At 62.4% G+C, this 106,332-nt stretch carries 131 protein-coding genes and 1 tRNA gene (2 of these 132 only partly in view); 84 read left to right on the top strand and 48 right to left on the bottom strand.

Features of this window, described 5'->3' with window-relative positions:
- Nucleotides 1–461, top strand: the 3' portion of a protein-coding gene (locus tag CN673_RS02810) for a LysE family translocator (RefSeq protein WP_099864688.1). Its footprint begins 133 nt before the window's first position; 461 of the gene's 594 nt are visible here — the last part of the coding sequence; the start codon falls outside the window, past its left edge; it ends in the stop codon at nt 459–461.
- A 38-nt stretch (nt 462–499) separates the two neighbouring features.
- Nucleotides 500–1,627: an ATP-dependent DNA helicase gene (locus tag CN673_RS02815; protein ID WP_099864689.1), complete on the top strand. Its 1,128-nt coding sequence runs from the start codon at nt 500–502 to the stop codon at nt 1,625–1,627.
- Here the strand turns inward: CN673_RS02815 and CN673_RS02820 are convergent, their stop codons facing one another.
- Nucleotides 1,628–2,809: an alkane 1-monooxygenase gene (locus tag CN673_RS02820; protein WP_099864690.1), complete on the bottom strand. Its 1,182-nt coding sequence runs from the start codon at nt 2,807–2,809 to the stop codon at nt 1,628–1,630.
- A gap of 126 nt (nt 2,810–2,935) precedes the next feature.
- On the opposite strand from CN673_RS02820, the gene CN673_RS02825 reads away from it, so the two are divergent.
- From CN673_RS02825 to ilvC, 3 genes are all read left to right on the top strand, one after another.
- The gene (locus tag CN673_RS02825; RefSeq protein ID WP_099864691.1) at nt 2,936–3,682 is read left to right on the top strand and encodes a pyridoxine 5'-phosphate synthase; all 747 of its coding nucleotides are present in this window, start codon (nt 2,936–2,938) and stop codon (nt 3,680–3,682) included.
- Between the two features lie 119 nt (nt 3,683–3,801).
- Nucleotides 3,802–4,476, top strand: coding sequence for a TetR/AcrR family transcriptional regulator (locus CN673_RS02830; protein WP_099864692.1), 675 nt, complete (start codon nt 3,802–3,804; stop codon nt 4,474–4,476).
- Nucleotides 4,477–4,505: 29 nt separating this feature from the next.
- Nucleotides 4,506–5,525 (top strand): ketol-acid reductoisomerase, encoded by a 1,020-nt coding sequence (gene ilvC, locus CN673_RS02835; protein WP_099864693.1) that lies wholly within the window; start codon nt 4,506–4,508, stop codon nt 5,523–5,525.
- Nucleotides 5,526–5,740: 215 nt separating this feature from the next.
- On the opposite strand, the gene CN673_RS02840 is transcribed toward ilvC, so the two are convergent.
- On the bottom strand, nt 5,741–6,193 hold the full coding sequence (locus tag CN673_RS02840) for a BA14K family protein (RefSeq protein ID WP_099865034.1): 453 nt from the start codon (nt 6,191–6,193) through the stop codon (nt 5,741–5,743).
- A gap of 280 nt (nt 6,194–6,473) precedes the next feature.
- Here CN673_RS02840 and CN673_RS02845 point away from each other — a divergent pair, with 280 nt between their 5' ends.
- The 3 genes from CN673_RS02845 (at nt 6,474) to CN673_RS02855 (ending at nt 9,547) form a co-directional block, all read left to right on the top strand.
- A complete protein-coding gene (locus CN673_RS02845; RefSeq protein ID WP_099865035.1) occupies nt 6,474–7,430 on the top strand; it encodes a PhzF family phenazine biosynthesis protein in 957 nt (318 codons plus the stop codon).
- Between the two features lie 93 nt (nt 7,431–7,523).
- Nucleotides 7,524–7,599: transfer RNA gene (locus tag CN673_RS02850), tRNA-Lys, on the top strand.
- A 292-nt stretch (nt 7,600–7,891) separates the two neighbouring features.
- Complete coding sequence (locus tag CN673_RS02855) at nt 7,892–9,547, top strand: pilus assembly protein TadG-related protein (RefSeq protein WP_099864694.1); 1,656 nt, start codon at nt 7,892–7,894, stop codon at nt 9,545–9,547.
- Between the two features lie 34 nt (nt 9,548–9,581).
- On the opposite strand, the gene CN673_RS02860 is transcribed toward CN673_RS02855, so the two are convergent.
- The 9 genes from CN673_RS02860 to CN673_RS02905 all read right to left on the bottom strand — a co-directional run bounded on the left by CN673_RS02860 (nt 9,582) and on the right by CN673_RS02905 (nt 14,046).
- Nucleotides 9,582–10,598 carry a tyrosine-type recombinase/integrase gene (locus CN673_RS02860; protein ID WP_099864695.1) on the bottom strand — a complete coding sequence of 339 codons (1,017 nt, stop codon included), beginning with the start codon at nt 10,596–10,598 and terminating at the stop codon, nt 9,582–9,584.
- Nucleotides 10,570–10,773, bottom strand: coding sequence for a hypothetical protein (locus tag CN673_RS02865; protein WP_099864696.1), 204 nt, complete (start codon nt 10,771–10,773; stop codon nt 10,570–10,572). Before CN673_RS02865 ends, CN673_RS02860 begins: the two co-directional genes overlap by 29 nt.
- On the bottom strand, nt 10,773–10,979 hold the full coding sequence (locus CN673_RS02870; protein ID WP_099864697.1) for a hypothetical protein: 207 nt from the start codon (nt 10,977–10,979) through the stop codon (nt 10,773–10,775). Before CN673_RS02870 ends, CN673_RS02865 begins: the two co-directional genes overlap by 1 nt.
- Nucleotides 10,976–11,260 carry a hypothetical protein gene (locus CN673_RS02875; RefSeq protein WP_099864698.1) on the bottom strand — a complete coding sequence of 95 codons (285 nt, stop codon included), beginning with the start codon at nt 11,258–11,260 and terminating at the stop codon, nt 10,976–10,978. Before CN673_RS02875 ends, CN673_RS02870 begins: the two co-directional genes overlap by 4 nt.
- A 79-nt stretch (nt 11,261–11,339) precedes the next feature.
- Nucleotides 11,340–11,630: a hypothetical protein gene (locus CN673_RS02880; RefSeq protein WP_099864699.1), complete on the bottom strand. Its 291-nt coding sequence runs from the start codon at nt 11,628–11,630 to the stop codon at nt 11,340–11,342.
- 278 nt (nt 11,631–11,908) lie between these two features.
- The gene (locus CN673_RS02890; protein ID WP_157928768.1) at nt 11,909–12,601 is read right to left on the bottom strand and encodes a hypothetical protein; all 693 of its coding nucleotides are present in this window, start codon (nt 12,599–12,601) and stop codon (nt 11,909–11,911) included.
- Nucleotides 12,598–12,855: a hypothetical protein gene (locus CN673_RS02895; RefSeq protein ID WP_099864702.1), complete on the bottom strand. Its 258-nt coding sequence runs from the start codon at nt 12,853–12,855 to the stop codon at nt 12,598–12,600. Before CN673_RS02895 ends, CN673_RS02890 begins: the two co-directional genes overlap by 4 nt.
- Nucleotides 12,852–13,106, bottom strand: coding sequence for a hypothetical protein (locus tag CN673_RS02900; protein ID WP_099864703.1), 255 nt, complete (start codon nt 13,104–13,106; stop codon nt 12,852–12,854). Before CN673_RS02900 ends, CN673_RS02895 begins: the two co-directional genes overlap by 4 nt.
- 154 nt (nt 13,107–13,260) lie before the next feature.
- The gene (locus tag CN673_RS02905; protein WP_245409746.1) at nt 13,261–14,046 is read right to left on the bottom strand and encodes an XRE family transcriptional regulator; all 786 of its coding nucleotides are present in this window, start codon (nt 14,044–14,046) and stop codon (nt 13,261–13,263) included.
- A 435-nt stretch (nt 14,047–14,481) separates the two neighbouring features.
- Here CN673_RS02905 and CN673_RS02915 point away from each other — a divergent pair, with 435 nt between their 5' ends.
- From CN673_RS02915 to CN673_RS02945, 7 genes are read left to right on the top strand one after another with little or no spacing between them, the layout of a single operon-like run.
- The gene (locus tag CN673_RS02915; protein ID WP_245409747.1) at nt 14,482–14,985 is read left to right on the top strand and encodes a hypothetical protein; all 504 of its coding nucleotides are present in this window, start codon (nt 14,482–14,484) and stop codon (nt 14,983–14,985) included.
- Nucleotides 14,985–15,263 (top strand): hypothetical protein, encoded by a 279-nt coding sequence (locus tag CN673_RS02920; RefSeq protein WP_099864705.1) that lies wholly within the window; start codon nt 14,985–14,987, stop codon nt 15,261–15,263. Before CN673_RS02915 ends, CN673_RS02920 begins: the two co-directional genes overlap by 1 nt.
- Complete coding sequence (locus tag CN673_RS02925; RefSeq protein WP_099864706.1) at nt 15,260–15,781, top strand: hypothetical protein; 522 nt, start codon at nt 15,260–15,262, stop codon at nt 15,779–15,781. The genes CN673_RS02920 and CN673_RS02925 overlap by 4 nt, the downstream gene beginning before the upstream one ends.
- Nucleotides 15,782–15,784: 3 nt before the next feature.
- Entirely contained in the window at nt 15,785–16,597 is an 813-nt protein-coding gene (locus tag CN673_RS02930; protein ID WP_099864707.1) for a DUF6551 family protein, read from the top strand.
- Complete coding sequence (locus tag CN673_RS02935; RefSeq protein ID WP_099864708.1) at nt 16,597–16,863, top strand: DUF2312 domain-containing protein; 267 nt, start codon at nt 16,597–16,599, stop codon at nt 16,861–16,863. The genes CN673_RS02930 and CN673_RS02935 overlap by 1 nt, the downstream gene beginning before the upstream one ends.
- Nucleotides 16,863–18,197, top strand: a complete 1,335-nt coding sequence (locus CN673_RS02940) for an MT-A70 family methyltransferase (protein WP_099864709.1) — start codon at nt 16,863–16,865, stop codon at nt 18,195–18,197. Before CN673_RS02935 ends, CN673_RS02940 begins: the two co-directional genes overlap by 1 nt.
- Complete coding sequence (locus CN673_RS02945) at nt 18,190–18,480, top strand: hypothetical protein (RefSeq protein ID WP_099864710.1); 291 nt, start codon at nt 18,190–18,192, stop codon at nt 18,478–18,480. The genes CN673_RS02940 and CN673_RS02945 overlap by 8 nt, the downstream gene beginning before the upstream one ends.
- Nucleotides 18,481–18,536: 56 nt before the next feature.
- Here CN673_RS02945 and CN673_RS02950 read toward each other — a convergent pair whose 3' ends face one another.
- On the bottom strand, nt 18,537–18,842 hold the full coding sequence (locus CN673_RS02950; protein WP_099864711.1) for a DUF982 domain-containing protein: 306 nt from the start codon (nt 18,840–18,842) through the stop codon (nt 18,537–18,539).
- 21 nt (nt 18,843–18,863) lie between these two features.
- Nucleotides 18,864–19,319 (bottom strand): DUF982 domain-containing protein, encoded by a 456-nt coding sequence (locus tag CN673_RS02955; protein ID WP_245409748.1) that lies wholly within the window; start codon nt 19,317–19,319, stop codon nt 18,864–18,866.
- Nucleotides 19,320–19,342: 23 nt separating this feature from the next.
- On the opposite strand from CN673_RS02955, the gene CN673_RS20795 reads away from it, so the two are divergent.
- From CN673_RS20795 to CN673_RS02980, 6 genes are all read left to right on the top strand, one after another.
- Nucleotides 19,343–20,638, top strand: coding sequence for a hypothetical protein (locus CN673_RS20795; protein WP_157928769.1), 1,296 nt, complete (start codon nt 19,343–19,345; stop codon nt 20,636–20,638).
- A gap of 13 nt (nt 20,639–20,651) precedes the next feature.
- Nucleotides 20,652–21,320, top strand: a complete 669-nt coding sequence (nusG, locus tag CN673_RS02960; RefSeq protein ID WP_157928770.1) for a transcription termination/antitermination protein NusG — start codon at nt 20,652–20,654, stop codon at nt 21,318–21,320.
- A 251-nt stretch (nt 21,321–21,571) separates the two neighbouring features.
- Entirely contained in the window at nt 21,572–21,790 is a 219-nt protein-coding gene (locus tag CN673_RS02965; RefSeq protein WP_099864713.1) for a hypothetical protein, read from the top strand.
- Nucleotides 21,791–21,890: 100 nt separating this feature from the next.
- Nucleotides 21,891–22,118: a hypothetical protein gene (locus CN673_RS02970; RefSeq protein WP_157928771.1), complete on the top strand. Its 228-nt coding sequence runs from the start codon at nt 21,891–21,893 to the stop codon at nt 22,116–22,118.
- A gap of 333 nt (nt 22,119–22,451) precedes the next feature.
- A complete protein-coding gene (locus CN673_RS02975) occupies nt 22,452–23,030 on the top strand; it encodes a hypothetical protein (protein ID WP_099864715.1) in 579 nt (192 codons plus the stop codon).
- Between the two features lie 110 nt (nt 23,031–23,140).
- Entirely contained in the window at nt 23,141–24,118 is a 978-nt protein-coding gene (locus CN673_RS02980; RefSeq protein WP_245409749.1) for a PAS domain S-box protein, read from the top strand.
- Between the two features lie 3 nt (nt 24,119–24,121).
- On the opposite strand, the gene CN673_RS02985 is transcribed toward CN673_RS02980, so the two are convergent.
- Both CN673_RS02985 and CN673_RS20800 read right to left on the bottom strand, forming a co-directional pair.
- Nucleotides 24,122–24,400, bottom strand: coding sequence for a YrhK family protein (locus CN673_RS02985; RefSeq protein ID WP_099864717.1), 279 nt, complete (start codon nt 24,398–24,400; stop codon nt 24,122–24,124).
- Between the two features lie 270 nt (nt 24,401–24,670).
- Nucleotides 24,671–24,811 (bottom strand): hypothetical protein, encoded by a 141-nt coding sequence (locus tag CN673_RS20800; protein WP_157928772.1) that lies wholly within the window; start codon nt 24,809–24,811, stop codon nt 24,671–24,673.
- Between the two features lie 799 nt (nt 24,812–25,610).
- On the opposite strand from CN673_RS20800, the gene CN673_RS02995 reads away from it, so the two are divergent.
- The 14 genes from CN673_RS02995 to CN673_RS03060 are packed head-to-tail and all read left to right on the top strand — an operon-like array spanning nt 25,611 to nt 36,016.
- The gene (locus CN673_RS02995; RefSeq protein ID WP_099864719.1) at nt 25,611–26,252 is read left to right on the top strand and encodes a hypothetical protein; all 642 of its coding nucleotides are present in this window, start codon (nt 25,611–25,613) and stop codon (nt 26,250–26,252) included.
- The gene (locus CN673_RS03000) at nt 26,249–28,204 is read left to right on the top strand and encodes a phage terminase large subunit family protein (protein ID WP_099864720.1); all 1,956 of its coding nucleotides are present in this window, start codon (nt 26,249–26,251) and stop codon (nt 28,202–28,204) included. The genes CN673_RS02995 and CN673_RS03000 overlap by 4 nt, the downstream gene beginning before the upstream one ends.
- Nucleotides 28,201–29,820, top strand: coding sequence for a phage portal protein (locus tag CN673_RS03005; protein ID WP_099864721.1), 1,620 nt, complete (start codon nt 28,201–28,203; stop codon nt 29,818–29,820). The genes CN673_RS03000 and CN673_RS03005 overlap by 4 nt, the downstream gene beginning before the upstream one ends.
- Nucleotides 29,817–30,080 (top strand): gpW family head-tail joining protein, encoded by a 264-nt coding sequence (locus tag CN673_RS03010; RefSeq protein WP_099864722.1) that lies wholly within the window; start codon nt 29,817–29,819, stop codon nt 30,078–30,080. Before CN673_RS03005 ends, CN673_RS03010 begins: the two co-directional genes overlap by 4 nt.
- 13 nt (nt 30,081–30,093) lie before the next feature.
- Nucleotides 30,094–31,155, top strand: coding sequence for a head maturation protease, ClpP-related (locus CN673_RS03015; protein WP_099864723.1), 1,062 nt, complete (start codon nt 30,094–30,096; stop codon nt 31,153–31,155).
- A 15-nt stretch (nt 31,156–31,170) separates the two neighbouring features.
- Nucleotides 31,171–31,545 carry a head decoration protein gene (locus CN673_RS03020; protein ID WP_245409750.1) on the top strand — a complete coding sequence of 125 codons (375 nt, stop codon included), beginning with the start codon at nt 31,171–31,173 and terminating at the stop codon, nt 31,543–31,545.
- Nucleotides 31,546–31,558: 13 nt separating this feature from the next.
- Nucleotides 31,559–32,587: a major capsid protein gene (locus CN673_RS03025; RefSeq protein ID WP_099864724.1), complete on the top strand. Its 1,029-nt coding sequence runs from the start codon at nt 31,559–31,561 to the stop codon at nt 32,585–32,587.
- Nucleotides 32,588–32,596: 9 nt separating this feature from the next.
- A complete protein-coding gene (locus CN673_RS03030; RefSeq protein WP_157928773.1) occupies nt 32,597–32,788 on the top strand; it encodes a hypothetical protein in 192 nt (63 codons plus the stop codon).
- A 2-nt stretch (nt 32,789–32,790) separates the two neighbouring features.
- Nucleotides 32,791–33,165, top strand: coding sequence for a hypothetical protein (locus tag CN673_RS03035; protein ID WP_099864726.1), 375 nt, complete (start codon nt 32,791–32,793; stop codon nt 33,163–33,165).
- On the top strand, nt 33,165–33,977 hold the full coding sequence (locus CN673_RS03040) for a hypothetical protein (protein ID WP_099864727.1): 813 nt from the start codon (nt 33,165–33,167) through the stop codon (nt 33,975–33,977). The genes CN673_RS03035 and CN673_RS03040 overlap by 1 nt, the downstream gene beginning before the upstream one ends.
- Nucleotides 33,977–34,495, top strand: a complete 519-nt coding sequence (locus CN673_RS03045; RefSeq protein WP_099864728.1) for a baseplate assembly protein — start codon at nt 33,977–33,979, stop codon at nt 34,493–34,495. Before CN673_RS03040 ends, CN673_RS03045 begins: the two co-directional genes overlap by 1 nt.
- Before the next feature lie 11 nt (nt 34,496–34,506).
- Nucleotides 34,507–34,704, top strand: a complete 198-nt coding sequence (locus tag CN673_RS03050; protein WP_157928774.1) for a hypothetical protein — start codon at nt 34,507–34,509, stop codon at nt 34,702–34,704.
- Nucleotides 34,705–34,706: 2 nt separating this feature from the next.
- Nucleotides 34,707–35,099: a GPW/gp25 family protein gene (locus tag CN673_RS03055; RefSeq protein WP_099864730.1), complete on the top strand. Its 393-nt coding sequence runs from the start codon at nt 34,707–34,709 to the stop codon at nt 35,097–35,099.
- Nucleotides 35,096–36,016: a baseplate J/gp47 family protein gene (locus CN673_RS03060; protein WP_099864731.1), complete on the top strand. Its 921-nt coding sequence runs from the start codon at nt 35,096–35,098 to the stop codon at nt 36,014–36,016. Before CN673_RS03055 ends, CN673_RS03060 begins: the two co-directional genes overlap by 4 nt.
- Here CN673_RS03060 and CN673_RS03065 read toward each other — a convergent pair.
- Entirely contained in the window at nt 35,988–36,272 is a 285-nt protein-coding gene (locus tag CN673_RS03065) for a hypothetical protein (RefSeq protein ID WP_157928775.1), read from the bottom strand. The two genes, CN673_RS03060 and CN673_RS03065, sit on opposite strands and share 29 nt — an antisense overlap.
- Before the next feature lie 56 nt (nt 36,273–36,328).
- On the opposite strand from CN673_RS03065, the gene CN673_RS03070 reads away from it, so the two are divergent.
- From CN673_RS03070 to CN673_RS03135, 14 genes are all read left to right on the top strand, one after another.
- Entirely contained in the window at nt 36,329–36,958 is a 630-nt protein-coding gene (locus CN673_RS03070; protein WP_099864733.1) for a phage tail protein I, read from the top strand.
- Complete coding sequence (locus tag CN673_RS03075) at nt 36,955–39,246, top strand: hypothetical protein (protein WP_099864734.1); 2,292 nt, start codon at nt 36,955–36,957, stop codon at nt 39,244–39,246. The genes CN673_RS03070 and CN673_RS03075 overlap by 4 nt, the downstream gene beginning before the upstream one ends.
- An 11-nt stretch (nt 39,247–39,257) precedes the next feature.
- Complete coding sequence (locus tag CN673_RS03080) at nt 39,258–39,434, top strand: hypothetical protein (protein WP_157928776.1); 177 nt, start codon at nt 39,258–39,260, stop codon at nt 39,432–39,434.
- The gene (locus tag CN673_RS03085) at nt 39,406–39,831 is read left to right on the top strand and encodes a hypothetical protein (RefSeq protein ID WP_157928777.1); all 426 of its coding nucleotides are present in this window, start codon (nt 39,406–39,408) and stop codon (nt 39,829–39,831) included. The genes CN673_RS03080 and CN673_RS03085 overlap by 29 nt, the downstream gene beginning before the upstream one ends.
- A 10-nt stretch (nt 39,832–39,841) precedes the next feature.
- Nucleotides 39,842–40,171 (top strand): hypothetical protein, encoded by a 330-nt coding sequence (locus CN673_RS03090; RefSeq protein ID WP_099864737.1) that lies wholly within the window; start codon nt 39,842–39,844, stop codon nt 40,169–40,171.
- Between the two features lie 3 nt (nt 40,172–40,174).
- Nucleotides 40,175–41,500, top strand: a complete 1,326-nt coding sequence (locus CN673_RS03095; RefSeq protein WP_099864738.1) for a tail fiber protein — start codon at nt 40,175–40,177, stop codon at nt 41,498–41,500.
- Nucleotides 41,501–42,124, top strand: a complete 624-nt coding sequence (locus tag CN673_RS03100; protein ID WP_099864739.1) for a DUF4376 domain-containing protein — start codon at nt 41,501–41,503, stop codon at nt 42,122–42,124.
- Between the two features lie 668 nt (nt 42,125–42,792).
- On the top strand, nt 42,793–44,031 hold the full coding sequence (locus CN673_RS03105; protein WP_198585869.1) for a phage tail sheath protein: 1,239 nt from the start codon (nt 42,793–42,795) through the stop codon (nt 44,029–44,031).
- Between the two features lie 195 nt (nt 44,032–44,226).
- Nucleotides 44,227–44,745 (top strand): phage major tail tube protein, encoded by a 519-nt coding sequence (locus CN673_RS03110; protein ID WP_099864740.1) that lies wholly within the window; start codon nt 44,227–44,229, stop codon nt 44,743–44,745.
- A 3-nt stretch (nt 44,746–44,748) separates the two neighbouring features.
- Nucleotides 44,749–45,195, top strand: a complete 447-nt coding sequence (locus CN673_RS03115) for a phage tail assembly protein (protein WP_099864741.1) — start codon at nt 44,749–44,751, stop codon at nt 45,193–45,195.
- A gap of 1 nt (nt 45,196) precedes the next feature.
- The gene (locus CN673_RS03120) at nt 45,197–47,206 is read left to right on the top strand and encodes a phage tail tape measure protein (protein ID WP_099864742.1); all 2,010 of its coding nucleotides are present in this window, start codon (nt 45,197–45,199) and stop codon (nt 47,204–47,206) included.
- Nucleotides 47,207–47,333: 127 nt separating this feature from the next.
- On the top strand, nt 47,334–47,771 hold the full coding sequence (locus CN673_RS03125; RefSeq protein ID WP_099864743.1) for a phage tail protein: 438 nt from the start codon (nt 47,334–47,336) through the stop codon (nt 47,769–47,771).
- Between the two features lie 5 nt (nt 47,772–47,776).
- Nucleotides 47,777–48,004, top strand: a complete 228-nt coding sequence (locus CN673_RS03130) for a tail protein X (RefSeq protein ID WP_099864744.1) — start codon at nt 47,777–47,779, stop codon at nt 48,002–48,004.
- Between the two features lie 5 nt (nt 48,005–48,009).
- Entirely contained in the window at nt 48,010–49,026 is a 1,017-nt protein-coding gene (locus CN673_RS03135; RefSeq protein WP_099864745.1) for a phage late control D family protein, read from the top strand.
- A gap of 7 nt (nt 49,027–49,033) precedes the next feature.
- Here the strand turns inward: CN673_RS03135 and CN673_RS03140 are convergent, their stop codons facing one another.
- The gene (locus CN673_RS03140; protein WP_157928778.1) at nt 49,034–49,276 is read right to left on the bottom strand and encodes a hypothetical protein; all 243 of its coding nucleotides are present in this window, start codon (nt 49,274–49,276) and stop codon (nt 49,034–49,036) included.
- Nucleotides 49,277–50,484: 1,208 nt separating this feature from the next.
- Between CN673_RS03140 and CN673_RS03150 the strand changes: the two genes are divergently transcribed.
- The 4 genes from CN673_RS03150 to CN673_RS03165 are packed head-to-tail and all read left to right on the top strand — an operon-like array spanning nt 50,485 to nt 52,374.
- On the top strand, nt 50,485–51,249 hold the full coding sequence (locus CN673_RS03150) for a glycoside hydrolase family 108 protein (RefSeq protein ID WP_245409751.1): 765 nt from the start codon (nt 50,485–50,487) through the stop codon (nt 51,247–51,249).
- Nucleotides 51,249–51,770 (top strand): 3TM-type holin, encoded by a 522-nt coding sequence (locus CN673_RS03155; RefSeq protein WP_099864749.1) that lies wholly within the window; start codon nt 51,249–51,251, stop codon nt 51,768–51,770. The genes CN673_RS03150 and CN673_RS03155 overlap by 1 nt, the downstream gene beginning before the upstream one ends.
- A gap of 17 nt (nt 51,771–51,787) precedes the next feature.
- Complete coding sequence (locus CN673_RS03160) at nt 51,788–52,102, top strand: hypothetical protein (RefSeq protein WP_099864750.1); 315 nt, start codon at nt 51,788–51,790, stop codon at nt 52,100–52,102.
- Nucleotides 52,099–52,374, top strand: a complete 276-nt coding sequence (locus tag CN673_RS03165; RefSeq protein WP_099864751.1) for a hypothetical protein — start codon at nt 52,099–52,101, stop codon at nt 52,372–52,374. The genes CN673_RS03160 and CN673_RS03165 overlap by 4 nt, the downstream gene beginning before the upstream one ends.
- A 195-nt stretch (nt 52,375–52,569) precedes the next feature.
- Here CN673_RS03165 and CN673_RS03170 read toward each other — a convergent pair whose 3' ends face one another.
- Nucleotides 52,570–52,866 carry a hypothetical protein gene (locus tag CN673_RS03170; protein ID WP_099864752.1) on the bottom strand — a complete coding sequence of 99 codons (297 nt, stop codon included), beginning with the start codon at nt 52,864–52,866 and terminating at the stop codon, nt 52,570–52,572.
- A gap of 129 nt (nt 52,867–52,995) precedes the next feature.
- On the bottom strand, nt 52,996–54,777 hold the full coding sequence (locus CN673_RS03175) for a DUF4214 domain-containing protein (protein WP_099864753.1): 1,782 nt from the start codon (nt 54,775–54,777) through the stop codon (nt 52,996–52,998).
- Between the two features lie 377 nt (nt 54,778–55,154).
- Between CN673_RS03175 and CN673_RS03180 the strand changes: the two genes are divergently transcribed.
- The 5 genes from CN673_RS03180 to CN673_RS03200 all read left to right on the top strand — a co-directional run bounded on the left by CN673_RS03180 (nt 55,155) and on the right by CN673_RS03200 (nt 57,762).
- The gene (locus CN673_RS03180; protein WP_099864754.1) at nt 55,155–55,505 is read left to right on the top strand and encodes a helix-turn-helix domain-containing protein; all 351 of its coding nucleotides are present in this window, start codon (nt 55,155–55,157) and stop codon (nt 55,503–55,505) included.
- Between the two features lie 378 nt (nt 55,506–55,883).
- Nucleotides 55,884–56,390, top strand: a complete 507-nt coding sequence (locus CN673_RS03185) for a YciE/YciF ferroxidase family protein (RefSeq protein ID WP_099864755.1) — start codon at nt 55,884–55,886, stop codon at nt 56,388–56,390.
- Between the two features lie 384 nt (nt 56,391–56,774).
- The gene (locus tag CN673_RS03190; RefSeq protein ID WP_099865041.1) at nt 56,775–56,984 is read left to right on the top strand and encodes a cold-shock protein; all 210 of its coding nucleotides are present in this window, start codon (nt 56,775–56,777) and stop codon (nt 56,982–56,984) included.
- Nucleotides 56,985–57,121: 137 nt separating this feature from the next.
- A complete protein-coding gene (locus CN673_RS03195) occupies nt 57,122–57,346 on the top strand; it encodes a hypothetical protein (RefSeq protein ID WP_099864756.1) in 225 nt (74 codons plus the stop codon).
- Between the two features lie 35 nt (nt 57,347–57,381).
- Nucleotides 57,382–57,762, top strand: a complete 381-nt coding sequence (locus tag CN673_RS03200; protein WP_099864757.1) for a DUF6481 family protein — start codon at nt 57,382–57,384, stop codon at nt 57,760–57,762.
- 36 nt (nt 57,763–57,798) lie between these two features.
- On the opposite strand, the gene CN673_RS03205 is transcribed toward CN673_RS03200, so the two are convergent.
- From CN673_RS03205 to CN673_RS03225, 5 genes are all read right to left on the bottom strand, one after another.
- Entirely contained in the window at nt 57,799–58,563 is a 765-nt protein-coding gene (locus tag CN673_RS03205) for a Crp/Fnr family transcriptional regulator (protein WP_099864758.1), read from the bottom strand.
- Between the two features lie 86 nt (nt 58,564–58,649).
- A complete protein-coding gene (locus CN673_RS03210; RefSeq protein ID WP_099864759.1) occupies nt 58,650–58,892 on the bottom strand; it encodes a DUF6894 family protein in 243 nt (80 codons plus the stop codon).
- Between the two features lie 74 nt (nt 58,893–58,966).
- On the bottom strand, nt 58,967–59,227 hold the full coding sequence (locus tag CN673_RS03215) for a hypothetical protein (RefSeq protein ID WP_099864760.1): 261 nt from the start codon (nt 59,225–59,227) through the stop codon (nt 58,967–58,969).
- 5 nt (nt 59,228–59,232) lie between these two features.
- On the bottom strand, nt 59,233–59,487 hold the full coding sequence (locus CN673_RS03220; RefSeq protein WP_099864761.1) for a hypothetical protein: 255 nt from the start codon (nt 59,485–59,487) through the stop codon (nt 59,233–59,235).
- Nucleotides 59,484–59,708, bottom strand: a complete 225-nt coding sequence (locus CN673_RS03225) for a hypothetical protein (protein WP_245409752.1) — start codon at nt 59,706–59,708, stop codon at nt 59,484–59,486. The genes CN673_RS03220 and CN673_RS03225 overlap by 4 nt, the downstream gene beginning before the upstream one ends.
- Nucleotides 59,709–59,955: 247 nt before the next feature.
- On the opposite strand from CN673_RS03225, the gene CN673_RS03230 reads away from it, so the two are divergent.
- The gene (locus CN673_RS03230; RefSeq protein ID WP_157928779.1) at nt 59,956–60,255 is read left to right on the top strand and encodes a hypothetical protein; all 300 of its coding nucleotides are present in this window, start codon (nt 59,956–59,958) and stop codon (nt 60,253–60,255) included.
- Between the two features lie 6 nt (nt 60,256–60,261).
- On the opposite strand, the gene CN673_RS03235 is transcribed toward CN673_RS03230, so the two are convergent.
- Together CN673_RS03235 and CN673_RS21160 are read right to left on the bottom strand one after the other, a co-directional pair.
- On the bottom strand, nt 60,262–60,489 hold the full coding sequence (locus CN673_RS03235) for a hypothetical protein (RefSeq protein ID WP_157928780.1): 228 nt from the start codon (nt 60,487–60,489) through the stop codon (nt 60,262–60,264).
- Nucleotides 60,490–60,635: 146 nt separating this feature from the next.
- Nucleotides 60,636–61,019 (bottom strand): hypothetical protein, encoded by a 384-nt coding sequence (locus CN673_RS21160; protein ID WP_157928781.1) that lies wholly within the window; start codon nt 61,017–61,019, stop codon nt 60,636–60,638.
- Between CN673_RS21160 and CN673_RS03245 the strand changes: the two genes are divergently transcribed.
- The 3 genes from CN673_RS03245 (at nt 60,984) to CN673_RS20810 (ending at nt 62,570) form a co-directional block, all read left to right on the top strand.
- Nucleotides 60,984–61,667 (top strand): helix-turn-helix transcriptional regulator, encoded by a 684-nt coding sequence (locus CN673_RS03245; RefSeq protein WP_245409753.1) that lies wholly within the window; start codon nt 60,984–60,986, stop codon nt 61,665–61,667. The genes CN673_RS21160 and CN673_RS03245 overlap by 36 nt on opposite strands.
- 109 nt (nt 61,668–61,776) lie before the next feature.
- Nucleotides 61,777–62,418 carry an acyl-homoserine-lactone synthase gene (locus tag CN673_RS03250; RefSeq protein ID WP_099864765.1) on the top strand — a complete coding sequence of 214 codons (642 nt, stop codon included), beginning with the start codon at nt 61,777–61,779 and terminating at the stop codon, nt 62,416–62,418.
- Nucleotides 62,419–62,420: 2 nt separating this feature from the next.
- Nucleotides 62,421–62,570 carry a hypothetical protein gene (locus CN673_RS20810; RefSeq protein WP_157928782.1) on the top strand — a complete coding sequence of 50 codons (150 nt, stop codon included), beginning with the start codon at nt 62,421–62,423 and terminating at the stop codon, nt 62,568–62,570.
- A 72-nt stretch (nt 62,571–62,642) separates the two neighbouring features.
- Here CN673_RS20810 and CN673_RS03255 read toward each other — a convergent pair whose 3' ends face one another.
- On the bottom strand, nt 62,643–63,302 hold the full coding sequence (locus CN673_RS03255; protein ID WP_099864766.1) for an SOS response-associated peptidase: 660 nt from the start codon (nt 63,300–63,302) through the stop codon (nt 62,643–62,645).
- A 258-nt stretch (nt 63,303–63,560) separates the two neighbouring features.
- On the opposite strand from CN673_RS03255, the gene CN673_RS03260 reads away from it, so the two are divergent.
- Nucleotides 63,561–63,932, top strand: a complete 372-nt coding sequence (locus CN673_RS03260; RefSeq protein WP_157928783.1) for a hypothetical protein — start codon at nt 63,561–63,563, stop codon at nt 63,930–63,932.
- Between the two features lie 377 nt (nt 63,933–64,309).
- On the opposite strand, the gene CN673_RS03265 is transcribed toward CN673_RS03260, so the two are convergent.
- Nucleotides 64,310–64,672, bottom strand: coding sequence for a hypothetical protein (locus CN673_RS03265; RefSeq protein WP_099864768.1), 363 nt, complete (start codon nt 64,670–64,672; stop codon nt 64,310–64,312).
- 124 nt (nt 64,673–64,796) lie between these two features.
- Between CN673_RS03265 and CN673_RS03270 the strand changes: the two genes are divergently transcribed.
- Nucleotides 64,797–65,069: a CsbD family protein gene (locus CN673_RS03270; RefSeq protein ID WP_306456949.1), complete on the top strand. Its 273-nt coding sequence runs from the start codon at nt 64,797–64,799 to the stop codon at nt 65,067–65,069.
- An 85-nt stretch (nt 65,070–65,154) separates the two neighbouring features.
- Here CN673_RS03270 and CN673_RS03275 read toward each other — a convergent pair whose 3' ends face one another.
- Nucleotides 65,155–66,222: an endonuclease/exonuclease/phosphatase family protein gene (locus CN673_RS03275; RefSeq protein WP_099864769.1), complete on the bottom strand. Its 1,068-nt coding sequence runs from the start codon at nt 66,220–66,222 to the stop codon at nt 65,155–65,157.
- A gap of 496 nt (nt 66,223–66,718) precedes the next feature.
- Between CN673_RS03275 and CN673_RS03280 the strand changes: the two genes are divergently transcribed.
- Nucleotides 66,719–66,961, top strand: a complete 243-nt coding sequence (locus CN673_RS03280) for a hypothetical protein (RefSeq protein ID WP_099864770.1) — start codon at nt 66,719–66,721, stop codon at nt 66,959–66,961.
- A 611-nt stretch (nt 66,962–67,572) separates the two neighbouring features.
- Here the strand turns inward: CN673_RS03280 and CN673_RS03285 are convergent.
- Together CN673_RS03285 and CN673_RS20815 are read right to left on the bottom strand one after the other, a co-directional pair.
- Nucleotides 67,573–67,752 (bottom strand): hypothetical protein, encoded by a 180-nt coding sequence (locus tag CN673_RS03285; RefSeq protein WP_099864771.1) that lies wholly within the window; start codon nt 67,750–67,752, stop codon nt 67,573–67,575.
- Nucleotides 67,753–67,795: 43 nt separating this feature from the next.
- A complete protein-coding gene (locus CN673_RS20815) occupies nt 67,796–68,029 on the bottom strand; it encodes a hypothetical protein (protein WP_157928784.1) in 234 nt (77 codons plus the stop codon).
- Between the two features lie 819 nt (nt 68,030–68,848).
- On the opposite strand from CN673_RS20815, the gene CN673_RS20820 reads away from it, so the two are divergent.
- Nucleotides 68,849–69,001, top strand: coding sequence for a hypothetical protein (locus CN673_RS20820; protein ID WP_157928785.1), 153 nt, complete (start codon nt 68,849–68,851; stop codon nt 68,999–69,001).
- A 68-nt stretch (nt 69,002–69,069) separates the two neighbouring features.
- A complete protein-coding gene (locus tag CN673_RS20825) occupies nt 69,070–69,237 on the top strand; it encodes a hypothetical protein (protein WP_157928786.1) in 168 nt (55 codons plus the stop codon).
- Nucleotides 69,238–69,308: 71 nt separating this feature from the next.
- Here the strand turns inward: CN673_RS20825 and CN673_RS03290 are convergent, their stop codons facing one another.
- On the bottom strand, nt 69,309–69,608 hold the full coding sequence (locus CN673_RS03290; protein ID WP_370852998.1) for a helix-turn-helix domain-containing protein: 300 nt from the start codon (nt 69,606–69,608) through the stop codon (nt 69,309–69,311).
- Nucleotides 69,609–70,061: 453 nt separating this feature from the next.
- Here CN673_RS03290 and CN673_RS03295 point away from each other — a divergent pair, with 453 nt between their 5' ends.
- Nucleotides 70,062–72,281 carry a DUF4214 domain-containing protein gene (locus CN673_RS03295; protein WP_099864773.1) on the top strand — a complete coding sequence of 740 codons (2,220 nt, stop codon included), beginning with the start codon at nt 70,062–70,064 and terminating at the stop codon, nt 72,279–72,281.
- Between the two features lie 168 nt (nt 72,282–72,449).
- Here the strand turns inward: CN673_RS03295 and CN673_RS21050 are convergent, their stop codons facing one another.
- On the bottom strand, nt 72,450–72,590 hold the full coding sequence (locus CN673_RS21050) for a hypothetical protein (RefSeq protein WP_198585871.1): 141 nt from the start codon (nt 72,588–72,590) through the stop codon (nt 72,450–72,452).
- A gap of 211 nt (nt 72,591–72,801) precedes the next feature.
- Here CN673_RS21050 and CN673_RS03300 point away from each other — a divergent pair, with 211 nt between their 5' ends.
- Nucleotides 72,802–73,161, top strand: coding sequence for a hypothetical protein (locus CN673_RS03300; protein WP_099864774.1), 360 nt, complete (start codon nt 72,802–72,804; stop codon nt 73,159–73,161).
- 125 nt (nt 73,162–73,286) lie between these two features.
- On the opposite strand, the gene CN673_RS03305 is transcribed toward CN673_RS03300, so the two are convergent.
- Both CN673_RS03305 and CN673_RS03310 read right to left on the bottom strand, forming a co-directional pair.
- The gene (locus CN673_RS03305; protein WP_099864775.1) at nt 73,287–75,074 is read right to left on the bottom strand and encodes a pilus assembly protein TadG-related protein; all 1,788 of its coding nucleotides are present in this window, start codon (nt 75,072–75,074) and stop codon (nt 73,287–73,289) included.
- Nucleotides 75,071–75,499 (bottom strand): TadE/TadG family type IV pilus assembly protein, encoded by a 429-nt coding sequence (locus CN673_RS03310; RefSeq protein WP_099864776.1) that lies wholly within the window; start codon nt 75,497–75,499, stop codon nt 75,071–75,073. The genes CN673_RS03305 and CN673_RS03310 overlap by 4 nt, the downstream gene beginning before the upstream one ends.
- Nucleotides 75,500–75,902: 403 nt before the next feature.
- Here CN673_RS03310 and CN673_RS03315 point away from each other — a divergent pair, with 403 nt between their 5' ends.
- The 8 genes from CN673_RS03315 to CN673_RS03350 all read left to right on the top strand — a co-directional run bounded on the left by CN673_RS03315 (nt 75,903) and on the right by CN673_RS03350 (nt 87,062).
- Nucleotides 75,903–76,658 carry an IclR family transcriptional regulator gene (locus tag CN673_RS03315; protein WP_099864777.1) on the top strand — a complete coding sequence of 252 codons (756 nt, stop codon included), beginning with the start codon at nt 75,903–75,905 and terminating at the stop codon, nt 76,656–76,658.
- An 81-nt stretch (nt 76,659–76,739) separates the two neighbouring features.
- On the top strand, nt 76,740–77,339 hold the full coding sequence (locus CN673_RS03320; protein WP_099864778.1) for a TetR/AcrR family transcriptional regulator: 600 nt from the start codon (nt 76,740–76,742) through the stop codon (nt 77,337–77,339).
- 4 nt (nt 77,340–77,343) lie between these two features.
- Nucleotides 77,344–78,507 (top strand): isovaleryl-CoA dehydrogenase, encoded by a 1,164-nt coding sequence (locus CN673_RS03325; protein WP_099864779.1) that lies wholly within the window; start codon nt 77,344–77,346, stop codon nt 78,505–78,507.
- Between the two features lie 130 nt (nt 78,508–78,637).
- A complete protein-coding gene (locus tag CN673_RS03330) occupies nt 78,638–80,245 on the top strand; it encodes a carboxyl transferase domain-containing protein (RefSeq protein ID WP_099864780.1) in 1,608 nt (535 codons plus the stop codon).
- Nucleotides 80,246–80,282: 37 nt separating this feature from the next.
- Nucleotides 80,283–82,277 (top strand): acetyl/propionyl/methylcrotonyl-CoA carboxylase subunit alpha, encoded by a 1,995-nt coding sequence (locus CN673_RS03335; protein WP_099864781.1) that lies wholly within the window; start codon nt 80,283–80,285, stop codon nt 82,275–82,277.
- Complete coding sequence (locus CN673_RS03340; RefSeq protein WP_099864782.1) at nt 82,274–82,885, top strand: DUF924 family protein; 612 nt, start codon at nt 82,274–82,276, stop codon at nt 82,883–82,885. Before CN673_RS03335 ends, CN673_RS03340 begins: the two co-directional genes overlap by 4 nt.
- Nucleotides 82,886–83,578: 693 nt before the next feature.
- Nucleotides 83,579–86,089 (top strand): GcvT family protein, encoded by a 2,511-nt coding sequence (locus CN673_RS03345; protein WP_099865045.1) that lies wholly within the window; start codon nt 83,579–83,581, stop codon nt 86,087–86,089.
- 97 nt (nt 86,090–86,186) lie between these two features.
- Nucleotides 86,187–87,062, top strand: coding sequence for a DUF1194 domain-containing protein (locus CN673_RS03350; protein ID WP_245409754.1), 876 nt, complete (start codon nt 86,187–86,189; stop codon nt 87,060–87,062).
- A gap of 8 nt (nt 87,063–87,070) precedes the next feature.
- Here CN673_RS03350 and CN673_RS03355 read toward each other — a convergent pair whose 3' ends face one another.
- Complete coding sequence (locus tag CN673_RS03355; protein ID WP_099864784.1) at nt 87,071–88,075, bottom strand: GlxA family transcriptional regulator; 1,005 nt, start codon at nt 88,073–88,075, stop codon at nt 87,071–87,073.
- 178 nt (nt 88,076–88,253) lie between these two features.
- Nucleotides 88,254–88,496, bottom strand: coding sequence for a hypothetical protein (locus CN673_RS03360; protein ID WP_099864785.1), 243 nt, complete (start codon nt 88,494–88,496; stop codon nt 88,254–88,256).
- Between the two features lie 119 nt (nt 88,497–88,615).
- On the opposite strand from CN673_RS03360, the gene CN673_RS03365 reads away from it, so the two are divergent.
- A complete protein-coding gene (locus CN673_RS03365; RefSeq protein WP_099864786.1) occupies nt 88,616–89,512 on the top strand; it encodes a LysR family transcriptional regulator in 897 nt (298 codons plus the stop codon).
- A 22-nt stretch (nt 89,513–89,534) separates the two neighbouring features.
- Here the strand turns inward: CN673_RS03365 and CN673_RS03370 are convergent, their stop codons facing one another.
- From CN673_RS03370 to CN673_RS03400, 7 genes are all read right to left on the bottom strand, one after another.
- Nucleotides 89,535–90,251, bottom strand: coding sequence for a haloacid dehalogenase type II (locus CN673_RS03370; protein ID WP_099865046.1), 717 nt, complete (start codon nt 90,249–90,251; stop codon nt 89,535–89,537).
- Complete coding sequence (locus CN673_RS03375; protein ID WP_198585888.1) at nt 90,248–92,257, bottom strand: ASKHA domain-containing protein; 2,010 nt, start codon at nt 92,255–92,257, stop codon at nt 90,248–90,250. Before CN673_RS03375 ends, CN673_RS03370 begins: the two co-directional genes overlap by 4 nt.
- A 35-nt stretch (nt 92,258–92,292) precedes the next feature.
- The gene (locus CN673_RS03380; RefSeq protein WP_099864788.1) at nt 92,293–92,646 is read right to left on the bottom strand and encodes a hypothetical protein; all 354 of its coding nucleotides are present in this window, start codon (nt 92,644–92,646) and stop codon (nt 92,293–92,295) included.
- A gap of 113 nt (nt 92,647–92,759) precedes the next feature.
- Nucleotides 92,760–93,713 carry a methyltetrahydrofolate cobalamin methyltransferase gene (locus CN673_RS03385; RefSeq protein ID WP_099864789.1) on the bottom strand — a complete coding sequence of 318 codons (954 nt, stop codon included), beginning with the start codon at nt 93,711–93,713 and terminating at the stop codon, nt 92,760–92,762.
- Nucleotides 93,714–93,764: 51 nt separating this feature from the next.
- Nucleotides 93,765–94,673, bottom strand: a complete 909-nt coding sequence (locus tag CN673_RS03390; protein WP_099864790.1) for a methylenetetrahydrofolate reductase — start codon at nt 94,671–94,673, stop codon at nt 93,765–93,767.
- A 39-nt stretch (nt 94,674–94,712) separates the two neighbouring features.
- Nucleotides 94,713–95,024, bottom strand: coding sequence for a virulence factor (locus CN673_RS03395; RefSeq protein WP_099864791.1), 312 nt, complete (start codon nt 95,022–95,024; stop codon nt 94,713–94,715).
- 101 nt (nt 95,025–95,125) lie between these two features.
- A complete protein-coding gene (locus CN673_RS03400; RefSeq protein ID WP_306456950.1) occupies nt 95,126–95,725 on the bottom strand; it encodes a DUF1638 domain-containing protein in 600 nt (199 codons plus the stop codon).
- Between the two features lie 69 nt (nt 95,726–95,794).
- Here CN673_RS03400 and CN673_RS03405 point away from each other — a divergent pair, with 69 nt between their 5' ends.
- The gene (locus CN673_RS03405) at nt 95,795–95,953 is read left to right on the top strand and encodes an entericidin domain-containing protein (protein ID WP_099864793.1); all 159 of its coding nucleotides are present in this window, start codon (nt 95,795–95,797) and stop codon (nt 95,951–95,953) included.
- 86 nt (nt 95,954–96,039) lie between these two features.
- Here CN673_RS03405 and CN673_RS03410 read toward each other — a convergent pair whose 3' ends face one another.
- The gene (locus CN673_RS03410; RefSeq protein ID WP_099864794.1) at nt 96,040–96,738 is read right to left on the bottom strand and encodes a cobalamin B12-binding domain-containing protein; all 699 of its coding nucleotides are present in this window, start codon (nt 96,736–96,738) and stop codon (nt 96,040–96,042) included.
- 15 nt (nt 96,739–96,753) lie between these two features.
- On the bottom strand, nt 96,754–97,023 hold the full coding sequence (locus CN673_RS20830; protein ID WP_157928788.1) for a hypothetical protein: 270 nt from the start codon (nt 97,021–97,023) through the stop codon (nt 96,754–96,756).
- Here CN673_RS20830 and CN673_RS03415 point away from each other — a divergent pair.
- A complete protein-coding gene (locus tag CN673_RS03415; RefSeq protein WP_099864795.1) occupies nt 97,022–98,623 on the top strand; it encodes a trimethylamine methyltransferase family protein in 1,602 nt (533 codons plus the stop codon). The genes CN673_RS20830 and CN673_RS03415 overlap by 2 nt on opposite strands.
- 87 nt (nt 98,624–98,710) lie before the next feature.
- Here CN673_RS03415 and bmt read toward each other — a convergent pair whose 3' ends face one another.
- Both bmt and CN673_RS03425 read right to left on the bottom strand, forming a co-directional pair.
- On the bottom strand, nt 98,711–99,724 hold the full coding sequence (bmt, locus tag CN673_RS03420) for a betaine--homocysteine S-methyltransferase (RefSeq protein WP_099864796.1): 1,014 nt from the start codon (nt 99,722–99,724) through the stop codon (nt 98,711–98,713).
- A 73-nt stretch (nt 99,725–99,797) separates the two neighbouring features.
- Nucleotides 99,798–100,853 (bottom strand): ABC transporter substrate-binding protein, encoded by a 1,056-nt coding sequence (locus CN673_RS03425; protein WP_099864797.1) that lies wholly within the window; start codon nt 100,851–100,853, stop codon nt 99,798–99,800.
- A 224-nt stretch (nt 100,854–101,077) separates the two neighbouring features.
- On the opposite strand from CN673_RS03425, the gene CN673_RS03430 reads away from it, so the two are divergent.
- The 4 genes in view from CN673_RS03430 to fdhF are tightly spaced (at most 38 nt apart) and all read left to right on the top strand, a layout consistent with a single transcriptional unit that may run on beyond the window.
- Nucleotides 101,078–102,751 (top strand): NADH-ubiquinone oxidoreductase-F iron-sulfur binding region domain-containing protein, encoded by a 1,674-nt coding sequence (locus tag CN673_RS03430; protein ID WP_099864798.1) that lies wholly within the window; start codon nt 101,078–101,080, stop codon nt 102,749–102,751.
- 38 nt (nt 102,752–102,789) lie between these two features.
- Nucleotides 102,790–103,377, top strand: a complete 588-nt coding sequence (locus tag CN673_RS03435; protein WP_157928789.1) for a LysE family translocator — start codon at nt 102,790–102,792, stop codon at nt 103,375–103,377.
- Nucleotides 103,378–103,400: 23 nt separating this feature from the next.
- Complete coding sequence (locus CN673_RS03440) at nt 103,401–103,685, top strand: cupin domain-containing protein (RefSeq protein ID WP_198585872.1); 285 nt, start codon at nt 103,401–103,403, stop codon at nt 103,683–103,685.
- A protein-coding gene (gene fdhF, locus CN673_RS03445) for a formate dehydrogenase subunit alpha (protein WP_099864800.1) crosses the window boundary here: on the top strand, nt 103,682–106,332 show its 5' portion. The gene runs 139 nt beyond the window's last position; only the first 2,651 of its 2,790 coding nucleotides appear in the window; the start codon lies at nt 103,682–103,684; its stop codon lies off the right edge, out of view. The genes CN673_RS03440 and fdhF overlap by 4 nt, the downstream gene beginning before the upstream one ends.

A 106,332-nucleotide genomic window follows, 5' to 3' on the forward strand; every position in this document is an offset into this window, starting at 1 on the left:
GCATCACGGCAGGATTCGTGTCGCTGCTTCTGGCCGTCGGTTTCGGGCTCAGCGCGATCCTGCTCGCCTATCCGGCGCTGCATCTCGCGCTCAAGGTCGCGGGCGGCGCCTATCTGCTCTATCTCGCGTGGAAGATCGGAACGAGCCGGTCCATGGGCGATGCCACGAGCGAGGCGCGTCCCATGACATTCTGGCAGGCGGCGGCTTTCCAGTGGGTCAATCCGAAGGCCTGGGTGGTCGCGGTCACGGCCATGTCGCTCTATGCCACGCCCAGTGCCGTTTTTGTGTCCGTCATCATCGTCGCGGCCGCATTTGCACTGGTCAGCCTGCCGAGCGTCCTTGTATGGACCGGGTTCGGCATGGTTCTGCGCCGCTTCCTCGCCGACCCCGTGAGGTTGAAATGGTTCAACATCACGATGGGCGTCCTTCTGGCGGCGACGCTCTGGCCGATGCTGCGTTGAGCGTGGCGCGGCGTGCGCGAATCTGAAACAAGAGCCGCATGGATTTTTCACCCCAGCAGGATGAGGCGCTGAAAGCGGTTGCGCGCTGGCTGAAGGAGGGCCGCTCGCCGCTTTTCCGGCTGTTCGGCTATGCCGGGACCGGCAAGACGACACTGGCGCGCCATTTCGCGGAAAACGTCGACGGCGACGTCCAGTTCGCGGCATTCACCGGCAAGGCAGCGCAGGTCCTGCGCTCGCGCGGGGCATCGAACGCGAAAACCATCCATTCGCTGATCTACCGCCCGCGCGGCGAGGAGGCGGTGGAGGACGAGGAGACCGGCAAGACCTCGATTTCCCCGATGTTCTCGCTTAACCGGCAGAGCCCGGTCGCGAAAGCTGCGCTGATCGTCGTCGACGAATGCTCGATGGTCGACGAGGCGCTTGGCCGCGACCTCATGAGCTTCGGGACGCCCATTCTCGTTCTGGGAGACCCCGGCCAGCTTCCGCCGATTTCCGGCGGTGGTTTCTTCACCGATGCCGAACCTGACTGCTTGCTGACGGAAATCCATCGCCAGGCGCGCGACAATCCGATCATCGAACTGGCGATGCATGTGCGCGAGGGCCGTGAACTCATGCATGGTGATTGGGGCAGCGCGCAGATCATCGCGAAGTCGGACGTCACCAGCGATCTCGTTCTGTCGGCCGATCAGGTGCTGCTCGGCGTCAACCGGACGCGCCGGCGTTACAACCAGCGGCTTCGGGAGTTGAAGGGCTTTACCGCCGCACACCCGCAATCGGGAGACAAGCTCGTTTGCCTCAGGAACGATCAGGCGAAGGGGCTTCTCAACGGATCGCTCTGGACTGTCATGACATCCTCCAAGGAAACGACGAAGCCCGGCATCAACCTCCTGGTCAAGCCGGAAGACGACGACATGGACCGCGGCTCCGCCAAGATACGTCTGCTCAAGGCTGCCTTCGAAAATCCGGAAGCGGAAATCCCCTGGTCCACCAAGAAGCGGTTCGATGATTTTGACTACGGCTACGCGCTGACCGTGCACAAGGCGCAAGGCTCGCAGTGGAACAACGTCGTGTTGTTCGATGAAAGCTACGCCTTCCGCGATACGCGCGAGCGCTGGCTCTACACCGCGATCACGCGGGCGGCGGAACGTCTGACGATCGTGCGGTGATCAGGCGGAAACGCGCGTCGCCTGCTGCCGCCGCGCATACCAGCTGCGCCATTTGGGATCGACATTGAGTTTGCCAAGGTCCCCATCGGCCCACGCCAAGGCCTTCGGGTCCATCAAGCGGAACCAGATCGGCGGGATCGCCGCGAGGACGAAACAACCGGCATAACCGACCGGCAGGCGGGGCAGGTCCTCGAAATCGCGCAGCGCCTGATAGGGCCGCATGGGATTGGCGTGGTGATCGGAATGGCGCTGCAGGTGGAACAGCATCAGGTTCGAAATTATGTGGTTGGTGTTCCAGGAGTGGCGCGGGGTACATGGCTCCGGGCGTCCGTCAGCGCGTTTGCTGCGCAACAGTCCATAGTGCTCCACATAGTTCGCCATGGTCAGATGGCTCCAGGCGAATGGATGGTGGATCAACAAGAAAGGCAGCATGATCCAGCCGAAAAGCCAGATCAGCACGAGCGCGATGAGGGCCGTGATCGCGTAGCCCTGGAGAAGGTCGTTATGCGCGCTCCAGAAGCCGATTCCCTTTTTCGCCAGCCTGGTGCACTCGAGCGCCCAGCCGCGTGATGCGGTGCCGGGCAGTTCGCGCGCGGCGAACCGGTAGAGGCTTTCGCCGAGGCGCGCCGAGGCTGGATCCTCGAACGTTGCGACATGAACGTGATGTCCACGATTGTGCTCGATGCAGAAATGGCCGTAGCCCGAAAGCGCGTTGATGAGCTTGGCCGCAAAACGATCGGCCCGGCTGTTCTTGTGGCCGAGTTCATGTCCCACCGTCAGCGCTGTTCCGGATGATATCCCAGCGCCAAGCGTCAGGAAGACGAACGCCCAGACCGGTAGCTGCATCGTGCCGATCGCGACGGCCGAGAGCAGGAAGCTGGCGTAGTAGACCGGGATCGAAAGGTAGAGCAGAACACGGTAGAAATTGTCCGATGACAGCCGGTCGACGATCGCTTCGGGAGGGTTGTGTGGATCTTCGCCGACGAGCGTGTCGGCGAGCGGCAGCGCGATGTAGTAGAAACCAACCGCGAAGACCGACCAGACGAGGTTGCCGGTCGCCATCAGCATCGCCGCTCCGAAGCCGGGAACGATCGGGGCGATCACCGAGATCAGCCAGAGCCAGCGCTTTGTATCGCGGTACTCGATGCGGCCGTCCCGCTCAGTCTCAGAAACGAAGATCACGGTACTCCTCCCGCGATGTGAGACCGCTAAATTACGTCTTTCGCCTCTGCGCTCCAAGCGACTTGTTGGCAGGGTCGGCGAGGCTGGTATATGGGAAAAGCCCCGCGCATCGATCCGGAGTTCCCCATGACGACGAAGCTGTCCGTCAATCTCAACGCCGTCGCCATGCTCCGCAACCGGCGCGACCTGCCCTGGCCCAGCGTCACCCATCTCGGGCGCATTGCGCTGGAAGCGGGTGCGCACGGGCTGACGGTCCATCCGCGCCCCGACCAGCGCCATATCCGCTTCAGCGATCTTCCCGAAATCCGGGCTCTTATCGACGATTCGTTCCCCGGGGCGGAATTCAACATCGAGGGCTACCCGACGGATGATTTTCTCGACCTCGTCGAGCGGATCGAGCCCGAGCAGGTCACGCTGGTGCCCGACGACCCGTCTCAGGCCACGTCGGACCATGGATGGGATTTCCGCAAGGTTCACAATCAATTGTCGCCGATCGTTGAGCGGTTGAATCGGCGTGGAATGCGCGTTTCGCTGTTTGCCGACCCGGACGGCGACGCGGACTCAGTCGCGCTTGCAAAATCGACGGGGGCAGCGCGCATCGAACTCTATACCGGGCCCTATGGCGGCTACCACGACGATTCCGCAGAAGCGTCGAACGCCTTGGAAATGCTGGGAAAGACTGCGGACGCGGCAAGGGAGGTTGGTCTTGAGGTCAATGCCGGGCATGACCTGACAGTCGCCAACCTGCCGCCACTCGTTCACCGCATCCCGTACCTTGCGGAAGTCTCGATCGGCCATGGACTGACGGCGGATGCCCTTGAATTCGGCATGGCTGAAACCGTCCGGCGTTTTCTCAAGGCATGCGGAAACTAGCCGCCCGGCTCGGATAACGGTTCCACGGATCGGATCGATTGATTGCATTCGCCCGACCCCGGGTTGACTCGCATGGGCTGTGGGCGCTACAGCCGAACCGTAACGTACGGTACGGTTTGATGATCGCTGACGAGACGACAGACAGGGCAGGCGAATGGACGGAGCGCCAGAAGGCGGTGCTCGACGTCGTGCTGGCGCTTCTGGTCGAGATCGGCGACGCGGTGACGATGACCGCCGTTGCAAGGCGGGCCAGCTGCTCCAAGGAAACGCTCTACAAATGGTTCGGCGACCGCGATGGCCTGTTGAGCGCGACCGTTCAGTGGCAGGCGTCGAAGGTTCACGTCGCCGCTTTCGACCGCAACACGCTCGACGCAGGTTCGCTGGAAGCGCGGCTTGCGGAGTACGCGGCCAACTGGCTTCGCGTGATTTCCGGCGAGCGCTCCATCGCGCTGAACCGGGTCGCCATCAGCCATGCCGGCGCGGCGCGCAGCACGCTCGGGGACATCGTTCTGCGTCACGGCCGATTCGCGCTTGGAAAGCGGATGATGCCGGTGCTGGAGGCCGGTGCGGAGAAAGGCCTGATCGCCTTTGACGACAGGGAGGAGGCGTTTCGCACCTTTTTCGGCCTGATCGCACGCGACGTCCAGATCCGGCTTTTGCTCGGCGACACCCTCGCCATGGACGAGGCGGCGATCATCGCCGACGCGGCGCGGGCGACACGACAATTCCTGGCGCTCTATGCGCCTGAAGCAAGACCAGTGCAGACGCGGCCGCGCCTGCGCACACTCACCTGAAACCTCAAAGAAACGGGAAGGAACCGATAATGCGCGTCTATTACGATCGTGATGCCGATCTCAACCTCATCAAGTCCAGGAAGGTCGCCATCATCGGCTATGGCTCCCAGGGCCGCGCCCATGCGCTGAACCTCAAGGAGTCGGGCGCCAAGGACATCGTGATCGCCCTGCGCGAAGGCTCGGCGACGGCCAAGAAGGCCGAGGCCGATGGCTTTGCGGTCAAGTCGGTCGCCGATGCCGCCGGCTGGGCCGATCTGATGATGATGGCGACGCCGGACGAGCTCCAGGCCGACATCTACAAGGACCACATCGCCGCCAACATCCGCGACGGTGCGGCGATCGCCTTCGCGCACGGCCTCAACGTGCATTTCGGCCTGATCGAGCCGAAGGACACGGTCGACGTCCTGATGATCGCGCCGAAGGGCCCGGGCCATACCGTGCGCGGCGAATACCAGAAGGGCGGCGGCGTGCCTTGCCTCGTCGCGGTTCACCAGAACCCGTCGGGCAACGCGCTCGATCTGGCCCTGTCCTATGCCTGCGGCGTCGGCGGCGGCCGGTCCGGCATCATCGAGACCAACTTCAAGGAAGAATGCGAGACCGACCTTTTCGGCGAGCAGGTCGTTCTTTGCGGCGGTCTGGTGGAACTCATCCGCGCCGGTTTCGAGACGCTGGTGGAAGCCGGCTACGCGCCGGAAATGGCCTATTTCGAGTGCCTGCACGAGGTCAAGCTGATCGTCGACCTGATCTATGAGGGCGGCATCGCCAACATGAACTACTCGATCTCCAACACGGCCGAATGGGGCGAATACGTCTCCGGTCCGCGCATCATCACCGAGGAGACCAAGGCGGAGATGAAGCGCGTGCTGAAGGACATCCAGACCGGCCGGTTCACCTCCGAATGGATGCAGGAGTACCGCTCGGGTATGGCGCGCTTCAAGGGCATCCGCCGCAACAACGACGCGCACCAGATCGAGGAAGTCGGCGAGAAGCTGCGCGGCATGATGCCGTGGATCAAGTCCAACGCTCTGGTCGACAAGTCGAAGAACTGACGGGCGGTTCGGCCGTGGGGCTATCCACGGCCGTTCTTGCCTTGCGCGCCTGCGGCGACGCGGGGTGATCAAGTCCAACGCTCTGGTCGACAAGTCGAAGAACTGACGGGCTGTCCGGCCGTGGGGCTATCCACGTCCGTTCTGGCCTTGCGCGCCTGCCGTCTTGCGGCACGGGAAAAGCAAAAAGCCGGGCCCTTGGGGTCCGGCTTTTCTCGTCAGCTATAGGGCGAATAGCAGGCCCTTCGTCCGCCGTGATAGGGCTGGAAGGTGTTGTCAGAGGCACGGTAGGAGCGATAGCGCGCATAGCACCAGTCGATATGCGCGCGGCCAAGGCCGTAGGCCGGGCGCACGGGCCTGACGACCGGCGGCGCGATGTAGCGCGGGGCCGGGCGGTAATATGGCACGCCGCCGCCGATGATCACGCCGACGGAGGGGCCGCGATAGCGCCGGTGGTGGCCGTAGCGCGGGCCATAATGGCGCCGGTGGCCGTAGTGGCGCCGCGGGCCGTGATAGCGGCGCGCGCCGTAGTGCCGGCCGCCGCGGCGGTAGTCGACGGTCTGGTAGAGCTGGCTGGCGCTTGGCGTCTGGGCCTTTGCGCCGATCGTCGCCGGCAGCATGAGCGTCGCGGCAACGGCGAACGCGCTCATAAGGGAAAGCAAGGCTCTCATGCCTTTTGTCTCCTGAATGTGCATATGCGCGGGCACCGGCGTTTCTTCATGGCCGTTGCGCACCCGCGCTTGCGAGAGTCCCTTCGTTCGTCGGGCGGTTTTGATCAACGTCTTTTTGCCTGCGCCGGTTCCCAGCCTAGCATGTTTTTCCGCGCGCCGGGAGGCGAGCGGCGCGCGCTTTCTCGTCGGGCCATGGGGCCGGCTGGCCTTTTGGCGCGAAACGGTGAAGGATGGCGGGCCTCAACGGGGCAGGGACAGCAAAAGGAGGCAAGGGGGCGACATGACGGCAAAGGCGCGCGCAAGGGCTTACGGCATCTATGACGTCTTCACCGGCACGGCGCTTGCCGGCAATCCGCTCGCCGTCGTCTTCGATGCCGAGGGCCTAGACGGGGAGGCGATGCAGGCTCTGGCGCGCGAGTTCAACCTGTCGGAAACGGTCTTCGTCGGCCCGCCGCAAAAGCCCGGCCACGCCGCCGCGTTCCGCATCTTCACGCCGATGTCGGAGCTGCCCTTCGCCGGCCATCCGACGGTTGGCGGCGCGGTGGCGCTCGCCCATTTCCGCAACGGCCACGAGGCCGGCGCGCGCGACATCGACACGGTGCTGATGATCGAGGAGAAGGTCGGCAATGTGCGCTGCGCGGTGCGATTCGGCCGGGCAGGGGCGGGCGACGAGCGCCGGCGCGGTTTCGCCGAGTTCGACCTGCCGCGCCTTTCCGCCCCCGTCGCCTGCACCGTCAAGCGCGACCAGGTGGCCGAGGCGCTCGGTGTCTCGCCGCGCCAGATCGGCTTTGAGAATCACGTCATCTCGGTGTTCAGCGCCGGCGTGCCCTATGTGCTGGTGCCGATGCACGATAGGGCGGCGGTGGAAAAATGCCGCTGCGACGGCGCGCTGTGGGAAGCGCTCGCCCCCTTGCATGAGGGCCACCTTGCCTCCGCCTTCGTCTATTGCCGCGGCGGGCTCGACCACACGGCCGATTTCCATGCCCGCATGTTCGCCCCGTCCTCCGGCATCCTCGAAGACCCCGCCACCGGCTCGGCCGTCGCCGCGCTCTCCGGCGCGATCCTCAAATTCGATGCGCTGCTCGACGGGCATCACTCCATGGTGGTCGAGCAGGGGGTGGAGATGGGCCGGCCCTCGAAGATCCAGCTCTATCTGGAGGTCGCGGGCGGGGCGGCGGTGCGCGCGCGCATCGGCGGCGAGGCGGTGCAGGTCGCGGAAGGCACGCTGACGATCTGACGCGGAACGGCATCAGGTACTTTTCGGGTGAAGGGGGTGGACAGCCACGGCGAACGAGGCTATACGCGCCCCCTGACCGGAAACGGCCACCGTGGGTGATTAGCTCAGTTGGTAGAGCAGCTGACTCTTAATCAGCGGGTCGTAGGTTCGATCCCTACATCACCCACCATTTCAATCACTTAGCACCGTCCTGGTCGCGATTTTTTACAAATCGCAATTTTTTTTACACTTTTATACGCGTTCTGTTCGTGTGCGGGGCTGGTGATCGCACTTGCTGCTGATCATCCGGCATTGCGGCGCGAAAAACGAGAACGTCATCGGCCACACACAATGTCGACAGATCCACGGTGGCTATTCACGCATTGTCAACCGCGTTGCATCATGCGTTAGCGAGTTAACAGCTTCTTTAGTATCTGAATCTGCATATTCCTCGCAGGGATTTCACTTGCTGGGGGTTTTGGATGTTTGGTTCGTTGCTGAGATGCCGGCGTGGCAACTTCGCGGTCCTCACCGCGTTCGCCCTGCCTGTCATGGTCGGGGCCGTTGGTGTTGCCGTCGACCTTGTTCACCTGCGCCAGGTGAAGACGGATTTGCAGAACATTACGGATGCGGCCGTTCTCGCCGCCACCCGAAAGGCTCTAAGCGATGAAGAGCGCAACAGCATGTTCGAGGACATGCTGAATGCCTCACTGCAGTCACACGGCTCGGTCCATCTGCTGTCCAGCAGTCTGACGATCGATGAACGTCTCAACTCGCTCGAGGTCACCGGGGAAGCCATAGCACGCATCGACACCCTGGTTCTCGGCCAAGCCGAAGAGCAGATCCTTCACATCATCGCCGCTGCTGCACAGTCGACGCGGAAGGTCGAGCTCACCATGGTGCTGGATAACACCGGTTCGATGGGGCAGGGCGGCATCGATACGCTGAAAGGAGCAGCGCTCGGACTGCTCAACACCATTGAGGCCAGCGGTGAAGGCAAAGACATCAAGGCGGCTCTGGTGCCCTTCGTGACCGCTGTGAATGTGAAGGGCGATGGCTTTGATCCGGAGTGGATCGATACCGAAGGCGGGGCGCTCTACAATGGCTGGACCTTTCTTGATCCCGCCGAACGCCAGCGCCGTTCGAAGGGACTGCCGACCAAATGGGAAGAGGACTACGCTGTCGCATGCAAAAATCAGGGAGAAAGTGATGAGGCAGAGGAGAGGCGATCTGCTTGTGATCTCATCGCTCAAGCTCAGATCGACTATCCGCACCAGTTGGAACTGTTCAGCGCATCCGGCACTCAGTGGAAGGGGTGCGTCGAGGCGCGGCCTTATCCGCTCAACCTTGATCTGACTGAACCTGATCCAGCCAAGCCGGATACGCTCTTCGTTCCTTATTTTGCGCCGGACGAGCCGGGCGGGTCCTCATTCACCGGCGGCAACGACGCCAAGTGGTTCAACAACACCTGGCTGAACGATGTCGTGACCGGCAGCGAGCAGAAGGTGCAGCGATCGATCGTCAAGTATATCGAGCCGGCCGTCAGATCCGTGGAGGAAGGCAAATCATTGTCCCGTGGGCCCAATCGCTCATGCCCGACGCCGATTGTCCCGCTGACCGCCGATCTCGACGCGGTGCGCGCCGGCGTTAATGCCATGAAGTTCTGGAATGGGTCGGGCACCAACATCGCCGAGGGTCTTGCTTGGGGCTGGCGGGTGATCTCGCCAGAGCCGCCCTATACCCAGGCTGCCGCTCACGACCCGGAAAATGTCGGCAAGTTCGTCGTGCTGATGACGGATGGCCGCAATGTCTCCTACGGTGCCAGCAACACGATCAACAAATCTGACTACAGTTCCTATGGCTTCCTTGCCGACCATCGGATCGCCGGCGTTAGCAGCCAGGGGGATGCCGAGAAGAAGCTGAACGAGTGGACCCTTGAGATGTGCGGGCGCATGAAGAAACAGGGCATCCATATCTTCACCGTGCTCTACAAGGAAACCGACAAGGGGGTGCAGGACATGTTCCGCGCCTGCGCTTCCAACCCCGCAGATTTCCACATGGCATCCGACACGACGGCGCTTCGCAACGCATTTGCCGAGATTGGCAACGATCTGTTGCCATTGAGGCTCGTGCGTTAGGAACAACTACATCTGGAAGCGGGAAGCGATCGGTTCAATCTTGCGCTGTTCCGGCGCGGATCGCTGCAATGATGTCAGAGCCGGCGAGATAGTGCTTGCGGATGATCGACTCGCACTCTTTTTTCGAGTGCCCGGAAATCTCCGCGATCCGCTCGATGTCGACGCCCATGGCGTGGGCGTAGCTGATGGCGGTGCCGCGCAGGTCGTGGAAGGTCACGCCGGTGATGCCGAGCTCCTTCATCGTGGCCCGCCAGGACGCGCGAAAGCCGCAGGACGTCCACTGGTTGCCGTGGCTGTTGACCAGGGCGCGGAGCCGCTTTGCGTTTTTGGCTTCCTCGAGGATCGGCACGATTTCCTCAGCCGGCGTGATCTGGATCCGCGCGCCGGTCTTTGCCTGGATGATCCAGAGCTTGTCGTCGGAATAAGCGACGGTCGGCATCGCAAGGAGATCGCCCTGGCGCTGCATCGTCCATAGCGCCATCTTGACGACGTTTACGATCGGCGTGCGCCGGTTGGAAAGGATCGTGCGCAGCTGGGTCGGCGTCCAGATCTTGTCTTTCCTGGAGCCCTTGTGAAGCCGCTTGACGCGCTCGAGCGGGTTTCTGAGGATATCCTCGCGGTCAAACCCCCAGGAGAGCACACGCGCCAGAACGGACAGATGCAGATCGGCCGAGCGCGGCGTGTCCTTCATCGTGTCGCGCCACTCTACGAACATCTTGCGCGCGCCCCTGGCGTTGACCGCGGCGAGCGGCAGGGATCCGAACTCGGTGTGGATCGCATGGAGTATGCGTTCATAGTCGCGGCGGGTGCTGGCCTTCAGCTTGTGATAATCGCCGCTCTTGACGTACTGGTTGGCGAGCCAGCCGAGTGTCTCGTTCGCCGCCTTTTTCGGCCGCGCCTTGGTCAGCCGGGCAAATTCCTGAATGAAGGCACGGGTGCCTTCCCTCGATTGCATGCGCGGACCGCCGCGCCAGGCATAGCAATAGACGGCCTCGGTGCCGTCCGGGCGCTTCGCCTTGACCCTATGCACGCCCACGAGTTTGACGTCCATGTTTCCAGGCCTCCAGAATATCCTCCGGCGAATTCGTCTCGGCCGGCTTTGCACTGCGCAGCTCAATAAACTCGATTTCCCCCGTCGGGTGAAGTTTGGCCCGCATGCCGGATTCGGATGCGGCGCGCGCCACGTCCATGATCTCGGCCTTGGAGAATGTGCGCCGTCTGGCCATCAGCTTCGGCTCCTCTGCTGGCGATCGCGCACCGCCTCGGCCATCATCAGGATGGCGCTGTCGCTGAGACCGTCGAGCGTCTGCGTCTCGTCGCGCTGGTTGGCGGCGTGCTTGACGATGCGCCAAGCGCCGTCCCTCCAGGTCAGCTCGACCTGTTGGCCGTGCCTGGTCTCGCCGCAGCGATAGCTTAGGGTCGAGGGCGTCATAGTTGAGATCCTTTCCACCGATCGGCGCAGGCCGGGCATGTGTGGGTGTAGCTCTCATGCCGGCGGCTGCCCGCGATCTTTGCTGGCGTGCCGAAAAGGTCGGCCGTGCCATCGCCGCGCCTGGCGGCAGCGGCCGCGTCGACCTTGCGGATCTTCCAGCCGGCCGTCATCGCGTCGGCGACCATGACCGGGAAATCTTCCTCGGCATAGGTCGCGGGATAGCTGGCGGGGCAATGGTTGCAGCTGACCTGCAGACGGCCTTCGTGGCGCTCGATCGTCATGAACGATCTCCGAATGCGTGAAGGAAGGCGAAGGCGATCATGGCGCCCATGCCCATGGCTAGAAGGAGCATCACGGGCATCATGGGCGGGGCTCCGTGATTTCCTCGGCGTTCATGCGCGCATGTGGGAGGTAGTCGGCGATCGCCTCGATCATGGCGTCGCGTCCGTCCGGTTCGATATAGGCGAAACAGGTGCCGACAAGGCCGGTCATGATGCCGGCCATCAGGCACTGCACCTGCTGCACTTGCGTGAGGCCACGGAAAACCGCCGATGACCGAGCGCGGATCGCCATATTGGCGATCTCCAGCCGGAACCGCTCGGCCATTGCGTCGAAATCGTCACCGGGATCGAAGGGGGCGAGGTCAGCCATGGTGTCGCCCTCTCATGGGCTTTTGCCAATGTTCCGTGAGTTCCTGACAAAGCGGCGTCCGCAGATCGCTCGGCTTCAGGCGCGGCAATTTCCTGCCGGCCTGCTGCGCGCGGAATGCGTCGACACATGCCGGGCCGCAGAATGTGAGGATCCGTTCGGGACGCTCTTCGCTATCGCGGATGCTGCCAAACCAGAGCCATTGATCGCCCCATGGTTCATGCGTGGCGCCACATTCTGGGCCGTCGCAGGCGTAGAGCCGCCGCCCGTCACTGGTCCGTCTATCCGTGAGGGCCATGCATCCTCCATGCGTCGAAATCTGCTTTGAGGTCGCGCCAGCGGGTGGCGGCGGCGGGGTCTGTGTTGAGATCCTTACGGGAGGCGATGCCGAGGGCGTTGCGCAGCGCGCCGGCCACGAATTCGGGCGGCGCGTCCTGCTCGAGGCCGTGCTCGGCGACGAGATAGGCGACGAAGGCCGAGTCTGAGCATTTCATCGCGGCTTCGGCGGAATAGTCTGGGTGAGCTTTCTCCTCACGGCCGTGCAGCGCTGCGCACTGGCCCGCGCAGGACACCTCACACTGGCTCGGACGCGGGCTCGCGCTTGCGCCTTCGGCGTGGGCTGCCGTGCGCGAGATCTGTTGTTGCAGATCACGGATCTTGCTGAAGGCTTCAGCGAGCAGCTCGCGCAGGAAGGTGAGATCCTCATGGGCGCTGGCGTGCATGTCGACGAGACCGACATCGGCATGCGCCTCATAGCGCGCCAGGCATCCGTCCTCACGGGTGATCGGGTCGCGGCCGTGGAGTTCGTAGCGATCGCTGGTGAACGCCAGCGTCAGGCCGCCATGGCCGCCGGCGATGCGCCGGTCGATCTGCTGCAGCCTGCGCTCCCGCGCGCCTTTCTCGAGGCGCGGGTGCAGCTGCTCGCACTGGGCAGGCGTCAAGGAATGTACAGCATCATGTTGCTGCACGATCATACCCTCGCGGCTGCCGCGTAGGCGTGGGCGTCCGTGACGAGTTGCTGCAGCAGCAAGCCGGCGACGATGCCGATCGTAAGAACGGCGACAGTGAAGACGAGCACCACGGCGCCGCGCGTCCAAGCGGAGGCATGTTCGCGCGCCAGATGAACGCCTTCCTCGGTCGGCAGGACGAGGGGCTCGGCGTAGTCCCGGGGCGGGCGGTGTGGGACCGTCTCGACGGCCAGATGCATGTTCGGAACGCGCGCTCTCATGCCTGCACCTGGCGGATCGAGGCGCGGCGGGCGCGTGCGACGGCTCCCGGCGCAAGGCGGGCGATGAGGGCATCGGACATGCCGGTTTCACGCGAGAGCGTTTCAACCGTGACCAGCACGCCGGATCCGGCGAGCAGGCGCATGTGGTCGGCAAGCTTTGCCTCGAGCTTGGCGCGAATGTTGCCGGCGCAGGATGTGCGCGGCGTCGTGCCACTCTGCGAGGCGGCGGGGCGATAGCGTCGTTGAATCATGCCGGGCGGCTCCTGTTCGAAGAAGGAGGCCGCGCGGCGGGCTTCAGGTCATGAGAGGATCCGCGCGGCCGTTCCGGTCGGGAACGGGGCGGACGATAAGGCGGAAAACTTTCCGCCGTCAATAGGGTGGCGGAAATATTTCCGTCTCACGGGTCTAAATACCAAACAGTTCATTGGTCTGGAGGATTCGGTGAACAGCCAAGATATTATCGGCTGGCACCTCTATTTCCCCGACTGGGTTCAATTTACCAATGGTGACGGAGGCGCTCGACTTCTTGCGATAGAAGCCAATGGTGGCTTCAAGGGGTTCATCGGCACCGTATTGAATCTGCACGACGACAATGTCTCCGGGCCGAGGGGGGCGATGTGGGTTGACGAAACACAGATCGCCTGGCCCATATTTCGGCTCCATGGAGTCGCCTTCGATATATATCGAATAGACGCTCTTCGCGCCGGCGAGGGCAGGGGGGCGCCGCACCCAATCAATGATGTCATGCGTGTCAAGCTGGAAGGCGCCGCGCCCGTGGGAGGCCGCCGCCGTACCGAGCACTGGCACGTCCTTTGGCATGTCATCCCGATACGGGAAAGGAACGTCGGCGACGGTCAATTCGGGCTGCGACGATCGATCCGCTGTCGCCGATTCGGCGCCCCCGTGCAGCAGCCATTGCTCCGTCGTTTCAAGAGCAGATGCCAACTTCGTCAGGGTGCTTCCTTGGGGAAGTTGATTTGGGTTGGCCAATAGCTTCCGAAGGACATCCTTGGACAGGCCCGCTTTCAGAGAGGCCGCTTGTGCTGACAACTCCAGAGTTTCCAGCCGTTGGCGTACGCGGTCGTGCAATGATTCGCTCATGCGCGGAATTTTATCCGCACTGTCGATTTGCGAAAGGCGGAACATTTTCCCTTGACCCGAAGGAAAACGTTCCTCATTTTCCGTCGTCATGACGCTTCGAGAACAACTCATCTCAGTTTCCGATGCTTATGGCGCTGCGCTTGGTATCGGCCGCGCTCGGGTATCGACGATCGTGCTCAATCGAGGGGCAACTCTTGTCGGTATCGCGGAGGGCCGTTCTGATTTGACGACCGGTAGTTACGAGAAGGCCATGCGGTGGTTCTCGGACAATTGGCCGGCAGATGCGATCTGGCCGGCTGAAGTGCAACGCCCGACAGCTGCAGCTCCAGCTCTGGAGGCGGCGCCGTGATGTGGCCTTTCCGACATTTCCGAATTTTGCGGCCACCTTGCGGCCCTCCATCCTTGCGCGGGCCGTGATGGCTTCCGTGTGAGATGACCTGACCATTTTCGAACCGATCCCACCACGGGATTTGACGTCGGCTAATCCCGGCGCGGGATTTCTGTTGGCTGAACGAGGCTGATGCCATGTCCGAACTGATGCGCGCACCGTTTTCCGATGCCTGGTTTCACCGGCTGAAGGCGGCGCAGAAAGACCTGATCAAACGCTGCGGCGGCATCGACCGCGCGGCTGAGCTGACCTCCGTTTCGCGCAGCCAGGTGGGCCGCTGGAACAATCCGGGTGACCCTGACCTGATCACCCTGCCGGCGATGCTGATGCTCGAGGCAGAATGCGAGGCGCCGCTGGTGACGGCCGTGCTGGCGGGGATCAACGGGCGGCGGATCGCGGATCCGGATGAGGCGAGCCTTTCCGGTGCTTCCGCCTGCGTGCTCTCGGCGCATGCCGCGACGATCACCAAGGCGAGCGAGCTGATGAGCGTCGGCGCGCAGGCGCTGGCCGACGGCAAGGTTTCGCCGGCGGAAGCAGCGGAAATGGACCGCGCCTGCTCGCTGCTCGATCGATCGGTCGCCGACCTGCGCATGGTGCTGTCGAATGCCAAGGTGCTGCACGTCGTCAACGGGGACGCGTGATGGGCGGGACGTTCAAGGGCAGGGGGCTCGTCCTGGTGGCAACGTCGCCGGTGCAGCGCGATCGCCCGCGCCCGAACCTTTACCTCGGCCCGCGCATCGCGCTCGGACCTTGCGCCGATGCCGTTGCGCGGGCGCAGGTCGAGCATCACGCGCAGGATATGGCTGCGCGGGGGCGGTGCGAAAGATCGATTCCCGCTCTGCACAGTGACAAGTCACTGAGCGGCGTTCTTGCCGCAGAGGTCGCGCGCGCCTTCAGCCTGACGGGGGCGGGGCGATGAGTACGACGCAGGATCAAATACCGCCGCGCTATACGCCGATTGCCTCGGCGCGGCACTTCACCTTTGCGCGGCCGATCGAGGCGGCGATCAACCGCGCGGCCGAGACCCATGGCGTGACGCCGACGTGCCTTGTTGCGGCGATCGTCCAGACGGCGCTTTCCGACGATCTGCTGCCGGCGATCTTCGACGGTCGACCGGCCGACGCTCTCGCCGCCCCGATTTGCCGCGATGCGGCCGGGCTGACGCGGCTTCAGGCGGGATTCGTCTATATCGCCTCGTTGCATGCTGGCCGCGAGGGCCTCGTCGAGATGTCGGGAGAAGCGCTCGCGGCGCTGCTCGGGCTTTCCAAGCCGAGCTCGGCTTTCTCGCTGCGCAACAAGCTCATTTCGCTCGGTCTCATCGAACTGGCGCGCCCGGCCAAAGGCAGCCGCATCCGCCGGTTCGGCCTGACGCCGGACGGCTGGCGCGTGGCGCGTGAGCTCGCCGGCGCGGATTTCTCATTCAGTGGAGACGCATGAGCCATGAAAGCCGAAACGATCAGCATGCATCCCGGCGACAAGCCGGCGCTTGAATGGGTTCCCGTCGACAGGATCCATGTCGACCACAACTATCAGCGCGAGCTGAGACCGGCCCGGGTCAAGCAGATCCTTCGCGAGTTTCACTGGTCGCGCTTCACGCCGGTGCAGCTTTCCGAACGCGGCGACGGCACGTTCAACGTCTTTGACGGTCAGCATCGGGTCGAGGCGGCGCGGCTTCATCCGCTCATCGATGCCGTGCCGGCGTCGATCGTGACGCTGGATGGCATCCGCGAAGAAGCGGGCGCCTTTCTCGGCGTCAACGTCAACCGCTCGGCCGTCTCGACAATCGAGAAATATCATGCGGGGCTTGAGGCCGGCGACCCGGAGATGATGCGGATCTGCAGCGTGCTGGAAGAGGCAGGCTGCGAGGTCGTGCCGGCGCAGGGGATCGGCCTGAAGGCCAACCGCACGCAAGCGGTCACCGCTGTCGGCCGGACGATCAAATACTATGGCGAGGGCGCGACGGCTTCATCCTGCGAATTGCTGCGCACGGCCTGGCCGGACGATGTTCACGCGCAGAAGGGTGTTCTGATCCAGGCGCTGGCGCGGCTCCTGCGCGGCAATGCAAGCGCCTCAAAGGCGCGGCTGCAACAGGTACTTTCGGCAACGACACGACAGGCGCTCTCCTCGGATGCCGAGACGATCCGCAAGATCTCCGGCGGCGACGCGGCGCATGCGATCGCGCGGACGATCTGCGACCTCTACAACAAGGGTCTCTCGAAAAATCAGATCCTCATTGGCGCGAGGGCGCGCTGATGGATGCGGGGCACAATTCCGGCGGCGTCGCCAGCGACCACCTGCGCGCTTTCGTCGAGCGGATCGAGCGGCTCGAAGAAGAAAAGAAAGCGATCGCCGACGACATCAAGGAGGTCTATTCCGAAGCCAAGGGCACTGGCTTCGACACCAAGGCGCTGCGCAAGGTGATCGCGCTGCGCAAGCTCGACCCGGACGAGCGGGCCGAACAGGATGCCATTCTCGACACTTATCTGATCGCGCTTGGCATGATGCCGGAGCAGGGCTGATGAAGTATCAGCTGCTGCCACCGCTTTCTGCTGACGATCGGGCCGCCCTGGAGGCGTCGATTGTCCAGCATGGCGTGCTCGTCCCGGTCGAATATGACGAGAACGGCGAGATCCTCGACGGGCATCATCGCGTCGAGATCTGCGAGAGCCTCGGCCTCGTCGACTGGCCGCGCTTTGTGCGCAAGGGGCTGGCCGAGGACGAAAAGCGAACGCTAGCCCGTGAGTTGAACGTCTCGCGGCGTCATCTCAATGCCGAACAGAAGCGGGCGCTGATCGCCGATCAACTGCGCGACACGCCGTCGATCTCGTCGCGGGCGATCGCCGCGATGCTGGGCGCGCATCATTCGACGGTCGAGAAGGTCCGCAAGGACCTCGAAGCGACTGGCGAAATTAGCCAGTTGGACGCGACGGAAGGGCTGGATGGCCGCGAGCGGCCGCGCAAGGCGATCCGCACGGCCTTTATGCCGGAGCCGGACAATGCGCGCGAGCTGATGGCGACGGTTAAGGCGATCCGCACGCGCCAGCGCGAGCATGGCCGCAAGGTTCGAACCGATCTGATTAACGAGATTGCCGCTCGGGGCGAGGCTTCGGCCGGCACGATGCCGCGCGCGGCCTATCCGATCCTCTATGCCGATCCGCCCTGGGAACAGGAGGCCTGGTCGGACGAGACCGGGCAGGATCGCGGGCTGATGTATCCGCCGATGCCCCTTGATGCCATCAAGGGACTCCTTTCTTCCCCGCCCTTAAGCGGCAAGCCGCTGGCGGGGGCCCCGTATCCAAACGACCGCTCGCCGGCAACGCGCGATGCGCTGCTCTTTCTCTGGGTGACGTCCAACCGGCTCGACGACGGGATCGACGTCCTGCGCGCCTGGGGGTTCGACTACGTCACCTGCCTCATCTGGGACAAGGAGACGATCGGCATGGGGCGCTGGGTGCGCGACCGCCACGAGATCCTGCTCCTCGGTAAGCGCGGCAATTTCCCGGCGCCGCTTCCGGGCACACAGGCGGCGAGCGTCCATGCTGAGCGCAAGGGCCGACATTCGGCCAAGCCCGTGCATTTCGCGGCGATGATCGAGCGGCTTTACCCGGAGATGCGCAAGCTGGAGCTCTTCCAGCGCACCGAGAGCCTTGCCGAGGACGATCCGCGGCGATCCGGGCAGTGGGATTTCTGGGGCTTCGAATCTGATTCCGCTACGTCGAGTTCCTCTGGCGGCGTTGCGGATATGCCGGCGGCGGTGGCACCTCCCTGCGCCGCCGCCGGCAGCGATCGACCATCCGGATCTAAGGTCAAATTCGCCGAGCAATCCCACAACGAAAGGGCGGCGCATGGCTGATCTTCTGCCAATCATCGAACAATTGTCGGATGCCGAGAATGACGCGGTGCGGGCCGACTGGCTGATGCGCTGTCCGCTTTCCATCCTGATCACTTATGACTTCACCATCCGCAACAGGTTGCAGGTGGCCGGCTTTCACGCAGGCGTCGCCTATCTCGACAGCGTCCTCACTGTGATGCGCGGCGTGCGCAACGCAGATGGTGATTTCTGCGGCGATCTCTATGACATCGCGCATGCCGAGCTGGCGCGGGCGGTTGACGATGCATGTCCAGGACAATCGTAATGCGCGCCATCAGGGGCAATGAATTGGGCGGCGCTATAAGCGCCGCCTTGATCCGCTCAATGTACCGGCGCGCCCGACCGTCTGGTGACTGTCGTGCTGGCAATCACCGTGTCCATGACTGGCGCGAGAAGGCCGGCCTTACGGGCAAAAATCTCGACAAAGCTGCGTGCCGTGTCGGGCTCGATCTCGCCGGCAAGTGCGGCACGGACCGCTTTCAGGGCTACCTTATGGGCATGATCGCTGGCTTGGAGGCCGCGCCATTCCATCAGAAAGATATAGGCGTCTTCGACGCTGCAGATCGGTTTGACGAAACCGATACCGACGAGGGTGTTGATCGGCTCAGCGAAGGTTCCTTTGGGCATATCTACGATCCTCCGTGTGTCTCAAGCCGAAACCTGACCGCTGCCGTGGCTCGCGCGTACTATCCACGGCATCGCCGTTTCCGATTCCTCCAGAATTTCGGCGCGACGGGCAAAACGTTCGAACGCTCGCTGGGCGGCGCTGACTGGTCTGCTCCCATCCAGGGCATCATAGCACGCCCCAAGGACGGTTTCGTAGACGAGATCCTGCTGCTCCGCAGGCCACTCCTCCAGATAGTCGACCGCATCCCGGACGCTGCAAATTTCACGCGTCAGTCGCGATCCTTGCCTAACGAAAATGGGCTGATCGAACAATCGATCCATCATCGCTTCCTCCAACACAAACACGATTGTGCTCATCAGTTTTTGACTGCGTGGCGCTCCCTTCCGGAAGCTGCCGGTGGAAAATATTGGTGGACGATTTTCGCCGTTCAAGATGCCGGCACGCGCATTCGTTCCCTTCTGTGTGGGCTGTGTCATTGCGCTCGATCAAGGAGTGCATCATGAGCGCCTTCCTGCTCGGCCATGGCTTTCGCGCCGACATGGGCACCTGTATCCGCAAGCTGGTGCTCTTGAAGTTGATCGACGCCTGTGAGGATGACGGCAGCCGCATTTTTCCGGCTATGGCGACCGTGGCGCGGGCAGCGCAGTGTTCTACGCGGCAGGTGCAGCGGGAGATCAAGGCGTTTCTCGACATCGGTCTGCTGCGCCTGGTGCGCGCCGGAGGCAGCGGTCCACGCTCGACGAATGAATATGCGCTCGATCTCGACGTGCTCGGATGGATCGCGCGGGATGGGTGGAATGCTGTCGATGCGGCGCAAAAATCGGGGCAGGCTCCCGTCGAAAATAAGGGTGACACGGTGTCACCCTTGGAAAATAAGGGTGACACCGGCGACACGCTAAGGGTGACACCGGCGACAGATAAGGGTGACAATGGGAGTCACCCAACCCCTCCAGACTCCTCCCTTGATCCCTCCAAAGAGAGAGAGGCGCGCGCAAGCGCGGACAATTCCAGCCGGGACGGGCATGACGCGGAAGCGGCCGAGCCAGCAGCTGAGCGTCCGGGCATGGCGGATTTCGAGAAGCGGGTCATGCGATTTTGCAACGGACGGGGGTTTTCCGCCGGGCCTTGGCCGAACTGGGATACCTCGTCGCCCGGCCATGTCGCTCGCCAGTTCGCCAAGCTCACCGTGGACGGGCGGGCAGAGGCGGAGCGCTGGCGGGACGCCTATCTCAGCGACATCAAACGGCGCCAGAAGAAGCCGGTGCCGGTGGCGAATTTTCTGCGTGATCGGCTTTGGACGGGCCTCGACGATGGCATCCTGAGGCGCGCCGAACAGGTGGCGCAGGTTCCGAGAGCGCCCACCCTGCCACCGGACTATGCGCCGCCCTTCGGGCCGGTGTGGAGCGCCTTCGTCCACGCCAAGCTGATCGACGGGCCCCAGCATCCCGACCATGCGCCGCCGGTCGGACAGATCTGGATGCGCCTGCACCTCGACCGCGCCTGGCCGCAGATCGCGGCGATCTGGACGGCGGCGTCTCTCAGGCGCGGCATTCGCGTCGCCGAACGCTGGCACGGGCTGAAGGATGCGATGGAATTCGTCCCGGTCGGCACTGCGACATTCGACGCATGGCGGCTCGCCTTTGCCGACAATGGGTGGCCGAGCCTTCCGGATTTCGGGGAGATGGGCGGCGTGTTCTTCCCGAAGGGCGGCCCGGATGGCCTCGGCGCCTTCATTGCGGCGGTACAGGCAATGGATGAGCAGGGCGGGCACAAAACAGGCGAAGCGGCGGAATAGGCGGATTACGAGGATGATGATTGTGACGATCGACAAGCGGTTGAACGATCCTGAGGCGGCCGAACGTGTCTTCGCGCGGGAGCGGCGCGATCGCGATCTGGCGCGGGCATTGCTTGAGGGGGTTCAGCGCGAGAGCCACGCGGGCGATCTACGCTGGTACGTGCTGGTCGTGCGGCGGAACGCTGAGGAGCGGATAGCGGAAGCTGTGGAGAAGCTGGGGCTGACGACATGGGTGCCGATGACGAAGCAGTTGCTGAAGTCACGGCGCCACGGTGGTGCACGCGTCGTGGAACGACCTGTTTTCGAAGGATTTGTTTTCGTCAGTCTCGTCGGCAACAACTACGCCTGGCTTGCTATGATGGCGATCGACGGCGTGCGTGCCATTCTGGGCGGCGCGGATGGGCCGATGCCGATTTCCCACGAAAACATGAACGTTCTCATGAAGATGGAAAGCGCTGGTGTGTTCGAACTAGCGAAGGGCGCGCGGGCTCAGGCGCGTGCGCTGATCGCCGCCGACTTCCCGATTGGCAGCTCGGTCTCCATCAAGGATGGGCCTTTCGCCTTTTTCGATGCGGTGGTCGATGGCTATGTTCACAAACGCCGCGTGCGGGCAATGACGCATCTGTTCGGGCGTGAAGTGTCGCTGGAGCTCGATATTGACCAGATCAAGCGACTCGCTTAGCTCTTTCGCTCAGGATGATCCGTCGATCCTGAGCGAGCCTTTGAGGGCGTGGCATGACCATTCCCGAGTGAGACACCAAGTCTCCAGGTGGGTACGCCGGGCGGACCCGGTCTCTCCAGATGCGAGAGGCGCGAAGGGTGGCTTGTCTCTGGATTTTCAACTGCCAAACATCTCTGCAACATGTCATACGTTATTGGCGCATCTGCGCACCTTCGATAGTGTCCGACTCATAGGGACATGGAAGGTGAAATATGACACATGCAGCCGTTTCGCCGGCATGGCTCGATACACTCGCCCGCTTGGACCGTGAACCCCTCACGCTAAAGAGCGGCGCCCTCGACCCTGTCCTGGCAACCGATCTGAAGATCGAAGGATTGATCCGGATCGATACACAATCTGGTCTCGTGCGTCTGTCGGAGCTTGGTCGCTCTGTGCTGGAAGGCCGGATCAGCTCAGAGGCAGCGGCTTAGGCCGCCACGCCGAACGTTAATGAAGTTTGATTTGAGCCATCGGTCGCGCGTCATATTCGCGGGTTAGGATATGCTGCAATTTGTGGATTGGAGTATTCCGTTGGATCGTGACACCGTTTCGCATGACACCTTGGTCTTTCTTGCCAGCCTGGATCGTCATCCCATCAAGCTGAACAGGATGCTTTCCGATCCGATGCTGATCGCCGATTTGAAGGCGGAAGGCTTGGTGCGTATCGATGGGAAGCACAATTGGGTGGTGCTCTCCGATCGTGGTCGCGCCATCCTCGAGGAGCAGAACGCGTCAGGGTCAAAGAGTTCCTCGCTTTAAGCGCAAAGCCTGTCGCACGATGCGGATGAGGTTGTGGTGCTCGAAAGAGGCAGGCCGATTGTCTGTCCGATCGGCCTCAATCTCTCTTTCGAGAAACCGCATCGTCACATTGAGGCCATCGACCGAGAAATCCGGATCACACGCCATGTGGCGCGCGACGCGTAGCATCGTCTGGTTCATCCTCACTCCCAATAACGTCATGTTATCGTGGCGTCAGTTTAGCCTGGATAGGGAAACGCGGAAGCGTTCTTTGGTCCGGTCTGGCGCGCCTGGATGACCAGCGCTTTATGGGTTCCGTCAAATGCCCCGCATCTGTGTCAAGGTGAGATCGCCATGGATCTGAAGATCAGCTGGGCCGATATTGACGGTCTGCGCCGGTTCGACAATGCGCTGAAGGCGCTTGGCGACAAAAAGATGCGGCAGGTCGCGAACCGCGCCGTCAACCGGGCCGGCGATCAGGCGCGCACGCAGGTGCGGCGCGAGCTGGCGAGACAGACCGGGCTGCCGCGCAAGGTGATCGTAAAGGCGGTGAAGGTGTCGCGCTCGAGCTGGCAGACGCTGGACTACCGGATGACGACGCGCGGTGGTGACATCGGGCTCAAATATTTCAAGGCGCGCGAGACCCGCAAGGGCGTTTCCGCCGCGCCGTTTGGCAAGCGGCAGGTGTTTGCCGGCACGTTCATCAAGGGCGGCAAATTCCCCGGCCGCGTGCCGATCGGCATGGGCGGACAGGTGTTCAAGCGTGTTGGAGACGGGCGCTTCCCGATCGAGAAGCAGACGTCCGGCGTTATCATCCCGGCTGAGATGGTAAAGGGCGCGACGGTCGATGCCTTCCGCTCGACCGCCTCGCGCGTGCTGGTCGAGCGCATCGAGCATGAGATCAGTCGGGCGACAAAAGGTGCAATCAGTTAATCCGCGTGTTGAAACGAACATAGGATAATGGTTTTGTACCGTGTCCCCTGCTACGAGGCGGCATGGTAGAGTCAAAAATGCCCTCAACGCATTCTTTCGCGAGCGCTAGCATGCTTGCCGCTATCGTGGAATCTTCGTCCGATGGCATCATCAGCAAGGATTTGAACAGCGTCATCACAACTTGGAACGCAGCGGCCGAGCGCATCTTCGGCTATGCGGCCGAGGAAGCGATCGGAAAGCGCATTCAAATGCTGATGCCGATGGCTCACCAAGCTGAAGAAGACGACATCATCGCCCGCATTCGAGCGGGTGAGTGGATCGGAAGTTTCGACACGGTGCGCCTCCGCAAGGATGGCACGCCCATCTTCGTTTCGTTGACAATCTCGCCGATCAAAGATGCGCTGGGCTCAATCGTCGGGGCATCGAAGATCGTCCGAGACATCAGCGCGACCAAGGAGAGCGAGCGCCGGGTGCGCGAGCTTATGCGAGAAGTCAATCATCGCGTCAAGAACCAGTTCGCCGTGATCCTGTCGATGATTCAGGCGACGGGCCGTCATGCTGCCAATGCCGCTCAGTTCGAGAACAGCGTGCGCAACCGGATCATGGCGCTGGCTAGATCGCATGATCTTCTCGTTGACGCGAACTGGAGCGGGACCGAACTGTCGCAGCTTGTATTGGCTCATATGCGGCCTTTTGGGGCCGATGAGCGCATCGAGACGAAAGGACCGAACATCGTCCTGTCATCAAACGCGGTCCAGTATCTCGGCATGGCCTTGCACGAACTAGGCACCAATGCCGCCAAGTACGGCGCATTTGCTCATCGCGGAACGGTGACGATCGCCTGGTCGATCCAAAGCGCCGAGTGCGGAGAACAAAGGCTGCGCTTTGCATGGCGTGAAACCAGCAGATCAACGTCGGATGAAATCCCGCCTGACGGCGGTCGTAGATCCGGCGGTATGGGTTCGATCGTGCTGGAGCGTATCGCGCCGCAGGCTTTGAATGGGACGGCACAGATAGTCCGCACTCCCGGCAGTCTGAGCTGGGAACTCGACGCGCCCATGAAGGCTGTCCTTCCGCGCCTCGACTGACCCTCAGCGGAGACGGTCGGCCAGCGTGTCGATCTCGCCAAGCTGGTAATAACGCAGCTCACGGGCAAGGCGGATTGTCGGCTTCAGCGCAAAGCATATCGAGCCAATCACGAAGCACCAGGTAGCGGCAGTTTGCGTGCTTTCGGAGAAGAACAGCACGCTGCCGATGAGAAACGTGAAAGCGGCCATGAAGTCGACGGCCGTGTACCAGAGCTCGTAGAGCGCGTAGATGCGCTTGTGTTCTTCGGATTTTTCGCGGTTGCCCGGTCGGAAAAGCTTCATGCTCGTCCTCCTTGCGCTTCTGAATTTGAGGTTTTGCCTCAAACGCGACCGCGGCTGACGTGTTCCACCGCAGAGTGCCGACGCGCTCCCGGCTGCTGCGGGAGCGCTTAGAGAAACTGATCAGCGGAGCAACCTGCGGTGTAATCGGTTAGGCTGCTGCTCAACTACCAGGCGACATAGCCGAGCATGATAGTCGCCAACAGAAGAGCGACGATGACCAGCGCGATCGCTGCGATCCAGTGCGTTGGTTTCTCCCTTAGATGCTCCATATCAGTTCTGTTCAGTAAGCGTTGATGACGGACCATTCAGCGCGTTGTCGCCGAAATAGTACCAGGCGGCACCGAACAGCACGGCAGCGGCAACCAGCGCGATGAGCCAGTTGCGCATTCCTTGGTCTTGCAGGCGGTACATAGCAAATACTCCATGTTGCGGGGCGTCTGGGCTCAGGTGAGCCATGCAAGCGTGAGAGGAACGACGTATTCGAAGAGCAGGTGGGTCGAGAGCTGATCGATGCGATCTCGACGGCACGATAGAGCGGCTTCATGTGAGCCTCCGTCGGTCTACTGCGCATTCCTGCGCCTTAACCCGATGGGATGCGTTGATCTCGATCAGTCGCTCAGCGGTGGACTTTCATGAATGGGGGCGGCCCATCAGGGCCGATGAAGCGGCCGGATTCGACACGCCAAACACCGCCTTCCGTTGGTCCATAGAGATAGCCAAGTTCGGAAACCCAGTATCTTCCGCTATTGCGGGGGCCGAACACATAATTGCCCGAGATGAAAAACGTGGCATCGTCGGTCGGCCCTCGGATATATCCGTCTTCGATCCAGTATCCATCCGGCATTGGGACGCTCCAGTTCTGGTAAGAGTGAGCCTCCACGGATTGGAAGCTTACGCTTGTTTGCGATGACAGTCCGATTTTTCTTTGCCACTTTTGGAAATAGTTGCACGCGATGGTGGGTGAAGGGTCGTGATGGCCGTAGCCTGGCAGCCCCCCGTTTAGGGACCGTACCTTCGCCAAGCCAGCCACGGTGCGGAGAGCGCCCGGGATTTGGCTAGTCTGAGCCGTTTTTGAAAGCCTTAACTGGCTTAACTCGGCCGCTTAACTGGGCGGCAAGCTGTTAAACTTGGCGGTCCGACCAGCCGCTATCCTCGAAATTGGAGATCTGATCAGGGCAGGGCCGGCGGGCTTGCCCGGTCCATCATTGTCATGCAGCAACCTGGAACGCTGACCAAGGCGGAGTTTGCCGCGCACATCAACGTGTCGAAGGCGCGCGTCAGCCAACTGGTGAAGGACGGCGTCATTGGGCCCGATTGTCTGGCAGGCGAGGGGCGGTCGGCCCGTGTCATCGTTGCCAGGGCCGTCCAAGAGATCCGCCGCAAGCGCGATGTCGGGCAGTCGGTCGGCAACGGACTCACGACGCGGCTCGATGAAGCGCCGGTCCAGACCGACGCCTTTGTCGCCGAGCCCATTCCGACGCGTGAGGTTCAGCCGCGCCTCGACACGGTGGAAGACCAGATCAAGCGCGAGAAGCTCGCGCACCAGCGGATGGTCAACCGCCGGGCGGCCGAGGAAGAGGAAACCCGCCGCGGTTCGCTGATGCCAACCGATGCTGCTCGGGTCGAGATGACCCAGATCGCCGCGACCATGATGCAGATCTTCGAAGGCGCGTTGCCGGAATTTGCGACGGCGATCGCCGGCAAGTTCGAGCTGCCGCAGCGCGACGTTCTGCATGAGCTCAAGCAAGTCTATCGCGATGTCCGCAAGGCTGCAGAGGCGCGCGAACGGCGCCGCGCCGCCAGTCTTTCGGCCACGGAAGAGGTCGAGATCGAGGAGAAGAACGCGGCATGAATGCGATCGTGGTGTCGATCGCCAATGCCGAGCGCGTCGCCGCCGAGGTGATCGCCGATGTGTTCACGCCGCCGCCGGCTGTCGACTATCTCGACTGGGCCGAACGCAACATCGTTTTTTCGGAGCGCGAGAGCCCGTTTCCTGGGCCCTATAACCGCACGCTGTTTCCGTATTTTGACGAGATCCTGCGCGCGCTGTCACCGGCCGATCCATGCCGCATCGTCACGCTGAAGAAGTCGGCACAGCTCGGCGGTACCGTGCTCGCCAACATCTTCACCGGCGGGTCCATGGATATGGCGCCGAGCGATTTTCTCTATGTCCATCCGACGGAGAACAACGCGCAGCGCTGGTCGAAGATGAAACTCTCGCCAATGCTGAAAGGCACGGCGGCGCTGTCGAAGATCTTCCCGATGAAGGCGCGCGACGGCCTCGATTCGGTTCTCTACAAGGAGCGCATCGACGGGCGCGGCGCGATCCTCATCTCGGGCGCCAACTCGCCATCGTCGCTGTCGCAGGTGTCGATCGAACGGCAGGTCCAGGACGACCTGTCGAAATGGGAAATGAACTCGGCGGGCGATCCGGAGACACAGGCCGACAGCCGGTCGCGCTCGCGCGAGTTCGCCAAGATATTCAAGATCTCGACACCGCTGGTCGAACCGGGCTGCCGGATCACGGCGAGCTACAACAAGGGCAGTCAGGAACGGCTTTACGTTCCTTGTCCGCAGTGCGGGCATTTCCAGGTCCTGGAGTGGGAGAACTTCCTCGCCAATCTCGACGAGGCCCATCCCGAGCGATCGCACTTCACCTGCGATGATCCGGATTGCGGCGGGTTGATTGAAGAGCATCACATTCCGAAGATCGCCCAGCATGCGGAATGGCGCGCGGACAATCCGGAAGCGAAACGTCATCACCGCTCCTTCGATCTCTGGTCTGCCTATTCGCTGCTTCAGTCCTTCGAGCGGATCGCACGGGAATGGCTGAATGCGCGGGGCGACCCGGCGTCCGAACAGACGTTCTTCAACGACACGGTCGGGCGGGCGTATCGCACGCTTGGCGAGGCTCCGCCCTGGGAGGACCTTCGCGACCGGTCGAGCCAGTCGCCATACAGCCACGGGGAAATCCCGTCTGGCTACCCGATCGTCACCTGCGGCGTCGATTGCCAGGGCGACCGGGTCGAGTGGCAGGTGGTCGCCTGGACGCGCAATTTCCGCCGCGCCATCATCGAATACGGCGTGTTTTCCGGCCACGTATCGAGCGAGGAATGCCAAGCCTCGCTCGACGGGCTGCTGAAACAGACCTGGCGCAACGCCTATGGCCGCAAGATTGGTCTCGATCTGCTGGCGATCGACGGCAATGCCTATACCGAAGACGTCTGGGACTGGTCGAAAAAGCATCCCGCGTCGGACGTCATCATGGTGCGCGGCGTGCCGGCCGAAGGCGCACCGCTGATTGCCCGTGTGAAGAAGGAGCGCAACCGACGCGGCAAGATCGTTTCCTATTCGCGCCGCTTCTACAACTTCGCGACATCGGTCCTGAAAATGGGCCTCTATCGCAATCTGCTGCATGACGATCCGGAAAAGCGCGGATTCGTCGCCCTGCCTCGCGGGCTGGAAGACGAGTTCTACCGGCAGCTGACGGCGGAAAGCCGCAAGGCGGTGCGCAACAAGAAGGGCTTCGTCGAATATCAGTGGGTGAAGGACCCGAGCCAGGCGAACGAAGGCCTCGACACGCATCTGCAGGCCGAGGCCGCGGCGATCAAGTTCGGTGTGCGCTCCATGCCGGATGCTCTTTGGGATCGCTATGAGGCCGAGCGGGAATGCCCGCCCGAGGAAGAGCAGGGTGACCTCGAGGACCTCTTGAACCGTCCGGCAACGGCGGACTCCCAAGGCCCTACGCCAACGGCCCCAATTTCGAAGCGGCGCGAGCGCGTCAACAAGTGGAAAAAGCGATGAAACTGATGGACCGGCTTCTCGGACGGGAGGCCACGCAGACGCCTGCCGCCCGGTCCAGCCGGCCTGAGGCGCGCTATCTGCGTGACACGCGCTCGGGGATCATCTCGACCCGGATGGCGCCTCTCAATGAGAGCCGTGACGAGATCAGTCGTGCGTGGCGCCGATCGGCGGGCATTGCGCTCGACCTCATCCAGAACTCTGGACGGCTGAGGGGCGCCGTCGACCAGGTGCTCGCCGACACAGTTGGCATCGAACTGGTGCTCAACCCGCAGCCGGACCTTGCGGGCCTCGGCTATAGCAGGGAAGAGACGACCGCGCTGACGCGTCTCATCAAGGCGCGCTGGCAACGCTATGCCTGGAACCCTGCCGAGTGCGACATGCGGGGCAAGTTTACTCTGCCGCAGCTCGTCGATATCGGTCTGCGCTGGCACATCGCTTATGGCGAAGTCACCGGCATGCTCGATTACATGGGGCTGGCGACCCGCCAGCGCTACGGCATTGCCAGCGGCACGAAGCTTTGCCTCATACCGCCGCACCGGCTGGTGCAGGACACCAACGAGATCGAAGGTCTCTTCCAGGGCGTCTACCACGACGAGAACGGCCGCCCGGTCGGCTATCTCTTCGAGGAGCGCGATACCGGTTTCACGCGCAAGGTCTCGCATCCGGCGCGCGACGGGGAGGGCCGTCCGGTCGTGTTTCATGTCTTCGATCCGAGCGATGCGACCGACGTGCGCGGTATCTCGGTCATGGCGGCAGCGTTTCGCAAGCATATCCAACACGAGCAGCTCGACGATGCGACATTGCAGACGGCTATCCTGCAGACGATCTTTGCCGCCGTTCTCACCAGCGACAAGCCCTCGGTCGATGCCTTCGAGGCGCTGGAGGTGCTGAAGGAAAACAAGGCCGCCGGCATCGAGGACTATGTCAGCGAGTTTGTCAGCTACCTTCAGGGAAACCTCGAAAAGGCAGCGGAATCGTCGATCACCATTTCTGGCGATCCGCAAATCTCGCATCTCGCGCCGGGCGAAGACCTCGACATCAAATCGGCCGGGACGCCGGGCGCGCAGTATCTGCCGTTCTCTGCGGCGCTCTCGCGCGACATGGCGCGCGCCATCGGCATCACCTTTGGCGGTCTGACGATGAACCACGAAAATGCGACCTATTCGTCCGTCCGGATGGAGACCTCGTCGATCTGGCCGGTCGTGCTGCGCCGCCGGGAGCGCATCGCCGCACCGATCTGCCAGGCTGTCTATGAAAGCTGGCTCGATGAGGAAATCGGCGAAGGCCGTATCCCGTTCAAGGGCGGCTATCGCGCGTTTCGCGCCAATCGGGACCGTGTCTGCTGGGCCCAGTGGCAGGGACCGGCCAAGCCAACCGCCGACGATTTGAAGAGCGCGAAAGCGACCTCGGAACGGCTGGACAACGGGACGAGCTCGATCGCTGTCGAATGCGGGGATCTCGGCATCGACCCCGACGAGCTTTTCGAACAGCGCCAGCGCGAGCATCAGCGCTATGTCGATGCCGGGATGCGCTCGCCCTATGAGCGTGCCGCGCGCGGTGATGGCGGCAACGAGATCGAAGACGAGCCCCGGCGGCAGCGGGAGAGCGCGGCGTGATCGAAAGCACGGTGCAGATCGGCGTCGATCTCGTCGACATCGCCAAACCCTGCGAGGTCGTTCTCGCGCTCAAAAAGATGCAGATGCGGCTTGCTACCGGCGGCGTGCGCGAGACCGTGCGCCTCGATGGTGAGGAAGTCACCTATGCGCGGGCCAATGACGTCCGCCTGACCCGTCTGATCGAACTTTATGAGGGCCAGTGTGCCCGCGAAAGCGGAAAGCGCCGACAGCGCTTTGCCAGGTCCATCCGCTTTATCTGAAAGGCGATCCATCATGTCCGTTCTGATCGATGGCGAGCTCGTGCTTTACGGGTTCGTCGGCGACGATTTCTGGGGCGAAGGCTTCAATGCGCTGGATGTCGTCGAGGCGCTGGCGACCCTTGGCCGCTCCACCGATGTCACCGTGCGCATCAATTCCGGCGGCGGCTACACCGACGACGGGGTTGCGATCTTCAATGCGCTGACCGCCCACAAAGGCAAGGTCACCATCATCGTCGACGCGATCGCCGCCTCGGCCGCTTCGATCATCGTCATGGCGGGCGATGAGCGGATTATGCGCGAGGGCGCCATGCTGATGATCCACGATCCGGCCATGGTCACCTTTGGCGATGCCGCCGATCACCAGAAATCGAAGGACCAGCTCGACAGGACGGCGGATCTGATGGCGGCAATCTACGCCGACGTCACCGGCGAGGACGTCGAAACGATCCGCCGCGACATGGTGGAGGAGATCTGGCTCACCGGTCAGGAAGCGCTCGACCGCGGCTTCGTCACCGAGATTGCTGAGGCCTGCGCCCGTGCAACGGCCGCATTCGATTTCCGTGCCTACGCCCATGCACCCGAGCGCCTCGTCGCGCTCGCGAAAAAGAAGAACTGGTCACTCGACACGGGCGACCAGTGTCCTGCGGCATCCGCCGCCCCAACCCGTCGCGCAAAGGAGATTTCCATGACGGACCGTGAGAAGGCGGACGACAAGACCGCCGAGACCCTGGCGAAAGCGAAAGCCGATGCTGCCACCGAGGCCAAGACCCGCATCAAGGCCATCATGGCCTGCGACGAAGCCAAGGGCCGGGAAGGTCTTGCCGAGCACTTCGCCTACGACACCGAGATGACCGCCGAGGCAGCCGTCGCGGCGCTTGCCAAGGCGCCGAAGGCCGCTGCCGGCGATCAGCCTGAGGGCAAAGCCGGCCCTGATGAGACCGCCGATCCCGTTGCTTACGAGCAGCAGCGGCTGCGCGCTGCCGGCCAGGCGCAGCCGGGCGGCGCCAAGCCAAAAGCGAAAACCGACACCGGTGTCCTCGCCGCTGCCGTCACCCGCACCAACAAGCGCCGCTGAACGGAGATCTGACCCATGCCAAACATCATGCACGAGGACGTCTTCCAGACGGCCCATTACATCGTCTCGGAGGCGCACGGCTATCGCTCGCGCGATGTCGGCGTCATCGCCGCTGGCGCCGGCAAGCTGCGCCCCGGCGCGGTCCTCGGCCGCGTTACCGCGAGCGGCAAATATGTGCCGTTCGATCCGGCTGGCGCCGATGGCAGCGAGACGGCCGCAGCGATCCTTTATGAGGGCTGCGACGCGACCGATGCAGACCAGCGCCGCACGCTGACGGTGCGCGCCACCGAAATCCATGCCGACGTTCTCGTCTTTGCGGACGGCGTCGACGACACCGGCAAAAGCGCGGCGCTTGCCGACCTCGCCGCATCCGAAATCGTGGCACGATAGGGGGCCGACCACCATGGCAATCGTCACAGATATCTTTGAGCAAAACGGTTGGGGCATGATCGAATTCCACGAGGATGTCGTGGAGCGGATCGATCACAAGCCCCAGCTCCTCGGATCGCTCGGCCTCTTCGAGCCGATCTATTCGCGCTCGCGCACCATCGCGATCGCCGACCGGGACCGGGCGCTGACCCTCATCCCGACATCGCCGAACGGCGCGCCGCCGCAGGAGCTGATCCCGTCCGGCGCCCGTGTGCGCAAGTTCGACGCGGTCCGCCTTGCCAAGGGCTCGACGGTCTATGCCATTGAGATGGCCGGCGTCCTGGCGCTTCCCTTCGAGATGCAGACCAAGGAAGTCAGCCAGGAAGTCTCCGATCGCTCGGGCGAGATCATGGACGATCTCGAACTGACCTGGGAGCACATGCGCTTCGGCGCGATCCAGGGCCGGGTCCTCGATGCCGACGGTCAGACCGTCATCATCGACTGGTACCAGGAATGGGGCATCGGCGAGCCGGCGGAGGTCAATTTCCAGCTAAACGTCGAAACGACCGATGTGCGCAAGAAATGCCGCGACCTGAAGCGCGCCATGCAGCGCGCGGCGAAAGGCGTCTGGACGCCCTCGACGCGGGTCGCGGGGCTCGTCGGCGACACCTTCTTCGACCTCCTCGTCAACCATCCGCAAATCAAGGAGACGAAGCTCGGCACGGAGCGTGCGGCGACGCTGGAAAACATCGAGGGCTATTCGGCGATCGAGATCGAGGGGATCACCTTCATCAATTATCGCGGAACGGATGACGATTCGACGCTGGCGATCGACACCAACAAGGCGCGCTTCTTCCCGATCGGCGCGCGCGGTGCCTTCAAGGTCGGCTGGGCTCCGGCATCGGAGTTCAAGCCCTATGTCAACCAGCGCGGCCGTGAGTATTACGGCATGATCCTGGAGGACAAGTCGGGGCGCGACGAATGGGACCGGGTGGAGATCTACAGCTATCCGCTGTTCATCTGCACGCGTCCCGAAATGCTTCGCCGCGGGAGGGCCCTCTAAGTGGCGACCATGGCAACGGCAACCCGGGCGGGCTTCGTCAATGGCCGCTTCGTGCGCCCCGGTGATCCGATCGGCGTGGAACAGAAACCGCTCTCGGCGATGACGAAAGCCGAGCTCATCGCAGAAGCGGAACGCCTCGGCGTTGCAATCGAGAGCTCGGCGACCAAGGCGGAGATCCTTCAGGCCCTGGAAGCGGCCTGAAGATGGCGCGCTATCACGGCCTTCGCGACGACATCGCGGAGGCCATCGACGAGGAATTCGGCGAGCTGGTGAAGATCTGGCCGAAGAAGGACGGCGTCACCGATCCCGAGCGCGCCAATCTCACCATCATCGCTGTTGTGCGAACGCGGCCAGAGCAGCGCAACAATCTTGCAGGCGGGCGAACGCGCAACTGGAACGCATCTGTTTCGGCCGGCACAACGGAACTGCGCATTGCCATCGGCCGCTATCCGGAGATCCGTCTGCGGCGCGGCGACATCGTGGAGGCGGTCGAGCGTGAAGGCGGACCGCTCTTCGAGGTCCTGTCCGTCCAGGATCGCTCGCATGTCCGCCTGATTGCCGAACTCGGAGAAGTCTGATGAGCCTTGCCCGTATTGCGCTGCGCCTTGCCGTCGTCGAAGCCCTGAAAGGGCGGACGCTCGTCGGCGCGCATGTCCTCGACAGTCAGATCGGCGCGCTCGAGGCCGATGGCGACGGCAATGTGCGGACGGACCAGGAACAACCCTTTATCGCGGTTTACACCGACGCAGCGACCGTCTCGTCCGACATCGAACTGCGTTCCCTTGGTGGAAATGGGACGACCGAACTGGTCATCGAAGCGGGCATTACCGTTGCCATGACGATCCGCGATCCCGAAACGAAGGATCTTGTTGTCCATCAGGGTATTCCAGCTGCCGACGACGCGCTGGAGTTTCATCTCGACATGGTGATGCGGCAGGTCGCGGATGTTCTGTCTGATCCGGACAACGAATGGGCCGAAATCGCGCGGAGCCTCACATACCGTTACCGAAAGGTCGAGCGGCTTCGGACCAGCTCCGATCAGGGCAGTGTGCGTCTTGCGGGACATCAGCTGCGGATCACCCTCGATCTTATCGATGACCCGATCACAGGCGCGGCTCTCGAGGCCGCCACGCCAATGGCCCGACTGCTTGACCGTCTCGACGAAAGTGGCAGTTCGGTGCTGGTCGCCAAGGCGGCGCTGATGCGGGCGCAGGTCGGCGGCACCGACCCCGACTGGAAAATCCTGCAGCGCCGTCACGGCATGACGGCCGGCGAGCTCCGGGCGCTGGGGCGCGGCCCGGTCGAGGGCGACACGGAGCGAAAGACGCCGGAGTTCACGACTGGCGCCTTTGACATCGAGGGCACGGGCTCGGGCGAGGTCACGAAGTGATGTTCGCCGAGATCATCAATCTCAAGTCCGATCTGGAACACCTCAAGTCCGCCTTCGGCAATGCGCTGCGTGTCGGCGCTGTCGAGGTAGTCGACCCGGTGAAAGGCTATCGCTTGAGGATCGGTAAGGATCGCGACGGTCAGCCATTCCTTTCTCCCTGGTTGCCGCACCCGGAGAGCGGCAAGACGAGCGTGCCCTTGAAGACGGGGCAGATCGTCGGCCTGGTCAATCCGACCGGCGACATGCGCCAGGGGCTGATCTTTCGCGGCGGCTATTCCGGCGAACACCAGAGCCCGAATGACGACATGGCCGCCAACGTCTTCGAGGACGCCGGTGTGCGCATCACGGTCGCAGATGGTGCCCTGGTCATCACGGCCGGCGGCGTCAGTGTCACGGTCAATGCGTCGGGTCTGTTTGTGAATGGCGGCCGTGTCGACCATGACGGCCGCAACATTGGCAGCAATCACACCCATGGCGGTGTCTTCCCTGGCGGGGCCGAGACCGGCCCGCCTTCCTGAAGGAGAACATGATGAGCAAGACCACTTATGTCGCCCGTCCCGGTGTGGACTGGGTCAACGGCCAGCGCGTGCCGAAGAACCGTGAGATCGTATTGACGGCTGCCGAGGCGAAGTTCGACCTGGCACAGGGGCGCATCCACCCGAAAGCCGATGCCAAACCAGCGGCTTCGTCCAAGGCCAAAGCCGATAAGCCGGAATCGAAGGACTGACTGTGGCCGATATCGACCGGCGGACGGGCGCTGTCATCGACAATTATGCCTCGGCGCTGCAGTCGGTCGAGATCATCCTGACGACGCGGCTCGGCGAGATGATCCTCCTGCGCGAATTCGGCGCCGGCGTGATCGAACTCCTCGGCCGTCTGCTGGCCGCCAAGACGATCGCCGCCTTCACGCTGCTCGTCGCCGCGGCGATCGACCTCTGGGAGCCGCGCTTCCGGGTGCGCCGTGTCGAGCTGACCGGATCGGTCGACGAGTTACGGGCAGGACGGGCCGGTCTTGCCATCGAGGTTGACTGGCGCCCGCGCGCCCATCTCGGTGATCCGAGTGTCGAAAGCGTCGAGACCTTCGGCTGGAACCGGGGCAGCATTCAAAGGATTGCCGCATGAGTTATTCGCCGACGGCGATTGACCTGTCGCGCGTTTCTGCGCCCGATGCGATTGAGTTGCTCGATGTCGGGTCGCTCAAGGCCGCTTTCCTCGATCGCTTCATCGCGTTCTGGAACGAGGCGCGGCTTGCCGATCCCTCACTTCCGGCCTTTACTGTCGCCAGCCTCGAAGCGCATCCGACAGCGACATTCGGTCGTGTGTTCGCCTATCTGCGCCTCCTTGATCGCGCGCGCGTCAATGATGCGGTCTCAGCGATGCTGGCGCCGCTCGCCCGCGGCAGCGATCTCGACCATGTCGTCGCCCGGCAGAATGTGCAGCGGTTGGTCGTGGTACCGGAAACGGCGACCAGCCCGGCAGTTATGGAGACGGATGCGGCGCTCCTCAGGCGCTATCTGCTCTCCTTCGACGGGCGTTCCGCTGGATCGCGGGACCGGTATCTCTATGAGGCCTGGACGGCCTGGCCGGAGATGCTCCATGCAAAGGTCAACGGACACGCAGTGCATGGCCGGCGCGGCGATGTCGACCTCGTCATCATCGGGCAGAGTGGAGACCTGGCACCGGCAGATAAAAAGGCCGCTGTGCGCGCTGCTGTCTCAGTGCCGAATGTCGTGCCTGAGGCAACGTCGATCGCCGTTCGGGACGCGGAGCGGATCGAGTATGCCGTCTCGCTCGTCATAGAGATCCCGCACGGGCCGGATAGCGTGCTGATCCGGCAGGAAACGATCGATCGCATCCGCAAGGCGGGTGACGCCCGCATGGTCATCGGCGGCGAAATCGCGCCAGGCTACATCGTCGGTGCGGCCTATGGCGCCAACATCATCAAGGTGCGGGACATGGCCCCGGTCGTAATCGAGCCTGACCCCTATGCGGTGCCGGTGCTGACCGACATCATTGTGACAGTGGAGGTTCGTGCTTAGCCGACGCGTCCCGCGTGATGAGTTGTGTGTAGTCGAGCGCTTCGGCAACGGCTTCCAGAAGCAGCGTCTCATAGCGGTCTGAACCACGATCAAGCGTCACGGGATTCGTTGGCATCCTGTGTGCCTGCCGGCGGAGCAGTTCCGCGAAGTCCAGTTGTTCGACTGAACCCTTGGTCTCAAGCTCATGGATCAGGAGCGCGAACAGCATTCCGATCCCGTTGATCATCTCGCTTCTGAACTGGGTGACCTCACTCATTGCATTTGCACTTTCGCCGACTCCGATTTCACCCAAATTCGATCAAGCTTTAGACGATGAACCTTTCGGAACTGCTGCCGCAAAACGCACAATCTTATGAGAAGGCGCTCGCCTTCGCAGCGACCGATACGCTGCCGGTGCCGCTGGCCGAGATCCTCGACCCGGACACCTGCCCGGTCGAATGGCTGCCGTTTCTGGCGGCACATGAGAGCGTCGATCTCTGGTACGAGGACTGGCCCGTCGAGCGTAAGCGGCAGATGATCCGGGACAGCCTGATGCTCTCGTCGATCCGCGGCACACGCGCGGCGGCCGAACCCTATCTCGCCTATGTCGATGCGGAGCTTGTCGACCGGATCAGCCATCCGACACGCTTCGTCATCGGCTGGACACCGATCCGCGACCAGATGCGGGTGCATCATCCGCATCACACGGCGCACTTCCTGGTGAAGACCTCGCCGATCGTTGCGCCAGATCACTTCATCATCGGACGCTCGCCGGTCGACCAGCCGATCACTGTGCGCGACGTCGACACCACACCGCTGACGCGTGCCCGCACGGCGCTCGCCAAATCCAAGAGCCCCGAGACCTTCTACTCCGTCGATTTCGGCTGGCAGCGGCCGATCACTTTCGATGAGGCGAGCTTCGGCGGGCGCTTCGACATTTATACGAACAGGACACGACTATGAGCGAACGCGTCGATTGGACCAACGCGGAAGTTGCCGACCGGCTGGACTGGACGCGCCAGGGCGTCTTTGCCCAGGAAGCGACGGACCGGCTGGTCAATGGCGCGATCTCCTATCCAGCGCACTGGGCGCGCTTCCTGGTCGCCAAGAAAGCCGCCTTCACGGTGACGGTCGCGCCCGGCGAATATTACGAGCAGGACGTCGTCTACACCTTGCTGACGCCCACCGACATGGATCTCGGCGCGCTCCGCCCGACGGTCAACGGCGTCGTCCAGTGGGTGGCGCTCCTCATCGGCGGCATCGAAGAGGTGATCGAGGAGAGCCGGGCGATCCAGACGCAGGAAGTCGAGACCGGTGTCTTGGTTCAGCGCCAGACACCGAAGATCATCCGGCGGGCCGTTTCGATCGCGCCACTCGCCGCCAAGATCTTCGGGCAAAAGCCTGATGTTCCGGCCGGTGCCTGTTGCATTGCCCTCGTGCCGATGACGACGGCCGGCGTCGAAGCCGATGCGATCGAGCCCTATGACGGGCACCGTGTCGTGCCGCTGGCCGAGGTCGCGGCGCGGCTTGCCATTCTTGAAGAGCGTGTCGATCGCCTTCGCCGTGACACCGACTCCATCGCAACCGACGTCTCGGCGATCGGCCAGCGGCTCGATGCGCTTCCGCCGCCTGATCTCTTCCAGATGTTCGGTCGTGACATCGCCCGGCAGAACCGGCAGGCCGGCGTCGATCCGCTGGCCGGCAACTATGTCTTCGATTGCGGCCTCGTCGATGATTTCTGGGATTTCGATCATCCGGAGAGCTATGCGCGCCGCGACCATGGCCTGCGCTTTCCCTTTGCTGCTGTCTCAGATAGCCAACTGCGCCTTTCCGAACCGGACAATGACAAGATCGTTGTAACGCCCGGCGGCTCACTGCTGCCGGCCTATGAGGAAGTGGTGCGGATCGAAACGCCGGTCGGTTCTGGCCGCGAGCGTGTCGCCAACGTCGTCCACTCTGTTACCACGGCGACGAAGCACTATCGCAGCCATGAGCGCACCACCTATGGCCCGGTGGAGATGGTCTGCGAGAACAGCCTCCACTGGAACGAGGCTGCTCTCCGGGACCGGGAGTATGGCGAGGTCTTCAAGGTGGCCGGCCAAGAGTACCGCATTCAGGGTCAGTCCGATATTCCGTGGAATGCGACGGAAACCGCGCAGCGCGGCCATCTCGGCTTTGATGTCCAACAGGTCAACAAGGTTCGCTGGACATCGAGCTACACGCGCTATCACACCGAAGAGTTCGGGCTGAACAATGCGGCCTATGCCCAGACCTTCCGCTCGTCGCAGATCTTCATGGCAACGGGTATCGATCTTTATCTCACCGCTGTCGACACCGGCGAGGAGTTCACCATCGCGCTCGGCAAGACGCGGCCGGACGGCTCACCGGCGACCGAAGCGATCATCGAGACCGGCACGGTCGATGGCGCCGATCTCTCGCTTGGCTGGCAGACCGTTTCCTTCGAGCCGGCGCTGATCGAACAGCATCCGGTCGCCTGGACGCTGGCAACGCCGGGCAACAACGAGATCGCCAAGTCGGACGACAACGCCTTCTCGCTCGGCACCAGCTTCAAGATCACCGATGGTGTGTATGCGCAAGGCTTTGCGACTGTCGACTACAGCTTCCGGGTGAGGGGCGCCCGTTTCCACCAGGCACGTACCTTTATCGACTTCGGGCCTTACGAGCTGCAGGGCGGCATTGCTGGGATCGATCTCGTCTATCAAGGCCTTTTGCCATCGGGCACAGATCGCGTCTGGGCAATCAAGCCGCTTGGCGCAACAGAGTGGATTCCGTTCGACGATCGGCCGGATAGCCCGCTTGCCAATCTGCCGGCCTCCGTTCGCCTCGGATGCTGGTTCGTCGGCACGCGTGATGTGCAGCCCTGCCTGCAGCTCGACGAGGGTGCGCGGGTGCGCTGCTTCCGGCTTGCCAACACGATGGCCTTCGTCAGCAAGGAGATCGACTTCGGCTTTGCAACGCCGCGTCTTTCTGCCGTTGGCCATGTCGACGATTTCGATCCGGTGCGTGGGACACCGAGTCTTGCGATCATCCTGCCGAACGGCACGACCGTCGCGCCGGACACCTTCACCATCGAGCCCGATGCCGAGCGGCCGAGACGGTCCGTCGTCAAGGCGACCTGGGAAGAGTCTATCCCCGCGCCGATCGCCTCCTGCCGCCTCAAGGTCGGCGGCACCAAGCAATCCGCGCTTGACGGCTGGTTCTGGCAGGACATTGGCCTCAACGCCTTTTGATGGAGAACACCATGACAATTGACGAAATCGAGGCCGGCGCACGCTACCGGGTGACATTGGCCAAGCCGGTCCGTGACGGGACGATCGTCCACCGCCCACGCCAGATGATCGAGATGAGCGCTCTGAAGCTGACCGCGATCATCGAACAGGAGGGCGCCGATGTCATTGCCACTGCCGAACGAGTCTGACGCCTGGCAGGTCCAGGGCGGCGAGAACGGGCATGAGTTCACCTCGGCGCTCTGGAACCATGTGCTCGGACAGATCAAGGCGCGCCTCGAGGCGCTGCAACTCGACTACACCAATGCCGAGGAACTCGCCAACAACGGCATCGAGCAGGTTCAGGCGACGATCCTTGCCGCCACATCCGGACCGCTTCAGCAGCTGATCGATGACATTGCCGAAGCGCAGGGCCAGCTCGATCAGATCCTGACGCAGGGCGTTCCCGCCGCGAATGTGCAGGAGAGCGCGGAACGCGTGTTCGTCTCGGCGGAGCAGCGTGAGGCGATTGGGGCGAATGCGCAGGCACTGATAAGCGCCAAACGATCCATTCGCGCTCGGGCCTTCTTTCTAGCCTCGACCATGTAAGGGGGCCACCATGGCTATCGAAGAAATCCTAGAACAAGGCACGGCCACCACGGTGAAGTCAGTGGCCTATACGGCTCCGGTCGGCGGCGCCCGCATCTCGCTGTGCCAGCTTGCGAACTCAACAGCCGCCTCCGAAGAGCCGCGTGGTTCCGTCTTCCTCAAGAAGTCGGGCGGCACGTCGAAATATCTCATTCGCCAGCGCATCATCCCGCTCAATGACGCCATCACCCCGGCAGGCGGCGGCATCACCCTTCGGGAAGGCGATCAGATCGAAGTGCAGGCATCGGAGAACGATGCCATCGACTACACGATCTGCGGACATTCAGGGCAGGAGGACTAAACCATGGCGTTCCGCAAGCCGGGTTCTGCGATTGGCCAGCTGAGCCAAGCTGTCTCGCCTGCGGGTGGCGGGGGAGGCGTGGGTGTCGGCGCCATACAGATGGTAGAAACTCCCATGCCGCCTTCGGACGACTGGTTGCTGGCAGACGGCTCCGTCCATGCGATTGGCGACTACCCCGCACTCGCTAAGGCTATTGGAGCCATACCTAACCAAGACTTTCTGAGAACCGTAGAACCTTTCGGGTACGCTGTAGGCCTTACGACGGCCACGGGCCTGCCTATACCGGGAAACTGCGTACGTACTCAGGCCGGCACGTTGATTTGGGCCGCCTATGGGGACAAAATTTGGCGTTCAACCAACAACGGCGAGACTTGGCATCACCGATGGGCCTCTTATCAGGCAGGAAACACGGCGAGCACCTATACGACCCCGCACACAGTTGGCACCTACCGCGACATGATCTGGGCCATAGGCAGGTACGAGTCTGCATCGCTTGACGAGGGCAATTCTTGGCAAAACATAGGAAGTGCTGGGGGAGCGCAGGGCCAGATATACGGTGCGGGCGACTATCTGTTTACCACCTCCGATTTTCTGGATGACAGGCGAGTGCGGGCACGACTTTATAGTGCCGCGCTTGGAAGCAGCTGGTCCATCCTAAATAGCCCTGTCCCCTCCAAGCATGAGTTGATCCTGGCCTGCGAGTTTGCCGGGTTCATCTGGCTTGTATTTGCGAACTCCAGTAACCCTGTCTGGCGCATGCCGGTGGGCGGGGACGCTATCAGTGGATGGATTTATCCGGACCACAATGTGCGAGTTCATCCAGACTTTTATGGGGGTTACCCGTTAGGTGCTGCCGTGTTCAAGGGACGGCTGGTGATTGCACTGGCTAACGGCATATGGTCCACCGCAGACGGCGTGAACTGGGAAAAAGCGACCCTGAGAATGCCCGACTTTGATGGCCAGCTATACCCCGTCTACGAGATTGCTACTGCGCTGAACCGTATGATGAACGCGGGAGACCGGTTGATCGTTGAGTATTCCGGAAACAGCGGGTACTCAACGAACCCCTATCACGTGCGCTTCATGAGCGCTGATGGCATCAATTGGCATTACTACGCCACCAAAACACCATCAATGTCCTACCTGCCTGTCGTGCGCAACGGACCAATTTACGAAGACGACGGCAGTTCATGGTACCCGAACACAGCCAACGTATACCTTGGCCTTGGTAAACAGGTTGCGGGCAGAAGTTATGACCCAGAGACACACTTTGCGCTACCGGATCACCGCGTGAGTGCGGGTATATTCAGCTACATCAAGGCCAAATGAATGACTGAAACACTCTACTCCCACCACGGCGGCAAGCCCGACGAGATTCCGAACGCCATTCGCATGCCGGATGGCTTCGTCCGCACGAACCGCGACACATTCACGCCCGAAGAAATTGCGGACGCGGGCTATGTCGAGGCATCTTCTGCACCCGACTACGACCCCGCAGCCCAGCACCCGCCCTTTTGGCAGGATGGGGAGTGGGCCGTGAACGACAAGACGACAGCAGAACTCGAGGCCGAGGAGCAAGCGGCACACGCCGGCGAGCGGGCTTCCCGCACCGAGGGCGTCAATCGGGAGCATGCCCGTCGCATTCTCGAAGGACGGTCCTTCGATGTTCCCGGCTACGGCCCTGTCGCGCCTGACGGGTCGGCTGCCACGCAGATCGTGCTACTCGCCCAGAAAGATACCGCCCGTGACTTGATCGCGGCAGGCGTCACCGATCCGATCCTGATGCTGACCGACAATGCCAACGTCGACCACTACCTGACGCCGGAACAGATGTCCTTTCTGGTGGACGAGGGCAAGAAGTGGATGCAGGCCATGCATGCCGCCAAACGCCAGTTGAAGACGATGGAAGACATCCCGGCCGACTACGCCAGCAACGAGTCCTACTGGCCTTGATCTACGTAAGTCCCTTGTTACGACAAGCTATCGGGAGCTTCATTCAACAGAAACGTTGGCTCGCACGGTCCATGATCAAGGACGATCCTCCCCGTCCGATCATGGACCGACCCGGCCAAAGCTGTCGCATGCCGGGGCAGCTTCAGCTTACCATTGGCAGGGCGGTTCGCCACCCGTCATTTTCATCACATCGATGCATCGTCGGGGACGTTCCTATTCTTCTGGTCGGTCAAAGGTGGAGGCTGCCTGGAAGGGCGCTCATTATCCTCGTGCAGTAGGCGGTAAGACAGGGCTCCGATAACAAGCACGATTGCGACGATAAGGATGAATTGCGCATCGCGTCGCACGAGACGCCCCCGCCTAGGCCAGTGCCACCAGCAATCCGATCAGGATCACGATGACGATGGCGATATAGAGCCCGTAAGCGGTCAATATCTTCTGCACGCTACCTGCTCCTTGTAGCGACCGCCACCGCAGGGCTGGGGGGACAACGGCGACGGTCGCACTACTGTCGGAAGTGCCGACATCTACCCGAATAGGTGGTGACGGCTGTTTGTTCCGCCGCCTGCGCGCGAATATTAGCGTTCATACCGATTGCCGGTCAACGTCCCGGCAGCGTCTGGCAGAAATGCCGGGCGCGCAGTTCCCTCACAACCAGGAGATTACCAATGCCCACTTTCGGCATGGCATTTTCGCGCCCTATGGACGAGCCCGTCCCGGTTCTTGGCGCAGACTTTTCCAAGATGCTGCTCATCGAGACATCGGAGGATGCCGACGAAGCCGCGTTTCCGATCGGAGAGGCGCGACGGTTCTCGTCCTCCGATGGCGAGACGGTCGCCAAGCTTGGCACCGGGCTGCTCGCCGATGCAGTTCGCGGCGTCAATGCGCAGCTGACCGGCGTCAACCGCGGCGCCGACATCACGGTCGTGCGGGTTGCGGAAGGCGCCGATGTCGGGGCGACGGCGGCGAACATCGTCGCCGCGCTCGGCAATGTCGCCGCCATCCCGTCGACCGTCAATGCGACGCCGCGGCTGATCTGGGCGGGGCGCACGTCCTATCGTCCTGAAGATCCGGAAACCCCCGGACAGTATCTGGTGAGCCCGGTCGTCACGGCACTCAGCCAGGCCTGCGAGACCTTGCTGGCGATTGCCGTCGTCGATGTCGACGACACCTCCAGCACGCAGGCGATCGATGACCGCGAGACGATGAGCTCGCAGCGGCTGATGCCGATCGCGGTTGCCGCCCGTGTCTATGAGGGCGAGAGTGTCGTTACCCGCGCCATGGGCCCGCGCATCCTCGGTCTCTTTGCCCGCGTCGACAACGAGAACGAGGGCAAGCCGTTCGACCCGATCGCCAACCGGGCGATCCATGGCCTTGCCGGTCTTTCCCGCGCCATCCAGTTCTCGCTGCTCGACGGCTCGACCGAAGGCCAGCAGGTGCTGGAAGCCAATGTCTCGATCGTCGTTCCGGGCGAGGTCAATGTCGATGGCGCGGTCGCCGATGGCGGCTTCACCTTCATCGGCACCGACAATGCCGACACGGGTGAGCTCTGGGAACAGATCCACCAGGTGCGCGGCGCCGATTTCATCACGGTCAAGCTGATCCAGATCATCCGCCAGTTCCTCGGCCGCAAGATCACGGCGGACCTCGTCGAGGCCTATATCAACTCGGTCCTCTTCATGCTGCGCGACCACAAGGCGGCGGACGACATCCTTGGTTACAACAAGGATGTGTTCATTCCCGCTGAGAACGCGCCGGAGAACATCCGGCTTGGCCGCATCAAGCTTGATCTCGGCATCGAGCCGGCGCCGGTCTTCAAGCGGGCCGATACCGATATCCGCCGCTACCGCCCCGCCATCGAGGGTCTCGTCTCGGAGATTATCGCCCGCCTCAACACGGTTGCCTAAAGCCTGACCTGATCTCCGCCATCGCGGGCTGCAAATGGCGGTCCCTGCGCTTCCGGTGCTCACGTACCTCCACGTACGCTGCGCTCCGGTTCTCGTGATCGCCATTTTCGCCACGCGCTGCCGAATTCAGCCTCAGGCTCAAAAGGCGAGCGCTCTTTGCCTGCCCGTTCGCTCAACCCTCCAAGGATCATCACCATGGCACAGCAGCCGCTACTCATCCTCACTGCCGTCGACGTGCGCCGGGCGACCGAAGCCGGGACGTCGCGGGCAACGACCATCTCGACGCTCACCATCCCACCGATCAACTTTGTCACCACCGAGCATTCACCAGGCGGCGGCGTGATGGCGGTGAACTTCACCCAGCCGCGCATCGAGGCGCTGGAGCCGACCTTTTCCTGCAAGGGGCTCGATCCGGAGGTCTTCCGCGGCATGGGGGTTGTCGACCGCTGGGTGTTCGCCGCTGTCTACAAGGACGCCAAGACCAATCGCGATATCGCGGCGCGCGGCATCATCGAAGGAGCGGTCACATCCTGGGAGCCGGACGAGAGCGATCCGACCGAACTGCAGGGTTCGGCCTATTCCTTTGCCGAGGTCACGCACCTGGAATTCAATCTCGGTGGGCGTGAGCTCATCTATTTCGACTTCTGGGAGCGGGCGGCGCGCCGTGACGGCGAGGATCTCTTCGCCAGCGTCCGCCGGGCGCTGGGGGCATAAGCTGTGCCGACACAAGACGACATGGAAGAGCGGGAGGCGGTGTTCGACCGCCTCCGCACCACCGAATGGGAGATCGGGCAGGATGACGACGCGCCAAAGCAGTTGAAGGAATCGGATGCCGGTGCCGAAGAGGCTGCTTCTCCTCCGCAGTCATCATCTGAACTCGCGCCGTTCCGCAACAGCGCCATCTACGCCTCCCGCCCTCCGGCGATGTCGATACCGCTTGCCTGGCCGTTCACGCTCGACGGTCAGCGCTATCGCCGCATCGACATTCGCCCGCCGGCGCGCGGCGATGTCGAGGCGGTTGTCTCCGGTGCACTGTCAGAGCTGGCGATGCATTCCCGGATGGCAGGCGTCAGCGAAGCCGTGATGCGGGCGCTGCGCTGGGACGATGCCGAGAAGGTCGCAGTCGCCGCCCGTTTCCTTGCCCCTGACCTGACGGATCGCTGACATGGCACGCCTATCCTCCGAGCTCGTCCTCTCGCTCAGAGACCGGTTCAGCCGTCCGGCGCGCGGTGTCGAGAACTCGCTCGATCGCCTGGAGCGGCGCACGCGGCGCAGCCAGCGACTGACGGCCGCCTCTGCCTATTCGATGGGGCAGGCGCGCTCGATGATGCTGGCCAGCGTCGCCGGTGTTGCCACACCGGCCGCGATTGGCCTTGCGACCAAGGAGGTCGTGTCGCGGACAGCCGACTTCGAAAGCGCGCTGACGGCGATCGAGAAGAAGGCCGGGACGACAGCGAATGAGACACGGGCACTCGGCGAAGAGATCAAGGATCTCGCAACATCAGGTGAACTGGCCGTTCCGATCGAAGAGATCGCCGCTGCCTATGAGCGCGGCGCTGCTGCCGGCATTCCGCTTGGCGAGCTGCGGGAGTTTGCGCGACTTTCCGCCATGGCCGCCGATGCCTTCGAGATGTCGGCCGAGGATGTCGGCAATGCGGCTGCGGGTTTTGAGACCAATCTCGATATTCCCATCGACCGGATGGAGAAGTTCTTCGACCTGATCAACGGGCTGGCCGACACCGGCATTGCCGACGAACGCGACATCGTCATGTTCCTCGACCGCGTTGGCAAGAAGCTGAATGATTTCGGGCTCGCCAACGAGCAAAGCGCGGCGCTCGGTGCCTCGCTCGTCAACATGAAGCTGCCGGCCGAAGTCGCGGCACGGGCGATGGATACGCTGACGACGAACCTTCTGACGCCGAAGCGCACCAAGCAGTCGCATGAAGCCTTCGAACAGCTCTATGAGGATGCGGACGACTTCACCGAGCTTCTCGAAGAGGATGCCAATGGGGCTTTGCTCGACTTCCTGAAGCGTGTCCAGAAGCTCGACAAGTTCAAGCGTGCCGAGATCCTCACCGGGATTTTGGGGCAGGGGTTCTCAGGCGAGGTCAGTGCGCTCTCGACCGGCATGGACGAGCTGATCCGCAATCTGACCTATGCGGCCGGCAATGACTGGTTCGGATCCCTCGGCAGATCCTATCAGGCGAAGCTCGACGACTTCTGGAGCCAGTGGCAGCTCTTGAAGAACGATTTTGGCGAACTCATCATCGATGTCGGCACAGCCGGCATGCCGGCTGCCAAGGCCCGGCTGCAGGATATCCGCTCGCTGATCAATGAGATCAGCAAGGGCCTCGAAAGCTTCGAGACGAAGATCGACACGCGCGAGCTCGGCCAGGCACAGGCCGCCGTTGGCGAACTGGCCGCGGCGATCGGCGAGCTGATGGGGATGGAGGGCGACGAGTCACCCGCCCAGGCGTTCTTCGAGAATCTGGCCGGTACGATCAACTCGATCAGCGATGGCATCAATGCCATTCGCGATGCCGGGCAGGCCCTCGGTCTTGTTGCGCCGGATGACGATACAGACATTGCCGTCCGGCGCAGGCGCGAGCGTCTCAGCCGGGACGTCCTCGGTGACCGCTTCACGGATCAGTACCAGAAGCCGGAAGTGAAGGTGACACAGGATCGCTTCGCCGACGCCGTCGAACACCTGGTTCTTGGCAATGAGGCACGCACAAAGGCCAATGCCGAGCGCCGGGCCAAACGGGCCGCCGCCGCCGCCGAACGCGAGGCCGCCTATCAGCGTAGCCGCATGACGGCAACGCAGGCCTACGCCATCTCCCATATGGGGGATGCGGGAACGGTCAAAATAGTGCAGCCGGGTGCAATTCCTCTCCCGACCCCGAAGCCCGACATCGCGCAGCCGGTGGAAGCGGAGGGCGTCAAGGCGTTGCTAAAGGCCGAGGAGATCGGCCATCGCATCAGCCAGGCCTTCAGCGTCACGGCAACGCCGACTATAGACGCAACCTCGATCCGCGCGGCAAAGCGCGAGGCGGATGCGCTGGAACAGGCGCTGAAGCGCATCGGCACGCTGAGCGACAGTGTCGACGCCTCGGTGAAGCGCTCGCGCATCGATTACGACGGCATCCACGCCGACACGACATATCCGGGGTATTGAGGATTGTTTGTCCTCACGGCCGCAACGCGCTGCGCGCTGGCCTGCGGACGGCGCCTCGCATCAGCTCGGACGGCCGTTCGGCCTTGCCGCCTGCGACGGTCATCCAACCATTTAGACTGAGGCGTTCATGTTGTTCCAGATCGGTACGGTGACGGTCGACACACGACCCTTCAATATCGAGGAGGTCGAGCGGACGGGCGCTGCCGACTATGCGGTGAAGCCCGTCATCGGGTCGCTGCCGTCGCGTGAGTTCATGGGCGAGGGAGACGATCGCATCGTCATCTCCGGACAGTTGCTGCCGCAAAAGGTCGGCGGACTGACCGAGCTCGAGGCGCTGCATGCCTTCCGTCGTGGCGGCGAGACGCTGCCTGTCATGCGCGGCGACGGCAAGATGTTCGGCTGGTTCGTCGTCGAAGAAATCCGTGAGGAGCACTCCGGCCTTTTCCGCGACGGCGTCGGCTCGGCACTCAAGCATTCGGTGACGCTGGCCAAATCGGCACCCGAGCAGGCGAGTGCGTCGATCGTCGGCGCGCTGGTCTCGCTGTTCAATGTGATCGGACGGTAGCCGCGATGCCGAAGCAGATCACCATCAGGGGTGAGGGCATCGTCCTCGACCAGATCCTGGCGGCTGAACTCGGGCCACGCCTTGCACGCGAGCTTCTGCCGGCGACGCTTGCCCTCAACCCAGGTCTCGCCGATCAGGGACCGTTCCTGCCGGTCGGCACTGTCGTTGTCATTCCTGACCGTCCGGGCCCAGTGCCTTTTGCCGCGCGGCCTGTCGTCCGGCTGTTCGGATAATCGTCATGGCGTGGACAGTCGACTGGCGCGTCACGATCGACGGATCGGATGTCAGCAGCTTCATGCGGCCGCTTCTGACGGCGATCGAGATCGTTGACCGGGATGGCACGGCCTCCGATGCGGCGCGCCTCACTTTCGACGACACGGGCGGGCAGTGTCTCCTGCCGCGCACCGGCGCGAAAGTGGGTATCTTCCTCAATGGCGTGTCCTGCTTCGACGGTGTCGTCGATTCCACGCCCTGGACGCTGACGCGTGGCGGCGGGCGGTTGCTGCAGGTGAACGCCAAGGGGTTCGATACGCGCGGCAAGGCAAAGGAGGGTCAGCGCTGGCATCTCGACGATGCCACGCTTGGCCATGCGCTGGACAAGGCTGCACGCCTGGCAGGCCTCTCCGGCATGATCGTTGACCCGGCTTTCGCCTCCATCATGCGCGATTACTGGTCGCCGGATGGGGTCTCGTTCCTGGCATGGGGCGAGAAGCTGGCGCGCCAGTTCGGCGCCACCTTCAAGATCCGCGGCGACCGGGCCGTGTTCGCCAGGCGCGGGCAGGGGTTGTCGGCCATTGGTCAAGCGATGCCGACGGTACGTGGCACGGTGCCGGGCAACGTCATCAGCATCAACATCGATCCGACACGCGGTCGTGCCCGCTACGGCAAGGCTCGTGCGCGCTACTTTGACCGCGAGACGGCGCAGTTCGTGGTGACGGAAATCGATATCGACGGCGCGGATCTCGATGCCATCGACGACATTCGTGGTTCTGCAGCCGACGAGACGCAGGCCCGGAGCTTCGCCGAAGCCCACAAGGTAAATGCCGAGCGCGATGCTGGCTCTGGCTCGGTCGAGATCGACCTCGCACCAGAAGCCCAGGCAGAAGGCACGTTCGTTCTTTCAGGCGCGCGACCGGGGATCGATGGCAGCTACCGCATCACCGGCGTGACGCACAAGGCGAACCGCGGTGGCGGGGCGACGACGGTGCTGGAGCTGAAGCAGCCAGGCAATGGCGCAGGGAAAGATGACCGCTGATAGTCCCTCAAGGCGATTCGTCAAAGATAGAGGCACAGCGCGACAGAGCGAAACCAACCGCAAGGGCGGTGAGACGCGGATCGCTCGCTGTTTCCGCATCAATGGCGATGTCCAGCGACCATCTGGCCAGCATCGCACGGAGCTGCTGATCGCTTGAATCGGATGTCATAGAGGTGTTCCGCCCGTCGATCAGCTTGCCTTGCTGAAAGGGCATGTGCCGGTTTGCAGGGCGCGCTTCGATATCCGGCATCCCGGTATAAACGTCTTCCATCCTGTTCTCTCCCAATCATCCGAACGGTGGAGGCCGAGCACGAAACAATCTCAGGCCGCGAGACAGTTTGCATGAACTCTGATTTAGAAAAATAAGATATACATTCAAAATGCAGCGCAGCTGAAGGGCTATCCCCGAAACTCACTGTCATTTTGATGTGTATCATCCCCCAAACGAACAGCGGTCGGATGGTGTCGTCGCCAAGCCGCAAGGAGACGGTGCGCAAGCTCGTCTTCGCCTGCTTGTCGAAGCAGCGCGACAATCATCTTGCTCGTCGTGTCGAAGGGAACAACGCCGTAACGCCAATAAGCGCCGAGGGACCTGTCGACGGACTCGACCAGCTCCGACAGATCGGAAAGCCTGGAGCCGGATAGGTCTTGCGTTGATACCAACGGCTCCGTCGCCGTGGAGATCCTGTGCAAGGCCCGGCGGGCTGCCGCTTGGCGGAACGTTGATACCCGCGCAGTTTCGAGCCGGCGAACCAGCCCGAGTACGTCCACGCGTTGCGGCTCGGTCAGCATTGGACGATCGCTCTCGTGGAAAAAGCGCGGCCGACGCAGTACCTTCAGCCGTGCATGCCCAACCTGCCGGAATATGGTTTCCAAGACGTAAACAGTCTGGACGACGTGCCTGAAAGATTAGGCCGTGGTGGCGACGGCCGCCTGGCGCTGGGGGGCAAAACCGATGCGTGCCGTCGCCTGCCAACGCCAAGCGCTGGCCCGCCAATCATGCGCTGACGTAAGGGCAGGTGGCAATGGTCCATCCGGACTGTCATGGAAAAAGCTCCGCCAGACATTCTGGCGGAGCAGTTGGCCGCCGCAATTGGGACCCGGCGGCAATGCGCGCTCAAGCGCGCACAGGGTTAGGTCAACGCCCAGATGGCGAGGGTGATGGTGAGGCCACAGGCTGCGATGAACAGGATGGCGCTCAAGAGTTCGGTTTCCATTCTACACCTCAATAGAGCAGTTCGGCCAGGTAGTGCAGGCCGATCCAGGTCAGGCAGGCAAAGACAAGCAAACCGACCGAAAGGATCAGTGTAGCACGCTCGATGCGCATGTCCTTCAGCTCCATTGTGCTGCCGACCAGCCTCCCAAGCGCCCGACAAGCCCGATGTTCCCGGTTCTCTCAGATGACCGGCAGGACATAACGACAGACGACATCCGATCTCATTCAATATGGAGAATACCATGGACCGCTTCAGCGTGTGCCATCCGATCACGGCTGCCTGGGAAGGGGGGTGGGCGGACCATCCCGACGATCCGGGCGGCAAGACCATGTATGGCGTGACGGAAGGCACCTATCATGGCTGGCTGAAATCGCGCGGTGAGCCGCCGCGGCCGGTCCGGCAGATCACCAAGGCCGAGGCGCTGGAAATCTACCGCGACAATTACTGGGCGCCGACGGCCGGACGCTACAATCTGGTGCCGGGCGTCGATCTTGCCACCTATGACGCATCGGTCAATTCCGGCGTCTCGCGCGGCGTCAAATGGCTGAAGGCGGCCGTCGGCTCCAACAACCACGCCGATACGGTGAAAGCCATCTGCCGCAAGCGGCTCGGCTTCATGCAGTCTCTTGCGATCTGGAAGACCTTCGGCCGCGGCTGGGGCAACCGCGTTGCCGACATCGAGGCGAAGGGCGTCAAAATGGCTCTCGAAGCGATGGCGGTCAGCAAGGCCTCGCGCAAACTGATCCTCAAGGGCGAGGCCGAGAGCGCCGAGCGCGACGAGAAGACCGCCAAGACGAATGCCGGGGCCAGCGGCACGGCCGGGGCGGCGAGCGGCGGCGCAGCCGCCGGCGGCGAGACGATCGATCCATCCACCTTCGATCCGACGACCGGCTGGATGCTTGCTGTTGCAGCCGTCTTCGCGCTCATCATCGCGGTGCATTTCATCGCCAAGGCACGCGCGGCGAAGGCCCGCAAGGCCGCCTATCAGCGGGAGGCGCGGATCTGATGTCGGCCATTGCCTCCCTCATCCTCGACGCGGCGATCAAGGTCGGCGCGCCGGTCGTCAAATCCATCCTTGCCGATCGCTTCGGCGCAGGCGGCGCGCTCGCCGGGACGGTCATCGACGCCGTTGCCGGCAAGGCCGGTGTGCCGCCGGAGGAGATCCCGTCGATAAACCCGAACGATCTGCAGGCGGCGGTGCGCCAGGTCGAAAAGGACTCGCCCGAGCTGGTGCTCGCCTATGTCGCGCAGCAGAAGGAAGCCAATCGGTTGATGCTGGCCGAGATGGAAAAGAGCGAGGGCTTCTTCGGCTGGGGCTGGCGGCCAAGCTGGATGTGGCTGCTCGGCGCGCTCTGGACCTGGGCGCTCATCGTCGCGCCGATCATCAAGGCAGCGCTCTGGCCCGGCATGGTGCTCGTCGACCTTGCCATGCTGCTCGGCGTCACCAGCCTCTATCTCGGGCTCTATATGGGCGGGCACACGATCAAGAAGACGGTCGGCGATCGTCGGCCGTCCGGCCTTTTCTAACCCATCAGCGGGGCACCATGGCTTTCGAGAATTGGACCGAGATGTGGAAGGAGATGGGTCAGCAGATCCAGCTCCTCACCGTCTCGGGCATTGCCGGCGCATTCTTCCGCGCAGTCCTGGCACCGGAGAAGGAGACGCGCAAGCGCATCGTCCAGGGCGTCGCCGGCGCGATCTCGGCCGTCTTCCTGGGCGGGATCGTCGCCAATGTCATCAACTCGTTCATGGATGGCGGCGCCTACGCCTATCTCGCGGCCGGCTTCATCATGGGGTCGGGCGGCGAGGTAGCGGTCAAGGCGTTTCAGGACCGCGTCTTTGGAGAGAAAAAGTCATGATGGCGCTCTGGTTCTTTCTCGACGCCGTCAGCTCCATCACGGTCATTCTCGCTTGCTGGTGGCTTGCCCATCAATACGGTGCAATGAAGACACGCTACAGGCGTCTCATGTCCATCGTCTACGCGCTGCTCGGCATCACGGTGCTGCTTTCGATGATGTTCCGCCTGGCCGGCCTCGATCCGGTGGCCGGCGGGGTCATAGTGAAAATGCTGATCACGTGCATTCTCATCTATGTCGTGCTGTTCATCCGGCGGAATTACGACATCGGTTGAGGGGCGGAGATGGTAGTGCGACCAAGACAGTGGTTTGGCGCAACGGGCGAGGCCGGACATGAAATGGCCCCCAGATTTTCCCCGATCTGAGGGCCAACTCAAGAGGAAACACGGTTTAAATGTCTCCAGTGACGTTGATACCTTTTAGCAGCTAGTCCGGCAATAGCATTCTGTGATTGCGCGGTAAGTAACCGGCTACCATTTGGTGCGGATCAGGGCATCCGTATCGCCGATGAGACCATAGGTCTCGCGAAAAATGGTTTCGGCTTTGTCAGGACCCGCTTCCGGCAGCTCATGCCGGCCGCCGCGCGGGAAATGGAGGGTCGTGTTGTCGAGACGATAGCCGACCTCATAGGGTTCCCCGCAACTGTCGTGGAACTGGTATTGCGTCGTTTCGCCCGTCTCGATGGGCGCGCGCTCGGGAAAGGTGCATTCGTCGGCAATAGCGGGGGAGGCGAATAGCGCTAGGGCAATAACGATTAAGAGATTCATGGTGGTGTGCTCCTGCGAAGAATGCCGCCTGACAGCTCTCGAATTAATTTTGGACGAAGGCGCAAAAGTGAATGGCCCCACCATCAAGAGATGGCAGGGCCAAAGCTTCATTACTCTTGCGTAAGACGATTAGGCAACGACGAAGTTCGTCGAGGCATCAAGATCAGCAATAGCCGTTCCAGTTACCTTCACCAGTGCATCGCCTGCATCAAGACCGTCAGCGGTACCGATTTCCGCATAGATGTAGGTGTCGCCGCCAAAGTCGAACAGCGAGTAGCCACCATTCGCCGTAACATCGGCAACCGCATCCGTGGCAGCAAACAAGTCGGCGGCACCACTAGCGGCGGCGTCGACGGTGTTTTGAAGAGTCCGCGCTCCAGTTACGATATCTGAAATATCCAACACATCATCATCAGCATTGAAGTCAGTGATCGTTACCAAGCTGTCGAGCAGATCATCATTATCGCTGGCTGCAAAAAGATTGCCGTCGGCGGCCGATGTCAAGACAAACGTGTCGCCCCCTGCACCACCGGTGAGGGTGGAAGCGATCGCAGCAGCACCAGCATCAATCGCAAAATTGATGGTGTCATCGCCGGCACCTGCATTGATTGAAACGGCATCAGCAGTGAGCACTGCATTATCCGCAGTCAACGTGTCATCACCGGAGCCGCCATTGAACGTCTCAAGCGCGGTGATCGCCGAAGCATCAATCGTCAAATCACCTGTGGAGCCGGAAGCATCAACAGTCTCAACGACAGCAACATCCGTCGTGAGGGTGACAGTACCGTCGGAAGTCAGGTTCAGACTGATAGTGTCGGTGGCAGTTGTACCAGATGTATCGACCGTCAATCCGCCCGTCGTGGCCACATCTCCTGAAACGGTAACCGACGTCAGGTCATCCGCAGTTGCCTCGAGCACTGTAACAACAGAACCTGATGTCACACCGTCCAGCGCTACTGCTGCTGTGGTCGTGCCGTCGCTTACCGTCACCGTATCTCCAGCCTCAACGACCGTATCACGGAAGCCAACAGTCAACCCTGCGCCAACGGCTGTGACAGCGCCTGCGTTATTGACTTGCCAAAGCTGTTCAGCACCCGCGGCAGCAAAGCTCGTTGCGGTGACCGCCGTACCGTTGGCAGCCTGCACAAGATTGAATACTTCGATGTTGCTCACGTCGACATTCGTAGGAAGACCGCCAAGCGCAAATCCAGCATTCGAAAGAACCGTGAGTGTGTCAGTGCCACCCGCGCCATCAATCGCATCGAATGTGTTGAGAGTTTCCGTAGCCCCACCGAAGGTGGCCTGGAAGGTATCGTTGTCAGCCGTGCCGACGAGTTGTTCGACTTCATCGGTCAGAGTAAAGGTTTCACCTTCGTCGCCCGGCAGGTCATCGCCGCCTTCAACGACTTCAGCTTCGATGTAGGCATCGACTTCAGCCTGGGTCGGAACGCTTTCCTCGGTTTCGTCGATGTCCGCCAAGAACGCACGACCAGCGTCGGCAGCAGCTTCGCCCTGGTAGGCGAGCAGTTCTTCGGCCGTGTCGATCGACGCGGTGAAGAGGTCAGCGGCTGCTTCCTTGTTCATTACCGTTGCGAGGTCGTCGCCGAGCGCGCCGTCATAGATGGCGATGGCGATCTGCTCGATCGACAGCTCGCCCGAGTTCAGGCGTGCGGACCAGTAGGTGAGACCTGCGAAATCAGCGTCGCGGCCGAAGAGCGAAACGTAGATCGAGTTGACGATCTCGACGTTGGTCATGCCTTCGAAGCGATCGAGATATTCCGGCTGACCGGCGAGCGCGCCGATGTTGGAGATGTCCTGACCGTTGTTGGTCGATTCATTGTAGAATTCGAGACCGAGCGGATCGGCCGGGCGCCCGAAAAGCGCGATGTAAATTCCCTGCACTGAAGCCATAATATCTTTCCTCTAGTGTTTCCGACCTTCGTGAGCGGAGGTGGCAACCGGGGTAGGTGCCGTTCGACCGAAGTGGTCAGGCTGTTGCGTAACTTCCTACCTCTACCCTGTCAATCGGAAATGTTCGTTTGGTTGAACTTCAGCATCTTTTTAGGTGCTGTAATACCCGTGGCTCTGCAACCTCAGACGTAGAATTGCCGCGCAAAACCGGGCTTTGCAGCGGTTCTGGCACTACCAGAGGGTGGAATCACGGAATATCTCGCGCACGTTAGAATCAATGTTGCTTTACCGTAAAGTGTGACTTATACGGGGGCATGTACTGGGGCGGGCTTTGAATTGCTCGAGGCATCCAAGATGGACTCAGTAAGGTGGCTTGAATGTTCGGACATCCACAGCAGGGCATGAATGCAGACGACGTGATGAAGCTGCGCCAGCAGGCCGGGCTTTATCTCAGGAGCCTTCGGGAAACGGCCGGATTGTCGCAGCGCGAACTCGCGAAACTGACCGATATCGGCTATTACAGTTTCATCTCGCAGATCGAGAGCGGCCGCGGGCGCGTGCCGCCGGAAAAGTATCAGATGTTCGCCGATGCGCTGCAGGTTGACGCCAAGCAGTTCGTCATGCAGCTGCTGCGCTATTATGATCCCCACACTTTCCGCATTCTCTGTCCGCCTATTCCCCGCGGCAAAGCGGCGAGAGCGAAGCCGGTTAGCCAGCAAGAGGACTAGGACTGGTTGAACCGTCGCCAGAGAGCCCCGTTTAGCGGGGCTTTTTTTGTGCTGTCCGGATCATGAAGGTGGGCCGAATGACAGCGCCGGCAATATGGTGTGCCGCCCCGTCCTTGCGGCGAAAGCCCGATTTTCGCGAGCGCGCATACAGCGAAGCCGCGTCATGCCGGTTTACTCATGGACAGGCCACGGCTTCGCCGGCCCCGGTGGCGGCCGGGGCCATCGTCATGTGTCGTGTAAAAAATTTTCGGCAATAGGTTTCACGCGGAGGTGATGGTCGGGCAGAAATTATTGGCTTGGCGGAACAGCGCCGCAGGCTCGCAGTTTGGTGCTGCCGGCCGCATATCCGCGACCGCCAACCAAAAAGGGACATCTACCATGGCCAAAGAAAAGACGCTGGACGATCTCTTCCACGACACGCTGAAAGACATCTATTACGCCGAGCGCAAAATCCTGAAGGCGCTGCCCAAAATGCAGCGCGCGGCGCAGTCTGACGAACTGAAGGCCGCCTTCGAGAAACACCGCGACGAGACCGAAGAGCATGTGACGCGGCTCCAACAGGTTTTCGAGCTGATCGGCAAGCCGGCGCGCGGTAAGACATGCGATGCGATCGAGGGCATCATCTCGGAAGGCGAGGAGATCATGGACGAGTTCAAGGGAACGGCGGCGCTCGATGCCGGTCTCATCTCCGCCGCCCAGGCCGTTGAGCACTATGAAATGACGCGCTATGGCACGCTGAAGCGCTGGGCGACTGAGCTCGGCATGAAGGATGCTGCGAAACTTCTCGATGCGACTTTGCAGGAAGAGATGAAGACCGACGGCGATCTGACGAAGCTGGCCGATGCCGGCGCCAACGATCGCGCGAAGGCCAGCAAAGCGGCGTAGACCTTCTAGACGTTGGCGCCCGCTATGGCGTTCTATGGAGCCGGGGCAGCGTCTCGGCTCTTCAATTAAACCAGTGGTTGTTCCATCTGGATTGCGGATGCCGATCCAAAATGCATGCATGTTCCCTGCACTTCCGCCTGGAACGCGATCTTGTGGGCTGTTGCACCGCGGTCATGTTGCCAGCGTTTTCGATGCTGGGCCGGCACACGTTGACATTCGCGAGCCTATCCACTATTTGCGGCTGATCGATATTTGCTTGCCGAGCTTTGGTTATCGCGCGATTGGCACCGCGCCCTGAACAGACCTCTCTTTCAAAAATCGCGCCTACCCATCTCGTCGCAGTCGCGGCGGGGGGAATTTCAGTTTGCTATGAGAGGGTTCATCATGACCACTGGCACCGTTAAATGGTTCAATTCCACCAAGGGCTTCGGCTTCATTCAGCCGGATGATGGCGGACAGGATGCATTCGTCCACATCACCGCGGTCGAGCGCGCCGGTATGCGCGCCATCGTCGAAGGACAGAAGATCAACTACGAGATTGAGCGCGACGCCAAGTCGGGCAAAATGTCGGCCTGCAATCTTCAAGCCGCTTAATCATGTCTCTGCTCTCGTTTTCCTTGGTCCGTTCGACCTGGTCGAGAGCATGAGTTCCAGGAAGGTCAGGCCGTTCGCCTGACCTTTTTTGTTGCTGCTCCTATCAGCGAGCGTAGCCATACGAATCGTGACATCCCATGACACAAGAATACAGCAAGGCGCGGCAACTGGCCGAAACCGCCTTCAGCAAGACGCAATCACAGTTCCTCGCAAAAGGTCGCGCCCGCACCGAAGTCGAGACATTGGTCGACGCGCGGGCAGAAAAAACCCTGCGCCTTAAAAGAGCGCGGCTTGCCAAGGAACAAAGCGATCGCAGCCGTGTCGCAGCCGCGCTGGTATCCCGGCGCGCCGCTTCCGCCTGACGCTCGCAGACCAAAAACATCACCGGAACCTTATCTTGAAGAACAACAAACTCCCCGATTTTTCCGACCGACGCACCGCCGCAGCCGAGGCAAAGGCCGCTCAACTGCAGGCCCACCGCGCGGCTCAGCAAGCCGCAGAGCCGATGCGGCTTCAGCGACAGGCAGAGCGCCTGGCGGTGGCCGAGGCCCGCGACGCAAGACGGGAAGAGCGCCAGCGCATCAAGCGCGAGGAAGAGGAGCGGATTGCCGCCGAAGCCCTTGCGCAGCAGGCTGCCCTCGAGGCGGCTGCGAAAGCGGAGAGTGACGCACGCGAGAAGGCGGAAGGCGACCGCATTTCACGAGTGGTGGAGGATGAAGTCGCGCGAAAGGCGGCGCGCGATCTGCGCTACGCCAATCGCAAGGCGCGGCAGAGCTGAGGCCGAAAGCCCGCTCGCCCATTCGGACAAACCCCGTCACCGCGCAACCCGTGCGCGACGGGGTGATCGTTGCTCACTCATACTAAGGCGAAGATATTCGCCTGAAAATTGGGCGAGCTCCTTAAGCGCTGTCGGGCGGAGGATCTGGATCTCGCGCTGCTGCCAGTCGAGAAGTCCACGCTCGCACAGCAACTTTATCGTTCTGTTCACATGCACCGAGGAGAGACCAAGCATATCGGCAAGGTCGATCTGCGTGGCCGGCAGGGAAAAGCGGTGGTCATCGGCAAGGCCTGCGGCGTTTAATCGCTCATAAAGTTCGCAGACCAAATGCGCCAGATGCTGGTCCGCCGCCAGGCGACCGAGTGCCGAAATCCAGGCGCGGCCGATGGCGGCATCCTTGACCGTGAGACGCCAGAACAGCCACATCAAATGGGGGCTCTCGTCGACGAGATGCTGCAGCTCCTCATGCGGAACGCTCGCCACCTTGCAGGGGCCAAGAGCGGACACCTCGTGATCCATCTCCTCAAGATGCAATGAATGGAGATCGACGAAATCACCGGCAATGTGGATCGCGGAAACCTGCCGGGCGCCATCTTCCATGAAGTGCACGCGCGCGGCAAAACCATCGACCACCACACAGCTTTCCGTCGGCTGGCTCCCCTCGGCGACGATTGTTTCGCCCTCGCCGAATGTTCGGGTGCGGAATGAAAGGGCGCGCAGGCGTGCCTCGTCTTCGGTCGGCAGTGTCCCTTCGATGTGTAGAGCTGTTAAGAGCGGTTGGACCGCATCGTTGCTGTCCATTGCGATCTCCCTGGATTGACGTGTTTGTCGCGCACAACGTCAACGCAGGGCCTCGCTGCGTGCTCCATCCATCGTTCCGAAAGTGATCACGTTCGGTTAAAGCCAACTCTTGCCGAGGTCAGAACGAAGCGGGCGAGGGGCTCATCCTGTTCATCTCGAATTTCAATCACCAGCGATCCGAGGTGATTGTCGAGCAGCCGCTCTCTGATCAGATCCGCCAGCGCATGGCGGGCCATTGCCTCCGCCTCGTCAGCGTGCTGGAGTTCTACGCCCTCATCATCGGGGAAAAGCTCCGTGTCCTCGATCGTGTCGAAATAATAGATCGGCATGAGGACTCCTGCCGCGAATCAAAAAGAGCGAACGTGGGCCGCTCCTTAATGTTCCGGCATATTGGACCGACGCCTCAGCGTCGATACTGAATCCGCTCGGCGCGCCATATGATTTCATCCTTGCAATAGACGGGGCCGCTGCAGAATTCGGCCGAAGGCCGTTCATTCTGGCAGACAGAGCAGCGCATCGGCAGGCGGTGGGGCGAGCGGCCCCGGCCAACCGCCATGATCATGTCATCGATGCGAAAGAGAGCGCTGTGCGAACAGCGGCGGCAGGTCACGCGCAGATGGCTGAAATGGCGCTCGGCATCGCCAAGCGTCCTGAGCGTGCGCATCGCGATCAGGCTCCGGTGCCATCCATCAACACGCCGATCGTCCGGCCGGCGCAGCGCTCGGCCTCGGCCCGATCGGCAAATCGATAGACGAGCCATTCGACACCCTCGATCTGCATCCGCTCGGCGAAGCGATAGACCGTGCGGCAGCCGGCAACGATCGAGACGTCTGTGCCGGCGATCAGCGCTGCCTCAACGCGAACACGATAGGGGTACCGATGACGGATCAGGCTTGTCGGATCGGCGCCACGTGACCGGCTCACCTCGCCAGTCGCTCATGTGTCGGCAACCAGCCGCGGACAAAGCCGTAGGACACGGTGAGGCTGGCATAGGCGAGGCGCTGCTGAAGGTAATCGACATCGGCAAGGAGCCCCGCGATCGCGGCGCGGGTGTCACCCTGGTGGGCTGCCAGTACGCGCTTGATCGGGTCTTTCTCAGCGCTGCTCTCGAGGGGCTCGTTCGCCATTTCCCTTTCATCGCTCATCGGTGCTTCTCCATAGCTTCGCCGGCGCCGTGGTAGGGGACCCGCGACGCCCGTCGGTCTTTCGATAGGCTTATGTTCCTATTTTGTTCCCCCATCTGAGCTGAGTCAATCCGCTTTCTGCGCTGTTCAGCCGAGCGGCCTGGCCCGTCGACGCGCGGTGGCAGTTAACCAGGGTCACAACGATTGATTGAATCATCGATCCCGAACCGTTAAAGCCTCGTCAGGGGCGTCTGGGAGTTGTCTCATCATGAAGCAGGCGATGGCGCTCCGGGCGCATATCAAATCTCAAACGGATGTTGACGCGGCTGCCGGCATCGACGTTCGCAGAATCGCCGTGGAACAGAGGGGGTCGAGGACCTGCGGCGCGGAGGCGACGCTGTTCCTGCACGCCTATGAAGACTTTGAACGGGCACTCGTTGCCGGCGTGCCAATGAGGGAACGCGAAGTGAGGCGCAGGTCAGCCCTTGCAGCCTTCGACGCGCTCTTGCTGGCACTTGGCTATCCGAAGCCATCGCAGCAGCAGCCCCCCTCTATCCCCCGCCAATGACGGATTTCAGTTGAGCCGGGTCGCGCGCACCATGAGATCGAAGGCGGTGAGGCAGGCGGCACGTCGTTGCTCGCGCGTCTTTGAGCGTGCACCGACAATAATCGCCCGCTCGAAACGCTCGAACATCATCAAGAAATGCCGCGCGCTTTCGGATCGATCCGGAATGTCGATGAGCGAGAAAGCAAAACGGCGGATCGCCAGGCCGCAATCGGGTTCGACGTGCAACTGGCTCATAATCCGCGCCCGGATACGATCGCTCTCCGAACCATGATCCAGCTGGTGTGCTTCGCCGGTGGGGTAGTGGCCAAACATCGCCTTTTCGCGTCTCCCTTAATAGGGGCACGCTTTAGCGCAACTGGGTGGGGAGGGAAAGCGCGGCTTCAGCCGGGCGAAGCAAGCCGCTGATAGACGCTGACCCAGAAGGCGGCTCCGGACCGGTCGTCGGTGCGCTCGGCAATCAAGGCACGCAACAGCGCTTCGGCAGGGGCCAGTTCCCCGAAGCTCGACGATAAAGTCATCACCGCCTGCTCAACAAGGTTCGAGGATGGTGGAACGTTTGCGTTCATGGTCTCCGCAATGGTTTCCGCCGGGCCGCTCCTGCGCACAAAGCATATGTTGCCCTCTTGGCCAATCCCCACAATTGTAGGTATCGTAACCTTGGGATTGCAGAGAGGGTTTTCCGTTTGGCTGAACGGGACGATCAGCTGGCCGCCGAATGTGCGGCTACGGTGAGTGCAGCGGACAGCGTCGATCGCGCCGTCCATCTCATCCGCGACATGCTGCGTTTCGACCACTGCACCTATCATCTCGCCTGGACGATCGACGCCAAGCTCGACGCGCCCTTCGTCAAGAGCACCTATTCGGAAACCTGGCTCGGCCGCTACATCATGCGGCGCTATGTGAATGTCGACCCAGTCGTCATCCATGGCTTCCAACGGCAGCTGCCGTTCTTCTGGAGCGACCTGCCGCTCGACCCGAAGGCCGAGGCCTTGATGGTGGATGCCATTGCGCATGGCGTCGGCATGCAAGGCTATACGATCCCGATCGTCGACCGCTCGCGCCGGCGCGCCATCCTTTCGGTCACCGGCCACGAGGACGATCCGCAGGCCTGGCTCTCGTTCATCGACCGGTTCAAGATGGGGCTCAACGAGATCGCCCATTCGCTGCACAAGATGGCGGTGCGCGAGATCTATGGCGAGGACACCGTGCCGCTCCTCGGGCCGCGCGAGATCGAATGCCTGATCTGGTCGGCGCAGGGCAAGTCGCACAAGGATATCGCGACGATCCTCAGCATCAGCGAGCATACGGCGCGCGGTTACCTGACCACGGCGCGGCTCAAGCTCGACAGCGCGACGATCGCCCAGGCCGTCGCAAAGGCGATCAAACTCAACTTGATCGACGAGCCGGTATAGTCGCTCCCTACAAATGTAGGGAGTACAAATCGAGGGGTCGATCTGCGGGAATTTTCCATTACTTCGACCGCTGGCAATCTCTGCTCCATCGAAACGAAAGGGGCAGCAGATGTTTCAGATCCTCCAGGCGCCGTACCTTCCCTCGCAGGCCAACCTGCTCGACCGGATGTTTCGCCTCCGCAAGCGGGTCTTCGTCGACCAGCTGCAGTGGTCGGTCTCGGCAATCAATGGCCGCGAGCGCGATTGCTATGATGATTGCCAGCCCGTCTATATCCTGTGGACCGACGATCTGACCGGCGAGCTCCTCGGCTCGACACGGCTGATGCCGACGACCGGCCCGACGCTGATGTACGACGTTTTCCGCGATACGTTTCCGCACGGCGCTGCGCTCGAAGCACCGGGCATCTGGGAAGCAACGCGGACCTGCGTCGACGCCGAAGCCCTAGCACGCTGCCAGCCTGACCTCTCCGCCTGTGAGGCTTTCGGCCGTCTTTGCCTCGCCATCGTCGAGTGCGGGCTGCAGCACGGCATTCACACCGTCGTCTCGAACTATGAGCCGCACATGATGCGGATCTACCGCAAGGCGGGCCTCATCGTCGATGAGCTCGGCCGCGCCGATGGATATGGCCGCCGCCCGGTGTGCTGCGGGGCCTTCGCCATCACCACCGACGTCGCCGGGACCGTGCGCGCGCAGCTCGGCGTTTCCGAAACCCTGATCACTCTTCCCGCAATGGATAAAATGGCCGCGTAACCATGGAAGTCAGAATCCCGAACAAGACCGTCCACCTCATCCAGGAGGCACTCGCCAACGCCAAGAGAGACGATCCGAAATCCCTGCTGGTCTACCTCCTGGAGATGGCCTTCGCCGAAGCCGCCAGCAAGACGGACGACGACGAGAATTAGCGGCGGACCTCCCAAGGCCGCAGAAGGGGTCCGCGCGTCACGCTCCAGGACGCGCGGGTCTTTTCGATTGCGTCAGCTTGTCACTTCATCCTTGCGCTCGCCCTTGGCGACGATCTGCAGCGCATCATTGGGGAGGGCGCGCTGAAGGCTTGATGCCTCGGCCCAATCGGCGCGCAGCCAGACATCCATTTCTTCGGGAGTCGTCAGGATCACGGGCATCGCTTTCGGATGGACCGCACCAACGACGGCGTTGGGCTCACAGGTCAGGAAGCCATAAAGATCGGTGTTTACTTCGCCCTCCTTGACCTTCCGTATCGACGTCCAGTTGGTCCAGATCCCGGCGAACATCATCAGCGGGCGGCTCTCGTCGGCCGCGAACCAGACCGGTACCTTCTTCCCGTCGATCGTGTCGTATTCGGAAAACGACGTGAACGGCACGAGACAACGGCTTTCGACGCCGAGCCAGCGGCGCCAGTGCGGCGACTTGACGTTGCGGATGTTGGTAACGCCGCTGTCGGTCTTCTTGCCCTCGAGGAACTTCGGCGGCGTCGGCATGCCCCAGCGCGCCATGACGAGCTCGCGGTCGCCGTCCGAGCCGTTGCGCACGATCGGCGCGGGATAGTCAGGAAAGATGCCGGGCAGGGGCGGTAGATTGCCTGACTGATCCCGCATGGCGCGGGAAAGCGCGATGATCGCCGCCTGGCCCTTGGTAAGGGAATAGAGATTGCACATGGCGGGAGAATGCCCGAGAGCGGTGCGCTGCGCCAGTCCTCGATGGCTGTGGGGCGCAGTCTGTCGTGAGCAAGCTCCGGCAACGGTCTTGGCTCGAACGGTCGGACATTTCCCAAGATGATGATTTCGAGGCATTCAAGCCGCCCGTGGCTCAAAATAACGTTATTGTTTCAAGCAGGAACATTCCGTGCGCCCTCTGCATTTGGCTGCCAGGTCTCAACGAGGCCGATCCTGAAATCACACAGGGAGATGAAGGAAATGCACAAGACACTGATCGCAGCCGGAATGGCACTTGCAATGGTGAGCGGCCCTGCACTCGCAAAAAGTTTCAGCGACTACGACGAGAACGGAAACAGCGAGATCAGCAAGGACGAGTTCTACGGTTCGATCTCCGACGCGGGAACCTTCGCTGACTGGGACACGAGCGGCGACGGGCTGATCGACGAGAATGAGCTCGGCGAGATCGGCGCAGAGTGGGATTATGACGCCTGGGATGCGAACACCGACGGCTACGTCGACTCAGGCGAGTTCTATGACGGCTACTACACCAGCTACGATTCCAACGAAGACGGTCATTGGGATGACGGCGAATGGGACGATGCTGGTGAGGCTGGCCTGTTCGACATGTAGTTCGATGTGAAACTTACCAACAGACAATACGGCCCGGTCACCTGCGTGGTGGCCGGGCAATTTTTGCGGGGTCCATAACCTGTTGTCGCTCCCAGCCACCGTTCTGCTTCCGCGCGAGCGCTCGAGGAACTGCCGATACAGGGGTAAGATCGGCCGCTAGAAATCGATGCTGGTCGCAACGACGTAAATCAGCAGGCCGAATGGCCCTACCATGACCGCGAGCGCGAAAAACATGAAGGGGCTGGACAGTATCCGGAGGAAACGTCGCATGGGCTCTGATCCTCGGAAAGGCCGTAAAACGGCGCTGGCACTGTTTCAGTGGTATTGGACGGCCGAAGATCGCTTTGGTCCGTGCCGTCCATTGGAAATTGCTGCGGCTAACCTTCAGAGGCGTCGAGCAGTTGCTCGGCACACGCTTCGGCAAGTTCGCCATTGGGTTCTTCGCTGCCAGGCATTGTCGCCCAGCCGTTTTCTTCGATGTAGTCGCCCTGGTTCCAGCTGCTTTCCTCTTCAAGCGCAGCAATGTGCTGCCCTCTGCGGCTTTCGTCGACGCTCGTGAATTGGGCCACACAGATCGGCGTCAGGGCTGTAATCACTGCTTGGTCTGCCTGGGTCTCGGCCTGTTCCATTGCCGATCCGCTTGTAACCAGCCAGCCGGCACTTGTGCTGACGACGATGATAGCGACCGCGCCGGCAGCGGCGCCCCAGGCAGCGGGTTTGATCCATTCCGGAATATTCATAGCGTTGTTATCTCCTCTGGATTGGCCCGAAGGGTAACGCTTCGTAACAGAATGTCAAATTCGGTGAACCTAACGCATACGGCAGAGGGTTTGAGTTGCTGTGGTTGCATCTTGGTTGGCCTGGATGGCGATGGAACAACCAGCGCTGCGCGCCGTTGCTGAGCGTACCCGAATGATAGAGGTGACAATCATGAACTGGGACCAGATCAAAGGTCAGTGGACGCAATTCAAAGGCCACGCGAAGCAGAAGTGGGGCGACCTGACCGACGACGATCTCGACAAAGCCGACGGCCACAAGGACGTGCTGGCGGGCCGTATCCAGGAACGATACGGCGTCGAGAAAGAAGAGGCGGATCGTCAGATCGATGAATGGTCTGCCGGCCTCAACGAGCGGTAACGCTTAAAAACTCCCTTCGAACGATCCCCCTGCCGACCACTCATCGTGGTCGGCTTTTTCGTGTCGGCGCCGCGGTACCCCAGCGTTATTCTGCGGCCTCGCGGCCCTCTTCAATGTGTTCGTTTGCCTCCTGGCGGTCGCCGCCTTCGGGCTGATTGCCTTCCTGCGCGCCGGCGGCCTGTGGCTGGTGGCATAGTTCGACGAGGATTGGAAAGTGATCCGAGCCGATGTCGTCGAGACGCCGGAACTCGCCGAGCAGCCAGTCCTGCGAGGCAAAAAGGTGGTCGAGCGGCCACTTCATCAGCGGCCAATTGGCATTGAAGGTGGCATAGAGACCGCGGCCGATGCGCGGATCCAGCAGGCCGCTGATCTCCTGAAATAGCGTCGTCGTCGAGGACCAGGCAACGTCGTTGAGGTCGCCGGCGACGATCGCCGGCAAGGAGGCGTCGGAGGCCTCCTTTGCGACGATGAGGAGTTCGGCGTCCCGTTCGTCGGTATCGTCTTTCGGGCGAGGCGGCGAAGGATGAACGCCCCACAAGGCAAACTCGATCTGATCAGTCAGGGTGACGCGGGTTCGAATGGACGGGATGTCCTCCTCGAGGATGTGTCGGATTTCACCATCGATCAGCGGCAGGCGCGAGTAAAGACCGATGCCATATGTGTTCGACAGCGGTTCCAGGATCGTATACGGGTAAGTGCCCGCAAGGGGCTCGATGGCCTCGGTCCATTGATCGTCGATTTCCGTCAGCAAGATTATATCTGCATCGGTCTCCGCGACGAGATCGAGCAACCGGTCGAACTGGCGGTTCTCCTGCAGCACATTGGCGAGGAGAAAGCGCACGCGCGCGTCGCCGGTGCAGACTTCGGCCGAAAGCAGCTGTTGTGGCCAGGCGGCCGTATAGGGCACGATCATCCATGCTTGCCAAAGGAGAGCGACGACAGACGCCGCCGTGAGCAGAGCGCCCGCCGTTGCACCGCAAGGACCGGTCCAGCGATAGATGAGCAGCGCGATGAGCAGGACGGCCGCGATCTGCAGGCGGGGAAAATCCAGAACCCTGATCCACCACTCATCAGTTTCGATGAGAGCAAGCCCCGTCGCGACGCACATCAAGACGCAGATGACAGCCGCGCTTGTTCCAATCCAACGAACCATCGAGCGCGCTCCAAGTCTCCACAAGTATCACACGTCGCGGCTCGGGCATCGAGCGACGGACCGGCGACGTTAATTGCTGTCTCGGATTATATCGACGGGCCGACCCCGTCGATTGGCTGGGCCCAATCTTTCTTCGCTGTCCCGAAGTTTCGTCATCGGGAGAACCCAGGCAAGCGAAGCTCTCGGCAACGCCGGCTCGGCTGGCGAGGAGCATCCCGATGAAATCGGCGATTTACCGTCGGCCCGTTGACGTTGATCAAGTCAATTTCAAAAACGCTCGTGGTATGTTGCCTGCTTCTTCACGCCCCGTTCGACAAACGCGGCGGTGCGGTTGCGGGGTCCGCTCGACAAAGATGAATGTGGCACACCCGCGTTGATGCTGAAGTGAGCGATCTCGCGTCAACGCGACATTTCAATAAATGGGCTGGGAACGGTAACGTCGCGCGCGATCATGCGTGCTGGCGAATGACTTAACCTGCGATGAAGGATTAGGACAATGAAGGCCCTGCTGATCGGTGCGGTGTTCTCAATCGTGCCAACACTCGCAATCGCGCAGAACACCGCGCCTCCCGAGCTACCGCTATCCGGCGCATTTGAGAACGAGCGTATGCAGATCGACCGGACGGTGACGAGCTCGATATCCCCGGTGAGCCGCATGCCTCAGGAGAGCGACGAATATTCGGCGAGGCGAGGCTTCGGCGATCATCCGTCGCGCTATCCAGTGCGGCGGGAATTCTAGAATGACAGAGATGATACGGCCGATCGTTTGGCTGGCCGTATCATCACGCGTGCGGACGATGCCGAGCGCGCCTCGGTCATCGCTAGCCCTCAATGCATGGCGGACCAGGCGACAATCGCGATCACCATCGCGCCAATAGCACATAAGGCGGTGATCCGCCGACCTGTGAGCAGCGAACGATTCCAGTCGTTGGCAGGATCCGGAATAGCCCTCGATTTTCGGTGGTGGTGGCCCTCGTCACGGGTTAAAAGCCGCAAGGCAACATGAGAAACCCGCAGCCTAATGTGGCGTCGCCTCCGTGCTGCTTTTCCATGGTGCGGTGTGGAGGGGCGGGGAGCGAAATACATCGCCTCACATATCAAATATAGACAGCAAAGAAACAACCTTCTCCGGCGACAGGGTGCCACACCACTTGTGCCAACGGCCTTCGATCGGTCATTGCAAAGGATGAGCTCGGCTTGCGGCAGCTTGGCTGAGCGGCTTGGAGGGTGCCAAGGCTTAGGTCTGGGCGAATGGTCGTGGGCCACAAACTGCGGCGTCGTGCGATTTCAAGGTCGGAAGCAGGCGCAGCATAAATGCGGGTAAAATGACCATAAGTTCGACAGCCAGATTCATCCGACAGTGACCAGACCCATCAGGATCGTGCAGCCGATCGCATCCCGCCCGCCGCGTCGGCAGGATCGGTGTTTGTCCCAGCCCTTCGGCCGATCGTCGTCGCTGCCATCATGTTCGATGGTGCGTGGCGGAAATGAATCGAGAGATGCCCGTTCATCAGCCGGCCAATCCTTCATGCGCCGCTCCCTCGCTGCTAAGCGCGGAATCCGAGCCGGATTTTCAATAGGGCTCCACGCCAATCGCAACAGCAGGAATTCTGGCTGCTCGCGAATGGCGTGCCCACGGATGTTGCGCCTCAAGGAAGTCGAACGTGCCACTTCCTTCAATCTTCACGACGGAAATCATCTCAAGGAATGTGATGTCGGTAAAGCCGGCCCCAAATCGACCAGTCGTCAGGACAGGTGCGTCGTCTGGCAACTGCGACAGGCGTACGATTAATTCTCCGACTGTCATCTGCTTCAGTGCTCCCGGACATCTCTTCAACTGTCTTCACAATAACGCAGATGGACAGCCGATCAATTCTCTGCGCCAGTCTTCAGAGGCGAGTACGATGGAAAGACCAGACGAACCTTCGATGCAACTCCGTCGCTACGATCTCGCGAGCAGCGCGGGCTTTCATTACAACCATGCGTCGACCCGACCTAGCTCCATGACTTTTACAGTCAAATTAATGGGCCTTTGATTTCATTGATTTTTCGGCTGTTCGCTTTTACCAATTTTCGCCTGACAACACTCTGATTTGGCTAGCCAAGCGTTTGGACTCTTAATCAGCGGGTCGTAGGTTCGATCCCTACATCACCCACCATTTCTCCTTCCCGCCACACGTTCAGGCTCACCAGGGCGCAGTTGTATTCTCCACCACGGTTTCGCGCGGCGCGGTGGAATTCGTCATGTAATGGAAGGCTTTACGCAATAAAGCAGGGGGTTTTAATGTGTCTCGGTCGTGTGAAAATCAAGATAAGATTTTATAGTTTTAGAATTTCCCGAAAATTTATTTGGCTGGCGCCGAATAATCGTTAGGTCGAAAGGCCGATCTGTGGGATGTTGATCGGGCGGCGCGCTGAGGCGCCGATAAGGACAGTCGACATGCCGACCCACACCTATGCCCTGCAGCTTTACTGCACTGCGTTCGCAGTTGGGGGCTTCTTCCTGGCGTTGGTCGTCCTGTTCGCCCTTTAGCGCGTGCATCGCGCCGGAAAGCGGGCCAGGCCGCGCGCGTGAGCGGGCGGCTGCGTCCGATCTTTTCCGCCTCGACCCGAAAGGTTGAACCGCATGGCCGCGCCGAGACGATCCTTCTTGAGCAATCCGTGGACCCTCATGATCACGGGCATCTTCGCCGCGGTCATCGCCCTTGGCGGCTGGCGCTACTACACCTCGCCGACCGATGTCGCGCCGCCGGCGGACGAGATCGAGCAGACGCAGTAGAGGACACGCCCCTGACCTCGGACCGCCCGACCACGCATTGCCAGACCGCCGACCGGCACCAGTCGCTGATGCGCGTCTTCCGGCGGCTTGAGGACATCGAGCATCTGATCGGCTTCTTCCGGACGGATGGCGATGTCTCCGCGCCATCGGAAATCGCGGCGCTGACGCGTGAGCGCGCGGCCCTTGCCGACGAGGCGCGCGCGATGGTCGGCAACGACAATGGCGTGCGGCCCTGAAGCGTGTTTGCCTTTGAAAAGAAGCGCGATCCGCGCTCAGCCGGCGCAAAGGGCCGGCGCCCGTCGAAATCTCAGTTCGAGGCGTTCTGGTCGCGCTCGCCGTCGAACAGCAGTTCGTGCGTGACGGGGTCGTAATAGCGCATCAGTTCGCGCACGAAGATCCGCGGGTCGATGCGGAAGGCCTTGGCGAAGGCGGCGTAGCGCTCGGGCGGGATGCGCCCGCGGCCGGTCTCCAGCTGCGAGATGAACGAATAATATTCGATGCCGACCGCCTTGGCGAGATCGCGCTGCGAGAGGTTCTCGTTCTCGCGCAGGATGCGCAGCCATCGCCCGCCCAGTTGGCGCAGCCGTGTCACTTCTTCCGGCTTCATGCTGTGTTGCGGATGTCCATACATTGCCCAATCACCCAGCCATTCGGAACAACGCACGCAGAGGTCCCGTGTTTTTGTCACTATACTCTCTACCCGCGAACGCGCCGTATAGCAACCATATATACGGAATAATCCGCACGGAAATCTCCCGTGTCCGCATCTGAGCTTCAAAGTGAATGCTAATTCGCGAAGAGTCTCTCATAATACAAGAATCATCGTCTGTTTGCATTTTGATAAGCGCATGAACCCTTGCAAATCAGCAGCCTGCGGAAATCCAGCAATTGCGGGCTTTCGGCGATTTCCGGCAAAAAATATACAGTAACCTCGACATTCCGCGTTGACACCGGTCAGTGTGAAGGTTACGCAACCCATGGCCAAGAAATCGAATGGCCGGCTGGCGGCTCCCCGGTCGTCATTCCGCCTCCAGGTCGGAAACTCAAGAGGAAAGACATTATGGCTACAGTGCAGGGAATTTACATCGCGCTCTTCGGGCGCCCGGCCGATCCGCTCGGTCTCGAATTCTATCAAGAGGCCACCAACAACGGTGAAAACCTCGACGTCGTGTACAACTCTCTCGCACAGTCGGAAGAGTATCTGAGCCGCTTCGAGGGCCAGAACAGCATTCAGATCGTGAACTCGGTCTACCTTTCACTTTTCGGCCGCAGCGCTGAAATCGAAGGTCTGACCTATTGGTCGGCTCGTCTTGAGTCGGGCGAACTGTCCATCGAACAGATCGCTATCGCCATCTATGACGGCGCGCTCGGCGACGACCTTGCGACGATCCAGAACAAGGAAGCAGCGGCCAACCTGTTCACTGCTTCGATCGACACCGGCGAAGAACTTGTCGCCTATCAGGGCGAAGACGCTGCGGCTGCCGGCCGTGACTTCCTCGACATGGTCGACGAAAATGAAGACAGCATTCCGACCCAGGCGGAAGTTGACGCTTTCATTGATGCTGAAATCGTTGATGGCGGACCCTCCACTGGCGACAGCTTTGTTCTCACCGACGCCGTTGACCAGCTGGTTGGCACAAATGGTGATGACACGTTCGTCGGCACCGACGACACGTACCAGACTGGCGATTCCATCGACGGTGGTTCGGGCACGGATAGGCTGGAACTGACGGTGACGAACGCTGCCACGGGTGGTCAGATCGTTGACACCGACAGCGTTGAGCAGGTTTACGTCCGCAACATCGCTGCGGGCACCAACGTTGATGCCTCGGGCTTCGTTGGTCTTCAGCAGATTTGGTCGGATCGTTCCAGCCAGTCGCTTACGGCGACAGGACTTGCTGCCGGCACCACGATCGGCTTGATGGGCACGAATTTCGGTTTCTCCGCAGCTTTCGCTGCCGGTGCAATCGCGTCGGGCGACACCATCAACTTTGCGGTAAACGGCACGAACGGTGGCGCCTATGCTGACCTCAACGCTGACACCGGCCTAGATGCGACTGACGAAGTTGCGGCTAATATCTCGGTAACGGGTGACAACCGCATCGATCTCGGTGTTAACAATGGCGATGGTGATGCAACCAACGATGCGACTTTGACGTCCATCACGCTGTCGGGCACTGGCAACATTGCACTCTCGCCACAGGGTGCGGGCATTGGCGCCGATCAGACCTTCGAAGGCGTAACCGACTTTGATGCTTCGGGCCTCGAAGGCGGTGTCTCTGTCGATCTGACGCAGAACGACGCGGATATCACGGTGACGGGTTCGGCTGGTGATGACTACGTCAACATCGCCAACCTCGACGCTGACGACAGCGTTGATCTCGGCGAAGGCACCGACATCCTTGGTATCGACGAAGCAAATCTTCAGGCTGCCGCTGCTGCCACGGGTGTAGAATATATCGCTATCAACTCGTCGGCTGGCGCTGGCCTGGCGATCGACGGTGACGACTTCGATGTAGACGGTTTTGTCCTTAATGCTGATACGACAGACCTTGACCTTGACGCATTCGATGGCATCTCGGTCAATGTTGCGACAAGTCAGGCGGACATTTCGTTCAACGACACCGAAAGCGTTTCGATTAACGTCGGTTTCCCCGAAATCGGCACAGGCGCTGTTGAAGATCTCATCGGACGTCAAGGCGACGACAGCATCACCATCGGTGCACTCGATGTCGATGGATCGACTGACGTCTCGTTCATGACCGGTGACGCCGATCAAGATCTGACAATCACCACTCTCAATGCCGATAACGACGTGGAAATGATCACCGTCGCGGGTGCTGGCGACTTCGACGTAACCGGTACTACGAATGGCTTGGCCACTGCGGCCGATCTGGCCACGTTGGATCTGTCTGGTTTGACTGGTGTATTTGACTCCGATGAAATCGGTGATGGTGATGGTGGAGTTACCGTACTGGTCGGTAATCTCGCCGACAACTCCGTCATCAATCTGTCGACAGCCGCCTCTGCTCGTGACTTCATTGAGTTTGGTGCAGAACTCGACAACGAGATCACGATTGCCAACTTCGAAGAAGGCGATAACATCACTTCGGATGTGCTTGACTTCTCCGAACTGGGTGTGACCGCATTGGCAGATCTCGACTTCGCTGACGCGGGTGCTAATGTCGAGATTACGTCGGATCTCTTCGATGGAACGCTCACTCTGACCGGTGTGAACGAGGCTGCTCTAAACGAGAGCAACTTCATTTTCGCTGCCTGATCACAGTCGAGTGACTATTGAAGACCTCGCCGTCTAGTGACGGCGAGGTCTTTTGTACTTGTCATCGGGTGCGCTCCAGTTCACAAAACACAAAAAAGCCGCCGATAGCCATCGGCGGCGTTGTCGTCTTTCTCGTCCTCTCGCGCGGGCCCCGCGCGGTGCCTGCCCTTAGCGGCGGCGCAGGTGCGAGAAGCTGTCGGGTGCGATGCCGAGGGTCTTCAGATCGTCGGCGAGCGGCATGCGGTGGTCGCGCACGGCGCGGCTGACGGCGACGGCTGCGTAGAACTCGCGGACATAACGGAAATTCATTTCTCAAGGTCTCCTTCGTGCGATCGGCAATTTCATGTTGCACCCAACATAGGCAGCCCGCCCGCCGCGGAGTACCGGCAGTTTTTGCGGTGCAGCATTGCAAAAATGCATGCGTCGGCGTGCTTTGCCGGGTTTCGTTTTGGAACTTCGGCTTTCGCCGCGAGTTGTTCGGCTGGACAGACAACAAACAACCAACAGGGAGAAGACACCCATGACCACCACCAGGATCACAGCCGCCGCCGCAGCCCTTTTCCTCCTCGCCTCGCCGGCGCTCGCCCAGTCGGGCGGCAGCACCACCGCGCTCGACAACGTGCCGACGCCCGGCAACGCCATCAGCGGCACCAACAGCGAGATGATGATGTCGGAAGGCGCTTACGGCGTGTTCTACGAGGAAGACGGCACGACGATGCGCAGCGAGGAAGACGCGATGACGGCCTATGAAGGCCTTTCCGCCGAAGACCAGGAAATGGTCAACATGGCCTGCACCGACTGGGAAGAAGAGCGCGTCGGCTTCCTCGACAGCGTGACGTCGACCTGCAAGGCCGTGACCGGCGCCGGCGTCAACCAGTAATCGCTTCCATAGCGTTCGCAAGACTTTCAAAGGGTCCGCTCCGGCGGGCCCTTTTTTTCGTGCGCTTGCCGGCTCGGCGACGAGACGCTTTGCCGGAGAAGACCATTCTACTGAACAAGAGCGGCCTACTGGACAAGAACGGGCCGGTCGCACCGGGCGTCCGGAACGCGCAGATCGACGACGCCAAGGCCGATGCCGAGCGTTTCGAGCACACTGGTCAGCGCCGCATCGAGCGGGTCTGCCAGGGGGGCGATGAGGTCGACCAGCGCGGCGAGAAGCGGGTCGAGGATGCCGGAGATCACCGGCCCCAGCGGCTCAACGTCAAGGTCGAGCCGGCCGATCAGCGAGATCAGCAGCGATTTCAGGATATCGCGCGTGCCGACGCTCTTCACCGCGCCATCGGCAATGTCGCCTGCGCTGAAGGCGACGGTGTGCGGGGCGATCGATGTCGCCTCGACATGGGCCGCCGCCTCAACGCGCGCTGCAAGATCGACCAGCGGCCAGACGCGCACCCTGACGGCGGTGATCTTGGCCTTCTCGACCCTTGGCGTGCGGCTGAAATCGCGAAAATCGCCGGGCGCGACCTCGCCGATCGCCGCCTCGACGATGCCGGGCCTTGCCTCAAGCGTCACCGAGGCGTTTGCGGAAGCGTTGCAGGCAAGGTTCGCAAGGCGGGCCTCGCCATGGGCGATCTCGACATGGAGCGGCAGGCGGACCGGCTCGACCGTGACGCCGGGCAGGGCGAGTTTCACCCCCGAGAAAAGCTCGGCGGTGATGGCAAGGCGGGTCTGCGCGGTGCGCACGATGATGCCCCTTTGCCCGACCGCGATGAAGCTGCCGTTTTGCGGCGGCTCGCCGATCGCAAGCGCGATGTCGAGGCGCGCAAGGCCGATGTCGTGCGTGATCGCGATCGCCGCCTGGTGCCTGCCCGCCGCAAGGCGCGCGGCGGCCGACAGGATGTCCATGGCGCTGGCGGTGACGGCGAGCCCGGTCTTTCCGCCGAGTGCAAGATGGCCGAGCGGGCCGGGGTCGAAGAGGCCGGCAAGCGGCAGCGCCCGGTCATTGCCGCGCGTTTGCCGCTTCAGCGCCGTGATCGCGTGTCTGGCCGGCCCGTCGATGTCGAGCCCGCCGAGCGCCGCCGTCAGATCGCCGATCGTCACGCTCTCGGCCAGAAGCGCGTCATAGGTCAGCGCCGTCGCGTCGATCCGGGTCGCCAGCGCGTTAAAGGTTTCAAGCAGCGACACGTCGAGATCGACGAGATGGCGATAGTCCATCGCGCTCAACGACAGCTCGGTGCCGAGCATCTGGCCGAGAAGCGCGTTGACGAGCCCGCCGTCGAGCTCGACCAGCCGGCTGGCGATGGAGAACGCCGCCATCTCGGGCGTATGCGCCGTCGCGCTGGCGGCAAGCGTCGGCGGGGCGGCAAAGAGCGATGCGAAATGCAGCGCGCCCGGCTTTTCAAGGCGCACCCGCGCCGCGTTCGCCCGCGCGCCGCCCGCCGCAAAGCGCTCGTCGACCGCGATGGCGGGGTCGGCGGCAAAGGTCCCGGCCGTCACGGTCGCGATGCCGGCTTTGGCGGGGGCCGCGGCGATCAGCGTGCCCGCCGGGGTCAGATAGCCGTCCTCCGTCGCCACGACATAGTCGAGCCCGTTCAGCGCCAGGAAATCGCGCACCGCCTCGTGCGGCGTCGCGATGGCGCCGGCGGCGGCGATGGCGGCAAGGTCGGCCGTGCCCTGCATGGCGCGCCGCTCCAGCGTCAGCGTGCCGACATCGACGCCGAGCGCCAGGCAACCCGTGACGACCGGCAGCGAGGCCGCCGCCGCGACCGCGATGTTGGCGCTGCGCTCGGCGAGAAAGCGCCTCGCCAGCCGCCGGAGCCCTTTGCTCCATGTCCGCGCCGGGCGCCCTGTCACGGCTCAAGGCCCCCCAGCCGGATGGTCGAGAAGCGCTCGATCGTGCTCGATGGCAGGGGAAAGGCGAAAAGGCCCCAGATCGGCAGGCTGCGCGCGTCATAGGTCAGGCGCACCGTGAACTGGCGCCCGCCGCTTTCCTCGCCGACCTTGACCGCCAGCGCCTCCGCCGCGATCAGCGGATAGTCGAGCGTGACGGTGCGGATATAGTCCTGCGCCAGCGTCTCGCGCTCGCTCGCCGTCAGCCCGGCAAGCGCGGTGCGCGCGCTGTCCGCCGCGATCTGCTGTACCGCATGGGCCGCGCCGAGATAGATCCCGTAGGCGCACATCGTCAAAAGCACCAGCAGGAAGAGCGGCGCGATGATCGCGAACTCCACCGCCGAGGCGCCGTCGCGTCGCCTGACAAACCGCCCGATCCTGCCGCCCATCCTCGCCTCCGGCCTTTCGCGTTGCCACCCGATGCTGGGGCAGCGCAGTAAAGCGAAGACTAGCGCATGAGGCGAAAAATTTCCTCATGCACCTATGGGTTGCTCTGCGGGGAGGTGGCCGGTACGCTCGCGCCCTGGTGGGGCGCTCATTACACATCGGAGAATGCTGCTTCTGCCGCAAAGCCTCGCCAGACGGCAGATCGCCGCCGCCGCGCCGGCAGTTTGCGCATTGAGGCAAGCGTTCCCTTCTGGAGCACCCGGCATGTGCGGCGCCGGTGAATGTTGGGATTTGGTTAATCAACCGTCTCGATGCCGGCGTTCCCATCTTGCCTGTTTAAGTTGTGTTAATGGATATTGCTCGAAATAAGTGTATCTTGCGAATCGACTGGAGCTGGAGGGCCCTATGCTGATCAAATCCGTTGGAGTGACTTTTTCGATCTTGCGCGCATTCGTCGGTCGTCGCTCGGCGCTGACCCTTAAGGAAATCGGCTATCAGGCCGGCCTGCCGGCCAGCAAGGCGCACCGCTATCTGCAAAGCCTCATCCGGGAAGGCATGATCACGCAGGATCCCCGCACCCGCCAGTACCGGCTTGGGCCGGCGGCCATCGACCTCGGCCTCGAAGCGCTGGAAAACAACGATCCCGTCGTCAATGCGTGCGAAGCCGTCCGGCCGCTCGCCGCCGCCCACGACATCGCCATCGGCATCGACGTTCTCGGGCCGAACGGGCCGATCTGCATCTGGTACGAGCAGCCGGCGACGCCGCTGACGACCGCGGCGCGCCTCGGCGGCACGCAGCCGCTGCTGGAATCGGCCGCCGGCCACGTCTTCCTGGCGTTCGTGCCGCGCCACGTCACCCGCGTCCAGGTCGTCGCGGAATGTCGGCAGGCGGCCCTGGCCGGCGTCGATCCCGACCGCATCGCCTATCACGTCAAGACCAAGGCGCATGCCGCCCTTCCGGCAGGCGGGGGCAATGCCGGCGCCACCATCGCCGCGCCGATCCTCGATGCGCGGGGCGAAGCCTGCGCGGCGATCACCTTCTATCTGCGCGACCAAAACGGGGCAGGGGACGATCTGGTGCTGACGCTGATGCGCGCGGCGGCCGACGCCTCCGCCTTCAAGCTGATGACCACCCAGCCGCGCCTCGCCGAGGCCGTCTGAGCGCTCTTGCGTCATTGCAGACTTGACCGCACGCCCCAATCGGAATTAATTGAATGAACGTTCATTTAATTCTGATTGGGCATGGCGAGGACAGCGGGATCGAGCGGGGCGGAAACGGCAACGCGTCTGCGTGAGGCGGCGCTCGGTCTTTTCGCGCGCTCCGGCTATGCCGCCGTGTCCATGCGCGACATCGCCGAGGCCGTCGGTCTGCAGCCGGGCGCGCTCTACAATCACGTTCCGACCAAACAGGATCTGCTCGCCGCGCTGATGCGCGAGCATCTTGAAGCGTTGATCGCCGCGTGGCAAGGCGAGGCCAGCGCCAGCGACGATCCGGCAGCGGCGCTCAAGCGCTTCGTGCGCTTTCACATCCGCTATCACCTTGCCCGGCCCGACGCCGTCTTCATTTCCTACATGGAACTGCGCAACCTGGACGAAGCGAACTTCGTGCGGATCGAAGCGCTCAGGCGCCGTTACGAAGCTTATCTGCGGGACATCCTCGACAGCGGGCGCCACGACGGCGCATTTTCCATCGAGGAATCGCCGATCGCGACCATGGCGATCATCGCGATGCTGAACGGTCTGACGACGTGGTATCGGTCGGGCGGAAGGCTGGCGCAGGAAACCATCGAGGACATCTACATAGGCATGGTCGCGCGCAGCGTCGGCCTGAAGGAGGAATGAACCCATGTTCGACACCGGCATGAATTTCGGTCTTGGAGACGACATCGAGGCCCTTCGCGATACGATCCGGCGTTTTGCCCGCGATGAGATCGCCCCGCTAGCCGACGAGACCGATCGCAAGAACGAGTTTCCCTCAGCACTCTGGCAGAAGATGGGCGCGCTCGGCCTGCTCGGCATGACGGCCGATCCCGATTTCGGCGGCACCGGCATGAGCTACCTTGCGCATGTGATCGCGATGGAGGAAATCTCGCGCGCCTCCGCATCCGTGGGCCTGAGCTATGGCGCGCACTCCAATCTCTGCGTCAACCAGATCAATCGCTGGGGCAATGCCGAGCAGAAGCGCGCCTATCTGCCCAAGCTCTGTTCGGGCGAGCATGTTGGCGCGCTGGCCATGTCCGAGCCGGGCTCGGGCTCCGACGTCGTCTCGATGAAGCTGAGGGCCGAGAAGAAGAACGACCGGTACGTTCTCAACGGCAACAAGATGTGGATCACCAACGGACCGGATGCCGAGACGCTGGTGGTCTATGCCAAGAGCGACCCGGACGCCGGGCCGCGCGGCATCACCGCATTCCTGATCGAAAAATCGATGACGGGATTTTCCACGGCGCAGAAGCTCGACAAGCTCGGCATGCGCGGCTCCAACACCTGCGAGCTGGTTTTCGAGAACTGCGAGGTCCCGTTCGAGAACGTGCTCGGTGAAGAGGGACAGGGGGTGCGGATCCTTATGTCCGGCCTCGATTATGAGCGCGTGGTGCTGGCGGGCGGCCCCCTCGGCATCATGGCCGCGGCGCTCGACGTGGTCGTGCCCTACAGCCACGAGCGCAAGCAGTTCGGCACGCCCATCGGCGAATTCCAGCTGATGCAGGGCAAGCTTGCGGACATGTACACGACGACCAATGCATGCCGGGCCTATGTCTATGCGGTGGCGTCGGCCTGCGACCGCGGCGAGACGACCCGAAAGGACGCCGCCGGCTGCATTCTCTACGCCGCCGAAAAGGCGACCCAGGTGGCGCTCGAATCCATTCAGGCGCTCGGCGGAAACGGCTACATCAACGAATATCCCACGGGCCGGCTCCTGCGCGATGCCAAGCTTTACGAGATCGGCGCCGGGACGAGCGAAATCCGCCGCATGCTGATCGGCCGGGAAATGTTCGCGGAATCAGCATAAGTCACCCATGCTGCAGCATCGAACCGACCCGTTGAATTGAGGATATCCAGATGAACTGCTTGGAAGGCATGATGGCACGTCGCATCGACAGGCTCGGGATCGCCGTCGAGTTGCGGGAAGGACAGCGTCCATGAGCGTCATAAAGTCGAAGATATCCCCCGCGTCCGAACAGTTTCGCGAGAACGATGCCCGTATGCGGGCCATCGTGGAAGAAACCGCCGGCGTTGCCGCCTCGATTGCCGAGGGCGGGCCGGCACTTGCGCGCGAGCGCCATCAGGGGCGCGGCAAGCTCCTGCCGCGCGAGCGCATCGCCCAGCTTCTGGATCCGACCTCGCCTTTCCTAGAGGTCGGCCAGTTCGCCGCCCACGACATGTATGGCGGGGACATCGCTTCCGCCGGCCTCATCACCGGGATCGGCCGCGTTGAGGGCCGCGATGTCATGGTGGTGTGCAACGACGCCACCGTCAAAGGCGGCACCTATTTCCCGATGACGGTCAAGAAGCACCTGCGTGCCCAGGAGATTGCGGAGCAGAACGGTCTGCCTTGCGTCTACCTGGTCGATTCGGGCGGTGCCAATCTGCCGAACCAGGACGAAGTCTTTCCCGATCGCGATCATTTCGGCCGGATCTTCTACAATCAGGCGAACATGTCGGCCAAGGGCATCCCGCAGATCGCGGTCGTCATGGGTTCGTGCACGGCAGGCGGGGCGTATGTGCCGGCGATGTCGGACGACACGATCATCGTCAAGAACCAGGGCACGATCTTCCTGGCCGGACCGCCACTGGTCAAGGCGGCGACGGGCGAGGTCGTCTCCGCCGAGGATCTCGGCGGCGGCGACGTGCATACCAGGCTGTCCGGCGTTGCCGACCATCTCGCCGAGAACGATCAGCACGCGCTGTTGATGGCGCGCCACGCTGTTGCCAATCTCAATCGTTCGAAGCAGGTCACGATGGATCTGCGCACGCCGGAGGCACCGCTCTACGATCCGGAGGAAATTCTCGGCATCGTCCCGGTGGGACTGCGCACGCCTTACGACATCCGCGAGGTCATCGCCCGCATCGTCGATGGCTCACGCTTCGACGAGTTCAAGGCACGCTACGGCACGACCCTCGTCTGCGGGTTTGCCCATGTCATGGGCATGCCCGTTGGCATCGTCGCCAACAACGGGGTCCTCTTTTCCGAAAGCGCGCTGAAGGGCGCGCATTTCGTCGAACTGTGCTCGCAGCGCAAGATCCCGCTGGTCTTCCTGCAGAACATCACGGGCTTCATGGTTGGCCAGAAATACGAAACCGGGGGCATCGCCAAGGATGGCGCCAAACTCGTCACCGCCGTCGCGACCACGAAGGTGCCGAAGATCACGATCCTCGTCGGCGGTTCGTTCGGCGCCGGCAATTATGGCATGTCGGGGCGGGCCTACTCGCCGCGTTTCCTGTGGACCTGGCCAAACAGCCGCATATCCGTGATGGGCGGGGAGCAGGCCGCCGGGGTGCTCGCCACCGTCAAGCGCGACGGAATCGAGCGCAAGGGCGGAAGCTGGAGCGGCGAGGACGAAGCGGCCTTCAAGCAACCTATCATCGATCAGTTCGAGGCGCAGGGCCACCCGCTCTATGCCTCGGCCCGGCTGTGGGATGATGGTATCGTCAATCCGGCGAAGACGCGCGACACGCTGGCGCTGTCGCTTTCGGCCGCCCTCAATGCGCCGATCGAGGACACGCGCTTCGGCGTGTTCCGCATGTGACGATGGGCCGGTTGCTATGATCAGGGGTGGAAGCCAGATGTTCTCCAAGATACTCATCGCCAATCGCGGCGAAATCGCATGCCGCGTCATGCGCACGGCGCACCGCATGGGGATTCGCACCGTCGCGGTCTATTCCGACGCCGACGTCGATGCGCTGCATGTGCGCACGGCGCATGAGGCGGTCCGGATCGGTCCGGCCCAATCGTCGGAAAGCTACCTGAAGGGCGAGGCCATCATCGAGGCGGCCAAGCGTTCGGGCGCGGAAGCGATCCACCCCGGCTACGGTTTCTTGTCCGAGAATCCGGATTTCGTCGAGGCGGTGACGCGCGCCGGCCTCGTCTTCATCGGGCCCTCGGCCGCCGCCATCCGTGCCATGGGCCTCAAGGACGCCGCCAAGCAGTTGATGGAAAAGGCCAAGGTGCCCGTCGTTCCCGGCTACCACGGCGACGCGCAGGAGGTCGTCGTCCTGTCGGGCAAGGCCAACGAGATCGGCTTTCCCGTGCTCATCAAGGCGCGCGCCGGCGGCGGCGGCAAGGGCATGCGCCGGGTCGACCGACAGGCCGATTTCGCCGACGCCCTGTCGTCGGCCAAGCGCGAGGCACGCGCCTCCTTCGGCGATGATCGCGTGCTCGTGGAGAAATACGTCGGGACACCCCGCCATATCGAGATCCAGGTGTTCGGCGACAGCCATGGCGATGCGGTCTACCTTTTCGAGCGCGACTGTTCGCTTCAGCGCCGGCACCAGAAGGTCATCGAGGAGGCACCGGCACCGGGAATGAGCGAGGAGATGCGCGCTGCCATGGGCGAGGCGGCCGTCACCGCGGCCAAGGCCATCGGCTATGCCGGCGCCGGCACGGTGGAGTTCATCGTCGACGCCTCCGAGGGCCTTCACCCCGATCGGTTCTGGTTCATGGAAATGAACACCCGGCTGCAGGTCGAACATCCCGTCACCGAATTGATCACCGGTCTCGACCTTGTCGAATGGCAGATCCGCGTGGCTGCCGGCGAGCCGCTGCCGAAGCGCCAGCACGAATTGTCGATCGAGGGATGGGCGTTCGAGGCCCGCCTGTATGCCGAGGACCCGGCAAAGAACTTCCTGCCCGCCACCGGAACCATCGCGCATCTGGCCTTTCCCGAGCGCGACGTGCGGATCGACAGCGGCGTCGTCAGCGGCGACGTCATCACCCCGTTCTACGATCCGATGATCGCCAAGCTCGTCACGCATGGCGAAAGTCGCGAGGTCGCCCTGGCGCGCATGCGGGCGGCGCTGCTCGCCACCGAGGTCGCCGGCACCACGACCAATCTCGATTTCCTCACGGCGCTTTGCCACCATGACGGCTTTTCGGCCGGTTCGGTCGATACCGGGCTGATCGACCGGGATCTTGAGGATCTGGTCGAACCCTTTGCGGCCTCGCCGCTCGCCACCGCTCTTGCCGCCGTCCTCGCGTCGGGCATGATGAGCGAGGGACACGGCAGCGACCCGTTCGACCGGCTGGGCCCGTGGTCGCTCTGGGGCACGCCGACCCGCGCCGTCACGCTGAGCGTCGGCGAAGATCCGGCCATCTTCCGTGTTTCCCGCGAGAGGCATCGTGGCTGGCGGGTCGTCGACCCGGACGGCCATGCCACCCGGCTTTCCATCAATGGCATGAAGGATGGGCGCTACCTTGTCGAGCAGGACGGCTACCGCACGGCGGCCCGCGCCGTGTGCCACGAAAAGGGCATCACCGTCTTCATCGAGGCGGGCACCTTCATCATCGGCGTGCCGCGAACCGTCTTCGACAGCGATCACGACGCGGGCGCGGGCGACGGCGTCAGCGCGCCAATGCCCGGTATCGTCAAGCAGGTGCTGCATCAGGCCGGCGGCGATGTCGCCAAAGGCGATCCGCTGATCATCATGGAAGCCATGAAGATGGAGATGACGCTCACCGCGCCGCGTGACGGACGCATCGGCGAGGTGCTTGTCGCCGATGGCGAGCAGGTCACCGACGGTGATCTCCTCGTCCGTCTGGAAGCCGAGGAGGTCGCGGCATGACCATCACCTCCCTTGCCCCCGGTGACAACGGGGACGATGGCGCGCCCGAGCGCGAAACCATCGCGCTGGCAACGCCGCAGGACGTGCTGGCCTTCTGGTTCGAGGAATTGACGCCGGAAGACTGGTTCATGAAAAAGGATGCGACGGACGAGGCCATCCGTCAGCGCTTCGCCGCCACGCATCTGCATCTGGCCAAATCGGTGCTTCCGGCCTGGCGCGAAACGGCCGAGGCGCGGCTCGCGCTGATCATCGTCCTCGACCAGTTCCCGCGCAACATCTACCGCGATACGCCGCTTGCCTTCGCCACCGACGGGCTGGCGCTGCGCGAGGCGCGGGCGGTGGTACGCGAGGGACACGACAAGGCAATCGACGCGGAGCGCCGGGTCTTCTTCTACATGCCGTTCGAACACGCGGAGAATCTTGCCGACCAGAAGCGGTCCGTGGACCTGATCTCCGCGCTCGGCAACGAGACCTACACCGATTACGCCGAGCGCCACCGCGACGTGATCGCCAAATACGGCCGCTTTCCCCACCGCAACGCCATCCTCGGCCGCACCTCGACCCTTGCCGAGGAACGCTATCTGGCCGAACCCGGCTCTGGTTTTTGAGCGGAACGCCTGGAACTTGAAGCACTTGACGACCCAAACGGCCTGACTGCGTCGGCAACAGCAATCTTGCATTGGGCCTTCCTTGGCGCTCCCCCTTTTCCCCGCCCCTCGGGCCCGTGGCATACTCACCCCGTCCTTTCCGGCTGGAAGTATTCGCGAGACGTTCGGATGCGGGAAAGGACCGGCGCTTCCGGTTACAGCTAACGTGGCTGTGGCCCGGAGCCGGGCAAAAAGGGCTCCCGCCGGCACTATGACCGGCTTTGACTGCGTGCTCATGCAAGTCGCTCGGGTTTTCGCGGGCCGACACCCGCCATGAACCCGGGTCGACGCAGAGAGCTTCGACCTGCCCGGAGAGGGGGAGACCCCTCGCAGAACGCTGACGGAGCGCGAAACCCGCGCCATCTCCATCCAATCTGCATCACGGCACGGCTTTTGCGCTCCGTATCCAGATTGCCTGTTGCATCCACCGGGCGGCCAAGGCCGCGCCGGGATTTGAGCTTGGGCGCGCCAATCCTTTCTCAAGTTGAATTCCGACCCATCAGAGATCCTGCGCCGCACCTTCGTCGCGCGCATTTCGTGCCATGTCGCAAACAGGCGTGAGCGCCGCGTGGGCGGCTTGCATAGTCGCGGGCACATGGGGATCGGCCGCGTGGGCATCAGTGCGCGCGGGGCGCAGCAGGCAAAGGCATGGCAATGAAGGACAGGACGCGCGCGGTGGTGATCGGCGGCGGGGTTGTCGGGGTTTCGACGCTCTACCACCTGGCGAAGAAGGGTTGGGACGATGTCGTCCTGATCGAGCGCAAGGAACTGACGTCGGGTTCCACCTGGCACGCCGCCGGGCTTCTGCCGCTTTTCAACGTCAGCTATTCCGTCGGGCAGATCCACAAATATTCGGTGCGGTTCTATCAGGAACTCCAGGAAGAGACCGGCATGAATGTCGGGTTCTCCAAGGTCTCGAATGTGCGTCTTGCCCGCACCAAGGATCGCTGGGACGAGTTCATGTATTATGCCGGGATCGCCGAGACGATCGGCGTGCCGGTGAAGATCCTGACGCCGGAGGAGGTGAAAGAGGTCTGGCCGCTCTGCGAGACGGAGGGGCTTTTCGGCGCGCTCCAGCATCCGGATGACGGCTATATCCAGCCGGCCGACCTGACCCAGGCGCTGGCAAAGGGCGCGCGCGATCGCGGTGCCACGATCTACCGCTACACCAGCGTCACGGCGATCGAGCAGCAGGGCGACGGCACCTGGCTTGTGAAGACCGACAAGGGCGACATCGTCGCCGACCACGTCGTATCGGCAACCGGAAATTTCGCGCGCCGGACCGGTGCCATGGTCGGCCTCAACGTGCCGGTGATTCCCGTTGAGCATCAATACATCGTGACGGAGCCGCATCCGGCGATCGTTGAACGCAAGAAGCAGGGTCTGCCGGAAATGGGCGTCCTGCGCGAGGCCGATTCCTCCTGGTACATGCGCGAGGAGAACGGCGGGTTGCTGCTCGGCCCGTATGAAAAAGGCGCGCCGTGCTGCTACATGGACGGACCGACCGACGACAGCGAATACGAGCTCTTCCAGGAGGACCTCGACCGGCTGATGCCGCATATCGAGACGGCGATCACGCGCGTTCCCGCCTTCGGCGAGGTCGGTATCAAGAAGGTCTATAACGGAGCCATTGCCTATACGCCGGACGGCTCGCCGATTGTCGGTCCGGCGCCGGGACTCAAGAATTTCTGGCTGAACGAGGGGCATTCCTTCGGCGTCACCGCCGCGGGCGGCGCCGGCTGGCAGCTTGCCGAGTGGATCGTCGACGGCGAACCGACCATCGACATGATGGGCGTCGATCCGCGCCGCTTCGGTCCGTACGCGACGGAAGGCTACCTCAAGGAGAAGAACGAGGAAGCCTACGCCAACGTCTTCACCATGCACTACCCTGACGAGGAGCGCGCGGCCGCCCGCCCGCTGAAGACCACCCCCGTCTACGATCGGTTGAAGAAAATGGGTGCCGTGTTCGGCTCCGTCTATGGCTGGGAGCGGGCCAACTGGTTCGCGCCGGACGGCTATTTTGTGCCGCCAGAACAACTCGGCGTCGGTGTCGACGTTCTGACCAACCACAACCACGCTGCGCCACTGGATGATGGGCGCATCGTGGAGCGCTGGTCGTTTCGTCGCTCGAACTATTTCGAGCATGTCGGCAACGAGGTGAAGAATGTCGCCGACAATGTCGGTGTGCTCGACATGTCAGCCTTCGCCAAGTGCTGGATTTCCGGCCCCGGCGCGGAAGCCTGGCTCAATTCCATCCTCGCCAACGCGGTGCCCAAGAGGGTCGGCCGCATCGCGCTTTGCCATATGCTGACGAAAAAGGGCGGGGTGCGCTGCGAATTCACTGTCTATCGCCAGCCGGCCGGCTTCTATCTGGTGTCCGCCGGGGCGTACGAGGCGCACGACCACGACATTCTGCAAAAGCTGCTTCCGGCCGACGGCAGTGTCCACATGTTCCCGATCACCACGTTGTGGGGCGTGCTCGTTCTTGCCGGCCCGCGATCTCGAGACGTTCTGCAGAAGCTCACGCGCACAAGTCTTTCGAACGCCGATTTTCCGTGGCTCTCGGGCAAGGCGATCAATGTCGGCCCGGCCACGGCGCATGCGCTTCGCGTCAACTTCGTTGGCGAGCTTGGATGGGAGCTGCATCATCCGATCGAGCAGCAGAACGCCATTTTCGACCAGCTGATGGAGGCCGGCGCCGAATACGGGATCAAGCCCTTCGGCATCCGCGCCATGACGGCGATGGCGATCGAAAAGTCCTACCGTCTCATCCCGCGTGAACTCTCCATTGAGTACAGCGCCTACGAATCTGGGCTCGACCGGTTCATCAAGCCGGACAAGGGGGATTTCATCGGGCGCGACGCGGTGGTCAGGTCTAAGGCAGACGGCCTGCGCTGGCAGTTCGTCACGCTGGAGGTCGACGGTGTCACCGACGCCGACGCGCGCGGCAATGAGGCGATTTACCGTGATGGCGTGCTCGTCGGTCGTGCGACGCACGGCTCGTTCGGGTTTCGAACCGGCACGTCGCTCGCGCTGGCCATGGTCAAGCCGGAGCACGCGGGTGAAGGCACGGAACTCGACATCAAGATACTGGGGACGCTTCACAAGGCACGCGTCATCGGCGAAAGCCCTTACGACCCGCAGAACGCCCGTCTGCGGGCCTGACCGTCGACAGGACGGCTCACGCAGATTTGATCTTCACGGATAGGGTGGTTTCGGTCATCCTTTCCGCATGGACCGGTTTGCGAGTCTTTGCCGACGCATGCCGCTCGCAGCCGCATCGGGGTTGCGCTCCATCTTTCTCGGCCTTTTTCTTGGGTTTGCCTCGTCCGCCCATGCGCAGGAAGTCGTCGACCTGGAACTCGTTCTGGCCATCGATGCGTCCTGGTCGATGGATTTCGAGGAGCAGCTGATCCAGCGCGACGGTTACGCCAGTGCGTTCCGTTCCGACGAGGTGATCGAGGCCATCGTCTATGGCGGCTATGGCCGGGTTGCGGTGACATTCGTGGAATGGGCCGGCATGGGCTCGCAGCAGGTCGTGGTGCCATGGACGCTGATCGACAGCCAGGAGGCTTCCTTTGCCTTTGCGGAGGCGCTCGCGGAGGGCGCGCCGCGACACTTTCGCCGGACCTCGATATCGGGCGCGATCGATTTCGCCGCCGCGCTCTTCGAAGACAACGGCTTTGAAGGTCTGCGCCGGGTGATCGATATTTCCGGAGACGGGCCGAACAATCAGGGCATTCCGGTCACCCAGGCGCGTGACGCGGCGGTGGCGCGCGGCATCACGATCAACGGCCTGCCGCTGATGACCAACTCGCCGGGGCAGGGGCTCGGCTATGCCATCCCGAATCTCGATACGTATTTCGCCGAATGCGTGATCGGCGGTGGACAGGCCTTCGTCATCCCGGTTCTCAGCTGGGCTGAGTTTCCCGTCGCGATCCGGCGCAAGCTGGTGCTTGAACTGGCCGGGGCCATGCCGGGCGATGATGTTGATCCGATCCATGCACTGAGAGCATCTGCTGAGGCGCCCACGCTCCATCTGGCCCAGGCCGAAGACGATTTCGACCTCAGCGGGTCGGACTGCATGGTCGGAGAAAAGATATGGGAACGCCGCCGGAACATCTGGAATATTCCGTAAGGCCGGGGTTACGCAGCGTTGAGCAGCTGCTTTCGGTCGGCCCGCTCCTGCTGCGGTGAGCGCCCGTATAGCTCGCGGTAGCACTTGGAGAAATGCGAGGCGGAGACAAAGCCGCAGGCTACCGCCACTTCCACCACCGGCATCGTCGACTGCACCAGGAGATGACGGGCACGATCAAGACGGATTTCCAGATAGTAGCGTGCCGGCGAGCGGCCCATCTCCTGACGGAACAGCCGCTCGATCTGTCGGCGTGACAGCCCCGCATAGCGGGCGATCTCGATCAGGGAAAGCGGTTCGGAAAGATGCGCCTCCATCAATTCGATGATCGAAAGAATCTTCGAGTTTTGAACGCCCAGACGGGCCCTCAGCGGCAGACGCTGGCGGTCGTGGGGATTGCGGACCCGATCGGTCAGCGCCTGTTCGCAGATCCGGTTGACGAGGTTGTCATCATGGTCGTCGCCGATCAGGTTGATCATCATGTCAAGCGCCGCGGTGCCGCCGGCACAGGTGTAGATATTGGAGTCGACCTCGTAGAGATCGGCGAAGACGTCGACTTTCGGAAATGCCTCGGCAAAGCCCGGCAGGTTTTCCCAGTGAATGGCGCAGCGTCTGCCGGAGAGCAGGCCGGCACTGGCGAGAATATGTGCGCCGGTGCAAAGGCCGCCGACGGCGATGCCGCGGTTGTATTCCTCGCGCAGCCAGGCATTGACCGACTTGTTCTGGAACTTCTCGACGTTGACGCCGGCACAGACGAAGACCATCGAGGGTCTGTTCTCGCCGGTCAGGTGGCGGCGTTCGTCGGCCAGCGAGGTGTCGACCGCGACCGCGACGCCGTTCGATGCGCGCACAGGTCCCCCGTCGCTCGACGACAGGCGCCAGCGATAGCATTCGTAGCCAAGCATGCGGTTGGCGATGCGCAGCGGCTCGATGGCGGTGGAAAACGCCAGCATGGAAAAGTCGGGAACGAGGAAGAAGACGACGGATCGCTTGATACGGCTTTGTGCGCTGGCCATGGTGGCATCCCGATGACGCATTCGTGGCCGGCGCGCTCATCCAGCGTTCGGCAGTCGCAGAGCGACCGCGCGGGACATTGGCATAGCGCAAATTGCGTGTGAAGCGGCTTTGCGCACGTCGGCTACGAAAATAACGCGGCGCGCGCAAAGAAGTTGCTCAATGGAAGGCCTGCTGCCCTCAATCGTTTCGGCGCTGCGGCCAGCCGATATCCTTGCGAACCTCGGGCGGAAGCTGTGCGATCTCGCGGTCGGTCGTGTAGCGAAGCCAATCACGCCTGGCTTTTTCGCGGCGGCGCGCCGAAGCGGTGCGCAAGGCATTGAATGCGGCGATGATCGTCTGGCCGATCGTGTCGCCATAGGTGAGCGCGGTGAGGCTTTCGCCGATCGAGGGGCGGCGGGCGTCGGTTTCGCAATGTGCCATGGTCGTCATCCTTCTTTGGTTTGGCAATGAGGAGGTCGCGACCCTCGATGTTGACTATCCGGCCAAAGCGCGGTTCAATCAAACGAAATGGTTTGATGCTCTGGTTCAAGGAAACTGAAATGAACGCACCGCTCAATCACCCCTTGCCAACGCTTGAACTCGACGTCTTGCGAACCTTCGTGGCGATCGCGGAAACGAAAAGCTTCTCGGCAGCTGCGAATTCCGTGTTTCGCACGCCGTCCGCCGTTTCGATGCAGATCAAGAAGCTTGAAGAGACGTTGAATCGTCCGGTTTTCACCCGAGACGCGCGCAATGTGGCGTTGACGGGGGACGGGGAAATCCTGCTGACCTACGCCCGCCAGCTCCTGGCGATCAATCGCGAGGCCGTCTCGAAGTTCATCGCTCCCGACATCTCAGGTGTGGTAAGGCTCGGCTCGCCGGACGATTATGGGGAGCGGATATTGCCGCTGGTGCTGAAACGCTTCGCCGAAACGCATCCTTCCATCGCGGTGGATGTCGTCATCGACCAGAGCGTCAACCTGAAGAAGCGTCTGGAAGCGGGGCTTCTCGACCTGACCTTGATGACCTGCTCCAGCACCATTACGCCGCCTGGATCGGAAATCCTTCTGACGGAGGACATCGTCTGGGGCGGGGCAAAGGGCGGCTCGGCGCATTTGCGCGAACCGCTGCCGGTCTCACTGTGGGAAGAAGGCTGCGCATGGCGGCTCCGCGCCCTGGAAGGCCTCAGCCGCCAGGGTCGCAACTACCGGGTCGCCTATATGAGCGCTCACACCTCAGGCCAGCGCGCCGCAATCCTTGCGGATCTGGCGGTTGCCCCATTGCCGAAGTCCTTTGTCGGCAAGGACCTTGCCGTCCTGGGGCCGGCCGACGGACTGCCGGAGCTTGGCACATACAACGTCATCATGGTTGTCGCCCCGGATGCCGGGCAGCCGGTTCTGGCCGCTGCCGACCATCTGCGCGCGACGTTGGCGACGCTCAACGAACGGCTCCACTGACAGCAAACCGGCGGCCGGCCGGTCAGGCCCGCTCGAAAATGAGCGCGGCAAGCTGCTCGAAATCTGGCGCGACATAGTCCCAGGCGGCTGTCGGCCCGAGATCGGTCGTTTGAAGCGGACCGTGCTCGTGCTTGCGTGCAACGAAGGCGGTGCGCAGGCCAGCGGCGTGGGCGGCATGAAGATCGTCATTGTGGGCGGCGACCATGACGACCTCAGCCGGCTCCAGCCGAAGGGCAGCGCAGGATGCAAGGTATACGTTTGGCTTCGGCTTGTAGTCGCGCGCAATCCCGGCGCCGAGGATGCAGTCCCAGGGCAGTCGGCCATAACGGGCAAGCCGTGTCATCAGCGCGATCGATCCGTTGGAACATGGCGCGATGATCGCGTTCTGCTTCAACGCGCCAAGGCCAGCGATGACATCCGGCCAGGGTGGCAGCTTTTCCCAGGCGTGGTTGAGGGCATCGACCTCTTCAGGCTCGAAAAGATCGGCGATATCGAGCGCGGCCAGAACCCTTAACAGGTTCTCGCGGTGAAGATCGTCGAGTTCGACATAACCGCGGCCCCCGGTACGGATGCGCTCCATCGCGGGTTGGTATTCGCCGCGCCAGCGATCGGCAAACGCATGAACGTCGGTCTCGATCTGCTTTTCCGACAGGAACTTTTCGGCTTCCGCGGCGATGCCCGCGCGCCAATCAACGCAGGTGCCGAAGACATCGAAAATCAGCGCCTGCGGCCGGCTCATCGCGCTCTCCGGCTCGCGCGGCCACGGCGTCGTCCCGGGCCGTCCTCGCCGACCGGGGCGGCGCAACCCCGCGCTGGAAGCGCGATCGCAGCGCTCAGGTGGGGAAAAGGATCGTGCTTGTTGGGAAAGGCCATGGCGCTGACGAAGTGCTCCTGAAACTTCGGCTCCAGAGCGGTCTCGATCTTCTCGATCTCGGTGACCGTCTGCTCGATTTCGCGGCGATGGTCGCGGTTGAGCAGTGCCATTCGTGCACCCGTTCCCGCAGCATTGCCGACTGCCTTGACCTTAGCGAGATCGCAGTCCGGGACAAGCCCGAGCACCATGGCGTATTTTGGATCGATGAAGGACCCGAACGCGCCGGCAAGTGCTATTCGGTCGACTTCGGCGATGGCGAGCTTGTCCATCAGAAGCTTGACGCCCGCGTAAAGCGCGGCCTTTGCGAGTTGAATGGCGCGGACATCGTTCTGGGTGATGACCAGCCGCGGGTCGCTCTCCTGAATGACATAGGAGAACGTTCGGCCATTGGCGACAATGCGGGGATTGCGCTCGGCGAGCGTGCCGTCGATCACGCCGTCCTCCGACACGATCCCCGTCAGATACATCTCGGCAACGACCTCGATGATGCCCGAGCCACAGACGCCCGTTACCTTCGTCCTGCTGGCCGCCTCGGCGAATCCTTGTTCATCGGACCATTGCTCGATCCCGATCACGCGGTAGCGCGGCTCCAGCGTTTCGGCATCTATGCGCAACCGCTCGATCGCACCGGGCGCTGCGCGCTGGCCGCATGAAATCTCGGCGCCCTCGAAAGCCGGACCGGTCGGTGATGAAGCGGCGACGACACGGGCGGATGAACCCAGGACGATCTCGGCATTGGTGCCGATGTCGACCAGCAGCATCGTCTCGTCCTGGCGGTGCGGCCCTTCCGTCAGAACGGCGGCGGCCGCGTCGGCGCCGACATGGCCGGCAATGCAAGGCAGAACATAGAGCCGCGTGCCGGGGTTCATCGTCAGTTCGACGTCGGATGCCTTGATCTCCACCGCACCCGAAACGGCCAGTGCGAAGGGCGCCCCGCCGAGTTCGGTCGGGTCGATTCCGAGGAACAGGTGATGCATGATCGGGTTGCCGACGAAGACGGCGTCGAGAATGTCGTGGCGGTCGATCCCGCCTTCGACGCAGACCTTGTCGATCAGATCGCTCAGGGCCTGACGAACCGCGCGGGTCATGGCGCCGCGTCCGTCGGGATTCATCATCACATAGGAAACGCGGCTCATCAGATCCTCGCCGAAGCGAATCTGTGGGTTGGACGTGCCAGCCGATGCGACGGTACGGCCCGACAGCAGCGAGGACAGATGCATGGCGATGGTGGTCGATCCGATATCGCAAGCAATGCCGTAGGCCTCGTTCTTCAGGCCGGGGTAAAGCGCGATCAGATGCGGGCGATCGTCCTCCAGATCGTGGTGAATGGCTGCGGTGACCGTCCATCCGCCCTTGCGCAGGATCTGCTGCACGTCCCTTAGCAGATGGGGATCGACCTCAAGGCGCTCGATCTGCCAGTCGCGGGCCAGCGCGCTCTTGAGACGGTCGAGATCGCCGAGCGGATGATGCATGTCCGGTTCTTCGACCTCGACATAGCACATGCGGATCGACGGATTTCGCTCGATCACGCGTCCGTCGGAATCCTTGCGGACGACCTGTGCGTTGACCGCGACGTCCTGGGGGACGTCTATGACGAGATCACCTTCGATCGTTGCCGAACAGGACAGGCGACGGCCCGCTTTCAGCCCGCGTTTGTCGGCATAGCGCTGTTCCTTGCCACCGAAGCCGGAGATGTGCGCCAGTGTGGAGGTGATGCCATGCTTGGCGAATTGTCCTTCCTGCACCTCGATCTGACAGCGTCCGCAGATGCCGCGTCCGCCGCAGACGCTTTCGACATAAACGCCGAGATCGCGTGCGGCATCGAGAAGGGGCGTGCCGGCGGGGAACCGGCCGCGCTTGCCAGAAGGCATGAAGAGAACGAGATGATCCGGCTTGCTGTGGGCGTTCACGTCTTTCGGCTCAATCTCCGGGCGTTTGATTTGACGCGCTTTGCGAAGGGGCGGATCGACGCCGCGACGATGGCGTCGGTGTCGAAAGCCTTCGCGCGTCCACCGCTCCAGGGTGCAAAGGCGGCGTTGACCATCTGCGTGGCGAGCGAGGTATTCACCGCTGCCAGGCTTTCATATCCGGCGAGCAGCTTCTCGCTGACCATGCGGCTGTTCTCGCGGTCGCCATGGGCGGAGGGGGAAAAGGCGTTGAACCACATCCCCGTCATCCGCGTGGCGATGACGAATGGAGCCGTGAAGGCGAGGGTGGCGAAATCTGCATTGGCGGTCAGCGGGGAGCGGCGTCGGGTCATTGTGAGGCGTCCTTTTTGCGGATGCTGCTACAATGATCGAAACGGCCGAAAGGTCCCGGCCCGCGGCGAACTTGTTGCACTGCCGCAATCATCGAACCCAGCCATTCAACTGCCTAGCCGCCCATGCGGGCTGCACGTCCGCCGCGCCGGCGGCCACCAGCAGATGCGGCCATCGCCGAGGGTGCGGCAGTTTCCGCCGCTGCGGCTGGTGCATGGTCGCGATAGGTCATGATCCAGTTGGCGCAATTGGCATCGGTGGCGTTCAGCACATTGGCGGCGCGGACCATCTCCATCTCCTGGGGCCTGCAGGGATTCATGATGGCCGAGGTCATACCCGAGGCGATCACCATCGGAATGAATGCGGCGTTGATGCCGTGGCGATGAGGCAGGCCGAAGGAGATGTTGGAGAGCCCGCAGGTGGTGTTGACGCCCAGTTCATCGCGCAGGCGGCGCACCAGGCGGAATACCTGCCTGCCAGCCGTTCCCATCGCACCGATGGGCATTACCAACGGGTCAACGACGATGTCATGCGGCTTGATGCCAAAATCTGCGGCGCGCTCGACGATCTTCTTCGCCACGGCGAAGCGGACATCCGGGTCCTCGGATATTCCCGTTTCGTCATTGGATATGGCGACGACCGGAACGTCGTATTTCTTGATCAGCGGCAGCAGCGCCTCGAGCTTTTCTTCCTCTCCGGTAACGGAATTGACCAGCGGGCGGCCCTTGGCGACCCTGAGGCCGGCCTCGATCGCCGCGGTAACGGAGCTGTCGATCGAAAGCGGCACATCGACCAGGCCCTGCACGATCTCCAAGGTCTTGACCAGCAGGTCCGGTTCCGTCGCGTTGGGATCAACCGCCGTCACGCCCGCATTGATATCCAGCATGGTCGCGCCGGCGGCCACCTGATCAAGCGCATCCTTGCGCACGGTGTCGAAATTGCCGTTCACCATCTCGGCTGCCAGCTTCTTGCGGCCTGTCGGATTGATCCGCTCGCCGATGACGCAAAAGGGCTGGTCAAAGCCCATGACGATTTCGCGGGTCGCCGAGGCGATAATGGTGCGCGACATTGAAGCTCCTCTTGGGAAACGCAGGCGATCCGGATGGGTGGGGGAGGCCGCTCAGCGCTCGGCGAGGCGGCCCTTCGGCAGGGCATCTTCAGCGCAGACGGGCCAGGTGCCCCGCTCGACCAGCCATTCAGCGGATTTCCTGAGGCCGCCAAAGGGGAAGACGTGGATCTGCTTGATCGCCGAATGCGGGTTTGCGCGGACGTGATTTTCAATCGGGCCGACGACCGTTTCGGGCGAATGGGTCGTGGCGAGAGCCGTCAACGCCAGGGCGTTCTTCTTCAGGAACGTCACGGAATTTCCGACACCGCACATCGCCGCATATTTGATCAGAGTGGTTATCTTTGCGGGACCGGCGACACCGAGATGAACGGGCAGGTCGATGCCATGGTCGCGCAGCCCCTCGGCCCAGCCAATGAACTTGTCGGCGTCGAAACCGAACTGGGTGACGATACGCACCCTGGCTCCCGTGCGCTCGGCGAATGCCTTCTTGAGGCGTAGGGCCTGCAGCGCGACTTCCTCGGTGAAGTCCGGGCTGCCCTCCGGGTGGCCTGCAATTCCCATATGCGTAATGCCGTAGCGGTCGAAATAACCGGTCTCCAGCACTTCCATCGCCGAGGAAAAATCGCCGGCCTGCCGGTCAAGACCCCCACCGATGACGAGGACATTGGTGACGCCGGCGTCCTGCGCCATCATTGCCACGCGCTTCTCGAGGCCAGCCCGTGAGGTCAAGCGACGGCTGGCAAAATGCGGAACCGGCTCATAGCCGAGATCACGCACCCTGCGGGCCGCCTTTACCAGCGTTTCGGACGGATCGGTGCCGATGTCCGTGATGTATACATTTGTGCCGGGCGGGAACAGGCCAGGCAGATCGTCGGATTCGATCGCCTGCTTTGGCGCGACCTCGATGGAAGCTGAAATTCGATCCGATTTTGCCCGTTTCAGTTCAAGAATGCTGCTCATGGCGCATAAAGCCTTCTTCAAATTCGGGGTGGCGCCATCTCAGGCTGCCGATGTCTCTTCCAGGCCGCCTGACTTCACCAACGCAGACAGCCGCTCTTTTGTATACAGCATTTCGATCTCGTTTGCTGCCCCTTCGGCTTCGCTTTCAAGATCGTCCGAAACTTCGACGGGCTGGCCGCGCCGCCATTCCTCCAGATAGGAGTCGGTTTCATGCGCTCCGGTCCGCATCGCGCACATGTCGATCGCCTCGGTGAAGCGCAACGACAGCTCCCGCTTGGCCGCTGTGCGTCCCTTCTTCACGATCACCTGGGCGGGGATGTCCCGCCAGTATACGATGATGCGATCGGCCATGTCACAAGTCTCCTTGACTGAGACATTGCTTGCGAATCGTCCGGTGCGCTGGCTGGCCGACGACGTCGGATATGATCAAAAGCGACGTCGCATCCGACGGGTCATATTTGTGCGGTTGCCAAGAGGCTGCCGGTCAGATCGCCATAGCCGGTGAAGCGCCGTTCATAGGCCAGATCGAGGAACGTCGCGGCCTCTCGGGCTGCCTGATCGAGGGTGTCGTCATCGCTCTGCGCCAGATAGACGAGCTTTTCATAGTGCTGAAAATAGAGCCCGCGCAGTTCCGGGTGGCGGTCGAGGCCGAGCGGCTTGACGACGAAGGCGTGAAACTGTCGGGCGAGGAAGTCGGTCAGGAAGAACGCCCGCATATCCTCCTCGGCATTGGCGGCGAAGCGGTCGGTGCCGGCGAAGAAGGCATAGCAGTGCGGGCCGGGCAGACGATCGACCTGTTCGTGCTCCAGCAGGCGATCGAGCGCGCCGCCGGTGCCGCAATCGCCATAGGCGACGAATATTTTCGAGAAGCCTTCCCGCCGCGCGGTCGCGATCGCATTGTCGACGCCCGGAACGATCCGCTCGGGATGATTGTGCCAGATGGCCGGCAGGCAGGTCACGGCAAGATGCAAAAGACCGTTGGCCTCGATGACGGAGCGGATCTCGCGCGCGAGCGCGCCGCACGCGATGATTTGAACCTTTTCGGTTTTCATGCGTTTCCGCGTCATTGCTTAACCACGGCGCTCCGCAAATACCGGGCGCTCCAGACTAGGGACAGTACGATGACCAAGATTATCGGCCGCACCGCCATCCTTTGTGTAGCACTCTTCTCACTGGCCGCATGCGGCAATACGATCCGTGGCGTGGGCGCCGACATGGCCAACACCGTCGATGCGACGCAGTCGGCCGGCCAGGACGTCGATGCAGCCGCTTCCTACTAGGCTTCCTGCCGCGCAGAGCTAACGCACGCGTTGATGTTCAGCAGCGAGTGCATTGAGGCCGGGTGACCCCCGGCCTTTTTTCGTGCTCAGGCCGTCTGGGCCTGATTGTGCCGGCGCTTCATATAGGCTTTTGCCGTTTCCACCGCGACGGCCGCGTCACGGCAATAGGCATCGGCGCCGACCGCTTTTCCGAACTCCTCGTTCAGCGGCGCACCGCCCACGAGCACGACGAAATCATCGCGGATGCCCTTTTCCTTCATAGTGTCGATGACGACCTTCATGTAGGGCATCGTGGTCGTCAAAAGCGCTGACATGCCGACGATATCTGGCTGGTGCTCGTCGATGGCCGCCAGGTAGTTCTCCACCGGATTGTTGATGCCGAGATCGACGACGTCGAAGCCGGCGCCCTCCATCATCATGCCGACGAGGTTCTTGCCGATGTCGTGGATGTCGCCCTTGACCGTACCGATCACCATCTTGCCAAGCTTGGGAGCGCCGGTTTCGGCCAGAAGGGGGCGCAGGATGAACATCCCCGCCTTCATGGCATTGGCCGACAGTAGAACCTCCGGCACGAACAGGATGCCGTCGCGAAAATCCTCGCCGACGATGCGCATGCCTTCGACCAACGCCTCCGTCAGCACCTCATAAGGCGCCCAGCCGCGGTCGAGCAGGATGTGCGTGGCTTCCTCGATCTCCTCCTTCAGGCCATCATAGAGATCGTCGTGCATCTGCTGAACGAGTTCGTCGTCGGAAAGGTCGGCGAGAATGATTTCGTCGTCGGACATCTGCTGTCGAAGCCTTCATCTCGGGCTGAACGCGGGCGGAATCATCGCGCCGCGCGCAGGGATCAGTTTGTGCTCTATATCGCCGGAAAACAGGCGAATCGGGTTCCTCAAAAACGACGCGCGGAGCGCTGAATTACGACGTGGAATGCGGTTTGAAATGTCTTGGTAGCGCCAGCGGTTGGCGCTGTCGGCATAAGCACGGTACGAGGGAGCGGATAGCATCGCCTCAAACCTGCCACGGAGCGGGCAATGCGGCATTGGCGGAACAAAGGTCTCGTCACTCATGGATCATTCAAGCGACGCGCCTCTCGGCGATCTCAACGCGGGCGAAACGACAGCGGCGGCGGGTGGCCGGCGCGGGCGAGGCGAGGGGCGGGGCGCTGCGGCGCGGCGCGCCGCGCGCAGCGGTGGCGGCCCCGGTGTCGCCAATCCGTTCATCCGGCGACGCATCCGGGAATACGAAGTCCTCGACGAGGAGGGGCTGTCGCTGATCGAGGCGAATGCCGACACGGTGCTGGAAGAGATCGGCATCGAGTTCAGGGACGACGCCGAAGCGCTCAGCCTCTGGAAGGATGCAGGCTGCGACGTACGTGGCGAACGGGTGCATTTTCCCAAGGGGCTTTGCCGCGAACTCCTGAAGACGGCTCCGGCGACGTTTGTCCAGCACGCGCGCAATGCGGAGCGCTCCGTCGAGATCGGCGGCAAGGCGACCGTCTTCGCGCCCGTCTACGGTCCGCCCTTCGTGCGCGATCTGGAAGGCCAGCGCCGCTATGCAACGATCGAGGATTTTCGCAATTTCGTGAAGCTCGCCTATATGGCGCCGTCGCTGCACCACTCGGGCGGCACGGTTTGCGAGCCGGTCGACATCCCGGTCAACAAGCGGCACCTGGACATGGTCTACAGCCATATCCGCTATTCGGACAAACCGTTCATGGGATCGGTGACCGCGCCGGAGCGGGCGCAGGACACGGTCGACATGTGCAAGATCCTGTTCGGCGCTGAATTCGTCGACCAGAACTGCGTCGTCATCAACCTCATCAACGCCAACTCGCCGATGGTTTTCGACGAGACGATGCTGGGCGCGGCCAAGGTTTATGCCCGCAACAATCAGGCGACGGTGATTTCGCCCTTCATCCTTGCCGGGGCGATGAGTCCTGTGACAGTCGCCGGAACGCTGACGCAGATTCTCGCCGAAGTGCTGGCCGGCGCCGCCTTCACGCAGTTGATACGACCGGGAGCGCCGGTGCTGTTCGGTACGTTCGCCGCGTCGATCTCGATGCAATCGGGAGCGCCGACCTTCGGAACGCCCGAGCCCTCGCTCGTTTCTTACGGCGCGGCGCAACTGGCCAGGCGTCTCGGCCTGCCGTTCCGCACTGGCGGGTCACTCTGCGCCTCGAAGGTGCCCGACGCCCAAGCGGCGCATGAAAGCGCGAACACGCTCAACACGACGCTGCTTGCCGGTACGAACTTCGTGCTGCACTCGGCCGGCTGGCTGGAGGGCGGACTGGTCTCGTCCTATGAGAAATTCATGATCGACGTCGATCAGCTGGGCATGATGCAGAGGATGGCCGAAGGCGTCGATCTTTCAGAGACCGGCCAGGCGATGGACGCCATCCGGGAGGTCGGGCCGGGAAGCCACTATCTCGGCTGCCAGCATACGCAGGCGCATTTCCAGACGGCGTTCTATCGTTCGAGCCTTGCCGACAACAATTCCTACGAGCAATGGGCGGCCGAGGGAGAGAAGCGGATCGAAGCGCGGGCGAACGCGCTCTGCCGATCGTGGCTGGAGCGATACGAGGCTCCGGCAATCGATCCGGGGACCGACGAAGCACTGCAGGACTTCGTGCGTCAGCGCAAGGACTCAATGCCCGACGCTTTCACCTGAGAGAGTCCCGCCGCCAGGGAGCAAGGCGCAGCGGAAAAGGTCAGCCGGATCATTCACAGGGCCGTATGGCGCGGCCTTTCGGAATGATCAGGCGCGACGCCGGCCGCGTCGCTCGCGCTGCGGCGCGGTCTTGTCGTCACCGGCCGGCTTGTTGCGCAAGGGGCCGATGCGATCGACAATCGTCTCGATCGTCGGCCGTTCGCCCTTTTCGTGTGTGTCTATGGCCTGGCGCATGGCCTTCAAGTGCTCGCACGCCGTTCCGCAACACCCGCCGATGATCGTCGCACCGGCATCGATGGCGAGCCGGGCGTAATCGGCCATGAGGGGCGGCGTTCCGGAATAGTGAATCTGCGCGCCGCGAAATTCGGGAATGCCGCAATTGCCCTTGACCACGATCGCGGCACCTTCGCGCGCATCGCTCATGTCGAGCAGCGAGGACAGGATGTCCGCGGCGCCGACACCGCAATTGGCCCCCACGGCGACCGGGCCCGGCGCAACATCGCTCGAAAGTTCATGGATATCGCGCGGGTGCACGCCCATCATCGTGCGGCCGGCCGTATCGAAGGAGGCGGTGTAGACATAGGGCAGGCCGATGGCAACCGCGGCCGTGCATGCTGCCTTGATCTCGTCGGGCGAGGACATGGTCTCGATCCACGCAACATCGATCCCGCCGGCCTTGAGGCCTTCCATCTGCTCTCTGAATGCGTCCACCGTCTCATCAAAAGTGAGCGCTCCAAGCGGTTCGAGCAATTCACCGGTCGGGCCAACCGAGCCTGCAACGATGACCGTTCGCTCTGCCGCGTCGGCGACCTGCCTTGCGATCTCCGCCGCGCGGTGATTGATCTCGAAGACCCGGTCGTCAGCGCCATGCAGCTTGAGGCGATGCCGCGTCCCGCCGAAAGAGTTGGTCAGAATGATATCGCAGCCCGCCGCGACGAACTGGCGGTGAAGATCGCTGATGCGATCCGGCGCCGTTTCATTCCACAATTCCGGAGCCTCGCCGGCTTCCAGGCCCATGGCGAAGAGACTTGTGCCCATTGCGCCATCGGCAAGGAGGACACCTTTTTGTGCGATGAGTTGGCTGAGGGGATCGACGGACATGACGCGGGTTCCTGGCGCGAATGCAGACCAGGTAATGATATAAACATATCTTTATATCACTGCAAGATGCCCGTTACCGCGACTTGCCTGCAGAACGCTCCAGGTCCGCATTCACCTTGCCGAAGGCTTCCTCACTTACCCATTCGCGCCAGGTGTCCGGGTGGGTCCGCAGAAAATGGATCGCCGCTTCCTCCCCGGAAGCCTTGCCGTCCGTCATCCAGGCCAGCAGGCCATTCAGCACATCGTTGCCCAGCGAACGCTTCTTGAGATAGCCGAGCGCCCCGTTCGCCCGACGCGCGAAGCCGTCCGTCACGACGGTATAGACCTCCGATCGCGGCCATGCGGTTATCCGCGGCGCGGCGCAATCAGGATCGATGATGCAGCCATGCCAGAGTTCCTCGTCATAGGGTGCATCGAAATTGAGTTTCACCATGTCATAGCGCCCGAGCGCGGCCGTTGGCGCCCAATAGTAGCCGAGCCATCCCTTGCGATCGGCGTAGGCCTCGGCCAGCGACTCCTCGAGTGCTTCGCCAGTAGCGGACGGAAGAAGGTCAAATCCTTTCTCCCATCCCCGATAGGCTTCGAAGAGATTGGTGGTGGAGATCTGGCAGCTCCAGCCTTCCGGGCAGTTGTGCAACGCTCCACGCCGGGGATCGCCAGGCGCCGGGAAAAGTTCCGGCGCGGCCAACGCATCGGCGACCGTCTCGATTTCGGGATGAGCCTCGGCGATGTATTGCGGAATCCACCAGCCTTCCACACCTCCATCGGCGAAGGCCGGCGCCATATAATGCAACTCCCGTGTCGCAACCGCCTGGTCAAGCGTCTCGCGTGCCGAGTTGATCCAGGTTTCCGGCGATACGTCCGGCTTGCCTTCATCGATCATGGAATTGAGCGTCGACATGGTGTCGCCGGGGATCAGTTCGACGTCGCAGCCGTAACCGTGTTCGAGGATGATCGCGTCTATATGGGAGAAGATGGAGGCTGACGCCCAGTTGAGTTCGGCGATCGACACGTCTCCGCAGGAAAGCGGTCGGTCGCCGGCTTCTCGGGCCGGGTGTTCCTGGGCGAACGCTGAAGGGGCAAGGGTGAAAAGCGCTGCCCAGACAAGGTTTTGTGATATGGACGTCATGTCGGTTCTACCCATTCGACTGTCTTACGCCGCAAGAACGACAAAGGCAAAGGCGGCAGGCTCGTTCCCCACCGCACAAACCCGATGCGCCGCATCGCCGCATCGCGCGGTTTGCAAGGCCGTATAATGGTACGGCTCTGCGCCTTTTTGACGACAAGGGTGTTGCACCAGAATTATTGAGCACGCAGGAAGAGGCCACGAAAGAGTGTGGCAGGCGAGGCAGAATGAAAGCGGGCGAGGGACGACGGAAAAACGCGCCGAAGGGCAGAGCGCTGGACGATGCCGCGCTGATGGATGTCGAGGCGCTGCTGGGGCAGCGGACGATCCGGCGCGACCATCTGATCGAATATCTGCATCTTGTTCAGGACGCTTTCGGTTGCCTGTCTGCCGACCACCTCAGGGCGCTTGCCGAGATCATGCGGCTTTCGCAGGCGGAGGTCTACGAAGTCGCATCATTCTACGATCATTTCGATGTCGTGCGCGAGGGCGAGCCGCGACCCGCGCCGCTGACGATCCGGGTCTGCGACAGCCTTTCGTGCATGATGGCGGGCGCGGAAACGCTGATCAGCGAACTTCAGACTGCCGTCGATCCTCAGTTCGTCCGCGTCGTTCGCGCGCCCTGCATGGGCCGATGCGCAACGGCGCCGGCTGCGCGGCTTGGCGATCGCGAAGTGGATCATGCCAGCGCCGAAGGGCTGAAGCGGATGGCGGATGACGGCGCATTCGATCCGGTCATTCCGGATTACGTGCAACTGGCCGCCTATCGTGCGCAGGGCGGCTATGATCTCCTTCAAGCGGTCCGGTCCGGCGAGCGCAGTGCCGACAACCTGATTTCGAGCCTGTCCGACGCCGGGCTGCGCGGCCTTGGCGGGGCAGGATTTCCAGCCGCCAAGAAGTGGCAGATCGTCAAGGGGTTTGCCGGCCCGCGGCTGATGTCGATCAACGGCGACGAAGGCGAACCGGGCACATTCAAGGATCGCTACTATCTGGAACGTGATCCGCACCGCATGCTGGAGGGTGCGCTGATTGCCGCGCAGGTCGTCGAGGCGGAGCGCATCTACCTCTACATGCGCGACGAGTACCCGGCCGTTCTGGAAATCCTGCGCCGCGAGATCGCTGCGCTCGAGGAAGCCGAACTCGCCGCGCCGGGCTTCATCGAACTCAGGCGTGGTGCCGGCGCCTATATCTGCGGCGAAGAGAGCGCGATGCTGGAGTCGATCGAGGGCAAGCGCGGTCTGCCACGCCATCGTCCTCCTTATATCGCCGAGAAAGGGCTCTTCGGCCGACCGACGCTCAACCACAATATCGAAACGCTGTGGTGGGTGCGCGACATCGCCGAAAACGGCGCCGACTGGTTCGCGGCGATGGGGCGCAAGGACCATCCGGGCATCCGCTCCTGGTCCGTGTCGGGTCGTGTGAAGGAGCCGGGCGTCAAATTGGCGCCGGCCGGGGTGACGGTGCGCGAACTGATCGACGATTATTGCGGCGGAATGGCCGATGGCCATGCCTTCAAGGCGTATCTGCCGGGCGGGGCCTCCGGCGGTATCCTGCCGGCCGCGATGGACGACGTTCCGCTCGATTTCGGCGGCAGGCTCGCTGAACTCGGTGGCTTCGTCGGGAGCCACGCGGTCGTCATCCTTTCCGACAAGGACAGCGTCAAGGACGCTACGCTCAATCTCCTGCGGTTCTTCAAGCATGAGAGTTGCGGCCAGTGCACGCCCTGCCGATCCGGCACGGAAAAGATGGTGCAACTCCTGGAGCGGCCGGGGGGCTTTGACGAAGAGGCGATGCGTGATCTGGAAGCGGTGATGCGGGACGCTTCCATCTGCGGGCTTGGGCAGGCCGCGCCGAACCCCGTGAACCACCTTTTGACCCATTTCAGAGACGACCTCGAATGAGCGCGGACTCCTTTTCGATTCTCTTCACCGCCTGGGTCATGCTGGTGGTCGCAATGGCAGCGCCAGGGCCCAACCTCGTGGCGGCGGCCTCGACCGCGCTCGGCAGCGGTCGCCGCGCCGGCTTTGCCGTGGTCTGCGGCATCGCGTCAGGGTCGTTTCTGTGGGCGCTGGCCTCCAGCTTCGGCCTCTCGGTGGTCTTCACACTGCATCCGCCGCTGTTCCTGATCCTCAAGGTCGGCGGCGGGCTCTACCTTTGTTATCTGGGACTGCGGGCCTTGTTGGCCGCGTGGAGGAATGTTCCGGGAGCGATCCGCGCCGACGCCGGCGCGCTCTCCATCCGGGCGGGGTACCGGCGCGGGTTGACGATCTGTCTGCTCAATCCGAAATCCGCGCTGTTCTGGGCATCGATATCCGCCTTCGTGCTATCCTCAGAAGCGCCGTCCATCGTCATCTTCGAGTTTTGCCTGGTGGCGGGCCTGTCGTCTTGTGCGATCTACGGCACGTATGTTCTGCTCTTCTCCTCAGAACTGGCTCAACGGATCTACCGGCGTGCGATGCGCTGGTTCGAGGCAGCGTTCGGTCTTTTCTTTGTTCTCGTCGGCGGGCAACTCCTCGTCAGTCGATGAGTGCGCGAATCAAGGGAAACATGATGACCATCAAGGCAGTCGGAACCGTTCAGATCGACAATGAGCGCACGCGGGTGACCGAGTGGCGGTTCGCGCCCGGCGCCGAAACCGGCGAACACGTCCATGAACACGACTATGTCGTGGTGCCGGGGCTGAACGGCCAATTGCGGATCGTCGACCCGAAGGGGTCGGAAAGTATTGTCGATCTTTCCGCAGGCGGCTCCTATTTTCGGGAGAAGGGCGTGCATCACAACGTGATCAACGCCAATGACTACGACTTCTCTTTCGTGGAAATCGAGTTCAAATGACCAAGACGATCAGCTTCACAATCGACGGCAGGACGGTCGAGGCGAGCGCGGGCGAGACGATCTGGGAGGTCGCCAAACGCGCTGGAACGCGCATTCCGCATCTGTGCCACCTCGACAAGCCCGGCTACAGGCCGGACGGCAATTGCCGCGCCTGCATGGTCGAAATCGAGGGTGAGCGCACCCTTGCAGCCTCCTGCATCCGCAAGCCCGCCGCCGACATGGTGGTGAAGACGACGACGGAGCGCGCGGACAAGGCCCGGCGCATGGTGTTCGAGATGCTTGCGTCCGACATGCCGGCCCGCGAGGCTTCGCCCGACGAGCAGTCGGCGTTCTGGGACTGGGCCGGTTCGATGGGCATTTCGGGGTCGGCGCGCTACCGCTCGAAATTCGAGCATGAAACGCCGCCGCTCGGCCACGACGTCACCAATCCAGCCATCGCCGTCAATCTCGATGCCTGCATCGCCTGCAATGCCTGCGTGCGCGCTTGCCGGGAGGTCCAGGTGAACGACGTTCTGGGGATGGGCGAACGCGGCAGCCATACCGTGCCGGTTTTCGACATCCACGACCCGATGGGGCACTCGACCTGCGTGACCTGCGGGGAGTGCGTGCAGGCCTGCCCGACCGGCGCGCTCTACGAAAAGACGCTGATGGATAACGGCAATCGCACACGCAGCGTCAAGGATTTCGACAAGGTCGTCGATTCGGTCTGTCCGTTCTGCGGCGTCGGCTGCCAGACAACGGTTGCGGTCAAGGACGACACGATCGTCCAGGTCGACGGTCGTGACGGGCCGGCCAACGAGAACCGCCTGTGCGTCAAGGGCCGTTTCGGCTTCGACTATGTCCGATCGCCGGACCGTTTGAGAACGCCGCTGGTGCGCCGGGACGACGCGCCGAAGCGTGGCGACATCAATCTGAAGGGTGCCGATCCTCTCTCTGTATTCCGCGAAGCCACATGGGACGAGGCGCTGGAACGCGCCGCCTCGGGTCTGAACCGGATACGGGACGAGAAAGGCGGACAGGCGATTGCCGGATTCGGCTCGGCCAAGGGTTCGAACGAGGAGGCCTATCTTTTCCAGAAGTTCATCCGGCAGGGTTTCGGCACGAACAACGTCGACCACTGCACGCGGCTTTGCCACGCATCCTCGGTCGCCGCCCTCATGGAGGGGGTTGGCTCCGGCGCGGTTTCGGCCCCGTTCATGGATGCGCTGAAGGCCGACTGCATCATCGTCATCGGGGCGCGGCCGACCACGAATCACCCGGTTGCTGCAACGTATTTCAAGCAGGCAGCCAAGCAGGGGCGCAAACTTGTCGTCATCGATCCGCGACGCCAGGATCTGATGCGGCATGCCAGCCACTCGCTGGTTTTCAAGCCAGGCACCGACGTGGCGTTGCTGAACGCGATGCTCAATGTGATCATCGCCGAAAGGCTTTACGACGAGCAGTACATCCAGGCCAACGTCTCAGGGTTCGACGCGCTGCGCGAGAAGGTAAAGGACTTCACGCCGGAAGCGATGGAGGAGGTCTGCGGCATCGCGGCCGACGTCATCCGGGACGTCGCGCGGACGTATGCCAAATCCGAGCGCTCGATCATCTTCTGGGGCATGGGAATTTCGCAGCACACCCATGGCACCGACAACTCCCGCTGCCTGATCGCGCTTGCACTCATTACCGGCCACATCGGGCGACCGGGCACGGGACTGCACCCGCTGAGGGGACAGAACAACGTTCAGGGCGCTTCGGACGCGGGTCTCATCCCGATGGTCTATCCCGATTACCGGTCGGTCGAGGACCCCGATATCCGCGCCGAATTCGAAGACCTCTGGGGCCGACCGCTGGATGCCAAGCGCGGACTGACCGTCGTCGAGATCATGGATGCCGTCCATGATGGCGCGATCACCGGCATGTATGTCATGGGCGAAAATCCGGCGATGTCGGACCCCGACCAGACCCATGCGCGCGCAGCGCTCGCCAAGCTCGACCATCTGGTGGTTCAGGATATCTTCCTGACCGAGACGGCCTGGCATGCGGACGTCGTGCTGCCTGCATCGGCGCATGCCGAGAAACTGGGCACTTTCACCAATACCAACCGCCAGGTGCAGATCGGCCGGCCGGCCATCTCGCTGCCAGGCGAGGCCCGACAGGACTGGGAGATCATCCAGAGCCTTGCCAATCGCTGCGGCATGTCTTGGGCGTATGAGCACGTATCGCAGGTCTATACGGAAATGGCCTCGACGATGCCGTCGCTGAAGAACATTTCCTGGGCACGGGTGGAAGACGAGGAGTCTGTGACTTATCCGGCCGATGCGCCTGACAGGGCCGGCAATGAGATCATCTTCGCGAACGGCTTTCCGACGAAGGACCGACGCGGCAAGATCGTTCCCGCCGATCTGTTGGCCCCGGATGAGGTCCCCGACGAGGCCTATCCGCTGGTGCTGACGACGGGGCGCCTTCTGGAGCATTGGCACACTGGAGCGATGACGCGGCGCGCGGGCGTGCTCGACGCCATCGAGCCAGAGGGCATCGCATCCATGAATCCGCGCGAAATCGAACGGCGCGGCATGCGTCAGGGCATGATGGTGAAGGTGGAGACGCGGCGCGGCACCGTGGAGGCATTGCTGCGGGCCGACCGGGAGGTCGCCGACGGGAT

This window comes from Neopararhizobium haloflavum, from assembly GCF_002750855.1.
In the GTDB taxonomy this organism is placed as follows: Bacteria; Pseudomonadota; Alphaproteobacteria; order Rhizobiales; family Rhizobiaceae; genus Georhizobium; species Georhizobium haloflavum.

What these genes read in the sequence shown, in the direction of transcription:
- CN673_RS20830 (WP_157928788.1), bottom strand. Translation starts at nt 97,023, where the DNA reads ATGAGTGACGAGACCTTTGTTCCGCCAATGCCGCATTGCCCGCTCCGT.
- CN673_RS20825 (WP_157928786.1), top strand. Translation starts at nt 69,070, where the DNA reads ATGCGCGTCTTCCGGCGGCTTGAGGACATCGAGCATCTGATCGGCTTC.
- CN673_RS02975 (WP_099864715.1), top strand. Translation starts at nt 22,452, where the DNA reads ATGGATCTGAAGATCAGCTGGGCCGATATTGACGGTCTGCGCCGGTTC.
- CN673_RS03350 (WP_245409754.1), top strand. Translation starts at nt 86,187, where the DNA reads ATGCCGCTCGCAGCCGCATCGGGGTTGCGCTCCATCTTTCTCGGCCTT.
- CN673_RS03160 (WP_099864750.1), top strand. Translation starts at nt 51,788, where the DNA reads ATGGCTTTCGAGAATTGGACCGAGATGTGGAAGGAGATGGGTCAGCAG.
- CN673_RS03390 (WP_099864790.1), bottom strand. Translation starts at nt 94,673, where the DNA reads ATGAGCAGCATTCTTGAACTGAAACGGGCAAAATCGGATCGAATTTCA.
- CN673_RS02900 (WP_099864703.1), bottom strand. Translation starts at nt 13,106, where the DNA reads ATGATTCAACGACGCTATCGCCCCGCCGCCTCGCAGAGTGGCACGACG.
- CN673_RS03075 (WP_099864734.1), top strand. Translation starts at nt 36,955, where the DNA reads ATGAGCGAACGCGTCGATTGGACCAACGCGGAAGTTGCCGACCGGCTG.
- CN673_RS02930 (WP_099864707.1), top strand. Translation starts at nt 15,785, where the DNA reads ATGAAAGCCGAAACGATCAGCATGCATCCCGGCGACAAGCCGGCGCTT.
- CN673_RS20810 (WP_157928782.1), top strand. Translation starts at nt 62,421, where the DNA reads ATGGAAGTCAGAATCCCGAACAAGACCGTCCACCTCATCCAGGAGGCA.
- CN673_RS03230 (WP_157928779.1), top strand. Translation starts at nt 59,956, where the DNA reads ATGAAGCAGGCGATGGCGCTCCGGGCGCATATCAAATCTCAAACGGAT.
- CN673_RS20820 (WP_157928785.1), top strand. Translation starts at nt 68,849, where the DNA reads ATGGCCGCGCCGAGACGATCCTTCTTGAGCAATCCGTGGACCCTCATG.
- CN673_RS03235 (WP_157928780.1), bottom strand. Translation starts at nt 60,489, where the DNA reads ATGAGCCAGTTGCACGTCGAACCCGATTGCGGCCTGGCGATCCGCCGT.
- CN673_RS02925 (WP_099864706.1), top strand. Translation starts at nt 15,260, where the DNA reads ATGAGTACGACGCAGGATCAAATACCGCCGCGCTATACGCCGATTGCC.
- CN673_RS20815 (WP_157928784.1), bottom strand. Translation starts at nt 68,029, where the DNA reads ATGACAGTCGGAGAATTAATCGTACGCCTGTCGCAGTTGCCAGACGAC.
- CN673_RS21160 (WP_157928781.1), bottom strand. Translation starts at nt 61,019, where the DNA reads ATGGACGGCGCGATCGACGCTGTCCGCTGCACTCACCGTAGCCGCACA.
- CN673_RS03065 (WP_157928775.1), bottom strand. Translation starts at nt 36,272, where the DNA reads ATGAGTGAGGTCACCCAGTTCAGAAGCGAGATGATCAACGGGATCGGA.
- CN673_RS02890 (WP_157928768.1), bottom strand. Translation starts at nt 12,601, where the DNA reads ATGATCGTGCAGCAACATGATGCTGTACATTCCTTGACGCCTGCCCAG.
- CN673_RS03355 (WP_099864784.1), bottom strand. Translation starts at nt 88,075, where the DNA reads ATGGCCAGCGCACAAAGCCGTATCAAGCGATCCGTCGTCTTCTTCCTC.
- CN673_RS03330 (WP_099864780.1), top strand. Translation starts at nt 78,638, where the DNA reads ATGAGCGTCATAAAGTCGAAGATATCCCCCGCGTCCGAACAGTTTCGC.
- CN673_RS03370 (WP_099865046.1), bottom strand. Translation starts at nt 90,251, where the DNA reads ATGAGCCGGCCGCAGGCGCTGATTTTCGATGTCTTCGGCACCTGCGTT.
- CN673_RS03125 (WP_099864743.1), top strand. Translation starts at nt 47,334, where the DNA reads ATGTTGTTCCAGATCGGTACGGTGACGGTCGACACACGACCCTTCAAT.
- CN673_RS02955 (WP_245409748.1), bottom strand. Translation starts at nt 19,319, where the DNA reads ATGACACAGCCCACACAGAAGGGAACGAATGCGCGTGCCGGCATCTTG.
- CN673_RS03265 (WP_099864768.1), bottom strand. Translation starts at nt 64,672, where the DNA reads ATGAATATTCCGGAATGGATCAAACCCGCTGCCTGGGGCGCCGCTGCC.
- CN673_RS03015 (WP_099864723.1), top strand. Translation starts at nt 30,094, where the DNA reads ATGTCCGTTCTGATCGATGGCGAGCTCGTGCTTTACGGGTTCGTCGGC.
- CN673_RS03030 (WP_157928773.1), top strand. Translation starts at nt 32,597, where the DNA reads ATGGCAACGGCAACCCGGGCGGGCTTCGTCAATGGCCGCTTCGTGCGC.
- CN673_RS03045 (WP_099864728.1), top strand. Translation starts at nt 33,977, where the DNA reads ATGTTCGCCGAGATCATCAATCTCAAGTCCGATCTGGAACACCTCAAG.
- CN673_RS03005 (WP_099864721.1), top strand. Translation starts at nt 28,201, where the DNA reads ATGAAACTGATGGACCGGCTTCTCGGACGGGAGGCCACGCAGACGCCT.
- CN673_RS03410 (WP_099864794.1), bottom strand. Translation starts at nt 96,738, where the DNA reads ATGTCCGACGACGAAATCATTCTCGCCGACCTTTCCGACGACGAACTC.
- CN673_RS02825 (WP_099864691.1), top strand. Translation starts at nt 2,936, where the DNA reads ATGACGACGAAGCTGTCCGTCAATCTCAACGCCGTCGCCATGCTCCGC.
- CN673_RS02965 (WP_099864713.1), top strand. Translation starts at nt 21,572, where the DNA reads ATGACACATGCAGCCGTTTCGCCGGCATGGCTCGATACACTCGCCCGC.
- CN673_RS03180 (WP_099864754.1), top strand. Translation starts at nt 55,155, where the DNA reads ATGTTCGGACATCCACAGCAGGGCATGAATGCAGACGACGTGATGAAG.
- CN673_RS03110 (WP_099864740.1), top strand. Translation starts at nt 44,227, where the DNA reads ATGGCACAGCAGCCGCTACTCATCCTCACTGCCGTCGACGTGCGCCGG.
- CN673_RS03270 (WP_306456949.1), top strand. Translation starts at nt 64,797, where the DNA reads ATGGCGATGGAACAACCAGCGCTGCGCGCCGTTGCTGAGCGTACCCGA.
- CN673_RS03395 (WP_099864791.1), bottom strand. Translation starts at nt 95,024, where the DNA reads ATGGCCGATCGCATCATCGTATACTGGCGGGACATCCCCGCCCAGGTG.
- CN673_RS03405 (WP_099864793.1), top strand. Translation starts at nt 95,795, where the DNA reads ATGACCAAGATTATCGGCCGCACCGCCATCCTTTGTGTAGCACTCTTC.
- CN673_RS03210 (WP_099864759.1), bottom strand. Translation starts at nt 58,892, where the DNA reads ATGCCGATCTATTATTTCGACACGATCGAGGACACGGAGCTTTTCCCC.
- CN673_RS03090 (WP_099864737.1), top strand. Translation starts at nt 39,842, where the DNA reads ATGGCTATCGAAGAAATCCTAGAACAAGGCACGGCCACCACGGTGAAG.
- CN673_RS02950 (WP_099864711.1), bottom strand. Translation starts at nt 18,842, where the DNA reads ATGCCCAAAGGAACCTTCGCTGAGCCGATCAACACCCTCGTCGGTATC.
- CN673_RS20800 (WP_157928772.1), bottom strand. Translation starts at nt 24,811, where the DNA reads ATGTACCGCCTGCAAGACCAAGGAATGCGCAACTGGCTCATCGCGCTG.
- CN673_RS03080 (WP_157928776.1), top strand. Translation starts at nt 39,258, where the DNA reads ATGACAATTGACGAAATCGAGGCCGGCGCACGCTACCGGGTGACATTG.
- CN673_RS03315 (WP_099864777.1), top strand. Translation starts at nt 75,903, where the DNA reads ATGCTGATCAAATCCGTTGGAGTGACTTTTTCGATCTTGCGCGCATTC.
- CN673_RS03380 (WP_099864788.1), bottom strand. Translation starts at nt 92,646, where the DNA reads ATGACCCGACGCCGCTCCCCGCTGACCGCCAATGCAGATTTCGCCACC.
- CN673_RS03440 (WP_198585872.1), top strand. Translation starts at nt 103,401, where the DNA reads ATGACCATCAAGGCAGTCGGAACCGTTCAGATCGACAATGAGCGCACG.
- CN673_RS03375 (WP_198585888.1), bottom strand. Translation starts at nt 92,257, where the DNA reads ATGCCTTCTGGCAAGCGCGGCCGGTTCCCCGCCGGCACGCCCCTTCTC.
- CN673_RS03325 (WP_099864779.1), top strand. Translation starts at nt 77,344, where the DNA reads ATGTTCGACACCGGCATGAATTTCGGTCTTGGAGACGACATCGAGGCC.
- CN673_RS03435 (WP_157928789.1), top strand. Translation starts at nt 102,790, where the DNA reads ATGCTGGTGGTCGCAATGGCAGCGCCAGGGCCCAACCTCGTGGCGGCG.
- CN673_RS03340 (WP_099864782.1), top strand. Translation starts at nt 82,274, where the DNA reads ATGACCATCACCTCCCTTGCCCCCGGTGACAACGGGGACGATGGCGCG.
- CN673_RS03260 (WP_157928783.1), top strand. Translation starts at nt 63,561, where the DNA reads ATGCACAAGACACTGATCGCAGCCGGAATGGCACTTGCAATGGTGAGC.
- CN673_RS02905 (WP_245409746.1), bottom strand. Translation starts at nt 14,046, where the DNA reads ATGACGACGGAAAATGAGGAACGTTTTCCTTCGGGTCAAGGGAAAATG.
- CN673_RS03320 (WP_099864778.1), top strand. Translation starts at nt 76,740, where the DNA reads ATGGCGAGGACAGCGGGATCGAGCGGGGCGGAAACGGCAACGCGTCTG.
- CN673_RS03190 (WP_099865041.1), top strand. Translation starts at nt 56,775, where the DNA reads ATGACCACTGGCACCGTTAAATGGTTCAATTCCACCAAGGGCTTCGGC.
- CN673_RS02860 (WP_099864695.1), bottom strand. Translation starts at nt 10,598, where the DNA reads ATGGACGTCAAACTCGTGGGCGTGCATAGGGTCAAGGCGAAGCGCCCG.
- CN673_RS02865 (WP_099864696.1), bottom strand. Translation starts at nt 10,773, where the DNA reads ATGGCCAGACGGCGCACATTCTCCAAGGCCGAGATCATGGACGTGGCG.
- CN673_RS02815 (WP_099864689.1), top strand. Translation starts at nt 500, where the DNA reads ATGGATTTTTCACCCCAGCAGGATGAGGCGCTGAAAGCGGTTGCGCGC.
- CN673_RS02870 (WP_099864697.1), bottom strand. Translation starts at nt 10,979, where the DNA reads ATGACGCCCTCGACCCTAAGCTATCGCTGCGGCGAGACCAGGCACGGC.
- CN673_RS03290 (WP_370852998.1), bottom strand. Translation starts at nt 69,608, where the DNA reads ATGAAGCCGGAAGAAGTGACACGGCTGCGCCAACTGGGCGGGCGATGG.
- CN673_RS03335 (WP_099864781.1), top strand. Translation starts at nt 80,283, where the DNA reads ATGTTCTCCAAGATACTCATCGCCAATCGCGGCGAAATCGCATGCCGC.
- CN673_RS02840 (WP_099865034.1), bottom strand. Translation starts at nt 6,193, where the DNA reads ATGAGAGCCTTGCTTTCCCTTATGAGCGCGTTCGCCGTTGCCGCGACG.
- CN673_RS03025 (WP_099864724.1), top strand. Translation starts at nt 31,559, where the DNA reads ATGGCAATCGTCACAGATATCTTTGAGCAAAACGGTTGGGGCATGATC.
- CN673_RS03250 (WP_099864765.1), top strand. Translation starts at nt 61,777, where the DNA reads ATGTTTCAGATCCTCCAGGCGCCGTACCTTCCCTCGCAGGCCAACCTG.
- CN673_RS02995 (WP_099864719.1), top strand. Translation starts at nt 25,611, where the DNA reads ATGCAGCAACCTGGAACGCTGACCAAGGCGGAGTTTGCCGCGCACATC.
- CN673_RS03050 (WP_157928774.1), top strand. Translation starts at nt 34,507, where the DNA reads ATGAGCAAGACCACTTATGTCGCCCGTCCCGGTGTGGACTGGGTCAAC.
- CN673_RS03135 (WP_099864745.1), top strand. Translation starts at nt 48,010, where the DNA reads ATGGCGTGGACAGTCGACTGGCGCGTCACGATCGACGGATCGGATGTC.
- CN673_RS03215 (WP_099864760.1), bottom strand. Translation starts at nt 59,227, where the DNA reads ATGCGCACGCTCAGGACGCTTGGCGATGCCGAGCGCCATTTCAGCCAT.
- CN673_RS03385 (WP_099864789.1), bottom strand. Translation starts at nt 93,713, where the DNA reads ATGTCGCGCACCATTATCGCCTCGGCGACCCGCGAAATCGTCATGGGC.
- CN673_RS03205 (WP_099864758.1), bottom strand. Translation starts at nt 58,563, where the DNA reads ATGGACAGCAACGATGCGGTCCAACCGCTCTTAACAGCTCTACACATC.
- CN673_RS02940 (WP_099864709.1), top strand. Translation starts at nt 16,863, where the DNA reads ATGAAGTATCAGCTGCTGCCACCGCTTTCTGCTGACGATCGGGCCGCC.
- CN673_RS03255 (WP_099864766.1), bottom strand. Translation starts at nt 63,302, where the DNA reads ATGTGCAATCTCTATTCCCTTACCAAGGGCCAGGCGGCGATCATCGCG.
- CN673_RS03415 (WP_099864795.1), top strand. Translation starts at nt 97,022, where the DNA reads ATGGATCATTCAAGCGACGCGCCTCTCGGCGATCTCAACGCGGGCGAA.
- CN673_RS02915 (WP_245409747.1), top strand. Translation starts at nt 14,482, where the DNA reads ATGTCCGAACTGATGCGCGCACCGTTTTCCGATGCCTGGTTTCACCGG.
- CN673_RS03365 (WP_099864786.1), top strand. Translation starts at nt 88,616, where the DNA reads ATGAACGCACCGCTCAATCACCCCTTGCCAACGCTTGAACTCGACGTC.
- CN673_RS02855 (WP_099864694.1), top strand. Translation starts at nt 7,892, where the DNA reads ATGTTTGGTTCGTTGCTGAGATGCCGGCGTGGCAACTTCGCGGTCCTC.
- CN673_RS02935 (WP_099864708.1), top strand. Translation starts at nt 16,597, where the DNA reads ATGGATGCGGGGCACAATTCCGGCGGCGTCGCCAGCGACCACCTGCGC.
- CN673_RS03150 (WP_245409751.1), top strand. Translation starts at nt 50,485, where the DNA reads ATGGACCGCTTCAGCGTGTGCCATCCGATCACGGCTGCCTGGGAAGGG.
- CN673_RS03360 (WP_099864785.1), bottom strand. Translation starts at nt 88,496, where the DNA reads ATGGCACATTGCGAAACCGACGCCCGCCGCCCCTCGATCGGCGAAAGC.
- CN673_RS03085 (WP_157928777.1), top strand. Translation starts at nt 39,406, where the DNA reads ATGTCATTGCCACTGCCGAACGAGTCTGACGCCTGGCAGGTCCAGGGC.
- CN673_RS03175 (WP_099864753.1), bottom strand. Translation starts at nt 54,777, where the DNA reads ATGGCTTCAGTGCAGGGAATTTACATCGCGCTTTTCGGGCGCCCGGCC.
- CN673_RS02920 (WP_099864705.1), top strand. Translation starts at nt 14,985, where the DNA reads ATGGGCGGGACGTTCAAGGGCAGGGGGCTCGTCCTGGTGGCAACGTCG.
- CN673_RS03000 (WP_099864720.1), top strand. Translation starts at nt 26,249, where the DNA reads ATGAATGCGATCGTGGTGTCGATCGCCAATGCCGAGCGCGTCGCCGCC.
- CN673_RS03285 (WP_099864771.1), bottom strand. Translation starts at nt 67,752, where the DNA reads ATGAAGGATTGGCCGGCTGATGAACGGGCATCTCTCGATTCATTTCCG.
- nusG (WP_157928770.1), top strand. Translation starts at nt 20,652, where the DNA reads ATGATGATTGTGACGATCGACAAGCGGTTGAACGATCCTGAGGCGGCC.
- CN673_RS03100 (WP_099864739.1), top strand. Translation starts at nt 41,501, where the DNA reads ATGACTGAAACACTCTACTCCCACCACGGCGGCAAGCCCGACGAGATT.
- CN673_RS03225 (WP_245409752.1), bottom strand. Translation starts at nt 59,708, where the DNA reads ATGAGCGATGAAAGGGAAATGGCGAACGAGCCCCTCGAGAGCAGCGCT.
- CN673_RS02880 (WP_099864699.1), bottom strand. Translation starts at nt 11,630, where the DNA reads ATGGCTGACCTCGCCCCCTTCGATCCCGGTGACGATTTCGACGCAATG.
- CN673_RS03185 (WP_099864755.1), top strand. Translation starts at nt 55,884, where the DNA reads ATGGCCAAAGAAAAGACGCTGGACGATCTCTTCCACGACACGCTGAAA.
- CN673_RS03165 (WP_099864751.1), top strand. Translation starts at nt 52,099, where the DNA reads ATGATGGCGCTCTGGTTCTTTCTCGACGCCGTCAGCTCCATCACGGTC.
- CN673_RS21050 (WP_198585871.1), bottom strand. Translation starts at nt 72,590, where the DNA reads ATGAATTTCCGTTATGTCCGCGAGTTCTACGCAGCCGTCGCCGTCAGC.
- CN673_RS02985 (WP_099864717.1), bottom strand. Translation starts at nt 24,400, where the DNA reads ATGAAGCTTTTCCGACCGGGCAACCGCGAAAAATCCGAAGAACACAAG.
- CN673_RS03300 (WP_099864774.1), top strand. Translation starts at nt 72,802, where the DNA reads ATGACCACCACCAGGATCACAGCCGCCGCCGCAGCCCTTTTCCTCCTC.
- CN673_RS02875 (WP_099864698.1), bottom strand. Translation starts at nt 11,260, where the DNA reads ATGACGATCGAGCGCCACGAAGGCCGTCTGCAGGTCAGCTGCAACCAT.
- CN673_RS03345 (WP_099865045.1), top strand. Translation starts at nt 83,579, where the DNA reads ATGAAGGACAGGACGCGCGCGGTGGTGATCGGCGGCGGGGTTGTCGGG.
- CN673_RS03170 (WP_099864752.1), bottom strand. Translation starts at nt 52,866, where the DNA reads ATGAATCTCTTAATCGTTATTGCCCTAGCGCTATTCGCCTCCCCCGCT.
- CN673_RS20795 (WP_157928769.1), top strand. Translation starts at nt 19,343, where the DNA reads ATGAGCGCCTTCCTGCTCGGCCATGGCTTTCGCGCCGACATGGGCACC.
- CN673_RS03155 (WP_099864749.1), top strand. Translation starts at nt 51,249, where the DNA reads ATGTCGGCCATTGCCTCCCTCATCCTCGACGCGGCGATCAAGGTCGGC.
- CN673_RS03130 (WP_099864744.1), top strand. Translation starts at nt 47,777, where the DNA reads ATGCCGAAGCAGATCACCATCAGGGGTGAGGGCATCGTCCTCGACCAG.
- CN673_RS03060 (WP_099864731.1), top strand. Translation starts at nt 35,096, where the DNA reads ATGAGTTATTCGCCGACGGCGATTGACCTGTCGCGCGTTTCTGCGCCC.
- CN673_RS03400 (WP_306456950.1), bottom strand. Translation starts at nt 95,725, where the DNA reads ATGAAAACCGAAAAGGTTCAAATCATCGCGTGCGGCGCGCTCGCGCGC.
- CN673_RS02845 (WP_099865035.1), top strand. Translation starts at nt 6,474, where the DNA reads ATGACGGCAAAGGCGCGCGCAAGGGCTTACGGCATCTATGACGTCTTC.
- CN673_RS02895 (WP_099864702.1), bottom strand. Translation starts at nt 12,855, where the DNA reads ATGAGAGCGCGCGTTCCGAACATGCATCTGGCCGTCGAGACGGTCCCA.
- CN673_RS02980 (WP_245409749.1), top strand. Translation starts at nt 23,141, where the DNA reads ATGCTTGCCGCTATCGTGGAATCTTCGTCCGATGGCATCATCAGCAAG.
- CN673_RS02830 (WP_099864692.1), top strand. Translation starts at nt 3,802, where the DNA reads ATGATCGCTGACGAGACGACAGACAGGGCAGGCGAATGGACGGAGCGC.
- CN673_RS03035 (WP_099864726.1), top strand. Translation starts at nt 32,791, where the DNA reads ATGGCGCGCTATCACGGCCTTCGCGACGACATCGCGGAGGCCATCGAC.
- CN673_RS03275 (WP_099864769.1), bottom strand. Translation starts at nt 66,222, where the DNA reads ATGGTTCGTTGGATTGGAACAAGCGCGGCTGTCATCTGCGTCTTGATG.
- CN673_RS03020 (WP_245409750.1), top strand. Translation starts at nt 31,171, where the DNA reads ATGCCAAACATCATGCACGAGGACGTCTTCCAGACGGCCCATTACATC.
- CN673_RS03120 (WP_099864742.1), top strand. Translation starts at nt 45,197, where the DNA reads ATGGCACGCCTATCCTCCGAGCTCGTCCTCTCGCTCAGAGACCGGTTC.
- CN673_RS03105 (WP_198585869.1), top strand. Translation starts at nt 42,793, where the DNA reads ATGCCCACTTTCGGCATGGCATTTTCGCGCCCTATGGACGAGCCCGTC.
- CN673_RS03040 (WP_099864727.1), top strand. Translation starts at nt 33,165, where the DNA reads ATGAGCCTTGCCCGTATTGCGCTGCGCCTTGCCGTCGTCGAAGCCCTG.
- ilvC (WP_099864693.1), top strand. Translation starts at nt 4,506, where the DNA reads ATGCGCGTCTATTACGATCGTGATGCCGATCTCAACCTCATCAAGTCC.
- CN673_RS03140 (WP_157928778.1), bottom strand. Translation starts at nt 49,276, where the DNA reads ATGCCGGATATCGAAGCGCGCCCTGCAAACCGGCACATGCCCTTTCAG.
- CN673_RS03095 (WP_099864738.1), top strand. Translation starts at nt 40,175, where the DNA reads ATGGCGTTCCGCAAGCCGGGTTCTGCGATTGGCCAGCTGAGCCAAGCT.
- bmt (WP_099864796.1), bottom strand. Translation starts at nt 99,724, where the DNA reads ATGTCCGTCGATCCCCTCAGCCAACTCATCGCACAAAAAGGTGTCCTC.
- CN673_RS02945 (WP_099864710.1), top strand. Translation starts at nt 18,190, where the DNA reads ATGGCTGATCTTCTGCCAATCATCGAACAATTGTCGGATGCCGAGAAT.
- CN673_RS03425 (WP_099864797.1), bottom strand. Translation starts at nt 100,853, where the DNA reads ATGACGTCCATATCACAAAACCTTGTCTGGGCAGCGCTTTTCACCCTT.
- CN673_RS03280 (WP_099864770.1), top strand. Translation starts at nt 66,719, where the DNA reads ATGAAGGCCCTGCTGATCGGTGCGGTGTTCTCAATCGTGCCAACACTC.
- CN673_RS03295 (WP_099864773.1), top strand. Translation starts at nt 70,062, where the DNA reads ATGGCTACAGTGCAGGGAATTTACATCGCGCTCTTCGGGCGCCCGGCC.
- CN673_RS03310 (WP_099864776.1), bottom strand. Translation starts at nt 75,499, where the DNA reads ATGGGCGGCAGGATCGGGCGGTTTGTCAGGCGACGCGACGGCGCCTCG.
- CN673_RS03195 (WP_099864756.1), top strand. Translation starts at nt 57,122, where the DNA reads ATGACACAAGAATACAGCAAGGCGCGGCAACTGGCCGAAACCGCCTTC.
- CN673_RS03070 (WP_099864733.1), top strand. Translation starts at nt 36,329, where the DNA reads ATGAACCTTTCGGAACTGCTGCCGCAAAACGCACAATCTTATGAGAAG.
- CN673_RS03430 (WP_099864798.1), top strand. Translation starts at nt 101,078, where the DNA reads ATGAAAGCGGGCGAGGGACGACGGAAAAACGCGCCGAAGGGCAGAGCG.